Below are 115343 nucleotides of genomic sequence, written 5' to 3' on the forward strand. Positions count from 1 at the left end.
AATAGAGGGAGCGTCGGCCATTGGGCAGACGAATGATCAACATCAATAGGACAACCAGGGGGAAGGATGAAAGCAAGTATGACGAACCAACTTAATGTGTATTTCAACCATGACGGCGGCGTGGATGACCTCGTATCGCTGTTCATGCTTCTGCAAATGGACAATGTACATGTAACCGGGGTATCGGTTATTCCGGCAGACGGATATCTGGAGCCAGCAACAGATGCCAGCCGTAAAATTATCGATCGTTTCGGTACATATTCCGTAGAGGTATCCAAATCCAACTCCAGAGGGAAAAATCCATTTCCTCCAGCGTGGAGACTGCACTCCTTCTATGTAGATGCACTTCCTGTATTGAATGAATCCGGTAAAATGGAAGCGCCACTCTCTGCCGTTCCGGCACACCAGCATCTGATTGAGAAAGTGCGCAATACCGAAGGCAAAACGTTGCTCCTGTTCACAGGCCCGCTGACGGACCTTGCGCGTGCACTGGACGAAGCACCAGACATTGAAGAGAAAATCGACAAGCTGGTATGGATGGGCGGCACATTCGAGCGTGGTAACGTGGAAGAGCCCGAGCATGACGGCACAGCGGAATGGAACGTTTTCTGGGACCCGGAAGCGGCTTACCGTGTATGGCAAAGTGGCATCCAGATCGACCTGGTTGCACTGGAAAGCACGAACAAAGTACCTCTGACACCAGCTGTTCGTAACCGCTGGGCAGCAGAGCGTCGCTTCGAAGGCGTTGATTTCCTGGGTAACTGTTACGCAGGTTGTCCGCCACTGGTGTACAGTGAGACCAATTCGACCTACTATCTGTGGGATGTGCTGACAACGGCTTCCGTTGGACGCGAGGACATCGTGAAGAAGAAAACTGTAAACTGTATTGTCATCCCGGATGGTCCTAGCCAGGGCCGCACGGTGGAGCAAGCAGACGGACGTCCAGTACAACTGGTGTATGATACCGATCCGGAAGCGTTCTTTACGTACATGACGGATTTGGGCAAAAAAGCTGCTCCGCAGCGCTACTAATTCAGGTGGCCTCAGGGCTTGCCATCCTTAAGGGTACAAAAACAAAAAGCCGCAGGCAGTGTCCGGAAATGGGGTTGACCCCCATGATCCCGTCCCTGCCGTGCGGCTTTTTGTTTTGGGCTGACTTATATAGATTGAACTATCATTTTACACACTAGAACGTAGAGGACAGAAAAAATCTGAGAATAACAGCGATCGGAAGGTTGTTCTGTCATCGAAGTGGTATATGTGAATATCCTTTAGTTCAATCTATCTAACACAATATAGCTGCCCGCTATATTTTAAATCGACTAATCAATCCGTTCAGCTCACTGGACAGTACCCGGAGAGATTCTGCGGATGCACGCATCTCATCCATGGATTGCAACTGGCTTCCGGTAGCGTGTGATACCTGTTGGATACTTGAAGAGGACTCGCGTGAGATATGTTCCATATCCTCCACAGAAGCGGACACTTCTTCTGCACTGGCAGACAGCTGCTCGGATGCTGCGGATACTTCGTGCAGGCGTTCATTTATCGTCTCAATTCCGGTATGAATGGATGTGAACGAACGGCCTGCCTCCTGAACAACAGCGAGACCGGACTGGACTGCGGATGTGCTGGCTGACATATGTTCCGACAACAGGGCAGTCTGGCGTGTCATCTCGGCAATCAGTTCGGTTACATGCTGGGATGATTGCTCTGATTCCCCCGCAAGTTTGCGAACCTCTGAGGCAACCACCGCAAACCCGCTGCCATACTCTCCTGCACGAGCCGCTTCAATACTCGCATTAAGTGCGAGCAGATTGGTCTGTGAAGCGATGCCTTTCATTAGATGTGCTACTGACTCAATTTTATCAGAGTACTGCTCAAGCTGAGTGGTGGAGGCCACCATCTGCATATTCGCCTGATGAATTTTGTCCATACTGTTCATTGCCGTGTTAATGTTGGTTTGACCTTGCACTGCATTATTGGTCGTTTGCTGCGAGACATCCGCAACCATAGAAGAAGAATTCGCAATATGCTGCATGCTGCGCGTAATCTCTTCCATGGCTACGGTGACTTCGCCTGCTCGGGCCACCTGTTCGGCAGCTCCACTGGCCGTATGATTGGTATGCTCAGCAATACGCTGACTGGCTTCGGCAGTCGTCTGCGAGTGTTTCGATACACCTTCCGCAGCCTGTAGCAGAGAATCGGAGCTCTGACGGATGCCCGTCATGACATCCCGGGTACCTGTAACCAGATGTTTGAACTCGGAAGCGAGTTGTCCTACCTCGTCCTTTCGGTTGAGTTCAACGTTGACGGTCAGGTCACCTTTCCCAACTTCGGTAATCAACTTCTTCAGCTTCACCAATGGACGGGTCAAGTAGTGGGCGAATCCGTACACCAGCAAGACACTGAGCAGCACAATAACCAGGGCTGTCCAGATCATGGTCATCCGGTTGCGTGACATCAGTTCATAGACCGCAGTGGAGTCCAGATCCGCACCGACCAGCCCCAGTACTTTCCCGTCATCTCCATGGATCGGCACATACGCAGTAATGGTAGCGCCATATTCATCCTGTGTGAGTTCGCCTCGAATAGGCTCATTCTGTTCAAAAGCTTGCAGCATTCCTTCATAATGGTTCTCTTCTGCGGAACCGTAAGGGGAAAAGTCATCTTCTGCCACATCGGCAGCTGCTCCATCCACAACGTAGAAATACGTAGCAGTTCCATTTTCTTCGCGTGTACCGAGTGTGTACAGATACTTGAGCCCATTGGCTTCACGCAGCTGGCTGAGCTGCTCACGCAATGTGCCATAATACGCTGTCTCGTCCTGTCCGGTACTAAGTGGTGCATACAGGGAGGTATCAATCAATGCTGCTGCCCGTTCGGCCACAGCCTGTGCCTGCATCCCCATGGACTGCTCGACCAGTTGAGCCGATGAACGGTACATGGTAATGCCAAGAACCGCTCCTGCGGCCAGCATCAGACAGGAAAAAAATAAAAAGATCCGCATAAACAAACTGTTCATTGGTAAAAGTGTTCCCCCTTGATCTGTTGGATGAATCGTCTCTTTGTCTCTTTACTTGGTGCGTGTTGTTCGTTCTTCTTTGGTTCGTATGTATTGTATATATCAAATGTACCATTTTCTACTTGAAATATCGGCATCCGGTCCATAAAGAATTAGCTCCCGAGTCAATTTGATCCGGGAGCTCACAATGTTTCAATCTTAGTTTCAATCTATATAAACCATGCTCATCATTGGAACAAACCTCATTGTTACAACTTAGAGGCGCTTCACATGACTGAGTGATTCCGTCATTACATCATTACATTGTTCCGCCGCCCTGGCGAATGGAGGCAGGAATCTTTTCAGGTCCCTGATTAATATATCTATTGATAAAAGTACCCACTTTGGCATCGTCGAATTGGTCGAGTTTCATCGTTTTGGTCCATGCAGTTACGACGACTTCACTGCCTTCGGGAATATCCTTGTTTGGTACGGCGAGTATACCTGCCCCAGCTTCGCGGAATTTGGCGAGGAATTTTAGATGTTCCTTCAAATCTTCGCTTGCGTTCTCACGATAATAGATGATGATATCCCCGTGCTCCAGATTGTGTACCAGGTAATTATAACCCGGGAAGTCGGTGTAAAATCCAAACTTGATATCATGTGGATTATGCGGCCCTGACGTTGGAATTGTCATCTCATATTGGATAGGGTCCTCCGTATGGTCAGCACCATAATATTTATCGTCCGTCACATCGATTGTTGCATTGGATTCCAGATCAGCTACATTATAGGTTTTACCTGCACCTTGCATGAAAAACAGGCCAAACGTAATAATCGACACAGCCATCATTACGTGTGCAGCCAGCCGAAGGGAGCGACTTTTTTTCTGGATGTCCGCGCGTTCTTTCTTTTTCATGTGGCCCAGGATTTTGCCCTGTGTGCGTGATGCCCAGATATAGGCGGCGATGGAGAACAGTAACACGATTATACCTACGATGAGCCACAGGTAGGAGGTGCCTGCCTCGTGTTCCATTTGCATATGATCCATATGAGTCATGTCCATAGAGAGTTCCTCTGCTTTCTTTGTAAAATGAGTTATTGATACACTACATAATGTAGTGTTAACGGCAACGATGAATCCTCTCATTCCGTAACCGGAGTGGCTGAATTGATTTATTACGTAAATAAGAACATACCTGTTGCACTACACATTATAGTGTATGAACCATGCTCGGCGCAACGCTGCCATAGGAAATCTAAAAAAGACCTTCCCGGCATGAGCAAGGAAGGTCTTAATATAAATCTAAAGAGTCATAGCTTTAATCCAACTGATATAGTTCACAGACGGCCAAACGGCGACAACATCAGTCCGATAATAATCTCACCCAACAAGCGATAAAGAATGAAGAAGATGACCGCATTAGCGATCAGCACGCTGTACATGCTGTCGATGGCTGCTTTGGTGCGATTCAATGGATATTGAAGCAACACTGAATTCAAAGCGACAAACACAATGATATATGAGACAGCAAGCAACGAGATTGCGATGGAATACGAGATGATAATAAACAGATTCGCCAGAACAAGGGATACGACAGCAGGAACAAGCAATGTACCGAACTGGGCAACCAGTGTTTTGGGACGGAAGGTTATTTTTTCAATCTTCAGAATAGCGTACATCAGTGCAATGGAGGCAATCAGAATAATGACGGTGAACAATAGCGGCCTTAAAAATCCACCAATGAACAAGCCGTCCATGCCTATGCGACTAAAGGTAATTAAGAAGTATGTAGAAGATAGAACTGCAATCAGCGCCATCGTTAGCCATCCTTTTAGTGAATGCTGGTCGCCAACCGTTTTCATCGTTTGATAAGGACGGGCCAATACACTGAGGAAATAGGATAGATACTGTTTACTTACTTCTTTGGCTTGCTGAACTTTCTCATTCTGCACAATATTATTCCACTGATTGGAGCTATTGTCCCCTGCAGAAGTATGGTCATTGGTGCCTGTTGATTCTCTTGTCTGTTCCTTGTGTATAGATACGGATGGTGTGTTGGATGGAACGGATGCCTGGGAAGATGTAGACTGGGTACTGGACCAACGGGTATATTCGGGTTCGGAAGCAGCAGCAGACTCGGGATTCGGTACAGGAGTTGGCGAAGAGGTGGTTTGCGTTAGATTAGAGCCGCACCTCTCGCAAAAATGGGCATCTCCATTTTCATGATTACATACTGGACATTTCATGGGTTAAGCCTCCAATTTCTATAAAATAAAAAACATGTCAACATTGTGTCTCATTTTAACGGTTAATGACGAAGTTTGTCTATGTTTCGCAGGAATTAATACCCTTATAGGGAAAGTTGAAACGAGGACTCGAATGCTGTGTATTAAAGCGTAGTTTAGAAGTAACAATAGTATAGGACTGCCATGCAGGCATTTTAATGTAAATTCACTGTGGTTTAAGACGAATTGTTTTTGGGGTAAATGTCTTATCGTTCGCTTCTGTGTGTGATTTTCATGTTAAGTATATCTTTTGGGTTGCTCATTTCAGAAGATTTATGTATAATCAATCGTGTTAACACGTCGAATGTACGGTAGTAGGAGATGTGGGTGAGTTCATGGAACTACTGGACAGCAATGAGAGCAAGAAGAAGATGTGCCAGTATTATAACGAAATCTCGAAGGAACTGTTTGGATTTGGCACCACTCTCCTGAGAGTGACCATTGACCAGAATATTGTGACCTTCTACGCGAAGCACCGACGTTCACCGCGCTCTGACGCCCTGGAAGGGGAGGCCCCCGGCTTAAAGCTGGAAGTGGACTTCCGCATGTCTGTCTTATATAAGAAGAAATTCCGGGAGAAGCTCGAGCAACACATGGGTTTGCCAATTGAAGCGATATTGCGGGATTATGATGCCTCCACTCAGTGGGCGATCACCAATGTGATTCTGGAACAGGCCTAAGGATGGATCGGCAGGATTGATTCTTGTTGATGTATACGGAGGTTGTGGCCCGGATTCATGATCAGGTTTCGTACAATTTCATATGTATGGCGTCTGTCTTTGGATTGATTCTGAAGCAGAAACCGATGATGTACCGGCAGCGGGTGTCGCTTTCCTTTGTTTACGAAGAAAAGTGTTCTTGTTTATACAAGAATGCTTTTCTTTTTGTTTTTTAAGTCGAACTAGCCCTGTATAACACATCATATTCTTCGAAAATCAGAAAGACCTTTCAATCGCTGTTATCCCCAGATTTCTTTTATTACCCTTATCTAAGGGAGAAATCTTGTGATAAAGGCGAACACTTCGTTTCTCCAGGTTCTTTCTGTTTTCTACGTAAGATGTGTTATCAAGCTAGTTCAACTTAATGGTTGGGTTGTTAAAACACATATATCAGGGGGAATCAGGATCATGATGAAAAAGTGGATTAGCGGTTTGGCAGCAGTGGCAATGACATCGGTATTACTTGCAGGTTGTGGCAGCACAGAGGATGCAACAGGCGGATCAGGCAATGGAGGAACGGCAGCCACCAAATTGGTTATCTCCACTTGGGGCTTCTCGGAAGATTTCTTCAATGAATCGGTATTTGGTCCCTTTGAAAAAGAACATAATGTGGACATCGTGCTCGAAGTCGGAAATAATGCTGAGCGCCTGAACAAAATCCGTCAAGGTACATCAAATGTCGATGTCATCTACCTGTCGGACTACTATGCACAACAAGGTATCGATGAAGGTCTGTTTGAGAAAATCGACCGCTCCAAAATTCCAAATGTAAATGACATTTATGATATTGCCAAAGCACCACTTGGTGAAGATTATGGCCCGGCCTACACAGTTGGACAGCTCGGAATCGCTTATAACCCGGACCTCGTTTCCAAAGAAGTGACTTCATGGAGTGACCTGTGGGACCCGGCGTTCGAAGGTAATCTCACTATTCCGAATATTACAGCAACAGCTGGTCCGATGGTTGTGGATGCAGCTTCCCGTGTAGCTGGTAATGATACGTTTAATGAAGATGCGGCATTTGCTGAGCTGAAAAAACTGAGCGGTAATGTGGTGAAATTCTACAGCCAAACGTCCGAGTTCGTGAACATGTTCTCCCAGGAAGAGATTGCAGGGGGACCGATCATGGAAATGTATTTCAAAGATCTGAAAGCTGCCGTGCCTAATGCGAAATTTGTTACACCTAGCGAAGGTGCATATGCCGTAATGAACACGATCAATGTCGTGAAGGGCAGCAAAAACAAAGAGCTCGCTGAAGAGTTCATCAACTGGCAGCTGAGCCAGGATGTACAAGCAAAATCCGCCAAAGCTAAAGTCGATTCCCCGGTAAACACCAAGGTTGAACTAACTGCTGAAGAAGCAGAGGGCGTAACATATGGCGCTGAGGTTGTTGAGAAGCTGAACAAGCTGGATATGGAATTTGTGAATCAACAGGTTAAAGGCTGGACAGATCGTTGGAACCGTGAGATTGCACAATAAACAACCGAGTTTCTTGATAGTTATCTTTGATCTATATTTTGAACTTATATCATTTGCAGCAAGCAACAATATCACCGCACAGGAGTTGAGAACGGATGAGTGAATCGCAGAATCGCATCATTTTGGATGTGGACACGGGAATTGACGACGCACTAGCCATTTTGCTGGCGGTCAAAAGCCGGAAGCTGGACATTCTCGGCATTACCACAGTCTGTGGGAACGTATCACTCCAGCAGGCAACAGAGAATACATGCAAAATTCTTGAACTCGCGGGTGCAACTGAAATTCCGGTGATTGCTGGAGCGGCAGGACCCCTTACTCGCAAGTCGCATTATGAACACCGGGTACATGGACAGGACGGGTTGGGCGGTGCGCTGCCTGATCCGGCCGTGTCCAAGCAAGCCGAGGACGGTTTTGCACCGGACTTTATCGTGGAGCAAGCCAAGTTATATCCGGGCGAACTGACATTGATCATGACCGCCCCATTAACGAACCTGGCACTCGCGCTGATGAAGTGTCCTGAATTACCTTCTTTATTGAAGGAAGTCATCTTCATGGGTGGTGTGGTTCGCGGACATGGCAATATTACACCGACCGCCGAGTACAACACATACGCTGACCCAGAGGCGGCACGTATTGTATTGCATGCAGGCGTCCAGAAGCTTACTCAAGTCGGCCTGGATGTAACCCGTCAAACACTGCTGAATGAAGCAACGATTGAGCGTCTTACTGATCCTGCACTGCGCGCGTACGTGGCTCAGAGTACGGAGATCTACATCAACCGTTATGAACAAATGAACGGCGTCCGCGCTTGTGCGTTACATGATCCACTGGCTGTAGGCGTTGCCCTTGCGCCTGAACTGGTAGGACGCAAATCGTATTACGTGGATGTTGAAACCGCCAGCCGCCTGTGCGATGGCCAGATGGTATGCGACTTCCAAAACCGTTTGGGCGAGCCGCCCAACACGCTCGTCTGCGAAACCGTAGACGCAGAAAGCTTCCTTGAACTATTTATCAACGCGTTAAACGCGTAGTTGTGATAGTTAAATTCATATTTTACACCATAACGTAGTGACAGAAGAAAGCTGGAGAAGCGAAGCGTTCGCCTTTATCCCCGGATTTCACCTTTTCAAAAAGGATCAAAAAAATCTGGGGATAACAGCGATCGAAAGATTCTTCTGGCACGGAGTGAGCTAGTGTAAAGTTGTGCTTTTAACGTGTGAATAAAACCATTTTAAGAGTCAGGAGTATCGCGATGAAGAAATCAGTAATCTACTGGCTATTGCTGCCGGGATTCGTGTTTTTGGCGGCATTTATGATCATTCCGATTGTCCTGACGATCGGATCGACGTTTTTCCAAGAAAACTCCTTCACGTTTGAAGGATACATGCATTTTTTCAGAGACCCATACTTTTTGAAAATATTGCTTACGACGCTGCAAGTCAGCGTGGTCACCACCATCGTCTGTGTGGTGCTCGGATTCCCGACAGCTTATTATATTTCGCAGAAAGCGCCACGCCGCAAAGGCATTTTGCTGGCACTGGCAATCTTCCCACTGCTGACAAGTCCGGTTGTGCGCTCGTTTAGCTGGATGATTATCCTTGGACGCAAAGGTCTGATCAACAACACTCTTGTTGGTCTGGGTATCGTGGACAAGCCGCTGGATATTCTGTACACCCCGGCAGCGATGATGATTGGTCTGACACACCTATTCCTGCCACTGATGATTATCTCTCTTGTCGGTGTACTTGAGAACATTGACGGTGACCTGCTCAAAGCAGCACAAAGTCTGGGCGCGTCGCGTATTACGGCATTCCGCCGGGTTGTGTTCCCACTGGCTGTGCCAGGACTTGTGATTGGAGCCGTGCTTGTCTTTGTTGGAAGCCTGACGGCGTATACCACACCTGCCCTCCTTGGAGGCAAGCAGCGCGTGATTGCTACGTTCCTGTATCAGAACGCCATGACCCTCAACGACTGGTATCTGGCCTCGGTTGTTGCCGCGATTATGATTGTGATTACATTTGTCGTGGTTGGTGTCATGAACAAAATGGCCAAAACTTTAAATCCGAAGGGGTAGACATATGCGGGAGAAACATATCGGGCTGGGCCTGTTCAGTCTGCTGGTCTTTATCTTTCTGCTGGGCCCGCTTCTGATCATATCGGTCACTTCGTTTGAACCGGGAACGGTACTCAAATTTCCGCCGGAAGGGTTCTCCTTCCGCTGGTATGAGAATATTTTCAACACAGGCGGTTTCCTCCGTACGTTCCAGACGTCCATCATCATATCCCTGCTGGGGAACCTGTTGGCGCTGGTGCTTGGAGTTCCGGCTGCGTATGCACTTAGTCGTTACGATTTTAAAGGCAAGTCCGTGCTGAACGCACTGTTCCTGTCACCGGTACTGATCCCGGGAATCGTACTTGGTTTTACATTGATGAAATATCTGATCGTCATCTACCATCTGCCAATGTATCTCGGATTGCTGATTGGTCACACGATCATCATGCTTCCATTCATCATTCGGGTTATCGCATCGAGTCTGTCGAGCTTTGACTTTGCCGTGGAAGAAGCGGCGCTGAGTCTTGGTGCGGGACGGGTAAGAACGTTCTTCACAGTTGTGCTGCCCAACATCCGTTCAGGAATTATCGCTGCGGTGCTGATTGCCTTCCTGGAGTCGTTCAACAACGTGGATATCTCCGTGTTCATGACTGGACCGGGGGTAAGCACATTGCCAATCCAGATGCTGACGTATGTGGAGAATTACTTTGACCCAACGATTGCAGCGATTTCCATGCTGTTGATGGTATTGACCGGACTCTTAATGTTCGTGATCGAACGGATCATGGGCGGATTTTCATACTTTACTAAACGTTAATTGGAGGCGCAGAACGCTATGGCATTGCTGACATTAGACCACGTATCCGTGGCATACGATAAGCAGACAATCCTGAAGGATTTTCAGTTGGAGCTGGAAAAAGGTAAACTGCTCTCCCTGCTCGGACCGAGCGGTTGCGGCAAAACAACTACGCTGCGCCTCATCGCCGGATTCCTGGAAGCATCACAGGGCAAGTTTATGTTCGGCGGCAAGGATTATACGAAGGTTCCCGCGAACAAGCGGAACTTCGGATTTGTATTTCAGAGTTATGCGTTATTCCCGCATCTGTCGGTCTATGACAACGTGGCCTTTGGCCTGCGGATGCGCAAGGTCAAAGACAAGGATATCTCTTCCCGTGTGATGCGAATCCTGGAAGTGGTTAACCTGAATGGGTTTGAGAAACGTTTTCCACAAGAACTGTCCGGTGGGCAACGTCAGCGTGTGGCAATTGCTCGTGCATTGGTCATTGAGCCCGACCTGCTCTTGTTCGACGAACCGCTCAGTAACCTGGATGCTAACTTGCGCCTTAACATGCGGGTGGAGATTCGCCGGATTCAGCAAGAGCTGGGTATTACAACGCTGTATGTCTCTCATGACCAGGAAGAGTGCTTCTCAATCTCGGATCAGGTCGCGATTATGAATAAAGGCGTGGTTGAGCAGCTCGACCGCCCGGAAACGATTTTCAAATATCCGGCAACGGAGTTTGTCGCACGGTTTATCGGCTTCCATAATTTCATTGAATTCGCGGATCGCAGCGATGCAGGTGAACTCATCACATTGCATGCGGGTGGACGCACATTTACGGCAACAGCACATCCTGGTACAGCACGTCCCGGTGCTCGCAAAGGCGCAATTCGCCCGGATGATCTGATCGTTAGTGGTGATACTTCTGCAGATGTCGTGAACGCCTTGCCTGGGATTATTAAAGTGAGTACGTATCTGGGACGCAGTTATCAGTATGTGGTTGAGACGGAGCTTGGTGATTTTACAGCCAATCAGGAGATGGAAACACCGTACCTTAGCGGTCAGCGTGTTAACCTGATTTTCCCACAGGACAAGCTTGTACTGGTGGAGTAGCCGTGAATGGTTGGAATAGCTTAAAGAAATAAGAGCAGTAAAGAAAGCATTTCATGTGGTGATTCCGGGCGATGGCAGTGGTGCGCAGTCATGTGCAGTACAGCAGATTAAAGTGCAGGTTCATTGTCCGGTTCGGATCGCGGTGAAATGCTTGTGAAGAAGGAGATTATGTCCCATGCGTGCAGATCAACTGATTGTGAATGTACATGTGTATAACAGTTATTATAAACGGTTTGAAATGAACAACGTTGCTGTGTTGGACGGCAGATTCCTATACGTTGGACCCGGCGGGCAGGAGATGATTCAGGCAGATGAAGTCATTGATGCGCGGGGAAGGTACATGATTCCTGGCCTGATTGATATCCATCTGCATATCGAAAGCACGATGGTGACACCGGAAACCTTTTCTCATGGTCTGATTGGTTGTGGAGTAACGTCCATTGTCGCAGAACCGCATGAGATGGCGAATGTGTTTGGGCTTGAAGGGGTGCAGGAGATGATGGCCGCGAGTCGAGAGACCACGGTGGACATGTTCTATGCGATCCCAAGCTCCGTTCCGGCAACCCCGATGGAGACAACAGGTGGTTCGATTGAGATCGAAGACATGGATGTGTTGCTCGCAACTGGTGAGATCATCTGTCTGGGAGAAATCATGAACTATGTCGATGTCATCCGTGATCCGGAGTGCAAGACCAATCAGATTTTACAACATATTCGCAAAAACTATCCCGATCTCGTGATCGAAGGACATACACCGAAACTGCTTGGACTCGATCTGCATCGACTGATCTACGCAGGTATTGATTCCGATCATACCCATCAGAGCATTGAGGGATTACAGGCGCGAATTGCGGCAGGCATGTTTATTGAAATTCAGGAGAAATCGATGACCCCGGAAGTCATGGAATACCTGATTCAACATGATGTGGCGCAGCATTTCTGCTTCGTAACGGATGATGTAATGCCGGATTCGCTGGTGGAGCGAGGACATCTGGATCATATCGTACGTAAGGCAATTCAGATGGGAATGCGCCCGGAAGACGCGATCTATGCAGCAACATCTACCCCTGCTTCCCGGATGAAAATGACTGATCGCGGCAGTATTGCCCCAGGTAAAGTGGCGGATTATGTGCTGCTGTCCAATTTAGATACACTTGCAGTAGAGCAGGTGTACAAAAATGGCCGTAAAGCTTATGACGACTACGAACCGTACAAGCAGGACCGGATCAGTGGACAGTTCCCACCTCACTTTTACAAGAGTGTACAGTTGGAGAAGCTGGGCGTAGCAGACTTTGCAATTCAGTTGTCAGACCCGAAAGTCAGTGGATCAGGTATTGATCTCGCTAGCGAAGGTGAATATCAATGTCGTGTCATGATGGTCAAGGATGGTTCTACTTTTGTGGAGGAGCATATTGCACCGATTCAGTCTGCGGATGGCGAATTGCGCTGGGAAGAAAGCGGATATGCGCAGATCGCAACCTTTGAACGTTATGGCGTGAACGGCAATCATGCACATGGTCTGATCGGTGGAGACACCATCAAACGTGGTGCTATTGCTACCACATATTCACACGACAATCACAACCTGCTGGTTGTGGGACGCAATCGTGAAGATATGATACTCGCAGCTAACACGGTAATTTCGAGCCAGGGTGGGTTCTGTGTCGTGGAAGACGGCAAGGTGTTATCCCATCTGGAACTTCCCGTAGGTGGCATTTTGACGGAAGAGCCCCTTGCAGTGGTGTCCCATCAAGTGAAGGAACTGAGAGCAGCGATGTTGTCTCTTGGGTACGTGCATTACAACCCGATCATGTCGATCAGTACCCATTCTCTTGCAGTAAGTCCCGCGCTGAAGATTACGGACCATGGCCTGATTGATGTGAATGCAGGTAAGGTTGTATCGTTGATTGTATAAGTGGGATAGACACATCTGGTGGTATTCTTCCGATGATTGATTAGATTATTCGTTGTTATATCGTTGGTGTGTTCTATAAGAAAAAGAAGCCCCGGTTCACTCAAGTGAACCGGGGCTTCTTTTTGGCAAATTCATATACGTATTATTATGTTCTTGTAATTATAGTTAATACGAACCCTGTTTATATTAATTTCTCTGGATTTATCACCTTAATGGAGACCACTTCTCCGCAATCCAAACAAACGGTATATACCCTTTCTGAACCAATCGACAATTTCTTATCCAATGGACGAAGATTAATGAAGTCGGATGCCTGTACGAAAGATGTGCTTCCACAATCGGTGCATTTCTCTACTGTAGTACTCATATGTTCATTCCACCTTTTAATCATTTTGGATGTGTTCCTTAATAAATTATATTCCAGTAACTGGGATGTAGCAATTATTGATTGTCCACGTTTACCAAATCCATTTTGGACGAGGCATAGGATTACATATATAGTAGTAAGAAGAGAATGCTTGAGACAGGAGCAGGAGGATCAGTAACAATTATGAATATAGTAAATAATGCCAAAACGATATTTTTCGACGTGGATGATACGTTATATGATCACTTGCAGCCGCTTCGTGGCGCGTTGCAGGATGTTCTCGGCCTGACGGATGACTTTCCTTTTGCTGAGGTTTATCACCGTTTTCGTTATTATAGTGACTGGCTGTCTGCACAAGAAGATCTGTCCGCTGTACCAGAGCCAGATGCGGTAGAGCGAATGCGTCGTCAGAGGTTTGAGTTGACGATGGAAGAATTCGGACTCCCCCTACAACCGGGTCAGGCTGAAGAACTGCAAGCTCAGTATCTGAGCAGACAGTTTGAGATTGTGCCTTTTGAAGGAGCCTTTGAGCTAATTAGAAGGCTTCAGGCAGAGGGCCATACCGTTGGACTAATCACCAATGGAGAAGGAGAGCATCAGCGGCGCAAGCTTGAAGCACTGGATGTGCTCAGTCTCGTGGACGAGCATCTGATCTTCATTTCTGGTACGACTGGTTATGCGAAACCGGATCGCAGATTGTTTGACTATGTGAGTAAGCAGTCCGGGACAGATGCCCGTTCCAGCTATTACATTGGAGACTCGTGGCGTAATGATGTGGTAGGTGCAGTGGATGCAGGCTGGACGGTTATCTGGTTCAACCATCGGGAGGCGCTGCCGGAATCCGATCATCAGCCACATTTTGTAGCATCGAGCTATGAGGAGATCAGTCGTATTCTGACTTTTGAGGTTGTCCGTGTTTAAGAAGATATATGTTTAAAGGAGCAGTCCTGTTACCGTTTAGGTGCAGGTCTGCTTTTTAGTGTTAAAGAAGGACGCCATTTACTACGCCAAACCTCTATTAATACCTTCTATAACGGCAACAATAATGAGGCGTCTAACTCCTCGCTTTCAATTACAATGGCCATGAGTCCAGCTTCTGTTTTGGTTTCGTGCCATTCATCTTTATCCCAGAGTACGGCATCGCCACAATGCACTTTGATGTATTCGTTGGCTTCACCTCTTACCCAGCCTTCTCCGCTTACGATCAAAAGCAGTTGAGGAACCACAGCTTGGTGATAACCTACTACTCCACCCTCAGGCAAGTGCATACATCCGATATGAGCTGTTTTGTCTGTCTGCGTAATACGTGACATGACGAAATTGGAATCAAATTGGGTAATCTTCTTCCCGGACTCTTGTTTAAATTGAAATATCCTCATGTTTACCTCCGCAATCGTGACTAAGTTAACTTCCTGTAACGAAAATTGTCTTTAATATGAGTATCATCTCATCTTATCCATAAAATTGATGGTAACCTAATCAGATGAGTTTATCATAGCTCCAATAGGTTGGGGGAGAAATTTGCTTCAAATCATTTGTCTAAGTGCCTTTGCCGTCGTTTCTATGAAGCTGTACTTCATGGAATCTTCATTCATAAGACAGTGCAAAAGCCTTCCCAAACTATAAATGTAGTGTTATAATTAAAACAAGATTTAGATTAAGTCTAAATTAAAATAATGAATCAAAGCAACGCCATAACAATCATTTAAATTCTATTTTTATATTCGAGAGGGGATAAATTCCATGAGCACAATCCAAACTAGGAACAACACTTTTGCCAACAACGCCACAGCACTTCAAGAGGTCCTGAACCGTCAGATCGCAGGTTGGTCTGTACTATACACGAAACTGCATAACTTCCACTGGTATGTCCAAGGACCTCATTTCTTCACACTGCATGCCAAATTCGAAGAGCTGTACAATTTGGCTACGGCCAATATGGACGAAATTGCAGAACGTTTGCTGGCTATTGGTGGACGTCCGGTGGCTACGATGGCTGAACAGCTGCGTCTGTCTCCAATTGAAGAGGCACAAGGCCAGTTGTCTGCAGAGCGTATGGTAGAGTCGGTAGTTGCTGATCTGCGTACGATGGTGGAAGTGATTCATCAAGGCATTCACGAAGCAGGAGAAGCAGAGGATAACGCAACGGAAGATATGCTGATTGGTTTCACCGCTGCGCTGGATAAAGAGGTCTGGATGTTAAACGCATTTTTGGGCAAATAAGCATAGTTACCCCTCATCCTGACAACGATATGTAGAGTCCGTGAACAAACCGTCCGTTCGCTTACAAATCCAGTGCGCTTGCCGTATAATGATGGCATCCAAGATGTACAGAATGGTGGAATGAATGATGCGGTCAGACCTGGAACAATTGCAGGAAGAAGCTGAACGGTTTATATATACATGTTATGAAGAGCTGGGCCATTCGCGTGAAGAAGCGCAGGCCCGGCTTGTTGTCGTTATGGGGGAGATCGAGGTAACAGGTACCTATATGCATACCACAGAAGAATTGGAGCAAGGTTGCAAAATGGCCTGGCGGAACAGCAACCGCTGCATCGGTCGGCTGTTCTGGGATAAATTACGGATTGTGGATGCCCGTCATGCCGATACGGCAGGAATGGCAGCGGATGCTGTGTTGAATCATATTCATGTGGCATCCAACGGAGGCAAAGTGATCCCGATGATTACGATCCTTCCACCAGATGGACCGAATGGAGCTCCGGTACGTATCTGGAATCATCAGCTTATTCGTTATGCAGGATATGAGACAGAGCAAGGTATTATTGGAGATCCTGCTTCCGTGGAGTTGACCAAGGCTGCCATATCCCTTGGCTGGCAAGGAGCAGGTAGCTCTTATGATGTGTTACCGCTCATTATTCAGGCACAAGGACAAGCGCCAGAGTGGTATGTTATACCTGAAGAAGAGATTGTGGAAGTGATGATCGAGCATCCGGAGCAGAAGGAGATTGCTGAGCTGGGTATGCGCTGGTATGGTGTGCCGATGATCGCCGATATGCGTCTGGAGATTGGTGGAATATCCTACCCGGCAGCGCCGTTTAATGGTTGGTATATGGGTACCGAGATCGGTGCCCGTAATCTGGCGGACACGTTCCGGTATAACAAGCTGCCTGCGGTGGCGGCAGCATTTGGGTTGAATACGTCCAGTGAAACAACTTTGTGGAAGGACCGGGCATTGGTGGAGCTGAATGTCGCTGTGCTGCATTCGTTTAAGAAAGCAGGCGTGAGCATTGTGGATCACCACACGGCGGCAGCGCAATTTGCGATGTTTGAACAGCGGGAAGAGAAGGCTGGGCGTGAGCTGACCGGGGATTGGGTGTGGCTGATCCCGCCAGTGTCCCCGGCGACGACGCATATTTTTCACAGCTCCTATCGCAATGAGATTGTGAAGCCGAACTTTTTCCATCAGGATCAGGCGTATACGCCGAAAGATGGCGTGGCATCTGCCGTGGAGCCGCGAAGCAGCGAGCAGCAGAATGCACAGGTAGAGCATCCCCAGCCACAGGCCGGAGATGCACCAATGAAATGCCCGTTTGCACATTAAATTGTGCAGACGGGTTATTTTTTGTGATCCTTTTTTATCAAAGGGAGGGCTTTAAAATAGGAATAAACGAAGAATATTCTTTCTCTATATGGAAATATATAACATGACTATAATGAGGTTATGGCTCCACATAAGGGAGGGAACAATCCATGGGTTACATTGAAACGTTGCGAGGAATGGTTGGCAATGCTCCTGTTATTCTGGTGAGACCGAGTATATTGATCTTGAATAAGACGGGTGAGATTCTGTTGGTTCGACATCTGGATGACACTTGGGGAGTACCGGGTGGATTTATGGAGCTCGGCGAATCGGTGGAAGAGTCTGCAATACGAGAGGTCAGAGAAGAGATTGGGATAGAGATTAAGAAACTTCATCTGTATGGCGTCTTCTCAGGAAAAGAGTTATATACGAAATTAAGAAACGGGCATGAATACTATAATGTGGTCATTGGTTATATTTGCACGGAGTATGAGGGAGAACTAAAGCCAGATGGGGTTGAAGTTCTTGCAGCAAAGTTTTACAAACCAACCGAATTACCTGACAGGACTGACCCTTACTTAAAAAGCAAAATCCAAGAAAATGCAGTGCACATAGCAACATTATTGGAAAAAGGATAATCGAGAGGTGGCCGTCGAAATGGTTTGTCTCATGAGTTGCAGAGCTAACGAACCGAGCGCACCTTACCCGGCGAATTAATTGTGGAATTATAATTTAACGAACTTCAGTGGCGTTATAATGGCATTAACCTGCCTGAAACCGATGTAGGATGAACAAATCGAGGAAATAGCGTCTCTGTGATTCGTTACACTACAGCTCTGTGGAAATTGAAGCGAATGAGACTTGCATAGTTCGTTAGAAAATAATTATGTCAATTAAGAGATGTCCTCCATCATGTTCATGAATTGTGGGACATCTCCCTTTTGCATTTACACCCGTTTTGTCTTATACCGACTGCGCATTACACCCTGAACGGCAATGGCTGCCGCAATGAGCACCAGATTGAACACAAACACGGAGTATAGTGAGCCAACCTCCATCAGCAGGGCTGCAACCAGTGGAGATACGATGGAGCCGATCTCGGCCGCAGAGACAATTTTGCCTATAACGGAGCTTCGACTCTCGTCTGGTATGTGATCACCGATATGAGCAAAGAACGAGTCCATGTAACATGCACCGCCAACCCCGCCAATCAGCATGCCAACGTACACCCATAGATGGGAGGACGTGCTCAGAAATACAGCAACTTCGATTCCAATGAGGAACATACCGAGCATGCAAAGCAACAGACGATCGCCCATCCGATCAGAGAGATAACCGACAAAGGGAGCAGCGGCAAGCGTAGAAATCCCGGATATGGTGAAGGCGAGACTGGTTGCAAAGGGGTCCCAATGCATGATGTGAGCTGCATACAGTGCGAAGTAGGTGAGAAACACCGCATAAGCGCTCATCTCCAGAAAATGTACCGTACCGTAGCCGAGAAGCTGCTGACGCCAGGTAAGCCTTGTGGTTAGGCCAGAGGTCGCTGAAGGTAAAGGAGAGGTGTCATCCGTATGGAGCACCGAGCGTTTCGAGTTGTCCAGAGGTTCTGGCTTCACATCAGCCGAAGGTTTTTCTAATTGAGGATCGTTCAGCGGTTCCCCAGATTCATGATTAGCTCTAACTGGTGCCGTCGTCTTCATCCCCATCGCAGCGACCACAGCCATCAGACAACATAACGTAACAAGAAGAAAAGGAACCGACAAGGGCCAGTGCAGCGCGAGCCAGCCGCTGATGACCGGACCAAGCACCATTCCGCCGCCTTCACTGCTGCTGATATACCCATTGTACAGGCCGCGGTTGTCTACATTACCCCCATCCCCGATGATGGAACGCACGACCACGGTAAGCCCGGTGGAAGCCAACCCTTGCAGCAGCCGGAGCAGGCCGAACAACACCGCAGCAGTAGACACCGCAAAGCCACCCATACAGACAGCGAGCAGTAACAGCATGAGGATGAGCGCGCGTTTACCCCCGAGTTTCTTATAAATTGCCGCAGCAGGAACACCGCCAATCACTTTCCCCACATAGAAAAGCGCAAAAATAACCCCCATCATCCAGCCAGACAGGCCGAATTCCTCAATAAACAAAGGAAACAGGGGCAGGATCATGAATCCGCCCATCTGACTAAGGAAACAAATGGTCATCAGCAAAGGCAGGTTACGACGAATATCCAAGAGCCAAGACTCCTCTCACACATAAAATGGAATCCTAAACGTGCTTCATTCACTCCATATGGGTACGTATTATCTGCATTACCCGTAATGTATGCAGAATTTTATAAAATAAGAAGATATGACACGTGGCGTTTACATCAAAACCATTGCGGATATACCTGAATCATATATAATAGATGGGTTATCTATAAGGATGAATGAACAAAAGTGTACAGAATGAAGAGGTACCTCAAGTATAAGGGGGCGATGTGAGGCATGTCAGAACAACAACCGATTATCCGCTTCGAAGCGGTGACTCAGCAATACGATCAGGATGAAGCCGTATTGAAGGCAGTCAGCTTTGAGATTGAGCGGGGTAAATTTTATACGCTTCTTGGCCCATCGGGCTGCGGGAAAACAACGATATTGCGGCTGATTGCCGGTTTTGCGGAGCCGACACAGGGCAGTATTTATTTTAACGGTGCGCTTATCAACAAGGTGCCTGCCCACCAGCGGCAGGTGAATACCGTATTTCAGGATTATGCGTTATTTCCACATTTGAATGTATTTGAGAACGTAGCTTTTGGTTTGCGGATCAAAAAGATGAAAACGGCTGAAATTCGCAGCAAAGTGTTGGAAGCCCTCAAGTTCGTCAATCTGTCCGGTTATGAGAACCGTGAAATTGGTGAAATGTCTGGCGGACAACGGCAGCGTGTCGCGATTGCACGCGCAATTGTGAACGAACCCGAGATTCTGCTGCTGGACGAGCCTTTGTCAGCACTCGATCTGAAGCTGCGGACCGAAATGCAGTATGAATTACGGGAGCTACAACAGCGACTGGGCATCACGTTTATCTTTGTTACGCATGATCAGGAAGAGGCCTTGGCGATGTCGGATGAGATCTTTGTCCTGAATGGCGGCGTGATTCAACAGAGCGGTACACCGAATGATATCTATGATGAGCCAATTAACCGCTTTGTAGCAGACTTTATTGGGGAATCAAACATTGTATCGGGTAAAATGAAGCAGGACTTTGTGGTGGAATTCGCTGGCGCACAACACGAGTGTGTGGATCAGGGTCTCCAGCCGGACGAGCCGGTAGAGATTGTCATTCGTCCAGAGGATCTGGAGATTACAACCGAAGAACAAGGCAAGCTGAAGGTTAATGTGGACTCCCAGTTATTCCGCGGGGTGCATTACGAGATATCCACGTACGACGATGCGGGCAATGAGTGGCTTGTTCATTCAACGAAAAAAGCCGTTGTCGGCGCGCGGATTGGGCTCTATTTTGACCCGGAAGCTGTACACGTCATGCGCTTTAACGAGACCGAAGAAGAGTTCGACAAGCGACTTGAAGCTTATCAAGAGGCCGCTCATGCAGACTAAGGCCAGCACACGCAATGCGTATCTGATTCCATATGTATTATGGATGGTGTTGTTTGTTGTGGCGCCGGTTCTGCTGGTCATCTATTATTCATTCTTCGATGTGGAGGGTAACTTCACGTTTGGCAACTACGCCCGGTTCTTTACACCGGTGTACTTGCAGATGACGCTCAGTTCGTTCTGGTATGCATTTCTGATTACGGCGTTCTCGCTGCTGATCTCATATCCGACGGCGTATATGCTGACCCGGACGAAGCACAAGCAGCTGTGGTTGCTGCTAATCATTCTGCCAAGCTGGATCAATCTCCTGTTAAAAGCGTACGCCTTCATCGGGCTGTTTGGAACGTATGGTCTGACCAACTCCCTGCTTGAAGTGGTGGGTATTGGCACACAGCAGATTTTGTTCACCGACTTCAGTTTTATCTTTGTCTCGGTGTACATCTTCATTCCATTCATGATTCTGCCGATCTTTAATGCGCTGGAAGAGATGAATCCATCGTTGATCTACGCGGCGCGTGATCTGGGGGCTTCATCGTGGCTGACATTCCGCCGGGTGATCTTTCCGCTGACGATTAGCGGTGTGAAATCAGGCTGTCAGGCTGTATTTATTCCTGCGCTGTCCCTGTTCATGATTACCCGCCTCATTGCGGGAAACCGTGTGATTACGCTGGGAACAGCGATTGAACAGCATTTTCTCGTTACCCAGGACTGGGGGATGGGTTCAACGATTGCCGTCTTTTTGATTATTGCGATGGCGATTATTATGTTCCTGACCGGATCAGGCAAGAAGGAGGTGCGTAATGGGAAGAAACGGAAAGCTGTCTAACGTCTATCTGGCCGTTGTATTCGCCATTCTGTACGCACCGATTGCGTATCTGATCTTCTATTCCTTCAACAGCGGCGGTCACATGCGCAGCTTCGAAGGATTCACGCTTGAATGGTACAGAGAGGTGTTCGCCGATACACGGCTGCTCATCATTGTGCTGAATACATTTATCATTGCACTCCTGTCATCGGCGATCTCAACAATCCTTGGTGTAGCAGGAGCACTGGCGATCTACCATGTGCGTCGCAAACGGACCAAGAATACGCTGCTATCACTCAACAACGTGCTGATCGTGAGTCCCGATGTCATCATTGGTGCGTCATTCCTGATTCTGTTCACCATGATTGGCATCAAACTGGGCTTCACTTCGGTCCTGCTATCTCATATCGCATTCAGTGTACCTATTGTCGTGATCATGGTCCTGCCAAAGCTGCAGGAGATGAGCCCAACATTGATGGATGCGGCACGCGATCTGGGTGCAGGATCATGGCAGATTCTGACGCGTGTGGTGCTGCCATACGTGAAACCAGGTATTTTTGCCGGATTCTTCATGGCCTTGACGTACTCACTTGATGATTTTGCAGTAACATTTTTTGTCACGGGTAATGGATACTCCACACTCTCGGTAGAGATATACTCCAGAGCAAGGCAGGGCGTATCGTTGTCCATCAATGCGTTGTCTACCCTGTTATTCCTGCTCACGGTGCTGCTGGTGGTTGGATATTACTTCATTAATCGCCGTGCAACACGGATACCACCCGGAGGAAAGGGGCTGCGTCCATGAAGCAACTGGTACGGACATTTGCACTTGTTTTTGTGGCCGCGTTTGCCCTGATGATCCTGGCTTCGTATCTGAACAAGAGTCAGGGGTATTCTGGCGGCAACACGCTGACCATCTATAACTGGGGCGATTATATCGACCCCGATCTGCTCAAGGAGTTTGAGGACGAGACGGGCATTAAGGTCATCTATCAGACGTTTGATTCCAATGAAGCGATGCTGACCAAGATTGAGCAGGGCGGTACGACGTTTGATGTGGCGATTCCTTCTGAATATGCGATTAGCAAAATGAAAGAAGAAGACTTGCTCGTGCCACTCGATCATAGCAAATTAACCAACCTGGACAACATTGATCCGCGATTCATGGACTTGTCCTTTGATGAAGGCAACAAGTACTCCATTCCTTATTTCTGGGGCACGGTGGGGATTGTATACAATCCTGAACTGGTGGACGGGTTGACGTTTGATAGCTGGAATGACTTGTGGGACCCACGTCTGAAAAATCAAATCCTGCTCCTTGATGGCGCACGCGAAGTCATTGGCATGGGATTGAACAGTCTCGGGTATTCCCTGAACGATACCAACGAAGACCATCTGCAAGAAGCACTGAAGAAGCTGTCTACATTGACGCCGAACGTCAGAGCAATTGTGGGTGACGAGATCAAGATGCTGCTTGCGAACGAGGAAGCGGCAGTTGGACTTGTATGGTCCGGGGATGCGTCGGAGATTATGGATGAGAATGACAAACTGGATTACATGGTTCCGGAAGAAGGCTCGAACCTCTGGTTTGATAACATGGTTATTCCGAAGACGGCGACGAATATTGAAGGGGCACACCAGTTTATCAACTTCATGTTGGACCCCGACCATGCCGCTCGCAATGCGGAGTATGTCGGGTATTCCACACCGAACGCTGAGGCCCTTAAGCTGCTGCCAGAGGACATCTCCGAGGATGAACGTTTCTATCCAGACGAGACACTGACAGGCAAGCTGGAGGTCTACGATAATCTGGGCAAAAAAATGCTCTCGCATTATAACGACCTGTTCCTGGAGTTTAAAATGCACAGTAAATAAGAGGTAATAGCATCTGATAACGATTCACCGTGGCTTATTAAGTAGAGTCATTAGCGTGTGAACAGTTCGTTAGATTCTGAAAAAAAACAAAAAGGGTTGCAGCTCGTCATTTCACTTGAATGACAAGCTGCAACCCTTTTTTATATTACCTACTTCAGAGCAATAGCGCTTGAAGTGCCATATAAGATGAACATTAAAGATCAAACGTTAACGGAGCGGGCAGAAATAAGCTATAGAAGCGGAGCGTTCGCCTTTATCCCCGGATTTTCCCATTGTAAAAGGGAATCAAAAAAATCCGGGGATAACAGCGATCGAAAGATTATTCTGCACGCGGAGTGGCTCAGTGTGACCCCGCATCCTATTCATCTTATATAATTGCCACTACATGCGCTTTTTGCGACCCACCATGATCCATGCCCCACCCATAATCAGCACAATCGCCACGAACGGCTGGATAAAGCTCAAGCTGCTCAGCATCGTGCCAATCGACATTACGGCGAAGAACAACAGGGAGATAACCGTTAGAATGTTGATGGGGATCAGCAACCATTTGTTCCGACCACCGAACCAGTACAATTCAAACAAACCAACAGCTACAGCCAGAATGAAGCCCGGCCATATCGTACCCCAGTTGTTAAACAGCATGGCGATCTGGCAGACAACACCCACAGTGAGCAACAATCCTCCGGGAACCAGCAGTCCAACCCCTCTGCCAATCATGGAGAAGTACAGCCAGTGGAAGAACAGTCCAAGCGGAATTACGAATAACGTGGGCCAGAAGGTCGCAAAGATTGTACCCGGACCGAGTGAACCTCCCTGGTTCAGAATCAGGTACACGCCCAGCAAAATGAGAACAGGCGCAAGGATCGTACGTTTAGCCATAATATCTCTCCTTCTCAATACAAGATCAATTTCCGAACGGTTGTATGTAGAGCAATACTTACGTTACTCACAGCATACCATGAACTGGAAAAGTCTATCCTCCGTCTTTGGAGTTAAAATGAACCTAGACCAAAGTCTAGGTACGTAAATTTGAGAAACTATACTCCCTAGATGAGTGTACACTTGAACATACCAAAAACCCACTCTGTTGAAGAGTGGGTTCTGTCATTTTTTTTATCCAAAGCAAAGCTTGTTATTTCACCACATCGGAATGTTTCTTGCCCCAACTGTTCACGCCGTCATCCTCAATGATGGAGATGGCTGCGTCCGCGATGTCGGGGTTTGTCATCAACTTCTCCTGAATACGGAACTTGATGTCATCCGCATCAGCCAGGCTGAGTCCTTTGGTCAACTCAATGAGACCTTCCACATGATAATAACGGCCTTCCTGAATGATACGCATCATCTGAATGTCAGCAACGTGTGGGTCTGCCAGAATGGTTTGGGATACTTTGTCCTCAATATCCTGGGGAGCCGCTACTCCGATCAATCCGATCATATTATCATAACCGACACGGAAGGCTACAGCGATCATCAGACATCCGATAATCGTTGTCACAATGCCATCGAGCAATGCAAAATTGGTCAAGGCAATCACCACAACAGAGATCAATGCAAGCAGGGCACCAAGTACAGCGACAACATCTTCGTAGAATACGAGACGGGTTGGTGGCGCAGCACGGCCAACGTTTTTGATGGCAGCAGGGACCAAGGCAAATCCGGCGGCTTTGGGTGCGCGTGCTTCTTTTAGAATTTCCTTCATGGCTTTGATTAGAATCGCACCGTCGATGAGAATGTTCAAGACGAGCACACCGATGTTAATCCAGAGTCCCCCGGAATGACCGGCAGGATGTTGCAGCAGGTGAATCCCTTCATGAATGGTCTCATAGGCCATAATCGTCACAACAATCACGGCGATCATGCAGAAGATGTTAATGACCCGTCCGAATCCGGTTGGGAAGCGGCGTGTAGGTTTTTTCTCAGACAACACACTTCCGACAAAGACAAACCCTTGGTTAATGGCATCGGCCAATGAATGCATCGCTGAAGCAAACATGGCGCCACTGCCACTGAATAGGAAGGCTCCTCCTTTGCACACGGCAAGAATAGCATTACCTGCCATCGCTACGGCGGAAGATGTGTTTCCTTTTTTGACGAGAGACATAAAGCTCTCAGACTTCGGTTGTTCAGCCACTTCGGTTGTTCCTCCCAGATCAATGTATTAGGTGTAGAAAAGGCAGTTTATCTATATAGCATGTGCATTTCCACTAAATGTTATTATAACCGCTTTGACATATCCCAGCATTATGCAAAAAAGGTCATATCATCATATGGATCTTAGTATTCAATGGCCTCCAAGGCACGTAAGTTCCGATTGGACTGTTCCAAAAGCTCCGTAAACGTTCCAGCCACGTAATATACAAAATCCGGATCATGCACATACATGATAATCTGCCCAACTGTTCCTTGCTCTGTCGGATCAAAGTCGAACATCAGATACAAGGACCCGCCTCCAAGCTTGCCAAACGTAACCCATTTTTTCTGAAAAAGGTAAGGTTTGATTCGGGGATCAAGCTCACGGATCTCTTCTTCGGTAAAATAATCATCCATGCGGTTCTCCACCAGGGTGGACTGCTCCTTTTGAATCTTTTCCAGGGATAACAGGTAAAATGGTTCGGATTCCTGTCCATCCTCAAGGCTTGGATACAAGACGTGAAAGGCATAACCGCTCCCATTTTTACGTTTATAAAACGCACGAAAATCAGCAGGCAATCGAATACCTTGTTCACGCTCGAATGCGTCAAGCTGCTCATCCGTCACACCTTCAAACTCGCGATATGCGGTGAGCAGCTCCCGGTTTTCCTCATCCTGTACCTTCTCCTCCAGCAACATATCCAGTTCATCCATCAATTCATATATACGCTGTTCTGGCATCCAATTCCCCTCCGTATGAGCTATTCAGATAATATGGTGAGTGATATGCGAGTAAACTGTGCCTGATTTCACCTCATATTATAGTTATAATCCGGAAAAGCATACAAGAAACCGGAGTCCTTGCTTTACATACTACAATGGTCTCATTATTCAAAGACGGTTGTTGTCGCTCTTAACAACAAATAAAGCGTGAGTTACAGAGGCAATCCCTGTAACCCACGCTTATTATTTATCTACTATATAAATGAAACTAATCTTTTACTCGTCCTCTTTAATCAAACTTCCAACAGGACAAGCTCAGGTTGCCATACTGATAGGCTTTGAACAGCAGGGATGCCTGCTTATTCTGGTCTCCAGCGCCCATGGCGAGCAGTAGCGGTACAAAATGCTCCGGCGTAGGCACGGCGGCTTGCGCTGACGGTGCCAATTTATCATAGTAGAAGAGAGACTCTGTATCCCAACTCACCAGCTTGTCATGCAGCCAGTTATCGAACTCGGATGCCCACGGGTCAACGCCGTTACTTTCCCAGTTCAATCGACGCAGATTATGAACGGTCCCGCCGCTGCCAATAACGAGAATGTCCTGCTCACGCAAGGAAACGAGCGCTTGTCCGACCTGATATTGCTGCTCACCTGTCAGATAACGATTCACGGACAAGGCAACTACGGGAATATCCGCGTCTGGGTAAAGCAAGCGCAGAACAACCCAAGCCCCGTGATCCAGGCCACGAACATCATCCGTTTGTACCGGAATCCCGGCTTCTGCAAATAGGCGCTGCACCTCGGCTGTAGTCTCAGAATCCCCTTGAGTCGGGTACTTGATCTGATACAGTTCGGGCTGGAAACCGCCAAAATCATAAATGGTCTCATAGTTGGCTACAGAGGATACAAGTTGAGTTGTGGATTCCCAGTGAGCAGAGAACAATACGATTGCCTTGGGTTTTGGTAGTTCCTGTCCAAGTTTCTGCAAAAATTCGGTGTACACATTCTCCTCCAGTGCCAGTGATGGGGCACCGTGAGCAATAAACAGGGATGGCATCATTATGAATTCAGTCCTTTCGGGTCTTCGGAAGTCAGATTTGCATCTGTCCGAAGCCATTGTTGGAATTGTTGATATAGATCGGGGGTCACCTGATGCCCACCGTTGTATGGTACATATGTGACGTGATTGGTATGTTGACGGAAGAAATCGGCGTTTTCTTCGCCCAGTTGTAGCGGGAATAGATGATCCTGATCCCCATGGGAGATGAACACAGACAGCTCCGAATCGGGTTGCAGCTTGTACTCCTCTTTCACAAATTGTGGGATGTACCCACTCATGGCGACAATGCCTTTAATGCCATCTCCCATGATCAGTGATAGGGTCATCGCCATAATGGCACCTTGACTGAATCCGGCGATATAACGCCGCGTGGGATCAATCGCATATTTGGCGGACAGATCAACAATCAACTGTTGCAGCCCCAGCACGGAGGCATCATACAATTCACGGACGGGATTGCCAATGCTTTTAATCTGAAAATAAGCATAACCACTACCCTGAACGATAGGCCCACGGATGGCAACAATAATAAAATCAGACTGCAAGGGCTCCATTAATCGAAGCATATCCTGCTCATCTGATCCCATGCCATGTAAGGCAAAAATCACAGGATAACGTTGATTGACATTGTAATGGGACGGTAAACGGACTTCATGTATATAAGGAGAATGCATTGACAACACCACCTGATAAGGAAATGAGTTACAACTATCGTTTGGATAATAAAGTTCACCAATATGAAATAAATATTCTTATTTATGAACAAAATTTATCATGGTTTCATTGTAGGGTCAATACTTTTTTTGTATGATGAATATATGTTGTTTATAAGAAACCTTGAATGGTATTAAAAGAAGTGTCGCTGTGCAACTGAATTATATTTGTTGAGACACGTGGCGAATAGATAACCTGAAGAAGCCAAGCGTAGTGCGCCTGGTGCTTAATTAGATTAATGGGGAGGGACGCCATATGGATATTGGTTTGGCTATTCGTACAATCCGCAAGCAGAAACAGATTACAATCATGCAGATGTGTGAGGGAACCGGTTTGTCCAAAGGTTTTATTAGCAACGTAGAAAATAACAAAACGTCACCGTCCATTGCTACGCTTGAAAGTATTGCGGATTATCTGGAAGTGCCACTTCCCTATTTGCTGTTGACACCGGAGCAACGGATGAATGTGGTACGCAAGAACGAGCGCAAGGAGACGACAGCAGGAAGCGGACAGATCAAAGTACAGCAGCTTACAGCCAAAGGTGCAATGCGTATGTCCATTGTAGAATTGCCTCCAGGCGCATCAACAGGAGTTAGCAAACATGCCGGGGAGGAAAGCCATCTGGTGTTACAGGGCAAGATTCGTGCAGAGCAATGCGAAGATGTGGAAGTTCTTGAAGCGGGTGATTCGTTTACCTGGAATGCGGTAGTGCCTCATGAAGTGACCAATATCGGTGAGGAGCCTGCGGTGGTGCTCATTGCAGTGTCCAAGGAATTAGGTTTGGATCATTTGTAGAATTAAAAAAGGACGTCGCCCAAGTACATGAACATGCGAACATGCATACAATGGGAAACGTCCTCTTTCGTATTTCTAACAAACGGAGTGAGCCTTTGTAGATGATTTAAAGCAGATATTGAGATGTAACGAATCTTAGACGCTTTATTTCAGTATTTCAAGTCCGAGTTAGCGAATCTCCACAGACTTCTGGCGAAATAACGCCGTTGAGATTCGTTACAAAAATCAGAAGCGCTTTATCTATTGTGGATTCGTCGTCCAGATACCTGCTGCTTTAACGAAGACACGGTCGGACAGCTTGAGCGTTGCGATTGCAAGTTCAGCTACATCTTCCGCTTGCATCATGCGATCTTCGTCGCCAACTTTCAGTCCGGCATTGGTGGCAAGCTCTGTATTAACTGTGCTTGGTGTCAGTGCGGTCACACGAATGTTGGACTTGCGTACTTCCTGCATCAGGGATTCAGTCATGCCGAGTAGCGCAAACTTGGATGCACAGTATGCCGAACCTGTAGCGAATCCGCGCTCACCTGCAGTGGAAGCAATATTGATGATACTGCCGCTACTTTCCTTGATCATGCTTGGAAGGACAGCACGTGTGACGTAATATGTACCCATAACGTTAACATGCAGAATGCGTTCCCACTCTTCCGGGTCCATATCCAGCAGTGTGCCGAAACTTGCGATACCTGCATTATTGATCAGAATATCCACCGCACCAAGTTCCATCTCAATGGCTGCTACAGCGGCTTCCGCCTGTGTGCGATCCGAGATATCTGCTACAGCACTGGTTACTTTCACACCGTATTCTTGACTAAGAGACTGTTGAAGCGCCTGTAGATCGGAAGCGGTACGTGCGATAAGGCCAAGGTGCACACCTTCTTTGGCAAGGGCTTCAGCGATGGCACGACCGATACCTTTTCCGGCACCTGTGATGACAGCAGTTTTATTTTTAAGTTCCATGTGGATAATTCCTCCTTAGAATTGGACTGGCATTTGATTATACTATATTACCCACAGTTCGGAAATTTGCTTCATCACTATTTGGTGATCTCGATACTACCTGAAGAGGTACGGGCTTTGATCACTTCCCGGCTTACCATTGGCGATTCAGGTACATCTACATCTCCGGAAGTAGCCCTAGCATCATAAATTCCGTCAAAATCAGGTGCAGCTTGAATGAAAATATCACCTGATGTTCCGGAAGCATTAATCGGGGCGGAATGGGACTGTTCAATATGAATGCTACCCGAAGTGAATTGAACATCGGCTGCGCCGTTTAACTCAGTGATCTCAATTTCTCCTGATTGAATCTTACTATTTACATGACCAGCTACCTGATCCGCAGTGAAGTTCCCGGATGTCTGTTTCACGGTCATGTCTCCATTAATCAAGGAAGCGTTAATGTTACCTGAAGTGAGAGAAAGTTCAATAGTAGGTACCTTGATGTTTTCCAGACGTATGGAACCTGAGGTGTTATTCAGCTCAAGCTGTTTTGCAGTAAGGTCCGTCAGATGCCAGTCACTTGAAGAAGAGTCCAGCTTAACCTCATTTAATTGGTGTCCTTCAGGCAGAGCCACGGTAATTGTGGAGTCTAGATCATTCCAGTACAGGGTGAAGAATTGCAATTGTTCACGTTCTGTCTGAGATAGTTGGAATGTGCCGTTGGATATAGTGGCCTGTTCGAAGCTCTTGACTACGGCAGGGTCAAATTTTCCATCCACTTCGATATAACCGTTCGAATCCGGACTTACGACAAATTCAATATCTGCACTGAAATTAGCATTCATGATCATATTCTGCAATTCATCCGCTTTGAAATCCCATCGTTTGGAATAATGCTCCCGTTTATCCCCGAACTGAACACCATAGATGGAAGTTCCAAGCAAACCTATTCCGATACAGATCACGGCTAGCGCAAGCCATTTCTTGGTACTCATGCGGGAACATCTCCTTTCATCATGTTTTTATTCCATTGAATGTATTGAAGAGTAATGTTTTTGAAGGCTCTAAAAACGTACTTCGATGCGATGGCAAAACAAATGCCGACACCGAATGCACCAATCGCAACGAAGATTTCCGGTTTATCAAGTTGGCCCAGAAAGACGAAGTCCACAACTGCTGCCACAGGAGCCAATACCAGTAAGGACAGGCTGGCAAGCGTAAGCCATACTGACCATAGCGTGAGACCAATTGGAATGCCAAGCATCAGATTCAGGAATAACAGACCAACGGCTGTAAAGAAGTTGCGCGTAGCTCTGGTGCTGTTTCTGGGGGATCGCATTTCGCGATACGTCGGTGCATAGAACGCATCTGTACCCGGCGTATGCATGTCATAACGATCACCGAGTGCTTCCTTGGCGATCTCTTCCGGCTGTCCCAGCTCCCGAGCGATCTCTTCTTCCAGTTTGCCTTCTCTGAGCCCAAGCTCGAAATGTTGATCATAATCTGCGAGCAATTCAGCCCGTTCCTGCGGTTCCATCGGCCGTAGATGAATTTCCATGGCCTGCATAAATTGTTGTCTATTCATTATGAGTTCCTTCCTCCATCAGATTTGCGACATTGCGCACAAATTCATTCCACTCTGTCGTCAGTGCCGTCATATACTCGCGACCTGTATCGGACAGTCGGTAATACTTACGCGGCGGTCCTTCACTTGATTCTTGCAGGTAGGTGGTGCAGTAACCGTCGTTTACAAGCCGGCGAAGCAAGGGATACAGTGCACCTTCAGCAACTTCGATATGTTTGGAGACCGCCTGAGCCAGTTCGTAGCCATACCGATCCTGGCGGTTGATTAGTACCAGGACGCACAGCTCCAATACTCCCTTTTTGAACTGGATGTTCACATTCACACAGGTTCCTCCTTAATAGCTTCATTTATCGCTAGTGTGTATTGTTCAGTAGTGTTGAAATCATCATAGCATTCAGTACTGTTCATTGCAAGGTAGTGACTTTAAAATAGTTCCGTATCACGATTTATCGTAATAAGTTCGTTTGATACTAATGCTCGGCTGAAGCTGTTTGTTTAGATATCATTGAGCATACGTAAAAACCGGATCGGTTACTTCCGTCTGGAGGCGGATTCCGATCCGGTCTGAGAGATGAACTTTTGTTTCTTCTGTTTTACAGATTAATCACTCCATGTTGGTTAATTCTGTGCGTCGAGAACTTTAAGGTCTTCCACAGCAGGGCCCTCAATCACATGGCCTGTATAATCGAAGCGGGAACCATGGCATGGGCAATCCCATGAACGCTCGCCTTTGTTCCATTCGACTTCGCACCCCAGATGAGTGCAAGTGGTATCCACCAGAAACAGCTTGCCACTGGTGTCCTTGTAGGCGCCAGCCCGTTTGCCATTATGACGTACGACAGCTCCTTCATCTTCGCCAATATCGCTAACGTTTTTGTGCACGATGCCTACTTTACCGGAAATTAATTCCTTCGCTACATTCATATTTTCCACAATAAAGTGTTTCATGCCAGGATCGGCCTTGAATCTTGCTGGATCGAATATGGCGGCATGAGGATTGTCACGTCCACTGATGCGATTCGCAAGAATGTGTCCTGCCATCGTGCCCGTTGTCATTCCCCATTTGGCAAACCCGGTCGCCACATAGACACGTTCATGTCTGCCGGTAATCGGCCCAATGTAAGGCACCTTGTCAATGGAGATCAGATCCTGGGCTGACCAGCGAAAAGTAATGTTGCGAACGCCAAATGTCTCCGCTGCGAACTGCTCCAGACGTTCATAATGACCGAAAGTACAGATACCTTGTCCGGTTTTGTGATTTTCGCCGCCGAAGAGAATAAGTTCTTTCCCATCATGAAGGACAGAGCGCAGAGAGCGGTACGGTGTATCATCCGAGATGTACATGCCACCAGCATACGGTTTCTCCGGTTCGACTAATACGGCGTAGGATCGTTCTGCGTGTAATCGGGTGAAATAAAATCCGGGATCATAGACGGGAAAATGAGAAGCCACGACAACATGTTCCGCTGTTACAGATGGGCCATCGTTATAAGTTCTGACATGAAGTGAAGCATCCTCCTCCACATCGGTTACAGTCGTATGCTCATAGATACGTACCCCTTGTTTCACAGCGGAATCCAGCAAGTAGTGCAGATAGGCCAGCGGATCAAAGCGTGCCTGACCTGGCATGCGAATGCCTGCTCTGGCGGGAACGGGAATAGGGAGGGGATCAACCCACTCACCAGGAATATTGAGTTTGCCATAGGCGGTCAGCTCGATCTCCAGTTTTTTGATGTTTTCCTCGGATTGAATGTAGACGTAGGCATCTTCCTCTGCCCACTGGCAATCAATCTGTTTTTCCTTCACCAGATTGCGCATCCACTTCGCGGCATCGGCATTGCCTTCATAGTACATCCGAGCCTGTTCTTGTCCGAAGTGATGCATAATTTCATCAAATATAACGCCGTGCTGTGCGGATACCTTGGCCGTGGTATGACCAGTCGTGCCATCCAACACTTTTCCAGCCTCTAACACGACCACACGCATGCCCGTTTGTGCCAGCAGATAAGCGGTGGTAATCCCTGCAATACCGGCACCGATAATCGCTACATCAGCAGTGATATCTTCGGTCAGTTTTGGATAGGCATCGAATTCATGCGTCGCACGCCACAATGATTCGGGGACGGGGGGCAGACCCGTCTTGGGCTGCTGATTGTCACTCATTTTTCTTCCTCCTTGATCATCTTCAATCTATTGAATGGTATGTTGTTCAGCGCACGTCATTGTACTCTTATTCATAATTGCCAGACTGTGCCAGAAAAAAACGATGCTGTTCAGATTTCGTAGAGAAGATGTTCACAATTTCCTGCGTAGCACCTCTGTTTTTTTTGTTAAACATGCTATATGATAAGATTACCGAAACCGTTTTAGGTTTTGAAAAGGAAATAGAGATTTACACTTGTAAACGTTGATTTTACAGGGATTAATTGATTCATCGGACGAACGTATTCATCCGAATTAATCCCCATTTTTTCATAAGATATGTATTCGCTATCATTTCAATTAACGACCGATAACCAAAGGAGATTCCATATGACGACCAACCAAACAAAATATCCGTTTCAAGATACAGCACTAGAGTTAGACTTACGCGTGAAAGATCTTGTATCCCGCTTGACTGAAGATGAAAAAATTGAATCCATGCTGCAGTATCAGCCGGCAGTAGACCGCCTGGGTGTGCCTGCATACAAACACGGAACAGAAGCAGCACACGGCTTGGCCTGGCTTGGAGAAGCAACATCTTTCCCACAACCGGTGGGGCTTGCATGCACATGGGATGCGGATCTGATGAAGGAGATTGGCTCCGTTCTCGGAGACGAGGCACGTGTATTTTATAAACGCAATCCGGCCGTGAACGGTCTTACGCTGTGGGCACCTACAGTGGATATGGAACGTGACCCGCGCTGGGGACGGAATGAAGAGGCGTATGGTGAAGATCCGGAACTGACAGCCGAGCTGACGACCGCTTTGGTCAAAGGAATTCAGGGCGACCATCCGAAGTACTACAAAGCAGTCGCTACCTTGAAGCATTTTCTTGCGAATAATAACGAAGTGGATCGTGGAAGCGGTTCGTCCAGCATTGATCCCCGCAACATGCGTGAATATTATCTGAAGGCGTTTGAGAAGCCGTTCAAAGAAGGCGGCGCACAGTCCATGATGACGGCGTACAACTCCATTAATGGTACGCCAGCATTGTTGCATCCTTTTGTGAACGAGATTGTCAAAGGCGAATGGGGCATGGATGGTTTCATTGTCAGTGATGCAGGCGACGTAATGGGCATCAAGAACGATCATAAATACTATGATTCCCACACACCGGGTACGGTGGAGTCCGTGAAGGCAGGAATTGATAGCATCACCGATGATGCTGAGCTGTCCAAACAGGCCCTGCGTGAAGGATTGGAACAAGGTACACTCACCATGGATGACATCGACAAGGCGTTGTTTAATACGTTCCGTGTGCGTTTCCGTCTGGGCGAGTTCGATCCGGAAGAAGGTAATCCGTACGCTGCTATTGGGGAAGAGTCCATGATGACGGAAAAAGCAAAAGAACTGTCGCTCAGAGCCGCGAGAGAACAAGTGGTATTGCTCAAGAACGACAAAGGCACACTGCCGCTGGACAAAACAAAAGCAGGTAAAGTGGCTGTCATTGGTCAATTGGGCGGAACCGTCTATCGTGACTGGTATGCAGGCACCATGCCGTATAACGTATCCCCGTTTGAAGCGATCCGTGGCAAAGTAGGCAGCGACAAAGTGACGTTCAAGGATGGAAATGACCGCATTACGTTAACTTCTGTGGCCAATGGGAAGCAGATTGGTCTGGCGGATGGTGAGAAGTCACCTATTATTGCTTCGGGAGAAGCGGAGACGTTTATGGTGTCCGACTGGGGCTTCGGAAGTTATACCTTGCAGGCGGAAAGCAACGGCAAATATCTGACCACAGATGAAGAGACCGTAACGGCTTCCGCAGATGAAGTGTACGGCTGGTTCGTGAAGGAAGTATTCCACCTGTTGCCACAACAGGATGGTAGTGTAGGTCTCACCACATGGAATGGCAAAACGGTAACTGCACCTAATGGTGGAAACGATGCATTTGCAGTGTCCGAAGAACTGAAGTCTTTTGGTGCCACAGAGACATTCAAGCAGGATGTGGTTGTGAACGGAATTGAGGAAGCGGTAGCAGCTGCCAAGGCTGCGGAAACGGCGATTGTCTTTGTTGGTAATAATCCGCTTGTAAACGGGAAAGAAGAGATTGACCGTCCAAGTCTGGATCTCGCCGAATCCCAGCAACGTCTGGTTGAGGCGATTTATGCCGCGAACCCGAACACGGTAGTCGTTATCGTGGGCAGTTATCCGTTCACGTCCAATTGGGTTCAGGAGAACATCCCTGCGGTATTGTACACTTCACACGCAGGACAGGAACTGGGTAATGCAGTAGCTGACGTCTTGTATGGCGACTACGCGCCTGCCGGCCGTCTAAACATGACATGGGTACAATCGGCAGATCAACTGACCGACATCAAGGATTACGATATCATTCAATCCGGTCGGACATATCAATATTTTGAAGGGAATGTATTGTATCCGTTTGGACATGGTCTGACGTATGCAACGTTTAAATACAGCAATTTGGAACTTAGCCCAGCTCAGGTGGGTACAGAGGGTAACGTTACGGTAACTGTAGATGTAACCAATACCAGTCCAATCGCCAGTGACGAGGTTGTACAGTTGTATGTTCGTGCAGGCAAATCCCGGGTGAAACGTCCACTCAAAACGTTAAAGGGATTCCGTCGTCTTCATATCGAAGCAGGAGTTACAGCGAAAGTCAGATTTACCTTACCAGTTCAGGAACTGGCAATCTGGGATGTAACTCGTGATCGGTATGTCGTGGAAAGTGGAACTTACTCCATTATGGTTGCCAAGTCATCCTCCGATGTTCAGCTGGTTGCAGACCTGACGGTAGAAGGAGAGACGATCCCTCCCCGTAATCTGGGTGTGGCTACTCGTGCTGAGAATTATGATGCTTACCTGGGTGTTGACCTGGATGAGAGCAAAGAGGGCGGAAGTGCTGTCCGTGTAGTTGGAGAGCAAGGATGGATTGCCTTCAAAGATGCCGATCTGGGTAGTGGAGCAGCAGCAATTGAAGCGCGTGTATCCGCAGAACAAGCAGGCGCTGTGTTGGAAGTGCGACTCGGTTCACCGGACGGTATGCTCGCAGGACGTGTGGAACTGGCACAAGGTGAGGCCCAGCAGTGGTCTACCGTGAAGGCAGAACTCACGGGTGTATCAGGTGCGCAGGATGTATACATTGTGCTGTCCGCAGGTGTACGTATCAGCCACTTCGAGATTCGTTAAAGCAAATAGCTCATGGAAAAGCCTCCGAATGCATTCGGAGGCTTTTGTTTGTTGTTTTCTATGGAGCGTATTTTTTATCTACATCAAACGTATTTTTATTTTCCGTCAAACGTAATCATTTTTTGCACAAATTGCTTCAATTGTTTGTTGGTTTCATTCAGCTGCTCAATTGTGCTCATGAAATTGTTTACGAGTTCAGCCTGCTCTTGGGAGCTTGCCGTGATCTCACCAAGTTCATTCTCCATGCCTTGAATGGATTGACGGACCGAGAGAAGAGAATCTTCAATCCGGGTCGTTGCTTCCTTGGTATCGACAGACAGTTTACGAATTTCTTTGGCTACTACGCCAAAACCTGCACCTGCTTCACCTACACGAGCCGCTTCAATGGCTGCATTCAAGCCGAGCAGATTGGTTTGTTCGGAGATTTCACGAATGAAGCTGGCAACCTGAGTTACATTCCCTGATTTCTGTACGGCTTGTTTGGAGTTGTTCCGGATCTCTTCGGTTGTGGCACTAAGTTCCTCGGAGTGTGCAGCTACATGCTGTACACTGTCAATTAACTGGTTGGTCAGATTTTCGGTAGCATCCATGAGCTGTTGCAGCTGATCCTGGTCATCCATACTGTAGAGCAGGTTAAACAGGGCGATGACTTCACCTTGTTCATTTTTAATGGGGATGAAAGCCACGTCAAAAGGAATACCAAATAAATCTTTAGGATAGTGATCGAATCGTTTGACGGTACCCCCTTTCAGATCTGCAAAATTTCGATTTTCATCCAACAGAGGGTCGCCGGGTTGATAATTCAGTTGTTTTAACGATTCTCCTGCTGAGAAATATAAGAATTTTTCATGATCAATGACGGAGAGGGTTACATCCTGACGAATCGTATCTCGAAAGAAAGGCATACATGTAATTAATGCTTGGACAATATCCATATAAAAGATGATTCCTCCTAATTACCTTATGTAAACGGTTAAATTTTAAATGCTAAAATACTAACTACCTATATTATATATCGTCATGCAATAGAGAGGAAAATAGAGAAAATGGATAAAACATATTTCTTTAAGTCAGGTCTCTACGATGCTTCAATTATGGGAGAGCGTCCGACAACCAATTAGAGTTTATATCTTTTAATTTACAAACCGACAGTCGGTTTGTATAATGTCGATAAAGAGTAGCGGAATAAACAAGGGAGGATACGTACTTGAAGAATGAAGACCGACGGAAACATACAACAGCTCAGTTATTGGGAGCTACCAAGGAACTGTTACAGGAGAAAGCCTGCCATGCCATTACCTTTAAAGAGATTATGGAGCGCTCGGGATTGTCCAAAGGGGCGATTTTTCATTATGTGAGAAGTAAGGACGAAATATTTATCTGGGTTCTTATGGAGCATCTGGAGACGGTGCACTCTGCCGTTCTGTCTACCATTGCGGAAGCAGATATCAAGACGTTTGAAGGTCCGATGCAGATTATCGCTGCGAATTTGGTGGGACTGGAGGAGCAGGGGTCAATAACCAATAAGGTCTTGCTCTATTTGTTGGGCAAAGAGGACGAGCCTCAGGTGTCCGAAGCACTTCAGCAATTTCACGATAGGTCGGTCAGCTATTCGATGCAGTGGATTGAGTTGGGAATAAAACATGGTGTGATAGATAGCTCAATTAATGCAGAGCAGATGGGAGAACTTTTTGTACTGCTTTCCATGGGACTGCGGGTACGCACCTCAATGCATACAAGCGGACGGTCACACTTGAATTCTACAGATATAGCTAATTTCATGTCTACCATGCTTAAGCAACAAGACTGATACGGATCTTTTTATAGTAAAAATGATGAAGGAGGATAAGAAATGGCACCACTTATTGCATTATGCACAACTTTTATGATACTTCGGGGGATCGGCTGGCTTGGAGTTCCGATGTTTAATCATTGGCATCCTGCGTTGCAAGGTGCGGTTGTTGTCATGTTTTTGTTGACCGCATCCGCACACTGGGGCAAACGCAGATTCGATTTGGTTCAGATGGTTCCTCGTAGAATAGTCCACAAGGAGAAAATTGTCACGTGGACTGGAATCCTGGAGATCGCAGGTGCAGTTGGTTTACTAATACCTGGTGTTGCATGGATTGCCGCTTCAGGGTTGCTGCTTATGCTGATTGTCATGTTCCCGGCTAATGTCCAAGCGGCCCGTGAGAAGTTGACCATAGGCGGCAAGCCAGTGTGGCCAGTTTTTCCACGTTTGATGCTTCAATTGCTGTTCATTACAGCGGTTGTACTCGCTTCGCCATGGTTTGGATAATATACTTCGTCATATGAGTTTGTGCGTCACAACGGTATGCCTTGCCATCGTGCCAGCCACATCAATCAAACGTTGATTCCGACTGCCGCGGAAGGGCAGGGAGACATCACGCTCTGATTCAATGTAGCGCCCGTCAATAATCACATCGCACAACCGGGCAAGCTCCGCTCTCGCAGGGTCGGTGACCAGCTCTTCATATTCGAATCCCGTGTAGGCCCATACCGTCAGATCAGGACGTGCAGCGCGGAGCTGCTGAACCCAGGACGTACATTCTGCTGCCGAGAAAAAGGGATCACCACCACATAACGTAACGCCATCCAGCAGCGGATGGGTCGTCACTTCATGCAGAATCTGCTGCTGCCGCTCCTCAGTAAAAGGCTCACCCGCTCGAAAGCTCCATGAATCCGGACTGAAGCAGCCCGGACAGGCGTGTCGACATCCGCTGATGAACAACACGGCACGCAGGCCTGTCCCTTCATTGACCGATTCCGGAATGTAACCATATAGATTCACCGGTGTTTCACCCGATCCCGCACTTCGGCCTGCTTCGCAGCATTGAAGCGTACTTTGTAATCTCCAGTCAGATAACCGGTTACGCGGCGTAACCGCTGGAAGTGTACATGGTTCTCGTGAGCTTCACAGCCTGGACATACATCCCCAATGACCCCCTCATAACCACATGCAGGGCAGCGATCAATCGGATGGTTAATGGAGAAATAACCGATATCCTGTGCCAGTGCATATTGTACAATTCGCAGGAAAGCTGTGGTGTTGGCCCGAACGTTGCCATCCAGCTCCACATAGGAGATTGCACCTGCATTACATAACGTGTGGAACGGGGCCTCCAGTTCAATCTTCCGATAAGCTGGAAGGGTGTGGTATACCGGGATATGGAATGAGTTCGTATAATACTCCCGATCATTAACTCCAGGAATGAGACCATAACGCTCTCTGTCGATCTTCGTGAATTTGCCGGATAATCCTTCAGCAGGTGTGGCAAACAGGGTGATATTCAGGTTATGTTGCTCACTCATCCGGTCACAGAACTCTCTCATGATCCGAATAATGTTCAGTGCTTCACGATGCACATGCGGGTCCTGCCCATGGTGGCGACCATACAGAGCTGTCATACATTCAGCGAGACCGATAAAACCAAGGGATAACGTTCCATGTTTTAATAGATCGGCAACAGGCTCGTTCGGGGCAAGCTGTTCTCCACCTTCCCATACACCCTCCCGCATCATGAAGTCGGATGCCTTGGCAGGCTGCGCTGTCTGAATTCGGTAGCGATGCAGCAGGCCGGAAGCCGCGTTATGCATAACCGACTCCAGAGCAGTATAGAATCCGGCCCGGTCAGCGACAGCTCTGGCACCTTGGCAGATGCCAAACCGGATGCCGAGTTTGACGAGGTTAATGGTGTTGAAGGACAGATTACCTTTGCCACTTTGACGATTGCGGCCAAACCGGTCAGCCAGTGTACGTGTGCGGCATCCCATAGTTGCGATGATTGTATCCGGATCTTCCGGATGATAATAGGGCAGATTGAACGAAGCATCCACATTGACAAAGTTGGGATACATCCGCCGGGATGAACAGGTGACTGCGAGACGGAACAGATCATAGTTCGGCTCTCCTTGAGCCTGATTGATCCCCTGTTTACATTGGAAAATATGTTGAGGGAACACGGGAGTCTCCCCGTTGCCCAGGCCACGGATGGTTGCTTCGAGCAATGAACGTGATACCAACCTTCCTTCCGCTGAAGTACATAATCCATAGTTCAGTGAAGTGAATGGAATCTGACCACCTGCACGGCTGCTCATTGTGTTCAAGTTATGAATCAGGGATTCGGCAGCTTGTCCTGTCTCCATTTCAGTCTCTTCATAGGCGAAGGCATATGCGCGTGGGCACTGATTTTTCGCTTCGATGCTGTCCAGATAAAGCTGTTCATCCTCAAGCAGGGCATGCTCACCAAAGAGGCGTTGCCCTTTGCGATAATGTTTGCGGAACGATCGCTGTACATAAGGGGCCAAATCCCAGTCAATTTTATTGGCCGATACACCGCCATATTGACTGTTCTGCTGGGATTGGAAGATGATCGCAACCAAGGCCATGGCAGACATGATCGTCTGAGGTGTGCGAACCGATCCGTTACCTGTATTGAAACCCGAAGCAAGAAGACGGTCAAACGGGATGAAAATGCAGTTGGTTGTTCCAAGCGCATACTGATCCAGATCGTGTACATACAGATCCCCGTTCTCCACAGCTTTGGCAAGCTCTTCTGGCAACACATGACGCAGAGCATGCCACTTGGCGGTTTCCGAACCGAGCCTGCTCATCTTGCCGCTGAAGGAGTCCCCGTTCAGATTTGCATTTTCCCTCAGCGTATCGGCGTCTTCTGCGCCAATAATGCGTCTTCCCAGGTCGGATAATAGATCGGATGCCGGTGGAGTGGCATACTCAAGCATGTTCATGTAAGGTTCCTCCTAAAATGATTTTGGGTCTCATTCAATTTCTGTAAAATACTATATGTAGTTTGGTATTATCCATTTATAAACTATATGTGGTTTTTTGGGTGTGATAATGGTCACACAACTTATTTGGACAAAGTGAAGTTTCCTTTAATTGCTGTGGATAAAGGTTCCCAAAGTCTGAGTAGAAGCGTATAATTTCTAGTTATCCTGCAAGGATAATAATTGAAGTGAAACATGGTGGACTGTAACCAATCTGGAAGGTTGATTTTCAAACCATACTCCATTGTTAAGCCATCAGATTAAGACCTGCTTTTGTCCAAAAACGGGCTATGGGCAGGGAGTATGATTCTCTTTTACTTCTACGGTGTTAATCATATAAGTATAGATTGTGACAGCTATTCGGATTTTTGATGAACCCTTGTACGTGGATTACGCATTCTGATATACAGATTTGAAAGTGCAGCTAAGACAAAAGGGGTGGATCATGGGGACGGCAGAAGGCATTACGAGAGGCTTCTATGAAGATATAAAGGAAGCTGCGGCCCATATCGTAGACGTACTGAGTGGTATATTAAAGGTCAATACCATATTTGTTGCTACGAATGACGGTTTGACGAATGTCATTCTGGAGGCATTTAATCGTAAGGAAGAGTTGATTGTAAAAGGTAGCGAACTTCCATTTGAAGAGTCTTATTGCAGCTTGGTATTAAGGGATAAAAATGAAACCCTCGCAATTCAAGATACATGTGAACATCCGATGACACGATCCATGGGTGTTACTAGCGGACTCGGCAATCGCTTCTTCGTGGGCGTGCCTATTATGAGAAGATCTGGCGAAACATATGGTACCATCTGTCTGATGGATGATCCTGGTTATGTGATCAGCAAAACCGATATGAAGACACTGAAAGCGATGGCTGTATTCCTGGGCTATGTTGTCGATCTGGAAAGCACGTTGCATGTTCAGAAGCGAAAGTTAAGTCATTCGGAACAAATGCAAGAACAGCTCCAGGCTGAGAAAGAACGTGCCGAATCCGAGGCCATGACCAAAACACAGATGTTGAAGCTGATGAGTCACGAGATTCGCAATCCCCTGAACGGTATTTTGGGACTGACAGATCTGATGCGCACATCGGATATGCCCGAGGAGCAGTCCGAATATGTGAACATGATTGAGACAAGCGGTAATATTTTGCTTTCTTTGCTGAATAATATGATGAATTTTAATATTAATGAAGCAGGTAAAACGGTAATACATGATGATCCGTTCGATCTGGTCGGCACCATTGAGAATACTGTTTATCTCTTTGCCGGAATTGCGACGGGCAAGGACATTGAGCTGGGATTAAATCTTGAACTGAATGTATCTCAAGTGTTCGTTGGTGATGAAGTCAAGATTGGGCAGTTGCTTGCCCACGTTATTCAATATGCTCTCGATTCAACGCGTGAAGGTTCGGTTTTGATCACAGCAGTGGTGAACGGAGAAGAATTGGAGGAGACCGGTACACTTCAGCTCAAGGTGAAGTACACAGGTCAGATGTTATCGGACAAGAAGACACCAACCTTTAACAGGCAAGATGAAAATTTGAATATTCAAAAACTGATTGGAAGCAATCTGGGCTTGGCTGTAAGCCAGAATCTTGCCATTCTCATGCATGGCCGCATTCAAGTGATTAGTGTGAAAGAAAATGAGACAGAATTCAACATTTCCCTTCCGTTGCGCAGATACTGGGAGTTACCTCAACTCGCGAGTGTTCAGCAGCGGTTAAAAGGGAAAAAGGTGTTGCTTGCCAAGGACCCTGACATTCTGCAAGGCGTCTCTTCCCTGATGCGTAGGTGGGAGATGGATGTTCACATGACCTCCGGTTTGACATTAGCGCATGATTGGATCAAGGAAGGATTCAAGCCGGATGTAGCCGTTGTGGATATGGGGTTACTGGAAGGCGGCGCGGTCGAATTTGTACATGAACTGAAACAGCAACTGGAAAATTTGCCTGTCATGGTTCTTATTCCTTATGGTATGCATATTGAATTGCACGAAGCAGAAGCCTTTGATGCTGTTCTGACCAAGCCGGTCCGACAGGCTGATCTGTTGAATGCATTGAGCATTACTTTGCCTTAACTCATGATCGGATCATAAATCGTTATTCGGCGCACCTGGTACAGGTGCGCTTCTTTGCATTTTCCATTTTCTGAGCCAAAGCCCTTTTCATCCAAGCTGGTTACGTTACAATAGAATATGAACTTCATCTTTATAACCAATAGAGGAGGATATGCAATCAATGGATTATCGCAGATTAGGTGGAAGCGGACTGAAAGTAAGCGAGATCAGCCTGGGAAGCTGGCTGACGTACGGAGGGTATGTGGAACGTGAAAATGCGGTGAAATCAATTGAAACTGCATTTGATGAAGGCATTAACTTTTTTGATACAGCCAATGTATATGAACGGGGTGCAGCAGAAGAACTGCTTGGGCAGACGCTCAAAGCGTATTCCCGTGACTCTTATGTACTTGCAACCAAAGTATTTGGCAAAATGGGTGATGGTCCGAATGACCAGGGGCTGTCGCGCAAACATATCAAGGAGCAATGTGAAGCCAGCTTGAAGCGCCTGGGCGTTGAATATGTGGATATCTATTACTGCCATCGTTATCATACCGAAACACCGATTGAAGAAACACTCCGTGCACTGGATGATCTGGTACGCCAAGGCAAAGTGTTATATGTGGGCGTCAGCCAGTGGACTGCGGCTCAGATGGAAGATGCGTTGGGTACAGCAGACCGTCTGCTCCTGGATCGTATCGTGGTCAATCAGCCGGTGTACAACATGTTTGACCGATATATTGAAAATGAGATTATCCCTTTGGGTGAACGTAAAGGTGTCGGACAAGTCGTATACTCCCCGCTTGCTCAAGGTCTATTGACCGGGAAATATACATCCGTTTCCGATATCCCGGAGAATAGCCGTGCGGCTAAGCTAGGATGGGATGAAGGAAAGATCAATGCGGATCGCATCGGGAAAGTTCGTCAACTGATTGAAGTGGCGGACAAGCTGGATCTGAAGGTTGGCCAACTGGCCCTGGCCTGGATTCTGCGCCAGAAGAATGTATCCAGTGCACTTGTAGGGGCAAGTCGTCCCGAGCAGGTCAAGGAGAATGCGGCTGCATCTGGCGTGAAGCTGGATGCTGCCATTGTCGAGGAGATTGAGAGCATCCTTGCTTGATCTTCTGTCAGCACACAAGCTGAGATGATATGCAATAATCCATAAAGCAAGGGATGTCCTGTTTGCCTGAATGGGCGAACGAGACATCCCTTTTTTGGATAACGTTGATACGGTTGCTGGATTGTTGAAAGGTTAGATTCTATTTTAAAGTGTTAGAGGCAAGGAACGAAAAGTTATGGCACACACACGGTTACGCCCTGTATTCTTGGCTTCATATAAAGCACGGTCGGCCTGTTCGAAGAAGTCGTCATCGTCGTGATCATCACAATGATCCGGATACACGGCTACACCAATGGAGATGGTCAGACGTGTCGTTTGGCCGTCGGGCAGAGCAAAATGGTATTTCTCTACCGCCTGGCGGATAGATTCAGCAGTAGCCATTGCCTGACGGGTTCCACAGTCGAGCAAGAGAATGGCGAATTCTTCCCCACCGTTTCGTGACACAATATCGGCAGACCGTGCATGCTCAACGAGCAGTTGTCCAAGTTGCTTCAGGACCGCATCACCGGCGGAATGACCATAGGTGTCGTTTACTTTTTTGAACCGGTCAATATCAATGGCAAGCAAGGACAGCTTTTGTTGGTAATCACGCGCACGCTGGAGTTCCAGTTGAAGTGATTTTTCGAACTGTCGTCGATTGCCAAGATTGGTAAGATGATCGGTAGATGCTCTTCTCTCCAACAGAAATAACATCTCATTGGATTTATTGATGAATTCTGCGATGATATAGATAAATATTCCACCGACAAAGGAAATGGTCATTTGTAACGGATATACCTTCATTAATGAATTCATGCTGTCTGTGTTCAACATAAGGATGATAAAGATTAAAGTTATGCCGAGCAGATTCATCGTAATAATTTTGGTTAGTCGGGACCAGGAAGCATAAGCGAAATATACACCGGACAGTCCAATCAGAGTCATGACAAATCCTGCATCTATGGCAGAGGATGATATGCCAAATATCAGTATACGAAGGACCGAGAGTACAAGTCCTGTAACGACCGAAGCTATTCCTCCCAGATATACCGCTGCCGTAACGATGGCCAGATGCCGTAGATCTACAATTGTGGTCTCGTTCAGAGGGAATGAGTAGTTCATGAGAACTGTGCCATATATGCCGAACAATAAGCCGCCGATCAACTGAACACGTAATGAGGGAAAAGGCAATCGGATACTATAGAACTTGGCGATGATTCCGGACACATACATAAACGTAATCATGACACAGATATTGATGAAAAAAGTGCTTAACAACCGACATTCCCCCTTTATACGCACATCCCTACATTTTATCTGAAAAATGGTGCTGTAGCGAACCATATTATCCCAAATTATTGAGGGGATTACTGGGAAAGGTGTTTTTATTTCCATATCCAGGTTGTTGGCGTGGATATTGACTTCAATATACAATGAGATTTATACTTAATCTAAATCAAAATGTATTCCTTCTTTTTGGGAAGAGCATCATAAGTAGAAGATCAGTGTCTGATTTCATATAAAATGGATCAATAATAAAGGAGATATGGTTGTGAGAACTTTAAATCTGACGATACAACGGCAAGCGGTATATGATGTGGTGCGCCATTCCGAGGATCACCCGACAGCTGCTGATGTTATGAATCGACTCGTGGAACAAGGATATAATCTGGCCTATGGTACGGTGTATAATTCCCTTCGTTATCTGACGGACAAAGAATTGATACGGGAGCTTAAACTCGGAGAGACAGCTAGCCGATATGATGCTCGTATGGATGATCATCAGCACATTATGTGTGAAGTGTGCGGCAAAGTGGACGAGGTGATGACGGAGGTTCCTCCACAATGGATGAAACAGGTAGCTGAAGAAACCGGATATGCAATCGATCATGCTCATGTGGTGTTTGGAGGTGTCTGCGGGGAATGCAGAAACAAACGGATCAAGTAAAAATAAAACTGCCTGGCCGTCGTTTGCCCCTTAGGGTTAAACCCGCCTTGTCCGATGCAGCGCCCCTTGTGGACAATTGTCCTGTTACACGCCGTGTTATTCTGATCAGTCCGATGCCAGGGCAGGTTCATGAACTGGTAAAGGCCTTAACGGATAGCTGCTTCGATGTACTGGTATTTCATCGCTGGGAACCGGATCTGCATGAACGTCTTGTCTTCGATCTGTTGATCTATGACTTGTCCGTTGCCGGAACGATCGATGCATTTGCCGGTATTAGCAGCCGATTGAATCGTGAGGCTGAGCATACAACCCCTTGTCTGTATCTGGTCGGTGAGAAGATGATCGGCAGCGCGAGTGGACCGATGCTTCAGGAGGAATTGCTGGTGTGGCCTGCACGTCCGCAGGAAGCTCTTTACCGGGTGCAGCGTATGATCGGCAACAGTCCTGCTCTGCCCAAACGTGGATTTTTGCCTGAGGAAGGGCAGCGTGTAGGTTTCAAAGATCTGTGGCTCGATCGTGAACGGATGAGCGTTCAGCGTGATAATAACCGGATTCATCTAACCAAGACCGAATATGATCTATTACTCAAGCTGATTGATGCCAAAGGCGCAGTCATTTCCCGTGAAGAGATGCTCAGCGATATCTGGGAGACGGATTTTACGGGTGGAAGTAATGTGGTCGATGTTCATATCAAAAGCTTGCGCAAAAAATTGGGCGATAATGCGTCTTCGCCTCAATATATTGTCACTGTAAGAGGAGTGGGCTACCGCCTGGCGGATTAGTCCGCTTTTTTTTTGTTGTCTGAAAAGCAATTTCATTATTCATTCATGAAGTGTTGAAGAACCTCATCTTAAACTCATGTGATTCTCATGCAAGAGCAGAGAGGGACATGTTAGAATCAATTTAACAGTTAGATCAAGTCTAAATGTATATTTATAATGATGACGAATATGATTTTAATAGTAGAAATATAGCAGCCGTGAGACCCATTAGAGGAGGACGACAGGATGACAGAACGTATGACAACGAATCAGGGAGCACCAGTAGGTGACAACCAGAACTCCCGTACAGCAGGCAGAAGAGGGCCTACACTACTTGAAGACTACCATCTCATTGAGAAAATAGCCCACTTTGACCGTGAACGTATTCCTGAAAGAGTCGTACATGCAAGAGGTGCCGGAGCACATGGTGTATTCACGCTGGAGCAAAGTATGAAGGCTTATACAACAGCGGACTTCCTGCAAGATCCGGGTACGGAGACCGATGTGCTGGTTCGTTTTTCAACCGTTATTCACGGTACAGGATCACCAGAGACTGCACGAGATCCGCGTGGATTTGCCGTCAAGTTTTACACCCGGGAAGGCAACTATGATATCGTTGGTAACCATCTGCCTGTGTTCTTCATTCGTGATGCAATGAAGTTTCCCGATATGGTTCACTCTCTGAAGCCAGCTCCGGATACGAACATTCAGGACCCCGCCCGATATTGGGACTTTATGACCCTCTCACCCGAATCAACGCATATGATGACCTGGTTGTTCTCAGATCTGGGCACACCGGCGAGTTATCGGGAGATGGATGGTTTCGGTGTACATGCGTTCAAATGGATTAATGCACAGGGGCAGGTTCATTATGTGAAATACAAGTGGGAGTCCGCACAAGGGGTTCGAGGCTTCTCCCGTCAGGAAGCTGCCGAGGTACAAGGACAGGACTTTAATCATGCTACCCGGGACCTGCATGAACATATCAAGAACGGGCAATACCCGCAGTGGAAGTTACAGGTACAGCTCTTGAAGCCGGAACAAATGGATGATTTTGCTTTTGATCCACTCGACCCAACCAAAACATGGCCTGAAGATGTACTCCCGTTCCATACGATAGGGACCATGACTCTGAATCGGAATCCGCAAAACTTCTTTGCTGAAGTGGAACAGGCGGCCTTTTCACCTAGTGCGCTTGTACCTGGAATTGAGCCTTCCGAAGACAAATTGTTGCAAGGACGCCTATTCTCCTATCCAGATACACAGCGGCATCGGCTTGGACCCAACTATTTGCAAATTCCGGTGAATTGCCCGTACGCACCTGTTCGTAATCACCAGCGTGATGGGCTCATGAATGTGAATCAGGACCCATCACCGGTGAACTATGAACCGAACAGTGCCGGAAACAGCCCGCAGGAAGATCCGGCATACCGGGATAGTCAGGTTCCATTGCAAGGGTATGTCACACGCGAGAAAATTGAGAAAACGGATGATTACACGCAGGCAGGGGAGCTTTTCCGTTCATTTACCCCTGTAGAGCAGCAGCATTTGCTGGATAACCTGATCAATGACCTCAAGGGAGTATCTGTCGATATTCAAATGCGTGCTTTATGCCACTTCTTCCGGGCGGATGGACAGCTTGGCGGACGTTTGGCTCATGGACTGGGTGTGGATATTTCTGCACATATGCCGTCACAGGATGGGAAATAAACTACAGTGTGACCATGTTCTCACAACATCATATTGACTGATAAGTGGTGAAGATCGGGCAAAACCGTGAACGTGCGGAATTTCCCGGTCTTTCGCTTTTTTTGCTGAAATGGAAAACAAATTTACAAATCATTTACATAAAATAGCTGACATAGAGGTTGACTTCTCACTTGATGGCACTACAATGGGTAGTGTGAGGGGTGTCAGAACATGAGAATACACAATTTCAAAGTGGGTGAGCGTGGGCTCAACCGATTTTTCGGTCCGCTGGAGGCCAAGATCATGGACATTTTATGGGCTCGTCCCGGCAGTAGCATCCGTGAAGTACAGACCGCGCTTGAACAAGACAAAGATGTCAATTTTAATACAGTCATGACCGTGATGAATCGGCTCGTGGACAAGGGACTTCTCGGAAAGTCACAAAAGGGCAGAACATCTTTGTACCAACCGGTACAGAGCAAGGAGGAGTTTATGAACGACCAATCCAAGGAACTGTCACATGAGTTGGTGGATGAATTCGGAGCATTGGCATTGAATCACATGCTGGATGCGCTGGACGAAGCAGATGCAGGTCTGATTGAACGCCTGGAACAGAAGATCAAACAATGGAAAAAGGATAGCGATTAAGATGTGGAAGACCCGCTCGAAACTTTTGTTTACCGTCGGGTTTGGCATTCCGTTACTCGTGTTCATGCAGATGTTCATGTACGCGATGTACAAAATCTTTGGCTGGGATATCCCGTTTAATCTGCTCTGGCTCTGCAATCATTGGATGAGTCGTCTGGGCTGGTTATCTGTTGGACATTTCCTGCTGGCACTGGTCTTGCTGACATTTGCGGGAACAGGCTGGTTGCTTACGGTTCGCATGATGAAAACACGAGCAGCGATCCGCAAGCTCCGCTCCATGGAGATTCGGGCGCTATCCCGTGAGCTGGAGTCCACATATCATGATCTGGGACAGCCAAGTTTCATTGTGGTGGACAAGCTTTCACCCGTGGCATTTACCATTGGTCTATGGAGACCCTATATTGTACTTTCCACTGGGCTGCTGGACATGCTTGATGCGGAAGAGGAGGTAGCGGTTGTCTATCATGAAGTACACCATCTGTGGCACCGTGATCCTCTGAAGACGACGTTACTGTCGGTATTTGCAATCATGATGCCGTATATTCCCGTCTTGAAGCACACTTCAAAACAATATCATATCGTTAGAGAAATTCTGGCAGACAATGAGGCCATTGAACGTACAGGCAATGTGGCAGGCATCGGCAGTGCTTTGCTCAAGCTGCTCCGTGCTTGTCCTGAACCTTGGGGGGTTAAAGAACTGACCGTTCAATCCTCATTTGCGGATACGTCGGTGAATGTCCGAATTTCACGTCTGCTTGACCCGGAACAGGACGTGACGTTGAGATTGCCACGTTATGCTGTTCTGATGTCGGTTACCGTTTTTCTATTGCTGTCTATCTTGTTTGTCTGGTCGATCGGATAGATTAATTTGGCTAAATGCGAGGTCGAATATAACGAGGAAGGAAGATGAACATGAATAATAAAAGTGTAGAGATTGGACTGCTTTTCTCCAGGATTATGATTGGTTTGATCTTTGTATTGCATGGTTGGAGTAAATTCGAAGGTGGAATTAGCGGTACGGTAGGATTTTTCGAAAGTATCGGTATTCCCGGATTTCTTGCATCCGTAGTAGCCATCATTGAGCTGGTAGGTGGTGCTGCGATGATTCTGGGTCTGGGTACACGTGTGTTTGCAGCCCTGTTTGCCATTGTGATGGTTGGAGTCCTGTTTACAGCCAAAATGGGTGAGCCGTTCCTGAGTGGTACCGAGTTAGATTACCTGCTGCTGGCGGGTTCCCTGACACTGCTCTTCACAGGAAGTCGCTTCCTGGCCGTGGATTATCTGTTCTCCAGACAGGGGAACGCTCGCCAGAATGTGAGTGCTTGATCGATTAACGATTGCTAAAAAATAATGAAGTGCAGGATTAGTCCTGTAACGAGGTTCTTTATTGGCCAGGCCGGTTCGGGAATTATATTTGCGAACCGGGCTGATCGGTAGAGAACTTTTTTCATTTGGACGATGAGCTTGTGGTTTGGTACAATGAAAATAAGTATGCTACTAAGAAAAAATAAGGAGGATGCATTTTATGATTAACGTCATTCCATCCGATGCCCGCTCCAGCTTCGATCGAGGCTGGCTCCGTGGCAGTCACAGCTTTTCTTTCGGAGAATACCAAGACCCGGAGAATACGGCGTTTGGACCGATGCGGGTAGCAAACGATGATGTGATTGCGCCTGGTCGCGGTTTTGGAGCTCACCCACATAGTGATATGGAGATTGTGTCCATCGTACTCAGCGGCAAGTTAAGACATGAAGATAACCTGGGCAATGTGGCCGTTACAGGTTTTGGCGGTATTCAGCGAATGTCAGCAGGCAGTGGCATGATTCATACCGAGCATAATGCATCCGATACCGAAGAAGTACGTCTGCTTCAGCTCTGGTTCATGCCGCAGACGAAAGGGTTGGAGCCATCCTATGAGACTACATCATTTGATCCAGCGGCATTGGCAGGAGCACTTGTGCCGATTGTATCCCCGGATGGGGGACCCAGAGTTGCGACCATTCATCAGGATATGACGATCTATCTTGGTCGATTAACCAAAGACGAAACGATAACCTTCCATCAGGAGACAGGCCGCCGGATGTACATTTTCTCCATCGAAGGCAAGTTGGGATTGGATGGAGAATACCTGTTGAACGAAGGCGATACGGCTCGTGTGGAACAGCGGAATTCAATCGAACTTCAAGCAAACGAAGATACGTTCTATATGATGATTGATTTGCCGTAGATGGCTGATGAAATGAACTCCAAGATGAAGGAGGATATACACGTATGGCGCAACAGGAATGGTTTATGGTCAAACATGCGGTGACCGGGCGAGGACTGGCTAATAGCAAAACAGATTCCCTGTCCTATCGATTCCAGCAGGAGGGTACAGGCTTCATATTTACCGTGACGGGTCTGGACGAGCAGATTGTGGAGCAGATTATGGAGCTTAGACAGGAACTAAACGTATTTCGCTTCGTGCAACGCAAGGATCAGCCCCTTTTGAAACACTGGTACTACGTAGAAGGTGAGCGGGTAGTCTACGATAGCGAGAGTCACACGCTTAGCATCTATGCGAAGTCGGAGATTCGCTATGTGCCTGAAGATTATTTTGCGGATTAACTGAAAAATAGGTTGCATAGGATCTGGAATAGTTAAGAAGGTCTCTGTTAATTACAGAGGCCTTTTTGTTATCTGGATTCAGAGAATTTAATCGTAATTTTGCAAAAAGGACCACATAATTCCCAACTGTCTGGCACAAGCTACCTTGTATAAAAACAAGAAACGGAGGGGCGGCATATGGCGGACAAAACATCTGGGAAAGACAAGTCCCGAAAACCGGGACGAGCTTCAGAAGAGAAAAAACATATCCCTTTGGGACTGCCGTCCCCGCCTTTTCTGCGGCAGCCGATTAGTTCAGTACATGAAACTCAGATTCAAGCGGTAAAGGAAATCTTCTCCGAATGCTCGGATGTGGTTTTACGCAACGTCATGATTACGCCGGAAGTGAAAGGGCTTCTGGTCTATATTGAAGGCATTGTTAACTCGGCGGATATTCAGGAGCATATGCTGCGCCCAATTATTCGAGGGCTGGTACAACAGCGTACAGATGAACCTGATGTTCCACTGGATGATACACGTGTTGAGCTGACACAGGTGAAGCGAGTGGATACTTGGGCTGCTGCGACAGAGGGGGTACTGGCATCCTCTGCCCTTCTGGTGGTTGATGGAAGTAGCAAAGCCTGGATGTTCAATGTCAAAGGCGGCGTCAGACGTGGTGTGGAGGAACCGCAGACAGAATCCGTGATTCGGGGACCGCGGGAGGGATTTACTGAAACGCTTCGTGTGAATACGGCTTTACTGCGGTTCAAGCTGAAAACCCCCTCTCTCAAGATGGTGAGTATGACACTAGGCACAGAAACCAAGACCGATATCGTTCTGACTTATCTGGACGATATTGCTGATCCGAAGTTGATCCGGGACGTGAAGAAACGTCTGGAACAAATCAAAATCGATGGCATTCTGGAATCGGGTTATATCGAGGAACTGATTGAAGACCACCCGTATTCTCCATTCCCGCAGATGCACTATTCCGAGCGTCCGGATACAGTAGCGGGCAACCTGTTGGAAGGGCGGTTTGCCATTATGGTAGACGGCACGCCCTTCGCGTTAATTGCTCCAGTCACGATCTGGCAGATGCTTCAGGCCAGTGAGGATTACTATGAGCGATTCTTCATCAGTAATCTGGTCCGCTGGATTCGTTTTTTATTTGTGGCTATTGCTCTATTTCTACCAGCGCTGTACATCGCTATTACGACATTTCATCAGGACATGCTGCCAACCACATTGATACTGAGTATTGCCGGGGCACGGGAAGCTATTCCTTTTCCGGCACTAGTTGAAGCTCTCATCATGGAGCTGTCGTTCGAAGCCCTCCGTGAAGCGGGGGTCAGGTTACCCAAAACGGTGGGTCAGGCCGTCAGTATTCTCGGTGCACTTGTGATTGGGCAGGCGGCAGTTCAGGCGGGGATTGTATCTGCGCCGATGGTTATTATTGTATCCATGACAGGAATAGCTTCCTTCACGATCCCGCGATTTAACTTCGCGATTACGGTGCGTCTGCTTCGATTTCCCATCATGTTGCTGGCTGGCATGCTCGGATTGTACGGCATTGTCATTGGTTTGGTCCTGATCTCGGTGCATCTGACACAGATGACTTCTTTTGGTGTACCTTATCTGTCAGGTCTTAGCCCATACAGTAAAACAGATAACAAGGATATTTTTATTCGTGTGCCGTGGTGGAAAATGATCAATCGTCCTTCTACGGTCCAGGATAACCAGAAACGGATGGATGAAAAGATCAACGGTTCGCCTGAAGCTGAGGAAGGATGGTGAACACATGTTTCTTATTCGTAAAATTCGCTCCGTCTTGATCCTGCTGTTGTGTACCATTTTCATGGCAGGATGTTGGGATCGTAAGGAAATTAATGATATTGCCTTTGTCATTGGCATAGCTGTGGATAAGGAAGAGGGGAATTACAGGTCCAGTCTGCAAATCGCTCTTCCTGGTCAATCCGGTTCTACCGGCAGTTCGGGAGGTGGCGGGGGTACAAGTGGGGACAAATCATGGTTTATGTTGTCCAACACCGCAAAGACACTGCGGGGGACTACACTTGAGGGTCAAAAATCGCTCTCTCGCAAGATATATTATGCGCATCGTCGTACCCTGCTGATTGGAGAGGACCTTGCCCGGGATGGCGTGGCTCCCATGCTTGATTTGTTTACGCGCTACCCTCTCAACCGATTCTCTGCATTACCGATTGTTACGAAAGGTGCGGCATACGAAGTTATGGATACAGATGCCCCGATAGAGAAGTTCCCATCCGAGATGGTGAGAGAGCTATGTTTTCTAAATATGCGGAACCCACGTTCGCTCAAAACGTTTATAGATGCCATTCTTAGTGATGGTGTAGATCCATTCCTGCCGGTTGCCTCGAAAGTGGACAATGTTCCGAAAGATTGGAAGGACGCCAAAACAAACATCAAGCTGGATGGATTGGCCATTTTCAAGAAGGATAAGCTGGTTGGCATGATTGACAAGGCTCCCGCCGATGCCCTAATTCTCGCCATGGGGGAAGCCAATGCGCCGGAAATTATGGTCAAGGCCCCGCGCGGGGATGGAGATATATTCATCAAATTGAACGAGAACAATTCTTCACTGCACCCCAGTGTCAAGAATGACAAGGTAACTGTGACCGTTCAATTGTACGCTAAAGGCGTGGTTGTAGATAACGAATCCAATTACGGTGATCTGCGTGAAAAAGAGATTTTGAAATTAAATGACGCGATCCACAAAAAAATAAAAGGGGATATCGTTGAAGGGGTTCGATTAATACAGCAAAAATATCATGCGGATATTCTCGGGATTGGTCGGTCGATCCATCAACAATTGCCTAAAGAATGGGACAAAATGAAGGATCGATGGGATGTTCTCTATCCTGATGTTGAGGTGAATGTTGTCCCCCACGTCATTATTGAAAATGTAGGGGTAGTCAATAAACCGATCGGTGTTGTTGAGGAGGATATCGTACATGATTAAACCACTTTTGTTCACCTATCTGGGGATGGTTATCATCGTCATTGTGATGGATTTCAGACATCTGAAGCAAGCGGCGGCCATTAATCGCTGGTTATCCTATGGCCTGATTGCATTAGGAACAGGCCTTTGGTTTTATGTAACCCATTTAAGTAAAACCTTTTTTGTTGCGGTATGGATCAGCCATGTCATCCAGAGATTCTTACCGCTACCATAGATATGGACTGGGGATGGCGGGGAGTACAGATTGAATGATAGAAAGGAGGTATGGTATGAATCAAAGTGTGACTTCTCGACAGATTGTACTACTTGTGCTGCTGCTCAGTATGACGGGCACGTTGATTCAACCCCATGCACAGGCCATTTATTATGCGGAGCAGCACGCTTATCTCTCATATGTGCCAGTTGTTCTCGTAATGATTATATCCATGTGGATGGTAAGCCGAATTCAGCGGAGATTTCCGAATCAGGATCTATTTGAGGCGCTTGTTGAGCGGTTCCCCTTTATGGGAAGGCTCGCAGGCGTAATGTACATTTTGTTTTTTTTCTTCATATTCGCTAGAGATATCCGATTAATTGGTGATTATGTAAGTATAACCTTGCTGGAAACAACGCCGATATCCATTGTGGTATTGTCACTCATGATTATGGCGGTATTTATCGTCAGAGGCGGGCTTGGTTCGTTGATCGGAATGTCAGAACTATATGTTACCCTGTTCCTGCTGAACTCTATCATTGTGCCTTTCATGCTTATCCAGCAGTTGAATATGGATAATCTGATGCCCTATTTTCATATTGATCCGGCGGGTGTAGGGAAAGGGAGTTGGTACATTTTTTCATTTTATGGGGAGATGATTGCCTTACCTTTTGTCGTCAAAGGCAGTGATTTTCGCTTCAAGCCTGTGTTATGGGGCATCACAATCTCGGGATTGCTGATGATGCTGATTCTTGTGGAAACCATCACTTCGATTGGTGTGCCTATTGCGTCCAGACTGGTATACCCTTCATATGAACTGGCAAGACAGTTGCAAATTAGTGATTTTCTGGATCGGTTTGACCTGGCACTGGCAGCGGCCACCTTGCCTGCGATGATTACGAAGATTGCATTTGATCTGTACTTTGTCTGTTGGGGATTGAAGCGAATGATCCCAAACGTATCGGGAAAGGTAATGACAGGTCCAGTGGCCTTAGTGGGTTTTGTCTGTGCATTCTGGTTCTTCAGAAACGCCATTCAGCTCTATCGTTTTACCCGGGAATGGACATGGATCGCCATTGTGTTTGAAGTACTGTTCCCGATAGTGCTGTTTCTTTTCCTTCGTCCTCGCAAAAAGGATAAAAAAGAATCTGCCATCCAGAGATCGGGAGATCAGTCCAAGAAAGAGAAGCATGAACAAGGACAAGGCTCCTCTGATTCTGAGAAAAAAAGGCAGGATTCTCATGGTGGAGAACTCCAGCCTTCCTGATATATCCCATCAAAAATCGTTATAGATGAAATGGGCAAAAAGAGGGGGAGCACAGTTTCCCTTCGCAGAAGTACCCTGTATACTGTAGTCAGACTGATGAAGATTCGGCTGAACTAACGGGGGGAACATGAATGGCTCAACATTTGGCAGGTATACGTGTAGCATTGACAGGACCACGAAAATCAAAAGAAATGTCCATACTGGTTGAAAAAATGGGTGGAATCCCGCTTGTGCGACCGGCACAGGGGACGGTATTCCTGGATGATCGGAGTATCAGGGACGGGCTGGTATCCTGGATCTCAGACCCGCCAGACTGGGCGGTGTTAACGACGGGTATGGGATTGGATGCATTGTTTGAAATGGCTGAGGATATGGAAATCGCAGATCAATTGTTGGATGTATTATCGGAATCCTCCATTGCGGCGAGGGGATACAAGACGGTGAATGCGCTCAAAAAGCGCAAGCTGACACCGCTGGTACGAGATGATGACGGCAGCACGGACGGGCTCATTCGAGAATTCGCCCCGCATGATCTCGCAGGGAAAAAGGTCATGTTGCAGCTTCATGGGGAGACAGCTCCCAAACTCGTCGCATGGTTAGAAGAACAAGGTGCAATCGTCAGACAAGTGCTCCCTTACCGCCATGTACCGCCGGAAGAGGCAGAGCTGGAACAGCTGTTGAATGAAATTCTAAAGTTCGAGGTAGATGCTGTTGCGTTTACAAGTGGACCGCAGGTCAGATTCCTGACGCAATATGCGGCTTCCCAGGACAAGCTTGAGCCAATGCTTGCCGCCTTCAGACAAGGCGTAATTCCTGCATCTGTAGGTAAAGTTACAGCAAACTCCATGCGTGAAGAAGGCATCGAGGCGTTGGTCATTCCGGAGGAAGAGAAGATGGGCGCACTCATCGTTGAGTTAGGACGTTACTTTGCTGCGGGGCGTGCGGCCAAGACTAGTGGCATGCAATCCTAGTTATCAATAACTGTGAACGTATGTAATCATTAGGTAGATGGACGGTTTAGAACGAATTGTAAACGAATTTGTATATCTAATGTTACATCGGGTTCTGATCCATTTTTTTGGGTCAGGACTTTTTTTGTTTTGTCTGAAAATTGAAGATCGGACAAGGATCATAAGCATGGACATTATTTCCTGAGCGGTGTTATTATGAAAACAATATTGAATGAAAACAAGCAAGGTGCTCTTGCGTGCAGCAAGAGGTAACAGGGAATCGGGTGTAAGTCCCGAGCGGTCCCGCCACTGTAATGGTGAAGCCCTTTTTGATCCAAGTCACTCGCAAAAGCCGGGGAAGACAGAAAAGGAAGCTGATGATCCAAAGCCAGGAGACCTACCTTGCATGTGTCACCAAACCCTTCGCGGAAAGGAGTGGTGTACGAAGAATCAGGAAATGGGCGAACAAGCGGTTCGCCTGGCTGGCCCCCCTTGGCCACATAGTCACAGGATTACCCTATGGGAGTCTCGACTGTGTTCTTGAGTGTACGTACATGCGTATCCCATCCGTTACAAGGATGGGATTTTTTTGTTTTTTTAGATAAATGTATATCTTTGCGAGACCTAACCTATGTCGGGAAATTGCAGGTAGAGGAATAGATTAGATGGATCATAACAGGTGGGTTATGAGCCTGGTTTGTTAGTCTGAGTAAACAGAGCTGACGAGTTGAACATGCAGTACAGTAGGGGAGAAGGTCGGCATAGCCGCCCTTTTTCACTGTTTAGATCAGTTCGACAAGTGTGATGGAGGAGGAAAAGCAATGCAAGATCAAGGCAAGCTGCTGATTATCGGGTTTGGTCCGGGAGCAATGGAACATATCACCAAGCGGGCACTCGAAGCACTTCAGGAGAGCGAGGTTATTATCGGATACAACACCTATGTGGATCTGATTCGACCTCTGTTGAACGGGCAGGCGATTGTGCGCACAGGCATGACGGAGGAAGTAAGCCGTGCACAAGAAGCGGTCAGACAGGCGGAGATGGGCAAAATGGTTGCCGTAATTTCCAGTGGTGACGCAGGTGTATATGGTATGGCGGGTCTGGTGTACGAGGTGTTGATGGAGCAAGGCTGGAAGCCGGATACGGGTGTTGCCGTCGAAGTTATTCCGGGCGTATCGGCTATTCAGTCCTGTGCATCACTGCTGGGTGCCCCTGTCATGCATGATGCATGTACGATCAGCCTCAGTGATCACCTCACGCCGTGGGAGACCATTATTCGCCGGGTCGAAGCCGCAGCGTCCGCTGATTTTGTCATTGCGCTGTACAATCCACGCAGCGGACGGCGCACACGCCAGATCGTGGAGACACAGGAGATGATCCTGCGTTATCGTGACCCACAGACCCCGGTAGGTCTGGTGAAGAGTGCATACCGTGAGCGTCAGGACGTGGTCATGACCACACTGGAGGATATGCTGAATCATGATATCGGCATGCTGACAACTGTGATTATCGGCAATTCTTCGACCATGATGTACGAAGGACTCATGGTCACCCCGCGCGGGTATCAGCGGAAATATACGCTGAACACCGCGGAACAGTCGCTCAGACCCCATGAGCGACTTCGCACGGAAGCCGAGCCATGGTCGCTCGGCGCAAGGGATGCCCGCGCTGCCGCCTCCGGCGAGGCAGCGGGCGAGAGCGCGGCCAGCGCTGCATCGGCCGCGCAGCCACAGGCGGAGCCAGCCCTGCGCGGCGCAAGCGCCGGAGCGGGCACGGCTCCGCAAGGGCAGCCGCCCGCTGGCGCAGGGGCTGCTGCGACTATGCCTGCGGCAAGCCCGGCGAGCGGCGCTGGCACAGCCGTGCTTGCCGGCGAGCGACCTGCGCCCGTTGCGGCAGAGGCCGCTCCGGGCACAGTCGCAGTAGCGCCACGCGCCGGCGCAGCTGCACTCGCCGCCGAGGCGTTGACACGGCTCGCGGCAGGCGGCGCGCTCGCGGGCGAATCGGCGAGCCGCTGGCTGGATGCAGCAGCGCCGAGCGAAGCGGCAAGTGCAACGCAGGCTGCGACCGCAACGGCGGTACGCACTGCGCCCGAGCCTGGGCGCAAGGCGCCGCTGTTCGAAGTCGGCGTGTCGCCCGGCGTGGGCAACAAAAAATTCACCGCAGCCCAGATGGCGCTGCTGGCGCAGTGTGCAAGTGAAGATGGCGAACTGGAGTACACGCCGGAGCACCAGATTATTCTGAGAGTGCCGACATTTGAATCGGACTCGCTGGTGGAAGAGCTGCGTGCAGCGAATTTTATCGTTGTACCGATTGGTGATGTCATCAAGGTGAAGGCTTGTGACTTCTGCAATATGGAGAAGGACGATGCTGTGCCGATGGCTAACCATTTACAGGCTGTAATTGGCGGACTCGGTGCACCCAAAGAAACAAGTGTGGCGCTGAATGGCTGTGGTATGGCCTGTTACGGGGCCGTGTTGGAGGATATCGGCATCGTGTATCGCAAAGGGGCATATGACCTCTTCCTAGGTGGCAAGAAATTCGGCCGCAATGCTCACCCTGCCCAGCCTGTAGCGGAGGGAATTCCGGGTGACCAGATTGGTGGCATTGTGGAACGTATTGTGGCGGATTACAAGGAAAAGGGCCATCCGAATGAGCGATTCCACAAGTTCTTCAAACGAGTTGGCGTAATTCAGGGCTTCCGCCATGTGGATGCACCGGTCACGGTGGAAGTAAACCCGATATGTGGTGACTAATTCCGTACTTAATTCCTTACTAAATTTCTAAATAAGTCTTGAGTAAGCATTAATTAAGTCCCTGCCTGCACGACTTCTTTCGTGGAGACATGAGGGTGCAGCTTGTCAGGACCTATCTAATATTTTGCAATATTCGCTGGATTTCAGCTGACATAGATGGATTGATTTTTACGAGTAATGCAGTGAATGGATGGAATGACTGGTTTGGCGCAGTTTTAGCCGGATGAACTGGAGTGCCGAATAAATATGAAAAGTTTGATCTGCGGGTCAGACGGGGGAGGAATAACAAAGATGGATGCAATATTGTTGGTGGGACACGGGAGTCGTGATCCTGAGGGGAACCGGGAACTGAAGGAGTTTGCAAATGAGGTAGCGGCGAAGGCACCCGAGAATACGTTGGTGGAGACTTGTTTTCTGGAGTTAACGAGACCAAGCATTGCTGATGGTGTTACCGCTTGTGTGGATCGAGGGGCAACACGTGTTGTGTTGGTGCCGATCATTCTGTTTGCTGCCGGTCATGCCAAGATTGATATTCCTAACGCCATTGACCGCGCCAAGGCACGTTATCCGCAGGTGGAATTCGTATACGGTCGTCCCATCGGTGTTCATGAGAAAGTTGTCCAAATCATGCAGACCCGTCTGCAAGAAGCACAACCTGTACTTGTCGCATCCCAAGGCGGCACAGCGGTAGCGGCTCCACCTGCTCCGGTGACGGATGAAGAGACTGCCGTACTGGTGCTTGGACGCGGAAGCAGTGACCCGGATGCCAACAGTGACTTTTTCAAAATGACCCGGATGTTATGGGAGAAACTGCCGTACAAGTGGACGGAAAGCAGCTTTATCGGCGTGACTCAGCCCTCATTTCCGGATGGATTGGAGCGCTGTCTGTTGCTGGGCGCGAAGAAAATTATCATCATGCCTTATTTCCTGTTCACAGGTGTACTGATCAAGCGCATTGATGAAATGACCGCAGAATTTGCAGCGGCCCATCCAGACATTCAGGTGGAGGTTGGCGGATACTTTGGCTTCCACCCGAAGCTGGTTGAACTGGTACTGGAGCGAGCCCATGAGGGGTTATACGGACGTGTAACAGCCAACTGTGATAACTGCCAATTCAGACTGGAAGCGGCCAAACACCATCATCACCATCATGATCACGACCATGGGCATGACCACGATCATCATCACGACCACGATCATGGACATGAGCACAGTCACGACCACCAGCATGAACACAGCCATGCGCACAACCATGCGCACAACCATGATCATAAGGACCATGATCACTCGCATCATCATGATGATCATGACCACCAGCATGTACATGCACATGATGACCATCCACATAAGCATGACCACGGTCATGATCAGACGCATACAGCAATCGATCATCAAGCGTCACTCGATTACCATCATGATCACGATGAAGAGTTGCATCATTCGCATCACGAGCACGAAGTCCATCGGAACAACCAGGATGACGCAGAAGGAACCGCACAAGAAGAGGTTTCTCCCGATCAGTCACAGGTTGCAGCAACTTCGGAGCAGGTGAATCGTCCATGATCTTTATGTTGTGTGGTACGAGTGATGCCAGGGAACTGGCTCTACAGATCCAGCAGCAAGGTACAGACGTGCTGACTTCTGTCGTAACCGACAGTGCTGCCCATAGCCTGACAGAGGCCGGATTACCTGTTCGGACAGGCCGTTTGACTGTGGAAGCCATGGTGGAACTTGTGCGTGAAAAAGGTAGCCGTGCCATCGTGGATGCAAGTCATCCATTTGCCGAAGAAGCACATGCCAATGCGATGGAAGCAGCCAAACAGGCGGGCATTCCATATATTCGCTATGAGCGCACGGGTCTGGCGTACGATGATCACACGTTGCTGCATGTCGTATCTTCCTATGATGAAGCGGCACTCAAGGCCAAAGAGCTCAAGGGCTCCGTTATGCTGACGACAGGTAGCAAAACATTGCAGATCTTCACCAAGCACCTGCTCGGTGATTCGGACATTCGTCTCGTTGCCCGCATGCTTCCACGTCTCGATAATATGGAGAAATGCGGTGAACTTGGCGTGGAGCAGCGTAATATTATTGCGATGCAGGGACCTTTTTCACGTGAAATGAATGAAGCCTTGTACAAGCACTATGCGACGACTGTAATGGTTACCAAGGAGAGCGGCAAGACCGGAGCGGTGGATGAGAAAATTCAATCTGCACTGGAGCTGGGCATTCATGTCGTGTTGATTTCACGCCCCGAGGCTGAATTTGGAACGGTGTTTGACCATTTTGAAGGTGTACTGGATGAGTTGAAACGTGTATTGGTGCAGTAGAGCACCCCAATAGTCTTAATTTGAATAATGCATTTTTGAATGACACCACTATTTGAAGGAGTGAAATGCACATGGATTTCAAAACGGAATTTAAACCGTTGACCGTACAACCACAGGAGATTGAGGGCAAAAGTTTTGAGATGATCACGGAGGAACTGGGTGAGCATCCGTTCACGGCTGAGCAATATCCCGTGGTACAGCGTGTCATTCACGCCTCGGCTGACTTCGAACTGGGCCGGAGCATGGTGTTCCACCCGGATGCCATTCAAGCAGGAATTGCAGCGCTTCGCGCCGGTCAATCCGTCATTGCTGATGTACAGATGATTCAGGCTGGTGTAAGCAAGGATCGCATTCGCGGTTTTGGCGGAGACGTGCATGTACATATTTCCGATCCGGATGTGATGGAGGAAGCCAAGCGCTTGAACACCACTCGCGCAATTATCTCAACACGTAAAGCGAATCAACTATACGAGGGCGGCATTTACGCCATTGGTAACGCGCCAACCGCTTTGCTGGAACTGATCCGTCTGGTCAAAGAAGGCGAAGCCAAACCTGGCCTGATCATCGGTATGCCCGTCGGTTTCGTATCCGCAGCGGAGTCCAAAGACGAGCTGCGCAAGCTCGACATCCCGTTTATCACCAACATCGGCCGAAAAGGCGGAAGCACCATCGTTGTAGCCGCCCTGAACGCCATCTCCCTGATGGCAGTGAAGGCGTAGTCGTTTTAAGTAAACGCCCGCAGGTTAGTAGAGGCAATGGTGACGCAAACAAACGAGCGTTACGAACCTTTAACGAACCTCAACGGACCTCACAAACCTTATATCGGTCCAGCCAAGAGTTGGGTTTGCAGATAACCGCAAAACTGCGTAACTACATTCCAAGCCAAGTCCTACTGGCGTGGAATGATTAGTTACCCAATATAAACCTCAGGGCATTGTTTAGCCCAGAGGTGGCATTATGCACTTGTGCCAGGTGGATGCAGAAGCAGGTAGCAGCGAAGGGGACGGAATCGATTCTGAAGAAGCGGAGCGGTCGCCTAAAAGCTTTCTGCAAGAAAGCTACTTCGGAAGCATACACTGTCTCCGGATTTCTCCCTTTTGGAAAAGGGAATCAAAGAAATCTGGAGACAACAGCGATCATAAGAACGATCCGTACCCGTAGCGGCCACCCAAGCTCCCAAAGCCACCACCCACACACGCAGCGTAATGCCACCTCATTTAAACTAGCTAATTAAAGGACGGGAGGTTCAAACCCCATGATAGGCGGCAATACACCAGACCCCGACAAACCAATGCGTTCCGGTTTCACCACAGGAGCGTGCGCCACAGCGGTAGCCAAGGGAGCAACGCAGCTCCTGTTAACAGGTGTTATTCCGGCACAGGCTGTGGTTTCATTGCCCGCGGGCTTTGACCACTCGTTCGAACTGATCGAGCAGGAACTGACCGATGGCGTAGCGACTTGTGCCACGATCAAAGACGCCGGGGATGACCCGGATGCTACACATCGGGCGAAGATTATCGCTCATGTGTCTTGGCGGGACGAGCCGGGCATGGAGCTGGATGGGGGCATCGGCGTAGGTCGGGTCACCAAGCCCGGACTTCCCGTGCCTGTAGGCGAAGCGGCAATCAATCCCGTTCCGCGCCGCATGATCACTGAAGCCGTTACTCAGGTGCTCGCCGAACACGGCACAGCCAGAGGCGTGCGGGTTGTGATCAGCGTGCCGGATGGCGAAGAGATGGCCAAGAAGACACTGAATTCCCGGCTCGGTATTCTGGGCGGCATCTCCATTTTAGGTACACGCGGCGTGGTTGTTCCGTTCTCCACCTCTGCTTACAGAGCGAGTGTGGTGCAGGCAATCTCGGTTGCTCAGGCATCCGGATGTGAACATATTGTGCTGACAACAGGCGGCAGTAGTGAGAAATACGCGATGAAAATGATGCCCGAACTGCCGGAGGAAGCTTTTATCCAGATGGGCGACTTTGTCGGCTTTGCGATCAAACACGGGAAACGGCTGGGCATGAAACGCATCACGCTGGTTGGGATGCCAGGCAAATTTGCCAAAGTGGCCCAAGGCGTCATGATGGTGCACTCCAAGAGTGCGCCGGTGGATTTTGGATTTCTTGCGTCCGTGGCCCGCGAGACCGGAGCCGGAGATGAGCTGGCGCAAGCGATCGAGGAAGCCAACACGGCAACTCAGGTGGCGGACATGATGACTGAGGCCGGGTACTTACCCTATTTTGAAAAGTTATGTACATACGCCTGTCGGCACTGTTTGGAACATGCCGGAGGCGGCGTGACGGTGGAAGTGGTATTGGTAACGATGAAAGGAATGGAACTGGGGAGGGCGGAAATCAGTGAACTCGAAGACAGCAACTGGAGCAAAGAATCGTAAAATCCGCATTATCGGCGTGGGTGAAGAAGGCGCGGCAGGATTAACAACGGAGAGCCTGAATCTCATTCAGGAAGCAGATGTACTTGTTGGCGGAGAGCGCCAACTACAGTATTTCCCGGCATTTGCGGGTGAAAGGTTAGCGATTAAGAGCGGTTTAAGCGATCTTGCTGTGAAAATAAAAGCGTTACAGGCCACACACAACGTTGTTGTGCTTGCCTCGGGTGACCCGCTGTTCTACGGCATCGCCGGGTATTTAGCGCGCAAACTCGGCCCGGATCAGTTGGAGATCCGGCCTAATCTCAGTTCGCTGCAGCTGGCATTTGCCCGGCTTGGCGAGAGCTGGCACGATGCCGCGCTCGAAAGCGTGCACGGTCGCCCGCTCAAAGGCCTCGCACAGCGCATCGATGGCAAAGCCAAAATTGCGCTGCTCACGGACGAGCACAACAGCCCCGCTGCGATCGGGGCTTATCTGCAACAGTTCGGCATGACAGAGTATGATGCCTACGTTGCCGAGAACCTGGGCGGCGCAGACGAACGTGCCCGCCATTATACCCTGGACGAGCTGGCGGCAGCAGAATGCAGCCCGCTGAACGTCGTCATTTTGCTGCGCCGCAAGGATGCACCGACGCCGCGTAAAGGCTTCGGGTTTGCAGATGAAGAATTCCATCAGCGCAAACCCGAAAAGGGCCTCATTACCAAACGTGAAGTCCGCGCGTTCAGCTTATCCGAGCTGAAACTGGGCGAGGACAGCATCGTGTGGGATATCGGCGCAGGTTCAGGCTCGGTGGCGGTGGAGTGCACGCGGCTGGCGCCGCGGGGCCAGGTCTTCGCCATCGAGAAGAACGAAGGTGACCTCGTGAACATCGAGGCCAACCGTGTCAAATTCCGGACCGATTTCACCGTCCTTCATGCCAAAGCACCAGCGGGGCTGGACGAACTACCGCATCCGGATGCGGTGTTCATTGGCGGCAGCGGCGGCGAACTCGGCCAGCTGATCGCCCTGTGTGCGTCCCGGCTGCGCCCCGAGGGACGCCTCGTTGTCAATGCAGCGACCATCGAAACGCTGCATGACAGCATGAAGGCGATGCGCGAAGCAGGCATGGACGCCTCCGTAACGTTACTTCAGACGGCGCGCAGCAAGCCGATCCTGAACATGACCCGTTTTGACGGATTAAATCCGATTTACGTGATTACAGGACAATATATCGCAGCAGAAGAAGCGCAAACAGCGAACGGAGCAGAGTAGTTTGGCAAGGATTGAAGAAGGGGGAGAGCAGCATTAGCACAACAACAGCAAGCACAACAGGAAACACAGCGTGGGGAAGCACTTCCGCAGAACCATTGGAAAATAAATTGTCCGATCACAAAGCCATCGGTACGCTGTATGGCGTGGGTGTTGGGCCGGGAGACCCGGAACTAATTACCGTGAAAGCATATCGGATGATCCGGGAATGTCCCGTGGTTGCTTATCCGAAGAAACGTAAAGGCGGTAAATCATACGCCCACGAGATCGTGGAACTGTATGTGAACCCGGAAGAAAAAGAGATGCTTGGCCTGATCTTTCCGATGACGAAGGACCCGGTTGTGCTTGAACGCGAATGGGGCAAGACGGTTGAAGCATGCTGGGGCGCGCTGAAGGAAGGCAAGGATGTTGCTTTTGTAACCGAAGGAGATCCGAACCTGTACAGCACATTTATTCATCTGGCCCGGCTGATGCGAGAGCTGCATCCTGAAGTGCCGATTAGTTCAATTCCTGGCATCTCATCTGTGTTGGGTGCAGCGGCTGCACTGGATATCCATCTGGCCGATGGTGACGAGCAAGTCGGCATTATTCCGGCTACAGCGGATAAAGAAGCGATGCGGCAGGCGATTGAGCATCACGATACGATTGTATTTATCAAAGTGGCAAAGGTGCTTGACCCGATGCTGGAACTGTTGGACGAGATGGGACTGGGCGGCAAAGCGTCGGTGGTTACCAAAGTCACTTCTCCATATGAACTCGTCTGGCGTGATGCCCGTGAACTGAAAGGGCAGGAGCTGGAATATCTGAGCCTGATGGTGGTGAGCAAATGAAAACATTGGAAGCGAAAGTCTACATTGTAGGTGCGGGCCCGGGCGATCCGGAACTGATTACGGTGAAAGGTTCCAACATTTTGAGAAGTGCGGATCTGGTGCTGTATACGGATTCTCTTGTGAATGACGAACTGATCGCAACCGCGAAGCCCGAAGCAGAAGTGCTGCAAAGCTCTGGCATGGATCTGGAACGTCAGGTCGAGCTGATGTGTGAAGCCACTCGCGCGGGCAGAAGTGTGGCCCGTGTGCATACGGGTGATCCGGCAATGTACGGCGCAATTCTGGAACAAATGGTACTGCTGAAACAGCAGGGCGTGGAATATGAGATCATTCCGGGTGTGAGTTCGGTCTTTGCTTCGGCCGCTGCGTTAGGAGCTGAATTGACGGTACCGGAACTCACACAGACCGTTATTCTGACACGTGCAGAAGGCCGTACCCCTGTGCCTGAACGGGAGAAGCTGCGTGATCTGGCGTCCCATCACTGTACGGTGGCGCTCTTCCTGAGTGCAACTTTGGCGAAAAAAGTCGTGGTTGAATTCCTCGCGGCAGGCTGGAGCGAAGATACACCTGTGGCAGTCGTGCAGCGGGCAACATGGCCTGATCAGAAGATTGTACGGACCACGCTTGCCAACCTGGCAGCGGATCTGCGTGCCGCCGGCATCACAATGCATGCGATGATTCTGGCAGGCTGGGCGCTTGACCCGGATCTCGTGAACCGGGATGCCCACCGTTCCAAGCTGTACGATAAATCCTTCACCCATGGCTATCGCAAGGGAGTGAAGTCCGGTGAGTAATCCGTTTGCAGCCGTTGCCATTACGAAACATGGTGTAGAGATGGTGCGTAATCTGTCAGGGCAGTTCCAGGGCACGGACGTGTATTATATGAGCAAGTTTGAACGCGGGGATGAGGAGCAGCTTGGTTATCAGTTGTTCGAAGGCTCGGTGAAGCTGATTTTACCTGACTTGTTCAAACGATATAATGGCATTATTCTGTTCATCTCCCTAGGTGCGGTTGTACGTATGATCGCTCCGATTCTGGTGGACAAAAAAGTTGATCCTGCCGTCCTGGTCATTGATGACCGCGGCGAAAATGTTATCAGCGTGCTCTCTGGTCACCTCGGCGGTGCGAACGAGTTAACTCGTCAGGTCGCGGAAGTGCTCGGCGCACGTGCCGTCATCACGACAGCTTCAGACGTGCAGGGCACCATTCCGGTGGACATGTTTGGCCGGGAGTTGGGATGGATCGTAGACAGCTTCGACAAGGCGACACCTGTCAGTGCGGCTGTAGTGAACGAAGAGCCTGTCGCCCTCATTCAGGAGACGGGGGAGCGAAACTGGTGGAAATATAACAAACCCGTACCGGATCATATCCGTGTCTTCAATAGCCTGGAGGAAACGGAATCCTTCCCGTTCAACGCTGCGCTGGTCGTCAGCGACCGACTGCTTTCGGCAGAAGAAGAGGAACGTTATCTCACCAATGGTGTATTGTATCGTCCGAAAAGCCTCGTGCTCGGCATGGGCTGTAATCGCGGCACATCTGTAGAGGAATTGGAGCAGGAAGTCCTCGCTACCTTGGAGGAGTTATCCCTTTCCGTGAAGAGTGTGCGCAACATTGCCACGATTGATCTGAAAAAAGATGAAGAAGGCTTGATTGCCCTATGCGCCAAATACGGCTGGGAACTGGTGACTTACACGCCTGCGGAACTGAATACCGTGAACCTTGCGAATCCTTCCGAGACAGTGTTCAAATATACCGGAGCCTATGGCGTAAGTGAACCTGCGGCGTTGCTTTCCTCCGGAGCGGATCATTGGCTGCTGGAGAAGAAAAAGAGCGGTAATCTGACGATCTCCGTAGCACGCGTTACATTTAAGTAGAGATATGCATGAAGTGAATCTATTTTACACAGGAACTGCGATGACAGAACAACCTAATGAATAAAGAGTATGCATTAATCTTGACCGCATCGCTATGTGATGCGGTTTTGTTTAGATTATAGAATTTATACGTTTTCAGCGGAGCTGAAGGATTCGATAATCGCAAGAAAAGCAACAACTAAAACACGAATGGTTCATCCTTGATAGAGCTTCGATGAGGAAGCTTTTGTTATATGGAAGAAAAGACGTAAAGGTGGAATTGATGATGACCATTTCAGATCAAAACGCCAGACCCCGACTGATTATTGCAGGCACCGGAAGTGGTGCAGGCAAAACGACAGTTACCTTGGGGCTGATGAGAGCACTCGCTCAGCGTGGTTTGAGTGTACAAGGGTTCAAGTGCGGCCCGGACTATATTGATCCAACATACCATACCGCCGTCACGGGCAGACCGTCACGTAATCTGGATGCATGGATGACATCGCCTGAGTATGTGAGAGATACGTTCGAGAAGGCATCAGCGGGACATGATATTTCCATTATCGAGGGGGTTATGGGCCTCTATGATGGCAAAGATCCGCTCAGCAATACAGGCTCAACTGCAGAGATTGCTCTGGTGACACAGACCCCTGTGATCCTGGTTGTGGATGTACGCAGCATGGCTCGCAGTGCGGCCGCGATTGTATTGGGTTTTCAACAGTTGGAGCCTGCATTACATATTGCCGGAGTGATCGTCAATCGTTGTGGAAGTACAGGTCATTATACCATTGTGAAAAAAGCCATTGAGCAGATGTGCGGCATTCCGGTAGTTGGCTGGCTAAAGCGGGACGAAGATATGTCCATCCCCGAGAGACATCTGGGACTGGTACCTGCCATTGAGCGCGGTGAACTGGAGCCATTATTCCAACGTGCTGCCGATGTGTTAATGGAAGGCACCGATCTGGATCTTCTGCTGGAGCTGGCGGCAAGTGCTCCGCCTTTGAATACAGCAGATTGGAGCCCGGCCACTACTGCGGACACAGATTCAGCCAGTGCTGAAACTGGCTCAAATTACGATTCACATTCAGACTCAGTGATCCACGTTAATCATCGACATGTATCTTATGCCGTACAGCCTGTGATTGCCGTTGCGCGTGATGCGGCATTTAATTTCTATTATCCCGATAATCTGGAATTGCTCGAAGCAGCCGGAGCCAGATTACAATACTTCAGTCCGCTCGCTGGCGAAGATATTCCAACGGATGTGGATGGCATCTATTTGGGTGGTGGGTTTCCCGAGGAATTTGCAGCAGAGATTGCCTGTAACCAGAAGTTTCTGGAAGGGCTTCGTCAGGCAGCACAATCGAACATGCCGTTATTTGCCGAATGTGGGGGCTACATGGTGCTCGGAGAAACGTTAACCAACCGTGAAGGTATTACTTTCGAGATGGCGGGTATTATCCCCGCACGGGTGCAGATGCAGAAGAAGCGCGCTGCGCTTGGCTATCGTGAAGCGAGTGGCGTTCAGGATTCTTTTTTGCTGAAAAAGGGCGAAGTACTTCGGGGGCATGAATTTCATTATTCCACGATGACCTATCGTGAAGAAGAAACGATTCCTTATGCGTATGAGACCAAGGGGTTACGTGGTTTGAAGCAAGAGGGATATGCCGCTGGCAACATCGTGGCGGGGTATACGCACGTTCATCTGGGCTCTTACCCGGCAGCCGCTCGAAGATGGGTGGAGCATTGTTCAGCCTATCGGCAGGAGCGATATGGGTCAGGAATAATAACAGAGCAATAAACTGTTCAATTCAATAAGCAGAATGGCTCTAATCTTACTTTTACCTCATGAGTCTTTGGTCGTGAAGTTGGCGATCCCATTCTGAATTAAAGGTTTTCAGATGAATATGTGGAATGAATAAAAGACAGAATCATTTTGCGAGGGAGGGACATCATGATGAGAACCGTATGTGTAACGGGAGCTGCCCGGGGATTGGGACTCTCTTTGACGGCACAGATGCTGAAGAGAGGGTATCTTGTGTATGCGGCTGGTCTGGACGTGGAAGATTCCGAGGGACTTCGTATGCTTGCAGAAGGGTATCCTGACCATTTGCGAGCGATCGAATTGGATATTGCGGACGACCTGTCGGTGGCTCTGTTCACAGAGACATTGAAGCTGGATACGAATCATTTGGATATGCTAATCAATAATGCGGCTATACTAGGGAATATTACGGATCATATCCGCGGGCCGTTGAATATGGCGGAGATGGCTGAAGTATTTAATGTAAATACCTTAGGTACACTGCGCGTGACTCATGCCCTGTTACCCCTCCTTCTTCAAGGACAGGTCAAGCTGATTGTTGATATCTCTTCTGAGGCTGGAAGTATAGAGCAATGCAGTCGGGATGGGTGGTATGCCTATTGTATGTCCAAAGCTGCTTTGAACATGCAGGCCCGTCTTGTGCACAATGGTCTGAAGGATGAAGGCGGACAAGTGATGCTTGTGCATCCCGGTTGGGTACAGAGTTATATGCGGGGTGAATTGGATGCTTCTGCGGATCTCACGCCCGAGCAATCTGCACAGCATATCGCAGTACTTATCGACCGCCATGAACAATTTAAAGGAGATCAGCCCGCATATGTGGACTACAAGGGAGAGAAGCTCCCCTGGTAGTTGGTTTTATACAGTGAGGTGAACAAGAAAGGAGATTGATTGAATGGATCATCGTAAAAAAGCGTTACTACTTGGCGATTATACGCATCCAGATTGGCATCCGCTACAGGGTGTAGATGCGGAGATTAGCCGAATTTTCCATGATACTATGACTGTGCAGTGCAGTGAGAATCGAAATATGCTGCTGCAAGAAAATATAACCGGGTTTGATGTGTGTATCTCATACATGGACGATTGGAAGGGAAAAGTCTCTCCACAGCAGACAGCAGGTTTGTTGTCCTATGTAAGTAATGGAGGTGGACTGGTCATTATACATAACGGCATTTCGCTCCAAAATCGTTATGAACTCAAACAGATGATCGGTGCCAAGTTCCTGCATCATCCGGCTTATGCACCACTTGAATTCACCGTGACGGATGAAAGCCACCCGGTGACGGAAGGGATTACAGCGTTTACCATGGAAGAAGAGCCGTATCAGTTTGAGTTTGGTTCTTTTGCCGAAACGAAGATACTGCTGGAATATCAATCCGAAGAAGGACCGAAGCCTGCGGTTTGGGCGCATCGTTATGGTGTTGGACGTATTGTTTATCTTATGCCGGGTCACCATGTGCCGTCGTTTGCACACGAAACGTACCGTAAATTACTCCTGCAAGCAGGCAAATGGGCTGCACGTTACGTCTGATCGGACGGACATTTTTTGCATGCGAAGCTTAAGGGGTATAATATAGAGATCAACGAAGAGGAGGATGACAAAATGAGCGATTTGTTCAAAAAGGCGATCTCGTTAGGGCTTGGTCTTACTGTTGTAAGCAAAGAAAAAATTGAGAAAACCGTGGATGATTTGGTCAAGCGCGGGGAACTTGCGCCCGGTGAATCCAAAGCTTTGGTTGAACGTCTGCTGGAACGGGGCGATGAAGAGCAAGGCCAGTTCAAGAGAATGATTCAAGAACAGGTCAAGCGCGTGCTTCAGGAAGCGGGTGTGGCATCCGAAAGTGATGTAACCAGTCTGGAACAACGTGTTGCCGTCCTGGAGAAAAAACTTGCTGAACTGGGCCACTCACCACAGCTTCAACCTGATGAATCCCCGGCTCCACTTGAAGTTCCTCCTCCTCTCAAAGGAAACGAGATCGAGTAGATGGCAGTGCGAATCAAACATGTCGGCAGATACCGTGAAATTGCCATGGCGCTGGTGCGTCATGGCTTCGGTTATATGGTCGAGGAGCTGGGGTTGTTCCAGCTGCTGGCTCTGCCCAGACGGTGGATGTCGCGTGAAGCACACACGACCAAAACGCTGAGTGAACGCATCAGGCTTGTGCTGCAGGAGCTGGGGCCAGCTTTCGTCAAGCTGGGGCAACTCGCAAGCACAAGGGCAGATCTATTGCCCGAGTCTGTCATTCGCGAGCTGGTGAAGTTGCAGGATCAGGTCCCGCCGTTTTCTTCCGAGACGGCACGGGGTATTTTGGAACAGGAATTGGATACACCGCTGGAGGAGATCTTTTCCCGGTTCGAGGATACCCCTGTAGCTGCGGCCAGCATTGGACAGGTACATCTGGGCAAACTTCGAAGCGGTGAATCGGTAGCCATCAAGATTCAGCGGCCGGGCATATCGCGTATTGTGCAGCGTGACCTGGATATTTTGCGTGAGCTGACAGCCATGGCCGAGAAACGATGGGACTGGGTGAAGCAATATCAGATTCCGCAAATGGTCGAAGAATATGCTGAGGCGTTGATGGCTGAGCTGGATTATACGGTCGAAGGCCGGAATACAGAAAAGATTGCACAGCAATATCAACAGGACAACAAGGTGAAAATCCCGGCAATCTACTGGGATCAGACCTCATCACGCGTACTCACGATGGAGTATATCGAAGGTATCAAGCTCAATGATCGTGAAGAACTGGTCAGACGCGGCCATGATCTGAACAATATTGCTGAGCGGCTGGTGGACTCATTATTGAATCAAATCTTTATTCATGGATTCTTTCACGCTGACCCACATCCAGGCAACCTGATGGTATTGAAGGATGGACGTCTTGCCTTTATCGACTTTGGTATGGTGGGCAGTCTGAGCGATGAAATGAAACAGCAGCTTGCTTCGCTTATTATTGGCTTAATGCGTAAAGATACGGACAGTATGATCCGGGCCATTGAGAAGTTGGGCATGATGCCAGATGACATGGATTTGCGCGGCCTTCATGTGGATTTGGACAAGTTGCGTACCAAATATTATGATATTCCCTTTTCCAAGATCAGTGTGGGTCAAGCGTTGAATGATTTGTTCGGCGTAGCCCAGAGGCACCGGGTTGTCATGCCTGCCGATATTCTGCTGCTTGGTAAATCGTTGCTGACGATGGAAGGTGTCATCGAACATCTCGACCCTTCCCTGAGCATTGTAGATATGGCCGAGCCTTTTGGACGAAAACTGATCAAGGAACGTTTTAGCGCCGGAAGAATCAAGAATCGATTGTTCCGCAGTGCCTCTGATATGGCCGAAAGTGTCATCGGTCTGCCAGGACAGTTAAGGCAGTTATCATCCATTATTAGCAAAGGCAAGCTGAGACTGGAGATCAGTGTCCCTGAACTGGATGCCCTCATGCGCAGAATGGACCAGATTAGCAATCGGCTGTCCTTCAGTATTGTGCTGCTCGCCTTCTGTATCATCATGGTGGGTTTGATTATTGGTTCTTCAATCAGTCATCAATCCACGATGCTATGGGATATTCCGGTCATTGAGATTGGTTTCCTGGTGGCGATTCTGATGGTGGCTTTCCTGCTCTATTCGATATTCAAATCGGGCAGGTTCTAGAAAAAAATCATAAAAATCCGACTATCATCCTCAAAAGGGAAATGTCGGATTTTTTTTAAACACAAAAAATCCACTTGTTATGAAATTGTTTCATCAAGTAGATTTATTGAAGGTTAATTGGAGTACCGTATCTTAATCTGAAAAGTAACTTTATTTTTAATGAGAAGACTCTGTTTATCACGATGTGTTGTGTATCATACTAGTAATTTTTCATTTTTACTCTTCTGAAGAAGCTTCTTTTAAATACGTTTGTATCTCTTCTGAAGGAGTTGCTTGAAGTTTAAAAAAATCTTGATACACTTTTCCATCAATTATATAGGATATTTTTACAAACATATCTTTATACAAATTAAGAGTTCCTTTGTCCAATTTGGATTTGTCAAGTAAAAAAGCTCTGAATAGGCTAGCGCCAGTAGTTTCACTATCAGTAGAGATTGTGAGGGGTTTATCGTTTAAAACATTACTTTCGAAAATATTACTCGTATTAAGCTTTTGTAACATTTTTGGGTTCAAATTGAAACTCATTTTAAGGTCTTCGAGTTTAATCTTAGGGTCTTTTATGAAAACTTCATATACCATTCGTTCTACCCCATCTTGAATGCTTAAATTAACAGATGCAGAAATTTTATAATTTTTATTTTTAGTTTCTTGGAAAATTCCAGGATTATCAAGCATGTTTTTTTCTATATCGTTTAATTCCTTTGTATATTCTTGAGAATAAATAATATTTTCTGAATTAGATATGTTTTCTGTCTCTTCCTCATTTGCAGTGCAACCCACCAGTAATATTAGTACAAAGAAACCAATCATTAAGTTAATTAAGCGTGAATTCAAAGTCATACCTCCAACGCATATTATTTTTTAATAAATAACAGATCTGCTAATTTAAGCAGATCTGTTATAGTAGATATCAAAATTTTTATCTAGTCCAATCTTCATCGGTATATTTCTTGCCTTGTAGGTAATTTTGATAGGCTTTACTTTGAATAACTGAATTATTATTATAATTAGGTGCTGACTCCACTTTTATTGCAGAATGACCGTTGGCTGGAACATAGTCAACGGTTCCTTGTCTTGAATTTTTATTTGTATCTATAAAGATGGAATAATAATGTTTGTAAGTATTTCTATTTGTGCTTTCAAAGAGAGTATGCCACGCATTAGAGTAGTAAACTTGTCCTTGCTTAGTTGGATAGTTATATGAAATCATAGTTTTAGCAGTTGCGTATTGAGTAACATTTACATTAGACAAGATCAGGTCAGCAACTGATAAGACTACGCTTCCTACTGTAGTTAATAAAGGGGATAATATAACTATTGTAGTACCCTTAATAACATTAAAGTTTCCAGCTTTTTGATCTTGAACGATTGGTTGCCCGTACCAACCATATGTAACAAGATTTACACGAGTTGCGCCTACACCTGGATTTTCAGCCATAATACTTACTTGAGGCTCATCCAATGATAATTCATCAATCCTATCATTAGGAACAATATAATTATTTTTCTTGGATAACTCGTATTGTTGTCTAGCAATAACTTTCTCTTCATATGTGCTCATTTCAGAAGCTAAAACGGAATAAGGAGCGGCCGCTGATAAAATACAAACGGAACTCAAAACCAATAAACTTTTTTTGAAGAAATTAGACTTCAAATTGTCACTTCCCTTATATGTATTTTTGTTACCACTAAATATTACCTTATTATCCAGTGTTGGTAAATGGGTATTTTGTATTATTATTCCCAATATTAGTTTTGTTTGTTTTATGAGTAAAATTTTACATATAGGGTGCCGTTTCAGCAGGAAAATTAAAGTTTTGTTTAGAAAGACTTATTCATATTTTTATAAAATATAATAAGTCTACCTGAGATGATAGGCTTCGAGAGACGAATGATTAAGAAAATCTCGTTTCTTTAGGAAATTCTTTATTTGTAATCATCATGTCCGGTGACTATAATAATAGGTCAGTACATTAACGGACCCGGTTTTTCTGAGAGGGGAAAACCTATGGGCATCAGGATCAGCTCCTGATGTCGCACGAGCAAGACAACTGAAGGCAGTAATGAAACATCAGCGGTACACATTGGAACGGAAACGACGTGAGTGCACATTAACCCGTCAAGGCTGTACGGATGGCGAGAATGGTGCAATTTTACAATTCAGGCAACAGCATAGGCGAATGATGCGGAGAGGATCCCGTTGTTTTGTGCTGTCCTGGATAGTTGGTTAGTGTGGACGGCTTCCGTTACTCTTCAGCAGGATTATCCAATATGAGGAATACACGTAGGAGGAACGGCTAAGAACATATGAATACGTTAAAACAACAATGGTTTGGCAACATTCGCGGAGATGTGCTGGCAGGCATTACGGTAGCGCTGGCGTTAATTCCGGAAGCCATTGCTTTCTCCATCATTGCAGGTGTCGATCCCATGGTCGGGTTGTACGCTTCGATTACGATTGCGATTGTGATCTCGATTGCAGGTGGAAGACCAGGCATGATCTCGGCGGCAACAGGTGCCATGGCGGTACTGATGGTTGGACTCGTCAAGGATTATGGCGTGGAATATCTTTTTGCGGCTACGATTTTGACGGGAATTATTCAGTTTATTTTAGGCATATTTAAGGTTGGGCGATTTATTACGTTTGTGCCTCATTCGGTACTGACCGGATTCGTGAATGCACTGGCTATCCTGATCTTTATGGCACAGTTAACTCACTTCACGGGAGCGAACTGGATCATGTATGCGATGGTGGCGGGCACGCTGGCGATCGTTTATATTTTACCGCGGTTTTTTAAAGGCGTTCCGGCTCCACTGATTGCAATCATCGTGATGACGATTATCACTGTGGTGTTTCATTTGGATGTAAAAACAGTCGGCAACATGGGAAATATAACGAGTACGCTGCCGATGTTCCATTTGCCGAATATTGCATGGACTTGGGACACACTAATGATTCTGCTGCCTTATTCATTCACCATGGCACTGGTTGGGCTATTGGAATCGTTGCTGACCGCAACCATCGTGGATGAGATGACCGAGACCAAGAGCAGCAAGAACCGTGAGGTGCGTGGTCAGGGAATCGCAAATTTTGTGAACGGTTTGTTTGGCGGCATGGGCGGCTGTGCGATGATTGGGCAGTCGGTCATTAATGTGAAGTCTGGGGGACGTGGAAGATTATCCACGTTTACTGCGGGTGCGTTTCTGGCAATCCTATTGCTGTTATTTAGCGGTGTGGTGAAACAGGTACCGATGGGGGCGCTCGTTGGTGTAATGTTTATGGTGTGTATCGGAACCTTCGACTGGAGTTCCATCAAAAATATCGCTCGTGTGCCGCGGGCGGAAGCCTTTGTCATGATCGTGACGGTAGCGATTGTGGTCTATACCCACGATCTGTCGATCGGGGTCATGGTCGGTGTTGTGCTCAGTGTGCTGCATTTTGGCTGGAAACAGACCAAAATCCGCGTAAAGGCGAGCCAGGAACAAGGTCAGAAGGTATACCGGGTTCACGGACCGTTCTTCTTCGGGTCTTCATCCCGCTTTGTGGATGAGTTCGATGCAGAGGCTGATCCGAAGGAGATCACGATTGACTTTGGAGGGTCACATATCTGGGATAATACCGCGGTTGTGGCTATTGGCAAAGTGAAATTCAAATACGCGAAGCAGGGCAAAACGGTGCACCTGCGCGGGTTAAACGAGGAAAGCTCCCGTATTCTTGAACGGAGTGGATTTGCTACAGCGGGCGGACACGGATCTTAATTTCTTTGGACGAAGGTGCGATGTCGGAACGTAGTTACGTGGACAAGATGAAAACTCAGCGGTTCAGTGAATCTGGAACGGAGGATCTAACCAAGTAATGAAAATGAAGTTATGAAGTCTATTATTTTATCAGCGACGCACTTTTCCCAATGTAAGTTGGGGAGAAGCGTCGCTGTTTTTATTAGTGCCTAGGTTGTTCCACTCATCCTGATTTCGTAGAGGTCTTCTGTTGTTACTCTTACAATCATCCTCAAACTCACTTGGTTGATACAAGTCACACGGATCTCGGGGTTTTGTGCTACAAGTTAGGGGGGTAACGTTGTATCCCCTTTTGTTTTGCTTGACTAACGTGTAAACTACAGGGTATGGAGAAGAAGAGCAACGAGTGGATTGCTTTTTAAAAAATTCATTTCATAATCATGATTGAACGAAGGAAAACTAGTCTTGATGGCAGATACTGATACTGAAGTCATTATGAAATGGACTTATCTAAATGAATATACAGAGGTGTAACGATTGGCAAACTTTGAACAACTGGGCATACGCCCGGAATGGTGCGAGATCCTGAAACATCAGGGCATCGCCGTGCCGACTCCGGTACAGGAGCGTTCGATTCCGGTACTGCTGGGTGGACGCGATATTATCGCCGAGGCACAGACAGGAACAGGGAAAACGCTGGCATTTTTGCTGCCGATTATTCAGAAAATTAATGTATCCGACCGTTCGCCGCAAGCGCTGATTATCGCGCCGACGCGTGAGCTTGCGCTGCAAATTACGGAAGAAGCGAAGAAACTCACGGCTAACGACGATAAACTGCACGTACTTGCCGTATACGGCGGGCAGGATGTGGACAAGCAACTGCGTAAATTGCAGAACGGTACCCAGATCGTTATTGGTACACCGGGGCGTCTCCTGGATCACCTGCGCCGTGGCACGTTGAAGCTGGATAATGTGAAAAAACTGGTGCTGGATGAAGCCGACCAAATGCTGCACATGGGCTTCCTGGACGATGTGGAGACGATTCTTAGCGAGCTGCCACACAAACGCCAAACGATGCTGTTCTCAGCAACGATGCCAAAGGGCATTCGCAATCTGGCGAAGACCTATATGAAAGATCCGGAAGATGTAAAAGTATCTTCCCAATCAGTTATCCCGATCAAACAGATTCGTCAGCAAGTGCTGGAATGTACGGATCGCGGTAAATTAGAAGCACTTCGCGGCATGATTGATACGTATCGCCCATACCTCGCGATCATTTTCTGCCGGACCAAGCGTCGTGCATCCAAGCTGAACCAAGATCTGCGTGAAGCAGGTTATGCAAGTGATGAACTTCATGGAGATCTGTCCCAATCCAAGCGTGAGAACGTAATGAAAGCGTTCCGTGATGCCAAACTGCAAGTGCTGGTTGCTACAGATGTAGCTGCACGTGGACTTGATGTTGAAGGCGTAACGCATGTATTTAACTACGATATGCCGCATGATGCGGAAAGTTATATCCACCGGATTGGCCGTACGGGCCGCGCAGGAGGTACAGGTCTTGCTGTAACGTTTGCTACAGAGCATGACAGACCGGAACTTGCACGAATTGAACAAGGGATCGACCAGAAGCTGTCCCGTATCCAGTGGACGAGCGAAGGTCCAATTGCTTCGACTGGAGCAGCCAGACGTTCCATCAACAGTCAGGGGGATGACGAACGAGGCGGACGCTCTTCCGGAACGGGCAGTGCCCGTCGCGGTGCAGGCCGTAACGATCGCAGAGATGGCGGACGTGGGGGTCGTGGTTCCCGCGGTGGTGAGGGTGGACGCAGTGGCGGACGTAGCGGTGGCCGCAGCGGCGACGAGCGCAGCGCAGGGCGTGGTTCTGCGCGCAGCAGCGACAGCAGTCGCGGTGCAGCAGGTCAAGGCGGACGCAGTGCAGGTCGCAGTGGCGATGAGCGCAGCGCAGGTCGTGGTTCCGCGCGCAGCAGCGACAGCAGTCGCGGTGCAGCGGGCCAAGGCGGACGCGGTGCAGCGAGCAGCGGCTGGGCTGGCCGTAGCGCCGACAAGCGCACCTCCGGGCGCAGCAGCGAAGGCTCTCGCCGTCCGGAATCCGCAGGACGCGGACCGGCGAAGGGCGACCGTCGCGATTCTCGTCGCGGACGGTAAAACCTTGGCGCAAGCGGCGATATAGCCGCGCCTGCGCAGGCGCCATGCCATGCCACAGCGTTTGGCATGGCACATATGAGAGGATTCGGGTACAGATGTACCGAAACCTCAGATCAAGGGTCGCGACGGAACCACGTCGCGGCCCTTTTTCAACAGGACAGATGATCGCTTGCACTTATTGTTTTGGTCGTCTGCGAGTCCTGTCTGCGCGTGCCTGCTTCATTCCATAAAAATGCCATTTGGGTAGTTGTCCTTTTGATCATGTAAAAAGGGTAGCACTCGGAAAACTTCCATAAAATTCAAAACACCTCATCCTAGACCTAAGGATGGGGTGTTTTTGGATGAATTCTTATATCATTAGAAGCATAACCTTCGATCTGTGGTGCGGACAGGCATGCAGGGGTGGATGAAATTGCATTCGTCTATATACAGGGAATGAGTTTGCACTAAACTACGTTTTTCTTTCTCAATATATCATCCCTACAGCTGAACATCTGCGTATTGATCCCGATATTTCTCGTTATACACCCGGCCTACCGACTCCGCCAGACCCCCACGTGCTTTGCTTGGATAGCGTTCAATCGTGTGATAGAGCCGCATGAATCGATCCTTGGGCATAAAGCGGGCGTAGCGGGTAATAAGACTAGGGAATAACTCAATATATTTACTCTTGCGCACGGCAGCAGCAGCTACGGCTGTAAGAATCTGAATTCCGTTGTGGAGCTGTAAAATGTTCACTTCATAGGTCGCGATATAACGAATCGCATCTTCACGGATCAAATCCGGCTTAAGCCGTGCAATCTCACCGATATATTCAGCCAGCAACCGCTCGAAGCTGCGTAACAGCAAGGGCTTGAGCTGCAGATCCATATCACTGCGCAGGACAAAGGATTGTAACAGTGCAACCTGTTGCAGTCGAATCCGGTCATTATAGACGAGTGAGCCGATCTCGCGGAGCATCTCATAGGCGAGTGCTTCATCCTGCTTGCGGGCTTCGGCGACCAGAGCCCAGTTGCGGTTGATGCCCTGGCGGATGAGTTCCTCATCTTGCTCCAACATGCGCTTCAACTCGCGCTGCTGTTCTACCTCGAATGAACGTTTCTGCATGAAGATCAGTAAGGCCAGAAGCAGCAAGGAAACGCTGGCTGCCGCCATGGTCTGATCTATGGTTTCACCAAAATAGGTGGCCGCTGCACCGAACAAGATCGTAATGAACAGGTCGCGTGCAATTCGGCGTTTCACTCGGGAAGTTGCCTTCGCCTGAACGGAGTTCAGTGTACCCCGGCCACAGGCCGTGCACTCCTCTTCCCACAGGCAGGTATACTGTCCACAACGGCTGCAGACTTGCAACTTTTCATAGGCATGGGTCGTTCGTTGAAATGGTCGTATGGATACAACTAGTTTAGTACTCATGCTCAATCACGCTCACCATTCAGAATAGTGTAGAGGGTACGATCCGTGTCTTCGCGGGAGACCGGTTTCCGCCGATGAAGCTGAAGTGAAATTACCTTTATAATGACAAAAAGAAACAATATGGCGAGGCATCCGTATGTAACCATAATCCGTTCCCTTCTATGGCTTGGTGAACAAGCGCTGTTATATTGCAGTTTGCTGGCAATAACTATATCATATTTCCATAGTTGGTACTTTTGTGCCAGTGACAGGCGTGAAATCGTCGATTTTTGTCAGTCATTACAAAACTGTAACTCAAGATAGGGGTGCTTTTCAGAATTTATTAGTAGACTGTTAAGATTTCCTTAAGGCTTGACGCCTATAATAAACTATTCCCATTTTAATCTCAAACGTGAAGGAGTACACCCAATGCTGCGGACACGCAAAATACGCTGGCTCAGCGGGACGATGGTTCTGCTGGCTATTCTAACGCTACTGCTACCTCAAGCGTTGCTGCCACAAGCTGCAGCGGCTCAGGCACAGACAAGCGGAATTGATGCGGTACTTGTAGCCGATGTAAGTAACTCAATGAATACAAGTGACCGTGACAAGATCAGTAATGAAGCCATGAAAATGTTTATTGATATGCTGCCGGTCCAGGGGGACAAGGTAGGAATTGTCGCTTATACCGATCAGGTGGAGCGGGAAAAGGCGATGCTTACGATTCAGTCCGATGCGGACAAGAGCAGCCTGAAGGATTTTATTGATCAGCTTGGCCGGGGGCCATATACCGATGTCTCGGTGGGTGTCGCCGAAGCCATGAACATACTGAATCATGGGGCAGACCCAGCTCACTCGCCAATGATCGTGCTTCTGGCGGATGGTAACAATGACTTTAACAAAACCAAAGGTCGTACACAGGCACAATCGGACGCTGATCTGGCGAAATCCGTGAAGGAAGCACAGGATCAGGGTATCCCGGTGTATACGATTGGACTGAACGCGGATGGGAAGCTGAACAAGGATGCACTCGCAGACCTCGCGAAGCAGACTGGAGGCAAGTCGTTTATTACCGATACGCCGGATGATCTGCCACAGATTCTGAGTGAGATCTTCGCCGATCATGCCAAACTGAATGTGGTGAAGCTGCCCTCTGTAACGGGAAACGGCAGTTATCAGGAAGTTACCGTGAACGTGCCAAACGACAGTGTGCTGGAAGCAAACATTTCGATCATGTCCTCGAAGCCAGTGGAAGTGCAATTGACGGACCCTTCCGGACAAGCCGTGGACCTGAACTCGGACGCAGCAAAGCTCTCAACGTCGAAGAGTTATTCACTCGTGAAGCTGTTGAAACCCCAAGAGGGAGACTGGAAACTTCGGGTAAAAGGGGCTCCGAAAGACAGCATCGATATCAACCTGTTGTTCAACTATGATCTTCAGCTCGTTGTGGACCCGATTAAGACCAAGTCCTATACCAAAGGGGACAAGGTTGATCTAGCAGCCAAACTGGAGAATGGCGGTCAGCCGCTTCAGGATAATGATCTGTATGCAGACATGAAGGCCACGTTAGTCGTGAAAGATGTGGATACAGGCAAGAGTGAAGAACAATCGCTGGAAAACACAGGTTCTGGTTTTGCCGGAACGTTTGAAGTACCAGACAATCATAACTATGAATTGGTCATCCGTGCGGAAGAAGACAGCTTCTACCGTGAAAGTGCGCCAATTACGATCAACGCAGGCGGAACAGCCGGAAGCGGATCTCAACCGACCACATCTGGCAGTGAACAGGACAAACCGTTTCCTTGGTTACCTGTCATACTCGGTGTTATAGCCCTGATTGTGGTCGGTGTTGGTGCCTGGTTCCTGATGGGCTGGCTGAAACGCAAAAACCGGGGATTTGTAGGACAGATGGTTGTGGAGATTCGTGATGAGAACACGGGAGACAAGTCCTATCCACAATATAAAAAGTTGGTATCTTTCCGCGGCAGATTCCATCTGCATCAGTTGTTGCAACTGGACCCTGAGCTGAAGGAAACCGAAAAATATGTATTTACACCCAGCAATGGGGATCGAATTATCATCCGTAACACCGCAGGCGGTACGCTGGAGAAATCTGGTCGTGCAGTCGATGCAAGCTCAGGCGTTGAACTGAAGAACGGTGACCGACTGAGCATCCCGCTGCAACAGGCGGACAAAACAATTTTGATCGAGTACTTGGTGTGAAGGATTATTTGGTTTAAAAGGAATGCAAATTTAGGTTGGGTATAATTGTTTACACGAGAACGGAGAGGACAGAGAAAACCTGAAGAAGCGAAGCGTTCGCCTAAAAGCTTTCTGAAAGAAAGCTGCATCGGAAGCATACGCTTATCCTCAGATTTTCACCTTTGAAAAAGAGAATCGAAAAAATCTGAGGATAACAGCGATCGGAAGGTTACTCTGTCATCGGAGTGGCAAGTGTAATGAGCCTGTAGCCCAACTGGTTTAAATAAAGGAGGACAACGAATGAAACCGATTGTTAGAGAACATATTCAGCAACTGGATGTATCACTTGGCGGAGGGATTGTCAGTGAGAAAATCCGGGTCGATACCATTGATAACCCCATTCTGATTATCGGTCTGGGAGGAACAGGAATTGACGCACTGCTGCGTCTCAAATATCAGATTAACCGTCGTTTCAAGCTGCCACAGGACCCGGTATCCAAGAAAAAAATGGACAAGCCAAACAATGTGGAGTTTCTGGCTTTTGAGACAAACGAACAGGATCGCGCCAAAAAGTATAAAGGGATCGGACTTGATCCGATCAATGAATTCGTATTGCTGTCCAATGCCGAGATTGGCGGACTTCTACAGAACCGCAGCGTGCTGGAGCCGTACATTACGGACTGGTTGTCCCCAGAACTGAGCATCACCGACGGTATGAACGGCGCCGCAGGTGTGCGTCAGGCTGGACGTCTGCTGCTGTTCACGAAGATTAATCAGGTTGTGCAGGCCATCGACAAAAAGATCAAAACCTTATCCGTAGGCACTAACAAAAAACTGATGGTGTTCCTGCTGACAGGTCTGTCCGGCGGTACAGGCAGCGGTTGTTTCCTCGATATTTCCTATATCGTGCGCGGCATTATCGAACGGGATCACGGCTCTGCCGGGATTGACCGCGTCAATACGCTTGGGTATCTGTTCACGCCAGACGTGAACCTGTCCAACAAAAGCTTGAGCGAACACACGCGCGAATACATTCGCAAGAACGGGTATGCTGCGCTCAAAGAGCTGGATTATTGGATGAACGTGGATAGCCGCGGTGAGCGATTTACACAGAAGTACGGCAATATTTTAACGGTTAACTCACCACTGCCGCCATTTAACCTGTGTCATCTGATCTCAGCGACGAATACCGAAGGCAAACTGTTGGAGAACGCCTACGATTACTGCATGAACGTCACGGCCGAGAACATTACCAACTTCATGGCAAGTGAGGAGAAGCAGTCGGGTGAGGAGTTTGCAATCCATGACTATATCAGCAACATTCGCACCAACATTGCACAGATGAACAAGGTGTACCCGGCCAACTATGATTACAACATCATCGGTGCCTCTTCGGCTGTACTGCCAATCGAAGAGATGACCACGTATCTGGCGTATCGCATGTTTGACAAAATGAACACCATGTTCTCCAAAGCACCGAACCAGGAGGATACCGAGAAGTTTGCCCGCAAGCTGGGCATTGATCTCGAAAGTGTGGTCAAGTCCTTTGAAGCGCGCGTGCCAGAGCCGCTGCCTGGTTATCAGAACAGCGAGCGCTTATCCTATGGCAACGTGGTGAAATCACAGGTTGTAAATATGGACACCGAACTGGAACAGAACTTCCTGGCGCGTGCCCGTGAAGAATATATCAAGGCGAAGAAACAGCTGCCGGGCGAGATTGCCGGTCAGTTCACCGAACAGATCCGGCGTATGTTTTTGCACCCCGAACAAGGTCCGTTCTATGTCTCCCGTCTGATTTATACGGAAAAAGGTTTCTGTGTACTGAAGATGATTCAGTCGTACATCGAAACCCTGCGAGAGAATGCCTTCCGCATTCCGCGTGATATTGAAGCGGCTCAGGAGCAGTCCGAAGAGAAACTGGGCGATGCGAAGAGTGCTTTTGTCTCCAAAGAGAAGAAAAAGAATGCTTATATTGAAGCAAAAATTCATGAGTACTGGCTACACGCCGACGTGGAACGCAACGATCAGATGATCGAGTTCTATGAAGATCTGTATGAGTTGCTGAACCAGGAAAACAGCCGCATTTATAACGTATTTACCGAAACGCTGAACGCCCTTAGCTCGATATTCGCGAAGAACGGCGATCTGCTGACACGAGGCGAGGAACAATCCGATCACAAAGGCAACAAGACATATTACTGGAACGTCGTAAGTGTACCGGATATCGTCAGTGTGGTGGACGGGCTGTTGGATAAGCGCGATACAGATGATCTAATCCGTGACTTCTCCCGTGAATTGCTGGAAAACTCCAGCCAGTGGGTGAAAGAAAACGAGATTGATATCGTCAGCTCCATTTCGGACTTCCTGAGTGAGAAATTCGGTGATCTGATTACGCGTTCCATGGAAGATTTCCTGGTGATCAAATACGGTCAGGATGAGTCGGTCGAGAAATTCGTGGAACGTTTCATTGCTGGCAAGCTGGATGATGAGGCCGTTCCGGTATTCAATCTGAGCAACAGTACGGGCAGTCTGCATTTCCCTTCATGGGGATTTGTATCGGTACCGGCACAGGCGCCGGGCATTCTGAAAGGGATTCGCAATTATCAGAACAATGCGGTAGGCAAATCCCATTTTACCGTGAAGGAAAGTGAAGTGCGTAACCGGATCTTCTGGCTGAACACCCGCAACGGGGTACCACTCTTTGTGTATACACCGCTCAAGGTATATGAGGAAAGTTATGAACGTACCATTTTGGACAAAGAAGGCATTGGTCGTCACTTGGTGCAAACGGAGAAAAACAACTGGACCTATCTGCCGTCTCCGATTCCGGAGAAATCATGGGGAGATGTGTATGAGAACGCCCGCGTGAAGCAGTATAACGCCCGTGTGCGTAACGAGTTCGAGCAGGCGCTTGGATACAACATCGTGACAGCCAAATCCATTGATGAGAATACAAGCAACCGGTATGCGATTGTGACAACAGAAGCATTTGACTTATCCGCCAAACTGGCAGCTTACGACATGCGTCTGACGTCCACCACGCCGAACCTCGGCGAAGTGAAGCGGGCCGTGATTGAGCTGAAACGTCTGCAATCCGAAGGGTTGCCGCGTGTAGGGGTTAAGGATATTTTCGGCAGTATTAATGAAGATATGGCCAAAGAAAACCTGGTACGCTCTCCGCAGCTGATCGCGCGTGTACGTGAGGAACTGGCGAAGATGAATGCCATCTCGGCCAAAATTGCCGAACTCGAAGGCATTCTCGCCCAGTACCAGGACGAAGAGCAGTGGTATGACCGCTTCATTGAAGCGTTATATACCGACACCATCGTCAAAAAAGGTGCGCTCTACGTTTATGACCGTGATCCGGAAGAAGATGCATGGGAGCCGTTTGCAAACCTGATGAAGAGCCGTAACTTTGCCGAGTATGAAGTGTTTGGTAACTTCCGCGGCCTGGCGGAGAAGGATCGCAGTACATTGCTGCGTAAAGCCTCCCGTCGGGATAACGATCTGACGGCTTCAGAAGATATCACTCCATTGCTGACAAAGCTGGATGATCTGGCTGCGCTGTTCATGGAATCACGTGATCGTCTGGAATACGAACGGGTAGAACTGGCTAACGGAGAAGACATCTACCAATTCTACAGAACGATGTCGTCCAAGCTGAACGACATTCGCAGAAGGCTGAAGTAAGATGGTGGCCGGGATGGAGTTCAATTCGAACAATACCCTGAAGCGTGATCTGGAGAAGTATGCAGCACAGTATGCAATCGAGCAGGAACGTCAAGGTAGCCTGGGTGATGGACGCAGCAGTATCCATTACCCGGCTTTGTTCCTTTTCGTGGGTGATCTGGTTGCACCTGCCGTGTCTGCCGTGCAGGAGATCAATCGGCTGAAGTGGGATAACGGAGACGGTGTGGTTTACGTTCAGATCGGGACGGAAGACGAGGCAGATGAACATCAGGGATCTGCAGCTGAGCAAAGTGCGAATGACCATGGTTATCCTAATCAAGCTTACACATCGACTAACTCTCGCATGGATCGTTTAGGCGGAGCGAGCCATGGCAAGGGCTCATCTGGTGACCACGGTCAGGTGACTCGTCACTGCTTGCCTCTGTCCGCTGGGCAGACGGAGCGACCATCCAAAACACGGCGTAAGGATGTACATCGCAGTTTCCACGAATCGGACCAGGCTCTCTTTGACCTTAATCGTACGCTTCGGCGGGTCAGTAACCGAATTGCGGAATATGGGCGGCTGTACTCGTCATTTGATCGAATTTACGTTACGGTGGTAACCAGAGCGGATGATCCGTTGAATGTATTGTTGCCAGAGCTCACCAAGCTGACGGAGATCATTTTGTCCCAAGCCTTCAAGTCGGTGCAGACAGATCTGCATGTATTGGTCAGCGAGATGGAACAGGTGGATTCCTTCGGATATGCCAGCGCAGCAGGGCTTGCTTTCTTACGGGAGCTGGATTATATGCAGTCCCTGGACTACACGTTCAGCGGTAATCTGCTGGTAACAGAGGATGGGATATCCATTCCCGTTACACATCCCGCGTCACCGTTGTTTGATCTGGTGTATCTGTTGTCTGACAAAAATGAGCGTGGGACCGGCGTTCCCGGTGGCTGGGTCGAAAATGCCGAGATCATCTGCCGCATCTGCCTGCTGAAGAACCGGAAGCAGGATGTAGATCACTCGGGTAGTGTTTCAAGCACGGGAGCGAACACGTACAACAATACATCCTTCAAAAACAATATTCGTACCACCTCTGATCAGCATGGTTATGCAAGCGCGGGTTTTGCCGAGATCAGGCGGCCAAACAAGCCGATTGCACTGGCGGTGTTATATCACATGTATCGGTATCTGCTTGCACGCATGCGGCAGGAGCCGGACTGGAGCATCAAGGACAAGCTCGCTTTCTTTGGACTGGACGCGGCCTCGGTGGAACGCAAAGTCGAAGGTCTGCTGCCCAATGAAGATCTGGTTAGTGGCATGAGTGGCATCATGACGCATAACGTCAGTTTCTCTGATCTGAAGACGCTCTCGCTTCGTGAAGCGGAGAGAGCGCTGTTTGGACAAGGAGCTGAAGCGTACTTCCGCGATAACGTCGTCCGTCTTGTCGAAGAGCGTGTGCGTGAGCGCAGCTCTGGCGGCTCTCTGCGCCGTCAGGCCGAACAATCCCGCGCGGAGCATCCAGAGGTTGGTTACTTCCAGTGGGCAGCCTGGAGTGACAGTGAGCCTGGCAGTGTACGTGAAGCGCTGCTTGGACTGATTCGGGATAAATCGATGCAGCTTGAATCGGCACGTGCTCTGCTGGAACAACGTCAGCAAGAGCGAGTGGAAGATCAGTCGTTCAAACGAGCGTTGTTCCGTGATAAACAGAATGTGCGCAATCTGATTGACTGCATGCTGGAGCGAGTGTATGTACCCAAGGTAGAATTGCTGCGACTGGAAAATGAATTACATCTGCTGCGCATCTACGATACGGAGATGGAAGAGCTTCACCGTTTTAGTCGCCACGTCACAGCAGCCCTTGAAGCGCTGGAACGCACACTGCGAGAGACAGCAACCCAAAGTATCGCGGCTGCCGATGAATACATCGGCCAGAACGTGATGGAGTACTACGGCAAAGTGACGGAAGAGCTAATCACCGACCTGGAAGCCAAGCGCGGACGGGACGTATGGTTTGAGGACCGTTACATGGGAGACATGAACCAGCTCGCCACAGAAGGTGATGATCGTCTGCTGAAACGTCTGATGGAGGTATGTCACTCGTTGCTGCTTACGGCCGAGCCGTTGCAATTGCCATTTGAAGAAGAGCTGTTGCAGCGGGCCAATGTAACCATTGCCTATGGAGACAAAGACGTATTAACCCGGGATGATCTGTTCCGCAGGTTGTACCACACGCTGGAGGATCAGGCGGTCGTTCGGGTACGGGTATTCGATTATACGCAGGAACATCGGTATGAAGAGAAGTATTTCTTTGGTGATCATCATAGTGCTTTCATGGACTACGCGGCGCATGCCGAAGAGACGTCACGCATCTACAAGCTGGGTGTGGTGTACGAAGAACGCAGCAGTGGTGTGGAGAAGCTGAATCTGATGGGAGGTTTCCATCTGGAGGATCTCATGGTGTATCGGAACGGCAAGGTATATTATGACTCGTATACGGAGAATGGATATGAACTTCACCCCACAGGTCTGGTGGAGAAGTTGTCACCCATCCGTTAAGACGTCTGGATATGTCATGACACCTTGCTACAATCTTGTATTAACTCAGCCTGTTTAGGGCTGGTATGGAAAGGATGCATGTGGACATGCAGCGAAAAATCAATCTTCTCCTGGTCCTGTTCAGCCTGATTGGCGGGGCAGTGGGCTTTGCGGCAGGAGAAATCATGCTGCGTCAATGGCTTGGGGAGATGCCGCGTCTGTTGCTGATGGGCTTATACTTTGGCGTACTGGCGCTCAGTGTAGGATTGTTCTGTTTGATCGCAGAGATGATCTCGCCCAAGTTGAATGGCGCTTCATGGAAGCTCCGGTATCTGGGACTGTCGTGGAAATTGCTTGTTCCGGCAACGCTGGCTCTGTTGTTTGTTGTTGGACTCGCGCTGCAATTGCTGTATCAGATCAATCCGGGCGGTGTGAAGCAAGTGAAGGACATCGTACTGATGATCGATAACTCGGGCAGCATGAGCGGGACAGATCCGGATAACGGACGCTTTGAAGCAGCCAAGACACTGATCAGCCAAATGGAGAGTGACAAACAGGTAGCGGTCATTACGTTTGATGACCAGCCGCAGTTGTTGCAACCCTTTATTGCGTTGGATAGTGACGCGGCCAAGAATGAGGTTTATGGCAAAATCGATGGCATTGTCACGACTTCGGGCGGTACCAATTTTGATGCCGTGCTGCGGGAAGGCATGGAACTGATTCAGGGCAAACAGGACCCGAAACGCGGTACCGTTGTCATCTTGTTATCCGATGGCTTCAGTGAAGCGGATACGGCAGATATTTTGTCCCAATATGCGAGTGAACAGATATCGATCAATACAGTCGGCCTAAGCCTGGTGGACCCATCAGGAACGGACCTGCTGCGTAATATTGCCCAGCAAACAGGTGGCATGTATTATGATGTACCGGATTCCGGTGGTCTGAATCTGGCATTCCAGCAGATCTACGATACGATTGATGAACGGACGCTGGTGACGGAGCGTACAGGCATGATGGAGCATAGCGTTTATCTGGCGATTTTCCGTATCATTGCCGTGCTGCTGATTGGAGTAGCACTGGGTGTGTCACTCGGACTCGTATTTGATAATCGTCATCTCGCGCTCAGCTTTGGTATTGGTGGTGCAGTGTCTGGTCTACTGGCAGGGTTGCTGCTGGAATGGGGCCTCGACGGTTCGAACGTGGGGGATACCTTCGTACGACTTGGTGCGATGCTCATCTTATCTGGCGTACTGACCCTGTTCTCCTGGATTGTTCCGATCAAGGAGAACACGCCGCGGAAGAGCAGGGGTCGTCGTGAAGCTGGCGGTGGAACTTCTTCTGCCGAAGGATTCGGTCAGAGAGCAAGAGATACACGCAGCAAAGGATTCTAACGTCGGGAGGTCAATGGAAATGCGGTTTACGGATGCAGACCCTTCGACACCTTTGATTCGAAAACTGACACTTGCGGTGGATGAAGGGCGTTGTACACTTCGCTGGCTCTGGCCGGAAGCAGTAGAAGCTGTGTATGTGGAACGGCTGGAGCTGGATATGATGAGCGATGATCGTACCGGGGCAGAGCTTGCACAGGGCAAGCTGAAGCTGTACACGAGAGAGGAATATAAGGCGAGCAATGGTTACACGGATCGGATCACGGGTTTTGGGGCCATCAAGTACACGGTGTATGTGTGTCTGATGCAGGAAGACGGGCCCGTGCTGATCCGTCAGCGAGACGAGGACAACATGGTGATTGCAAGCGCAGGGAAGGCGGATATCCGCTTTTCCATTCGCTACAAGAGCGGTTTTTTTCAGAAACGAAAAAGTGTATTGATCACCGTTACAGCGGAAGTACCTGTTCCGAAGGAAGCCCTCTGTTATGTTCGCAAGCAGGGCGGGGTCCCGCTGAATAAGGAAGATGGCACGGTGTATCCTTTTGTGAGTGATTTTGCTCCCGGAAGAAATGAGATGCCGCCCGTTGAAGTTGCCAAGGATGATTATGTGCGGTTATTCTTCACAGACGGACCGAAGTATGGAGCCGCCTATCGGCTTATATCAGACTAGATAGTTGGACTAGCGAGTGGAATGTTACTCTGTCATCGTAGTGCGAGTGTAAATCACCTTAGTCTGACTGATCAGGGGAGGGGAGTGGCTATGAGCTTTTTTAGTCGGTTTTTGAAGAGACAACAGCCGGAGGAACGTCCGCTGTTTTACGATATTGTATGCCCTTATTGTTTCAGCAAGTTTTCACCGGAAGAGGTGGTGTTCCGCGCCGCCCATCACCGCGATGATGATGAGGACTACGCACTCGGGGAAGATGCGAAGTTGAATCGGTATCGTGAAAGATTCGGCCTCGACACGGTATTTGATATGGAGGCGGTATTGGCTCCACATGATGTACCGGAGGAACATCGGATTTATTCCGATAACATCGTGATGGGTCTGAACGATCGGTATGGTGTCGTTACGCGCCGCCGGCTGTGTCCGCAGTGTCATAACGAGTTACCTGTTACAGCAGGTAAAGCGCCGAGCAATATCATTTCCATAATCGGTGCATCCCAGGTGGGGAAATCCGTCTACATGACTTCGTTGATTCATACGTTGCAGCATTATACGGCAGATCATTTTGACGCGGCTTGCATGCCACTGAATGCGGAGATCAGCCGCCGGTTCCGTGCGGATTATGAAGAACCGTTGTTTGAACGGGGCGATCTGCTGGATTCTACACAGAAGGAAAAGTTGCAGGAGCCGTTTATCTTCCAGTTTGTGTTCAAGGACGAAGATAAAGCGCCGCTGACACTGGTGTTTTTTGACGTTGCGGGTGAAGGTATGGTGGAGCAGGATTATCTTGGACTTCACGGGCAGCACATCAAGAACTCGGCAGGTATCCTGTTCATGGTGGACCCGCTTCAGATTCGTTCGATTCGGGACAAAATCCGCATTAACCTTGGCAACGAGCCGGGAGAGTGGACACCACGATACGATGAGCCACGTGACGTGGTGCTGACGATGTTTGGAGATTTTATCGCGTATCAGGACAAAGCCAAGACGAATATTCCAACAGCCGTGGTGCTCACGAAAAGCGACATGCTGCATTCCCTCAAGGATGAAGAGGGGGATTATATCAAATCCAACAGTAATGTGTTCCGTAACATGGTTCACCGTGATTGGTTCGACCTAACCGAGTTCGAGAATATCGACGGAGAGATCCGGCGTTTTATCGAGAAAGTTGATCGTCCGTTCAAGGGCACGATGGATGTGTACTTCAAGGATACAGCTTATTTCGCCGTATCTGCGCTGGGCAGCAATCCGGTCGATATGAAATTGCAGGGTGTGGTTAGCCCGATTCGTGTGGATGAACCCTTCCTGTGGTTGCTGTACAAGCTGAAGTACATTGAGGGGAGAGTGGGATGATGCGTTCTTCCGTAACCCCGCCCATTGAACAACAGTTGTATACCCGAGAGCGGCGCGGGGTGTTTCGCACAACAGAGGGGTTTGATACGGTTGCGGCATCGCCGGGACTGGACCCTTCTTTTATCAAAAAAGTGCTTCACCCCTACTGTGTCTATGACGCTCCAGCAGAGCTGACAGGCCGTAGCGAGAAGGACGAGACGAAGTTTCCAGCCTCCATTCATCTGCTTCATTTGGAGAGTGGAGAGACGATCCTTGGGCAAAATGTGTACCAGGCTGCGGATTTCACGGGGCTGCGCAGTGCCTTTTTTGCTCATAATTACGTCTTGTCCCCCGAACGCTCGGAAGAGCAGATGAAGAAAGGCGGCTGGCTGGATGCCGTGTTCGCCACATCCTATGACATCGAACAAGGTACAGTACTGCCTACGCTTGCTGAATTGCCTATGTTACCTGGAAGTGGACAGGGCGCGGCAAGAGATGCTCACCCTGGCGGCAGTCTGAGTGCAGATTCATCGCCAAGCCAAATGCTCAGCGCCTTGAAGATGAACGAGGTGCTGTTCAAGCGCCTTCTCTATGCGGTGATGCAGTCTATAGCGACACGCAGAAAAGTATACATTGCGCTGGACCTTCCCCCAGAAGAAGTGACTGCAGGGGCCAAAGGATTGTTACGTTTGCTGTACACAGCGTTACCATACGCCTTCCGGCGGCAACTGGGATTCATGACGTTTGCCAAGGAGCCGCAGGCCAAGAAGGGCATCCATGTCCAGTTTGTAGAGCGGGGGACGTTGCGTCCAAAAGACCGGAATACGGAGAAGGATTTCACCTTTGATCTGGTATCCGGCAGAGTGACACATGCGGATGCATCTGTGGCGAAGTTACCTTATGCGGAATTCGCCTGGGCTTTATTGCAGGAACCTCGTGCTGCGGATTCGTTCTATACGTTTGCGGACGAAATGCTGTCTGGCATGGAGCCTGGACGGGAGCTTTCCATTGAAGCCTATGGCGAACTCTCAGTGTTCTATGCTCTTGAACAAGGCTTGGAAGATCTGTACCTCGATAACAAAAGCCATGTCCTGAGTGGCTTGTTGACCTATTTGAAGCCGGAAGGTGGAGCACAGCAGCGTTCGCGTCTAAACGAGCTGTTCCTGACCTTGCTCAGCCGTGAACTGGACAGCGTGAAGCGTGAGAATGTACCCGAAGAAGCGGTCGCTGCTCGCATTGGAGAATACTTCAGTGTTGCCGCACCCGTGGTGCAATCCTGGATTGTGGACTATTTCATCTACGGTGTGAATAATGCCCGCGCCCAGAAGCGTATGCGTGCTGTGCAGGAACTGTATGCTGTGCTGGATCGGGATACGCAGCTGAATCGGGCATTCTTTGATAAAGTGCTGGCCAATGAATCGCTCACCAAGTTATTGTTCGAGCCTTATCTGGACAATCAGCTGAAACGTACCGAATCGGCAGCGAACGTTGTGGAAGTGATCCAAAGATGGGTTACGAACCATCCATCTGCGATCCATTACAGCTTCTTGCTGGAGCGGATCGCCAGTGAGCTGCGTGAACGGTTATGTTCTGCACCGAGTCCGGTGCAGTCTGCGAATGAAGCGCTCCAGCGCGTTAGCATACTGGATCGGGTACCAGCTGAAAGTATGTATGATACAGGTATTACGGCACGAATTGGTCAGTCTGAATCTACAGCCCGCCCTAATCGAAAAGGGAAATCTTCCTCTGCCAGTCAAGATCCGGCATATCAGGAGGAGTTAACCCGCCTAGCAGACAAGCTTGCTTATGTCATTAACCTGTTTATGATTCAGGATCTGGATCTGGAACGGGTTAATCGTGAACAGCTGCTCAGCATTGATATTTTGCAGCATGGCAATGAGGTACGGGAGTGGGCGGCACGTCAGGGCTCGGATGTATCGACTCGAACGAACATAATGCTGGCTGCGAGAGCGTGGCTTAGTGGTGAAAGCAGTGACGAAGAAGAGCTGGAGGCACTCTCTCTTGCAGAGCGCAATGAACTTCAGCGCTGGACGCGTCGCTGGCTTGCCGGAGAGCTGCAGGCTCATCCGGGAATAGCGGCTTATGAAGCTTTGCCGATGGCTTTTTATCGGGGAGGAAGCGGTAGCAACCGATTGGACTACCCTGGCCTGATTGAATTCGTCCGCACCAATGCAAGTCGTGCTGAAGGGCTGTATCCATTTTTCGAATGGTCAGGAGATCATCGAATGTTTGTCCGGGGTTCCAATGCGCATAAAGGATATGCGGATGCCATCGTGGCGTATTTCAAGGCCCATGACCGTGAAGCTTTCAAGTCGAAGTCGGCGTTCAAACCGTATTATGCGAGAGCGGTCAAGACAATGAAACCGACCTATGACCGTGCGAAGACGGAATTGTCCTCTCCACTGGTACGGATGTTAACGGGTAAAAGGAAAAATCTGTTTGGATTACTCCTCTTAATTCTGGTTCTGGGTATTGCTGGCGGTACATATGCATGGATGAAAGATTCTGTAGAGCCGCCAGCAGCATCCCCTCCATCTACCCAGGAGCCTGCCATTCCGGCTGAACCCGAGGTACAGCTCGCGGAGCAGATTGCTTATATGATTCCTGCGAGTGAACAGGAGGGTACGGAATCCCCTGCCAAGCTGGTAATCCGTTTCAGGAACGATACGGGAAGCACGGAGTTTGAGCAAGGCAAACTTCAATTGACAATGAAAGATGGCAGTACCCAGGAGCTGGATGCTACAGGCAAGTGGGAGAGCTTTAATCGCAATGAGGAACCAGATAGCCAAGATCCTTCCGATGGTAGTTCAGGAAGTACTTCCGAAGGAAGCACGGGTGGGTCCTCAGCGGGAGACATGGGAAACAGAGAGCAGGCGGAGGATGGTGATCAGCAGGCAGACCCGTCAACATCGGGTGATTCCACTTCTGATCCTGCTACCGACACAACAACGGATACCGGTACAAATGCATCGTCTAATGCTGCGAGTGGAGACACCGATCAAGGCACCGATGCAGATCAAGCGACTACAGGTTCGACATCTCCTGACACATCCGTATCCAATGAAGAGGATGCAACCACTCCTGCACAGATGTCTATTGCAGATGTAGATCGTCTCTATCCGTATGGATTACAGACCGATCTTCCAGCAGATCTTGATGCTGAGAGTATTGCCAGTGTGCAGAGTACTCAGGGCGGGATGACCGTAATCCAATTGATGCCGAAGCCGAAGCTGTAAGTTATTTTGTATGAGCAAGCTGCATAGATTTATGAAGTGTCTTGTGATCCAATAATGAAAAATGCTGACTTCATACCTTATTAAATGAGCGTATGTGAGATGACCTTGGACTTAGATTTCAAGGTCATCTTTTTTTGATTCACATCCCGGATGCAGCAATCACATGAAAAAAAATCATTCATTCACAATTTTGACACAAAATTAGCGATTCAAGCGTGCGAGGATGAGCAGCAGTGATGAAATACGCGTGAGGAATGAGAAAAGCTCTCATATGTAATCGTAAAGAAGAACGCCAATTTGCTTAAAAAGGTCCAAATAAAGCTTGGAACAAGCAGTAAATTTGCATTTTCATGTTGACAAATGATAATGATTATCAGTATCTTTAGTGTAGAAGATATTTGCGTCGGAAATACAAATTACAATTTCGTTTTCGTTGTTATAGCCGGATTACATAATCGGGATAAATGAGAGAGGGATGATCGCATGTTTCGTCTGGAGACGACCAAGCTGGATATCGCTTATGAGGAAAGACTAATTGTAGAGGATCTGAATATTCAGATTCCCCAAGGAAAAATTACAGCACTTGTTGGAGCCAATGGATCAGGGAAGTCAACCATCCTGAAAACGATGGCACGCATTATGGCACCAAAAGCAGGTAATGTATTACTCGACGGGAAGTCCATCCATAAACAGTCCACGCGTGAAGTTGCCAAGCAACTTGCGATTTTGCCACAGAACCCAACAGCCCCTGAAGGACTTACCGTTACTGAACTGGTATCGTATGGCCGTTTTCCTTATCAAAAAGGATTTGGCTCCATGCGTGCGGAAGACAAACGCATGATTGAATGGGCTATTGAAGTGACAGGCATGACAGAATTCCACGATCGTCCGATTGATCAACTGTCCGGTGGACAGCGTCAACGTGCCTGGATTGCCATGGCCCTTGCTCAAGAGACGGATATCCTTTTCCTGGACGAGCCTACAACGTTCCTGGATATGGCTCACCAGCTTGAAGTACTGCAACTGCTGGAGCAGCTGAATGCAACAGCGAACCGCACCATTGTTATGGTGGTACATGACTTGAATCATGCTTCCCGATATGCACATCACATGATTGGTATCAAAAAAGGTAAGGCCATTGCTCATGGTTCACCTGTGGAAGTGATGAACTCGGATGTGCTTCGTGAAGTATTCAACATTGAAGCAGATATCGTGATTGATCCGCGTTCGGGTGTACCACTCTGCTTGCCTTACGCGCTTGCAGGTGAACGCCAGCAAGCGAAGCCGCCGGAACAAATGGTCATGAACAGTGCGATGGTTCATGCTGGAGGACGGACAGAACCACGTGTTCAAGCGACAGGAAGTTAACGAAATGGGCCATATGTGGTCCTTACATTATAGAATGAAGCCGCTGTGCGCTAACGCACGCGGCTTTTTTGCATTGATGGGGAATTTTCAACTCGGGGAGAGCAAAGGGGACGGGCAGACCCGGAATTTGGTAATCGCATTGGATCAGGTTTATAATAATAAGACAGGCTGTAAGTACATTGGTTATATTACATGCTCGGAGCAGCCCAAACCAACACTTGTCATGGGAGGAATCAGTCATGTCCGTATATTCATATCAAGCGGTAACCACCGCCAACCAGGAAGTCTCACTGGATCTGTATCAAGGTAAGGTATTGGTCATTGCCAATACAGCCAGCAAGTGTGGACTAACCCCGCAATACGGTGAATTGCAAAAACTCTATGATCGTTATCGCGATCAGGGTCTCGTTGTACTGGGTTTCCCTTGTAACCAGTTTGGAGGGCAGGAGCCAGGTACAAGTGAGGAAGCCGAGTCATTTTGCCAGATTAATTATGGTGTGAATTTCCCGGTGTTTGCCAAGGTAGATGTGAATGGTACAGATACACATCCCCTGTTCCAATACCTGAAGGAGCAGCAACCTGGCGTAGGTGAAACCAGCGACATCCAATGGAACTTTACCAAGTTCCTTGTTAACCGTGAAGGTGAAGTAGTGGGTCGTGTTGAACCGAAAGAATCCCCGGAGACCATGATTGCAGATATCGAGAAATTGCTTGGTTAATACATGAACGTTTGAGAAGCCTGTCCTTGCATGTGCAAGGGCGGGCTTCTTTGATTATTTATATCCATACTGTGTCGATACAGGGATCGCGGAAGCCATTGCATAGCATAAACCGACCCGAATCCGGGGAGAATGAAATCAATACAATGAAGGGAAGAAAGGCTTAAAGACAGGGAATGACCTCCTTCGACAAGTTTTTTTTGCTCAACCTATTGCAATGTGAAAAAGATCACATTATAATGAGTGTATAAAGTGAAATTAATCACATATGCAGTTTCGAATGAGAAGTGAAATATTTCACAACTATAATAACGTTATATTCAAACTCATTTATATATTTCGAGGAGGAACTTTTAATGAAAATCGCAGTTATCGGATGTACACACGCAGGAACCGCAGCCATCGTAAATACCGCCAAATTGTACCCGGATGCTACCATCACCGTGTATGAGCGCAATGACAACATCTCCTTCCTATCTTGTGGCATTGCGCTCTACGTAGGTGGGGTTGTGAAAGACCCTGACGGTTTGTTCTATTCTTCGCCTAATCAATTGGCAGAGCTTGGTGTTGAGACCAAGATGCTTCATGAAGTGACAGCAGTTGATGCCAAGGGCCATACCCTTCAGGCTAAAAACCTGCAAACCGGGGAAGAATTTGAAGATACGTTTGACAAACTGATCGTGACAACGGGTTCATGGCCTGTTGTTCCGAAGCTTGAAGGCATCGAGATGGATAACATTTTACTATGCAAAAACTACAATCATTCCAACACCATTATTGAAAAAGCCAAAGATGCGAAACGTGTTACCGTTGTAGGTGCCGGATATATCGGCGTTGAATTGGTGGAAGCTTTCCAAATGAACGGTAAGGAAGTTACCCTGATTGACAGTGTGGACCGGATTTTGAATAAATACCTGGACCCTGAATTCACGGATGCGATTGAAGATACGCTGACTGGACGCGGCATCAAGCTGGCTCTTGGTCAAACGGTACAGAAGTTTACTGGAGAGAATGGCAAAGTGACCAAGGTGATTACGTCCAAAGGGGAGTTCGAAACTGATCTGGTTATTCTGTGCATTGGTTTCCGTCCTAATACCGAGCTGCTCAAAGGCCAAGTGGATATGCTGCCAAACGGCGCAATCATCGTGGATAAATATATGCAAACCAGTCAAAAAGACGTCTTCGCTGCGGGTGACAGCTGTGCTATTCATTACAACCCGACAGGCAAAGCATCTTACATTCCACTGGCAACTAACGCCGTGCGGATGGGTACACTTGTAGCCCGTAACCTGGTGCGTCCTACGACACCGTACATGGGTACACAAGGAACATCTGGTATCAAAATTTATGAGCAAAATATCGCGGGTACAGGGATGACGGAAATGTCTGCTGCTGACGAAGGTTTGATTGTAGAATCTGTCTTACTGGAAGACAGTTATCGTCCGGAGTTCATGCCAACGGCGGAGAAACTGTTGCTCAAAGTGGTCTATGAGCAGGCTACGCGTCGGATCGTTGGAGCACAGGTGATGTCCCAGGTTGATCTGACTCAATCGATTAATACGATCTCGGTCTGCATCCAAAACAACATGACCGTAGATGAGCTGGCCTTCATCGACTTCTTCTTCCAGCCACATTACAACAAACCGTGGAACTTCCTGAACACGGCTGGTCTGCAAGCACTGCCACCGGTAGAAGTAAAAGCACCAGCAATGGTGTAAGGAAGCAGAATCGATGCTAAGCAAGCAGAAAAGTGTATGGAATACATGGTTAAAATGCACAAGGACTGGCGATGATATCGTCAGTCTTTTTTTGATGCTGGTTCGGAGCTACATAATAAGATGTAACATATTGTTGCGCCCATAAACATTTACAAATGAGTGTAAAAACATCTTTTAAACATCATTGTGATAAAATGCACAAAGTTTGACACAGTACCATTATACAATTGAGATAAGGCATTCAACACATAAATAATGAAATTCAGATGGTTTTATCTCACGATGAACAATGAAGGAGAGGATGAATGATATGGCAGCAAAAACACCTCTTGAGGTTGCACAATATACGGCGCAAACAGGCATGAAGAAGGCTCAAAACCCGGTATCTTCTGTACTCGTACTTAGTTTCCTGGCAGGGGCATTTATTGCGCTGGGGTTTCTGCTGGATATTCGGGTGATTGCATCTGCTCCTGCTGAGTGGGGAAGTCTGGTTAATCTGATCGGTGCAGCAGTATTCCCGGTGGGATTGATGTTAGTACTCATAGGTGGCGGTGAATTGCTGACAGGCAATATGATGGCTGTTCCGCTCGCTACGATCGCACGCAAGCTGTCGGTAGGCAGCATGGTGAAGAATCTTACCTTAGTAACGATAGGTAACTTCCTTGGAGCAATCTTTGTCGCATATGCCTTTGGACATGTGCTGGGTTTGACTGGAGAGGGTGTATATCTGGCGAAAGTGGTGGATATGGCAGGTCACAAGTTGCATGACGGTTTCCTGCAAGCTTTTATCTCCGGCATCGGCTGTAACTGGCTGGTCGCGTTGGCTGTGTGGCTATCTTATGCATCGGATACGATGAGTGGCAAGGTATTGGGCATTTGGTTTCCAACGATGGCGTTTGTGGCCATTGGATTCCAGCACGTTGTGGCCAATATGTTTCTCATTCCGGCGGCAATCTTCGAAGGACATTATTCGTGGGGCCAATATGTGATGAATTTCATTCCGGTATGGCTCGGCAATCTGACGGGAGGTGCTCTGTTTGTGGCTGCAGCCTATTGGGTGGTGTACCTGCGTCAAGTTGAGCCGAAAGTGAAACCAGAGGTAGCAACGTCGATCGAACCTGTGGAGAACGAGGCCAGAGTGATGTTGAGCAAGCAGGCGTAGCGGAATGGCACTACAATGCACGACCTGATACTCACGCTTCATGTACACATAGAAGTGAAAAGGATTCTGATCTTGCTGTTTTCATGGCGAATATGCTGTGATGGAGCAGGTCGGAATCTTTTTTTGGAGTACTTACTGGAGTTTGACGCAAAATAAATTCGCCATGAAAAGGTTCGGGGGAACGAAACCTGTTCATGGCGAATTTCGGGAGTGGTCCATGATATGGCATGAGGAGGAAGTGGGGAAACACTAGCCTAATGCCTTGTTTTTAATTTACCCCTGAATTCTGAAGTTGAATCAATTGGCAAAACTTTTTTTGAAAATATTTTAAAGTCGCTATAGCGGTGAAAATGAAGCAAAAACATACTGTTCTCTTTACGCGATAACCTCGAAGAAGATATGATATAGGGATAGATTTTTAAGAGGGGGAGCCATACAATGATCGATCAGGAGAATGGGGTATTTGCAGCGGTATGCCCGCTCGATTGTCCAGACACTTGTGGTCTGTTACTACATAAAGAGAACGGCAAAATTGTGAAGGTGGCAGGCAATCCGGATCACCCGATAACGAAGGGTGCCATATGTAATAAAGTCAGAAATATGACTGAGCGGGTGTATCACCCCGAGCGTCTGCAATATCCGATGAGACGTGTTGGAGCCAAGGGCGAAGGAAAGTTCGAACGAATCAGTTGGGATGAAGCGATTCGCGAGATTACGATCCAATTCACGGCATTGTCCGAGACCTACGGGCCTGAGAGTATCCTGCCCTACAGCTTCTACGGTAACATGGGCATTCTTGGTGTAGACGGCATGGATCGACGTTTCTTTAATGCGCTAGGTGCGAGTGTGCTGGAGCAGACCATCTGTAATGCGGCCGGGAATACAGGTTGGAAATATACGATGGGAGCCAACCATGGAACGGTGCCGGAAGATACGGAGCATGCGGATCTGATTCTGGTATGGGGCGGGAATATCGTCAGTACAAATATGCATCAGGTCGTTTTGGCGGAGAAAGCCCGCAAGAAAGGCGCCAAGATTGTCGTAATCGATGTTCATCGTAATCGTACGGCCCAATGGGGCGACTGGTTTATTCCGCTTTACCCTGGCACAGACAGCGCACTGGCGCTGGGTTTGATGCATGTGCTGTTCGAACGTGGACTGACGGATGAAGCGTTTATGCAAAAGTATACGGTGGGCCATGAGGCACTGCGTGATCATGTCCGCAGCTATACCCCTGAACGCGTTGCACGCATTACGGGCGTGCCGGAAGAGACGATTGTGGAGCTGGCCGAACTATACGGCAACGCACAGGCAGCTCATATTCACATTGGAAATGGCCTCCAGCACCATGATAATGGCGGGATGAACGTGCGTAGTGTTGCATGTCTGCCTGCCATCACGGGGCAATGGCTGAAGCAGGGCGGCGGTGCGGTTCGTACCAACAGCTACGCGAGCACGAATAGCGACGCGCTGGAGCGTCCAGAGCTACGGGAGAATTCGGAGCCGCGGGTGGTGAATATGAACCGGATTGGTGAAGCGCTGCTGGAAGCGGAGCAGCCGATCCGGGCCATGATGGTCTACTGCAGCAACCCACTGGTGGTGGCACCGGATACGGAACGAGTGGAGCGAGGTTTTGCAAGGGAAGATCTGTTCACGGTTGTACATGATCTGTTCATGACGGATACAGCGAGATATGCAGATATCTTGTTGCCGGCCACGTCTTCATTTGAAGCGACGGACCTGTATGCCTCCTATTGGCATCAGTATGTTCATCTGCAAGAGCCGGTGATTGCACCGATTGGGGAGAGCAAGAGCAATGTGGAATTGTTTTCCCTGCTTGGGCAGGCCATGGGGTACGATCCTGCAATCTTCGGAGAAACGCCGGAACAGATGATTAAGGACGCACTCCAGGATACAGGCAATCCTTACATGAATGGAGTTACGTTGGAAGGACTGAAGGAACACCGATTCGTGAAGCTGGATATGACGCCACATGCTGCATTTCTGGATCAGCTGCCCACACCTTCAGGCAAAATTGAATTATATTCGGAGACGATGGAACAGCGAGGGCTTCCGCCGCTCCCTACCTATAGCGCTCTGGTTGAAGGCTATGATGGCGAAAATCCGGCTGGACCTGCCGATACCTATCCATTGATGTTCCTGTCACCGCCAAACCATAATTTCCTGAACTCCACCTTTGGCAATTCAGCCAAACACCAGCGTTTGGAAAAGATGCCTCTGTTACAAATACATCCAGAGGATGCTGCCCGCAGAAACGTGGAGGATGGAGATGCAGTGGTCGTATGGAATGATCGTGGACGCATCGAACTGACCGCCAAGGTAAGTGAAGCCATGCTGCCGGGAACCGTCATCAGCCAAGGCTTATGGTGGGATGGTGAAGGCAAGAAGCAGCGAGCGAATTCACTCACGTCCAATCGGTTGTCGGACATGGGCAACGGGGCTACATTCTTCTCCGCCACTGTTGAAGTGAAGCGTCAATGAGTGTGCTTGCAGCATGATTTTTTTGAGGTAAGATGAACAAAGGATAAAACTTGAGCAGGATCTAAAGAGCAATACATGTAACACTTCCAAAGGCCTTCGCTCTGGCTGGTTATGGGCAAAGGTTTTTTTGGTATGGGAACACGTTTTGTAGCGTATTAAGGAGAATGAACTAGAGATGATGAGATGGCTGGATAACTATCCAAAAGAAGTGAAAGTTTTTTTGCTGGCAAGTCTGGTTAACGCAACCGGTAGTGCCTTGATGTGGCCGCTGACCACCATGTATGTGTTTGATGAGCTAGGACGAACGATGGCTAACGCGGGTTTTGTAATCCTTATTCAATCCCTGGGTGGCATCTTCGGACAATTGCTTGGAGGTTCGTTATATCACCGGGTGGGCGTGAAGAAGCTGATCATTGGCTCACTGGCGCTTAATGCGTTAGGTTTGTTTGCGTTGCCCTGGATTAGCGCGTATTGGGTCGTATTTATATGTGCCATGGGCTGGATTGGTCTGTTCAGTTCATTGTCCCTGCCAGCGATTCAGGCCTTTATTGGCTTCCGGTTTGCGGAGCGACGTGGGGAATTATTCAATATCATCTATGTAGCGAACAATATCGGGGTGGCGATTGGTACGGCGCTGAGTGGTTTTCTGGCTGACTTTTCCTATCACCTCAGCTTTGTACTAAACGGAGTGACCTCAGCCGGATTTGCGATATTCTTCTGGTATTACTTGTCGCGGGTTGAACCGGATCAGGGGGAAGTGCATCTGACGAAACGCAAAACCGTTCCCGATGGGCCGGGCGTCTGGGCACTGCTGGGCAATACCCGGTTATATCTGTTCATGAGCTTGGGCGTGCTGTTCCTGTTATTCGGCAATTCCATCTGGAACACAGGTGTGTCCCCATATATCATCTCTGAGGGTATGGAAAAAAGAATGTACGGTCTGCTCTGGACCCTGAACGGGGTGCTGATCTTTGTAGGCCAACCTTTCACCAGTTGGGTGAAACGGACCATGGCCCGTACCTCCACGGCCCAGATGACCGCGAGTGCGGTATTCTATGGCATGGCCTATATTGTCATGATTACCATGTACAGCTATCCAGGCATGGTTCTTGCCATGGTACTGGCCACGTTTGGAGAGATGTTGATCTCCCCTGCAACACCTGCATTCATCTCGGAGCATGCCGGCAGGGCAGCACCTTTTTACATTGGGATATCGGGTGGAATTGGCGCGGTTGGTCGGGTTATCGGGCCCTATGCCATGGGAGTCATGTATGACAAGCAAGGGCTTATTCCTGTAGCGTGGCTGGCAACGGGCACAGCCGCAATTGCCGTACTGGGTTTTGTGCTGCATGCGGTGTTGAACCGTAATCGTGAAGTGAAGGAGTATGGGATGGATACGTAATGTTGTAACGTAATTATTATCTTCCCGTACTCGTACCCCGATGATAGTGTAAAATGAAGAGAAGATAACCTTCACCCTTTAGTGGGGTGAGGGTTGTTTTGTTTTTATGCTTCAATTCCATGTCATTCAACGTTCTCCCCTCTATTTGTGCATAATGCTCATATAATAGAATGGATCTGGTTAAAGGCAGGGGGAATGCATACGATGTACAAGGTTTTGTTGGTCGATGATGAATTTATGATCTCGGACGGGATCTCCAGTGTTGTGAATTGGTCCCGCTTAGGAACAGAACTGATCGGTATTGCTCAAGATGGATTGGAAGCGCTTGCTAAGATCGAGATGCAACGCCCGGATATCATCATCTCGGACATTCGCATGCCGGGAATGGATGGGTTACAGCTGGTTGAAGCTGTAGCGGAGAAGTATCAGCATATTTCGTTTATTATGCTCACGGGTTTTACAGAGTTTGAATATGCAAAGACCGCCATGCAATATGGGGTGAAGCACTATTTGCTCAAGCCCTGCAGCGAGGAGCATCTTGTACAGGCTATTAGTGAATTGGTCAGTGAAAAGCGGGAGTTGACCGATCAGGAGCGCTTTGTACAGTCGATTCAATATAATCTGGAGCGAGTACTGCCACATGCCAAGGAATATTTTCTGAAAGAGCTGGTCACCAATAGAACGTATGGGGTCAAGGAATGGAAATATTTTGAGGAATTGTTCGATGTGCAGTTCCAGGATCAGCGTGTGCGGTTGCTGCTGGTAGAGATTGAGGGGGATCATGAGTATTTGCACTTGTTCGCGGTCAAGAACATTGCCGAGGATATTTTTCACAATCCGATCTTAAGTACCACGGTTGGAGGTCATGTGTTACTGATGATGGAGGACAAGTTGTCTGAAACACAGTTGTTCCATAATATCGATGAGATTCGTGCCACATTTACCCGATATTATCATGATGATCTTACGATTGCGCTGAGCGAACCAGGGGATCTTCCGCAAGCAAGGCAATTATACATGCAGACGCTGGTTTATCTCAATTACCGTTTTTACCTTGGTGAGGGCAGTCTTATTATGGAGCGGGATGTCTACTCTCCCGGGGAGCGCAGTCTTCCCGAATTCGAATATGATCCAGAGCGGATGGCTACTGCAATCAAGGCTGGACACTGGCAGGAAGTCGGAACAGAGTTGAACCGGATGTTTCAGCTGCTCGCCGACTTGCGATACGATATATCCCAAACGAAGTCTTATCTTATTCAAATATTTATGGAAATGATTCGGCTCAGTGGCTCTGCCGAGATGAAAAGGTATATGGACCAGTTGCCAGGCATGATTGAATCCAGTACCTTGCATTCATTTCAACAGTTTCTGCTTGCCGTCGCCAAGGAAATCACGCTGCGCCGCTACGAACAACATCGCTCCAGACAATCGCAGATGGTGGGAAGTGTGAAGCAGATCGTGGAGAATCGTTACAGGGACGAAACACTGACACTTCAGTCCATCGCCGGAGAAATATACATGAACCCAGATTACATTGGCAAAATGTTCAAAAAAGAAACCGGTGAGAAATTTACAAACTATGTGTTAAGTTACCGCATTCGCAAAGCGTTGAAGCTTCTGGAGCAGGACGGGAACTGCACGGTATCCTGGCTTGCGGAACAGACGGGGTTTGGTGCGAACTGGCCTTATTTTAGCAAAATGTTCAAGAAATACACGGGCTTCTCCCCTTCCGAGTATAAAAAAGTACCTTAGGACAGCGCTGCTGTCGCTTCTACAGCATTGAACTAAACATGTATACGAATCGGAGTGGCAAGTGTAAATATTCTTTAGCTCGATTTATATAGATAGCAACCTCTATATCCGATCTGCGATCTCGCCCTGTGTGCCATTCATCGGCTGCAGGGTCTTTTTTTGTCGGACGGAACTCGGTTTTGAACATCCATTCAACGGAAATGAGCATGGGAAGAAAAGGCGCTCGATTCTATCATTAGAAGTGTCATGTTAATGAATGAACATCGAGAGTGGAGGTTGAGTGGATGGAGCTGAATCGAAGCCGGGGGATCGGACCTGGGCGTTTGAAGCCAGCTGGCAAATGGAGTTTGGTGAAAAAGGAGCTTGTCCGCAACAGATACGTATATCTGATGCTCGTTCCTGTTGTAGCCTACTATCTGATTTTCAGCTATGGGCCAATGTACGGACTGCTGATGGCATTTCAGGAATCCTACAGCCCGGTCAAAGGAATCTTGGCAGGCGAATGGGTTGGTTTTGACAATTTCACCATGTTTTTCGAAAGTTATTATTTCTGGCGACTGATTAAAAACACGCTGATTTTGAGTTTTTACAGCATTGTGTTTGGTTTTCCGGCTCCGATCATCCTGGCCCTGTTACTGAACGAAGTACGGAAAAAGTGGTTCAGAAGCACGGTACAGACGATCAGTTATATGCCACATTTCATCTCGGTTGTGGTCGTGGTCGGAATGTTGAAAACGTTCTCATCTCTGGATGGCGGATTATTTAATGTCATTCGTGACTTTTTTGATCTGCAGCCAATCATGTTCCTGGCGGAGAAGGATATGTTCCGTCCGATGTACATTCTGTCCAACATATGGCAGGGGGCAGGGTGGGCCTCAATTATCTTTTTGGCGGCACTCAGTGGCATTGATCCACAGTTGTATGAGGCTTCCAAAATTGACGGTGCAGGCCGCTGGAGACAGCTGTTACATATTACACTTCCGGGCATCATGCCAACAATTGTGATCATGTTAATTCTGCGCATGGGGGCGGTCATGAACGCTGATTTTCAGAAAATATTGCTGATGCAAACGGCTCCGACCTATGAGACATCCGATGTCATCTCCACCTTTGTTTATCGATCCGGTATTTTGGAAGGGAACTATACGTATTCAACCGCCATCGGACTATTTAACGGTGTCATTAATTTCGCGCTGCTCATTATTGCGAATGCGATCAGCAGAAAGCTTAACTCAACCAGTCTCTGGTAATTGGAAGGTGAAGCGATGAAACAGTCTATAGGGGAACGACTTTTTGATGTATTCAATACACTGCTGCTCCTGGTGATCATGATTTTATGCTTTTACCCGATGCTGTACGTGTTCAATTCTTCCATCAGCGATCCGGATCAGATGTTACGTTCCCGGTCATTGATGCTCATTCCTGAAGGTTTCCAGCTGGGAGCGTACAAGTCGGTATTTCAGGATACTCGCATCTATACGGGATATATGAACACCTTGTTCTATGTTGTGGTGGGTACAGCCATCAATCTGCTCATGACTTCGCTGGCAGCCTATGGGTTATCACGCAGTGATCTGATGGGCAGAAAAACGTTGATGAAATTAATTACGTTCACGATGTTTTTTGGCGGGGGCATGATCCCGACTTTTCTGCTGATTCAGAATCTGGGCATGGTGGATACCCGTTTCGCGCTTATTATTCCGGGTGCCATCAGTACGTTTTATTTCCTCATTATGAAAACAAACTTTGAGGGCATTCCGATCAGTCTGATCGAATCGGCGAAGCTTGATGGTGCCAATGACTTTCTGATTTTGTTCCGAATTGTACTGCCTTTGTCAAAGCCAATCCTGGCGGTCATGATGCTGTATTATGCAGTTGACCATTGGAATGATTATGTCGGGCCGATGCTCTATCTGCGCAGTCAGGAGTTATATCCGATCCAGATTATTATGCGTGATATTCTGATCAGCAGCAGTACGGAGGCCATGGGCGCTGGCGCTGATACCGGCTTTGCCATTGGGGAGAACATCAAATATGCGACCATTATTATCTCCACGCTGCCGATTATGCTGGTATATCCGTTCATCCAACGTTATTTTGTTCAGGGCGCTCTAATCGGTGCTGTGAAACAATAAAAAATGTATCCTATGGAGGCGAATTGTGTGAAAAAAAGAATGGGGTCCATCCTGTTGTCATCGTTACTTACCATGTCTTTACTGGCGGGCTGTACGGGTGATAATGAACCAGGGAATGCAGAGCAAGTGGAGGGAACAGAACCTGCGGTTCAGGCGTTGACCGAGATACCGCTGCCGATTACAAGTGAGCCCTTTACCATTGATTACTGGCGCGCCAATGACGCCAAACTGACGGCTTCCTTGAACAATTTTGGCGATATGGCCGCTTATAAGGAAAAGGAGAAGTTGACGGGTATCCAAGTGAAATTCACACATCCTCCGCTTGGACAACAGCGTGACCAATTCAATCTGTTGATCTCCACGAAGGAACTTCCGGACGTCATATATTATAACTGGGCAGATGCCGTTGGCGGTCCGGAAAAAATGATCAAGGACGGACGGATCATCCGGTTGAATGAATTGATCGACAGTTATGCACCGAACCTGAAACGGATTATTGAATCCGATCCGGATGTGAAAAAGCAGATTGCGCTCGATGATGGAACAATCTACATGTTCCCGCTGCTCAAGCTGGATGCATTGAAGCTGAATGCCACTTCCGGATTAATTATGCGCCAGGATTGGCTGGATCAATTAAACCTTGAGGTACCCACCAACATCGATGAGTGGTATACGGTACTCAAGGCATTCAAGGAACAGGACCCTAACGGCAATGGCAAGCCAGATGAGCTGCCATTCACCGGTAACTGGGGACCAGGCAACCTGACCAAGCTCCATGATTTTGCTGCGGCCTTTGGTGTCATTGGTGGTTTTCAGATGAATGGAGACAAGGTGGAGTTCGGACCGATTCAGCCGGGTTACCGTGATTTCCTGGAGACTATGGCCAAGTGGTACAAGGAAGGGCTGATTGATCCCGAGATCATGACCAATGACGGCAAAGCGTTCGACTATAAGGTCACCAGCAATCTGGCAGGCGCATATCAGGGCGGGGTGTTCAGTGGTATGGGGAAATACTTCAATCTGATGAGAGATACCGATCCTAATTTTAACGTAACCGGTGTTCCGTGGCCCGTATCTCCAGATGGAACTTCTTACGCCACCTTCAATCTGGAGAATAAGGTATTAAGTTATGGTGAGGCCATAACTGCTTCCGCGGACGAAGACAAACTGAAATATATTGTGCAGTGGATGGACTACAACTATAGCGAAGAGGGCAGTGATCTGTTCAACTTTGGTATTGAAAATGACAGCTATGTTCGTGACGGGGAAGGTGTCAAATTCACAGATACCATCATTAATAATCCGAACGGGCTGACATATGACCAGGCACTGGCTTCGTATGCCTTATCCATTATGGATGGTCCAATCAATCAGGATAGCCGTTACCTGGATGCATTACTGTTCGATGACGGACAGCGTGCAGCGAATGCGGAATGGATGAAAGCAAGCTCGTCTTTAACACTTCCCCCAATTCGTTTGTCAACAGATGAGGTGAGCACAAGTACATCCATTATGAGCCAAGTGAATACGTATTTGAATGAAACGATGACTGCCATCATTAGCGGACAGAAACCAATCACCGAATTTGACACGATGGTCGAAACCATCAAGAGCATGGGCATTGACCGGGCAATTGAGGTTCATCAGGCGGCCTATGACCGATATCAGTCCAAATAACTCGTGAGAAATCGAGCGCTAAAACTTTGGGAAAACCTTCCTGCATGTGATATACCTAGTAGTATCACGTGGTTCAAAGGAGCGCTTTGGTCATGACAGCCTACCGCAAACTCAGCATCAAAATGAAAATATTTCTGATGATTATGTTCATGATGGCATTTATCATCATCCTGGCGTTTGGTTCCTTGTACTACACTTACTCCGTTTATGACAAACAGCTGTTTGATAAGTCATCCCGACTTCTGAACCTTTCCTCGTCTACTGTGGATGTTGAACTTCAGAAGTTGGAAGCGTTATCATTAAATATGATCTCTGATACTCAGATTCAAAGGGCCTTGAAGTCGTTGCTGGATGACGACAGCGCATATTCAAGCTTTATTGAACGGAAGAAGATCACGGATCGGCTATGGGAGCATATTAGTGGGGCTGCACGATATGTGCAGTCCGTTCATCTGATTGATTCCAGGGGAAGGGTGAATAAATACGGCGAGACGCTCACCGTATCCCCGGAAAAATATGATCGGATGATTGAGGCTGCGAAGCAGGCCAATGGTGCAGTACGCTGGCTATATCCCGATGACGATGACCCGATGCTGGTTATGGTACGTCAGGTGCGGGCCTACGAACCGATGACCCTGGAACCGGTAGGCATACTGTTTCTGCGTATTAATATCGAGCGACTCGTTGAGGAGTATGCGGGCATGGATAGCCAGGACAGTGACATTATTTTAAAAGCAGGTAGTGATGTTGTCTATCCTTATCGCCAGCTTCCAGAAGCGGTGTCCGCGGGACTGAATCCACTCCCAGGCAGTGGGGGATATGAGATCAAAAATCTGGATGGGAGGGAGATATTCCTTTCCCAGAAGAAATCCGCCTATACCGGCTGGGTTTATTATAATATGGCCTCTTATGATGAAATTTTTGAACGGATTATATGGTTGAAAAATAGTTTGATTGTCGTTTATCTTATCGCCATTCTGGTTGTGCTTGCGCTTGGTATGGTGTTCGCACGCAGTCTGACAAGGCCGATCAGGCAGCTCATCAGTCAGATGAAGGAGGTACAGTATGGGGACCTGGACAACATAGATGCCAACCTGGCCGTTCCCACACAAAAGCACATGGATGAACTGGGGTTGCTCCAGCGTACGTATCGACTGATGATTACACATATTAATACATTGATCAAAGAAAATTATGCAAGCCAGCTGGTCATTAAAGAAACGGAGTTCAAGGCACTGCAGGCACAGATTAATCCCCACTTCCTGTATAATGCGCTGGATTCGATTCATTGGCTCGCCAAAAAGAATAGGCAGGAGCAAATCTCCAGTATGGTGCTATCACTTGGATATTTGCTGCGTTCCTCCATCAGCTTCAAGCAAAATATCATTACCATTGCCGAAGAGCTGGAGATCGTCAACCACTATATCACCATTCAAACCTACCGTTTCCGACAGCGGCTGGATTTCCGTATGGATGTGCCTGCTCCTTATCTGGGGTGTGCCATTCCCAAGTTAACTCTGCAGCCCCTACTGGAAAATGCCATTCAATATGGATTGGAACCACAGGTTGGATCATGTCTGATTCGAGTGTATGCCGAGATATCAGGGGGCAAGCTGGCCCTGATCGTGGAAGATCAGGGTTCAGGCATGGAACCCGAATATGTGGAACAAGTGCTGCGCGGAGAAGTGAAGACCAGAGGAACAGGGATTGGTCTGCTGAATATCAGGGAGCGGGTACGTCTGGCTTTTGGCGAAGAATATGATGTTCTGCTGGAGAGCAAGCCGGGGCGTGGAACGAGAGTAACGGTGCTGCTGCCACCCCCATCACCAGGTAAGGAGGAGAAGCTATGGGAAGATGGATGCGAATAATAGGCATACTCTGCCTTATGCTGACTCTTCCTGGCTGCGTGAACCAGTTGGATCAAAGGCCAGGCATGATTGTGGAAGAAGAGCCGATTACGCTGCGCATCGCTTGGTGGGGTGGGGAGTTCCGCAACAATGCAACGATAGCCGTTATCGACCTGTATGAGAAGTTGAATCCACATGTGAACATTGAATACGAATATAGCAGTTTCAATGAATACTGGAGAAAACTTGCCCCACATGCAGCAGGCAATGCGTTGCCCGACATTATCCAGATGGATATCTCCTATCTGTCCCAGTACAGTTCGCTGCAACTGTTGGAGGATATGACGCCGTACATGCAGAGCGGGCTGATCGACACGTCAGATATTGAGATGGAACAGCTGGAGAGTGGAAGTCTGAATGGAAAAACCTATGGTCTCAGTTTGGGGGTTAACGCCATGCTCAGCATCTATGATCCGGAAGTGTTGAAGGCCAATGGTGTTGAATTGCCAACGGATACGTGGACTTGGGCGGATTTTGACCGGATTGGCGAGCAATTGCTGGGGAAAGGCATCTATCTAGGGACCTATTTTACCCCCGAACAGTTTTTTGCATATTACTTGAGACAGTATGGTTCCAATCTGTACGCCGAGGATGGCAGGGGATTGGGCTATGAGGATGATAGGTTATTTATTGATTACTTTGGCAGGATGCAGCAACTCGCGGAGAAGAAGCTTATTTTTGCACCGGATATCTGGACCTCAGACATTGGCAAACCCGACAACGACCCGTTTTATCTGGGAGAGGCTTTGTTTAGCTGGGGGTATTCCAACCAATTTATCAGCACCGCTCAGCGTTATGGCAAACCATTAACCATCTCCCCGATGCCTGGGCCAAACAGCCAGGATGGGTTGTTTTTGAAGCCAGGCATGTTTTTCTCCATGGCGGGCAATTCCAGACATAAGGAGGAGGCTGCCAAGTTCATAAGCTTTTTCGTGAATGATCTGGATGCCAATCTGCTGCTCAAAGGGGAGCGGGGTGTGCCCGTCTCATCCAGTGTCAAAGAGCGAATGAAGCTGGTGGTCGAACCGGAGCTGGCGCAGGTGTTTGATTATATTGATTGGGTTGCCGATAACAGCAGCCAGATGGACCCGCCTGATCCTGTGGGTGCAGCCGAAGTGACTGCCGTGTTACGTGAGTTGTATGATCTGCTGCTGTTTGGCAAAATTATGCCTGAGCAGGCGGCGAAGGATTTTCGTGAGCGGGCGAATGCCATACTGGATAGGGAATGATATAAATCGAACTAAACGTTAGTTACACTTGCGACTCCGATGACAGAACAACCTTCCGATCGCTGTTATCCTAAATACAAGAACAACCTTCACTCTAGGACAGAGGGAAGGTTGTTCTGCTGTTATTGTTGTTGTGACCATGTGTTTAAGCCTACAATCCACTTGGTTTCACCTTTAAGCGTACCAGCTTAACCAAACTGGGCTTGATGCAGTCGGCTGTATGAGCCTTTACGCGCGAGCAGTTCTTCATGACTGCCTTGTTCGGCTACGCTGCCGTTCTCCACCACTACGATGCGATCGGCGTGTCTGATGGTCGCCAGTCGATGGGCAATCACCAATGTCGTACGTCCCTGAGCCAGCTCGGACAACGCCAGTTGAATGGCAGCTTCTGTCTCGGTATCAAGCGCCGAAGTGGCTTCATCCAAAATAAGAATTGGCGGATTTTTCAGGATCATTCTTGCGATGGATAGACGCTGCTTCTGTCCACCGGACAGTTTTACGCCACGTTCACCGATCATGGTGTCCAGTCCATCTGGCTGGGATTGTACCAGCTCTTCCAGTTGAGCCCGGCGAATGGCTTGCCAGATTTCTTCATCCGAAGCATTTAGCTTGCCGTATGCAATATTTTCACGAATCGTTCCGTCAAACAGGAAAATATCCTGCTGCACAATCCC

94 protein-coding genes and 1 riboswitch (1 of these 95 only partly in view) are annotated in these 115343 nt (G+C 48.4%); of the genes, 70 read left to right on the forward strand and 24 right to left on the reverse strand.

Annotation, left to right across the window (positions count from 1 at the left end; genetic code table 11):
- Window positions 1-66: 66 nt before the first annotated feature.
- Window positions 67-1032, forward strand: coding sequence for a nucleoside hydrolase (locus ACE3K2_RS19480; protein WP_421893843.1), 966 nt, complete (start codon window positions 67-69; stop codon window positions 1030-1032).
- A 274-nt stretch (window positions 1033-1306) separates the two neighbouring features.
- Here ACE3K2_RS19480 and ACE3K2_RS19485 read toward each other — a convergent pair whose 3' ends face one another.
- The 3 genes from ACE3K2_RS19485 to ACE3K2_RS19495 form a co-directional block, all read right to left on the reverse strand.
- Window positions 1307-3025, reverse strand: a complete 1719-nt coding sequence (locus tag ACE3K2_RS19485; RefSeq protein ID WP_421893845.1) for a methyl-accepting chemotaxis protein — start codon at window positions 3023-3025, stop codon at window positions 1307-1309.
- Between the two features lie 298 nt (window positions 3026-3323).
- On the reverse strand, window positions 3324-4070 hold the full coding sequence (locus tag ACE3K2_RS19490) for a DUF3105 domain-containing protein (protein WP_421893848.1): 747 nt from the start codon (window positions 4068-4070) through the stop codon (window positions 3324-3326).
- A 275-nt stretch (window positions 4071-4345) separates the two neighbouring features.
- Window positions 4346-5254 (reverse strand): hypothetical protein, encoded by a 909-nt coding sequence (locus ACE3K2_RS19495; RefSeq protein ID WP_421893851.1) that lies wholly within the window; start codon window positions 5252-5254, stop codon window positions 4346-4348.
- Between the two features lie 374 nt (window positions 5255-5628).
- Between ACE3K2_RS19495 and ACE3K2_RS19500 the strand changes: the two genes are divergently transcribed.
- The 7 genes from ACE3K2_RS19500 (at window position 5629) to ACE3K2_RS19530 (ending at window position 13356) form a co-directional block, all read left to right on the forward strand.
- On the forward strand, window positions 5629-5973 hold the full coding sequence (locus tag ACE3K2_RS19500; protein ID WP_017691786.1) for a Na-translocating system protein MpsC family protein: 345 nt from the start codon (window positions 5629-5631) through the stop codon (window positions 5971-5973).
- Between the two features lie 450 nt (window positions 5974-6423).
- Window positions 6424-7491, forward strand: a complete 1068-nt coding sequence (locus ACE3K2_RS19505) for an ABC transporter substrate-binding protein (protein WP_421894309.1) — start codon at window positions 6424-6426, stop codon at window positions 7489-7491.
- 95 nt (window positions 7492-7586) lie between these two features.
- Window positions 7587-8525: a nucleoside hydrolase gene (locus ACE3K2_RS19510; RefSeq protein ID WP_421893855.1), complete on the forward strand. Its 939-nt coding sequence runs from the start codon at window positions 7587-7589 to the stop codon at window positions 8523-8525.
- Between the two features lie 221 nt (window positions 8526-8746).
- The gene (locus ACE3K2_RS19515) at window positions 8747-9568 is read left to right on the forward strand and encodes an ABC transporter permease (protein ID WP_036612869.1); all 822 of its coding nucleotides are present in this window, start codon (window positions 8747-8749) and stop codon (window positions 9566-9568) included.
- Window positions 9569-9572: 4 nt separating this feature from the next.
- Window positions 9573-10364 (forward strand): ABC transporter permease, encoded by a 792-nt coding sequence (locus ACE3K2_RS19520; protein ID WP_421893858.1) that lies wholly within the window; start codon window positions 9573-9575, stop codon window positions 10362-10364.
- Between the two features lie 18 nt (window positions 10365-10382).
- Window positions 10383-11441, forward strand: coding sequence for an ABC transporter ATP-binding protein (locus ACE3K2_RS19525; protein WP_133386176.1), 1059 nt, complete (start codon window positions 10383-10385; stop codon window positions 11439-11441).
- A gap of 175 nt (window positions 11442-11616) precedes the next feature.
- On the forward strand, window positions 11617-13356 hold the full coding sequence (locus ACE3K2_RS19530) for an adenine deaminase (protein ID WP_421893863.1): 1740 nt from the start codon (window positions 11617-11619) through the stop codon (window positions 13354-13356).
- 181 nt (window positions 13357-13537) lie between these two features.
- On the opposite strand, the gene ACE3K2_RS19535 is transcribed toward ACE3K2_RS19530, so the two are convergent.
- Window positions 13538-13723 carry a hypothetical protein gene (locus ACE3K2_RS19535; RefSeq protein ID WP_421893866.1) on the reverse strand — a complete coding sequence of 62 codons (186 nt, stop codon included), beginning with the start codon at window positions 13721-13723 and terminating at the stop codon, window positions 13538-13540.
- A gap of 183 nt (window positions 13724-13906) precedes the next feature.
- Here ACE3K2_RS19535 and ACE3K2_RS19540 point away from each other — a divergent pair, with 183 nt between their 5' ends.
- Entirely contained in the window at window positions 13907-14644 is a 738-nt protein-coding gene (locus tag ACE3K2_RS19540) for an HAD family hydrolase (protein ID WP_421893869.1), read from the forward strand.
- 107 nt (window positions 14645-14751) lie between these two features.
- Here the strand turns inward: ACE3K2_RS19540 and ACE3K2_RS19545 are convergent, their stop codons facing one another.
- A complete protein-coding gene (locus tag ACE3K2_RS19545; RefSeq protein WP_421893872.1) occupies window positions 14752-15102 on the reverse strand; it encodes a cupin in 351 nt (116 codons plus the stop codon).
- A gap of 364 nt (window positions 15103-15466) precedes the next feature.
- Here ACE3K2_RS19545 and ACE3K2_RS19550 point away from each other — a divergent pair, with 364 nt between their 5' ends.
- The 3 genes from ACE3K2_RS19550 to ACE3K2_RS19560 all read left to right on the forward strand — a co-directional run bounded on the left by ACE3K2_RS19550 (window position 15467) and on the right by ACE3K2_RS19560 (window position 17902).
- Window positions 15467-15946 carry a Dps family protein gene (locus ACE3K2_RS19550; protein ID WP_421893875.1) on the forward strand — a complete coding sequence of 160 codons (480 nt, stop codon included), beginning with the start codon at window positions 15467-15469 and terminating at the stop codon, window positions 15944-15946.
- Between the two features lie 127 nt (window positions 15947-16073).
- Window positions 16074-17285 carry a nitric oxide synthase oxygenase gene (locus ACE3K2_RS19555; protein WP_421894312.1) on the forward strand — a complete coding sequence of 404 codons (1212 nt, stop codon included), beginning with the start codon at window positions 16074-16076 and terminating at the stop codon, window positions 17283-17285.
- A gap of 149 nt (window positions 17286-17434) precedes the next feature.
- Window positions 17435-17902, forward strand: coding sequence for an NUDIX hydrolase (locus tag ACE3K2_RS19560; protein WP_421893878.1), 468 nt, complete (start codon window positions 17435-17437; stop codon window positions 17900-17902).
- A 309-nt stretch (window positions 17903-18211) separates the two neighbouring features.
- Here the strand turns inward: ACE3K2_RS19560 and ACE3K2_RS19565 are convergent, their stop codons facing one another.
- Window positions 18212-19498: an MFS transporter gene (locus tag ACE3K2_RS19565; RefSeq protein ID WP_421893881.1), complete on the reverse strand. Its 1287-nt coding sequence runs from the start codon at window positions 19496-19498 to the stop codon at window positions 18212-18214.
- Window positions 19499-19753: 255 nt separating this feature from the next.
- On the opposite strand from ACE3K2_RS19565, the gene ACE3K2_RS19570 reads away from it, so the two are divergent.
- Genes ACE3K2_RS19570 through ACE3K2_RS19585 form a run of 4 tightly spaced genes read left to right on the forward strand, consistent with a single transcriptional unit; the run spans window position 19754 to window position 23540 of the window.
- Window positions 19754-20863, forward strand: a complete 1110-nt coding sequence (locus ACE3K2_RS19570; RefSeq protein ID WP_421893884.1) for an ABC transporter ATP-binding protein — start codon at window positions 19754-19756, stop codon at window positions 20861-20863.
- Window positions 20853-21686 carry an ABC transporter permease gene (locus ACE3K2_RS19575; RefSeq protein ID WP_017691799.1) on the forward strand — a complete coding sequence of 278 codons (834 nt, stop codon included), beginning with the start codon at window positions 20853-20855 and terminating at the stop codon, window positions 21684-21686. Before ACE3K2_RS19570 ends, ACE3K2_RS19575 begins: the two co-directional genes overlap by 11 nt.
- On the forward strand, window positions 21661-22470 hold the full coding sequence (locus ACE3K2_RS19580) for an ABC transporter permease (RefSeq protein ID WP_062836831.1): 810 nt from the start codon (window positions 21661-21663) through the stop codon (window positions 22468-22470). Before ACE3K2_RS19575 ends, ACE3K2_RS19580 begins: the two co-directional genes overlap by 26 nt.
- Window positions 22467-23540: an ABC transporter substrate-binding protein gene (locus tag ACE3K2_RS19585; protein WP_339238439.1), complete on the forward strand. Its 1074-nt coding sequence runs from the start codon at window positions 22467-22469 to the stop codon at window positions 23538-23540. The genes ACE3K2_RS19580 and ACE3K2_RS19585 overlap by 4 nt, the downstream gene beginning before the upstream one ends.
- A gap of 381 nt (window positions 23541-23921) precedes the next feature.
- On the opposite strand, the gene ACE3K2_RS19590 is transcribed toward ACE3K2_RS19585, so the two are convergent.
- The 5 genes from ACE3K2_RS19590 to ACE3K2_RS19610 all read right to left on the reverse strand — a co-directional run bounded on the left by ACE3K2_RS19590 (window position 23922) and on the right by ACE3K2_RS19610 (window position 28133).
- Complete coding sequence (locus ACE3K2_RS19590) at window positions 23922-24422, reverse strand: hypothetical protein (RefSeq protein ID WP_421893890.1); 501 nt, start codon at window positions 24420-24422, stop codon at window positions 23922-23924.
- Between the two features lie 253 nt (window positions 24423-24675).
- Window positions 24676-25677, reverse strand: coding sequence for a cation diffusion facilitator family transporter (locus tag ACE3K2_RS19595; protein ID WP_421893894.1), 1002 nt, complete (start codon window positions 25675-25677; stop codon window positions 24676-24678).
- Between the two features lie 143 nt (window positions 25678-25820).
- Entirely contained in the window at window positions 25821-26417 is a 597-nt protein-coding gene (locus tag ACE3K2_RS19600) for an SMI1/KNR4 family protein (protein WP_421893897.1), read from the reverse strand.
- Window positions 26418-26688: 271 nt separating this feature from the next.
- Entirely contained in the window at window positions 26689-27459 is a 771-nt protein-coding gene (locus tag ACE3K2_RS19605) for a DODA-type extradiol aromatic ring-opening family dioxygenase (protein WP_421893900.1), read from the reverse strand.
- The gene (locus tag ACE3K2_RS19610) at window positions 27459-28133 is read right to left on the reverse strand and encodes an alpha/beta hydrolase (RefSeq protein ID WP_421893903.1); all 675 of its coding nucleotides are present in this window, start codon (window positions 28131-28133) and stop codon (window positions 27459-27461) included. Before ACE3K2_RS19610 ends, ACE3K2_RS19605 begins: the two co-directional genes overlap by 1 nt.
- 295 nt (window positions 28134-28428) lie before the next feature.
- Here ACE3K2_RS19610 and ACE3K2_RS19615 point away from each other — a divergent pair, with 295 nt between their 5' ends.
- The gene (locus tag ACE3K2_RS19615; protein ID WP_062836837.1) at window positions 28429-28968 is read left to right on the forward strand and encodes a helix-turn-helix domain-containing protein; all 540 of its coding nucleotides are present in this window, start codon (window positions 28429-28431) and stop codon (window positions 28966-28968) included.
- A 240-nt stretch (window positions 28969-29208) separates the two neighbouring features.
- Here the strand turns inward: ACE3K2_RS19615 and ACE3K2_RS19620 are convergent, their stop codons facing one another.
- The 5 genes from ACE3K2_RS19620 to ACE3K2_RS19640 all read right to left on the reverse strand — a co-directional run bounded on the left by ACE3K2_RS19620 (window position 29209) and on the right by ACE3K2_RS19640 (window position 33658).
- A complete protein-coding gene (locus ACE3K2_RS19620) occupies window positions 29209-29928 on the reverse strand; it encodes a 3-ketoacyl-ACP reductase (RefSeq protein WP_421893906.1) in 720 nt (239 codons plus the stop codon).
- A 77-nt stretch (window positions 29929-30005) separates the two neighbouring features.
- Window positions 30006-30905: a DUF4097 family beta strand repeat-containing protein gene (locus ACE3K2_RS19625; protein WP_421893909.1), complete on the reverse strand. Its 900-nt coding sequence runs from the start codon at window positions 30903-30905 to the stop codon at window positions 30006-30008.
- The gene (locus ACE3K2_RS19630) at window positions 30902-31495 is read right to left on the reverse strand and encodes an HAAS signaling domain-containing protein (protein ID WP_421893912.1); all 594 of its coding nucleotides are present in this window, start codon (window positions 31493-31495) and stop codon (window positions 30902-30904) included. The genes ACE3K2_RS19625 and ACE3K2_RS19630 overlap by 4 nt, the downstream gene beginning before the upstream one ends.
- Window positions 31488-31817 carry a PadR family transcriptional regulator gene (locus ACE3K2_RS19635; protein ID WP_421893915.1) on the reverse strand — a complete coding sequence of 110 codons (330 nt, stop codon included), beginning with the start codon at window positions 31815-31817 and terminating at the stop codon, window positions 31488-31490. The genes ACE3K2_RS19630 and ACE3K2_RS19635 overlap by 8 nt, the downstream gene beginning before the upstream one ends.
- A gap of 296 nt (window positions 31818-32113) precedes the next feature.
- Window positions 32114-33658: an FAD-dependent oxidoreductase gene (locus tag ACE3K2_RS19640; RefSeq protein ID WP_421893918.1), complete on the reverse strand. Its 1545-nt coding sequence runs from the start codon at window positions 33656-33658 to the stop codon at window positions 32114-32116.
- Window positions 33659-34027: 369 nt separating this feature from the next.
- On the opposite strand from ACE3K2_RS19640, the gene ACE3K2_RS19645 reads away from it, so the two are divergent.
- Window positions 34028-36850 (forward strand): glycoside hydrolase family 3 C-terminal domain-containing protein, encoded by a 2823-nt coding sequence (locus tag ACE3K2_RS19645; RefSeq protein ID WP_421893921.1) that lies wholly within the window; start codon window positions 34028-34030, stop codon window positions 36848-36850.
- A gap of 95 nt (window positions 36851-36945) precedes the next feature.
- Here the strand turns inward: ACE3K2_RS19645 and ACE3K2_RS19650 are convergent, their stop codons facing one another.
- Window positions 36946-37785: a methyl-accepting chemotaxis protein gene (locus ACE3K2_RS19650; RefSeq protein WP_421893924.1), complete on the reverse strand. Its 840-nt coding sequence runs from the start codon at window positions 37783-37785 to the stop codon at window positions 36946-36948.
- Window positions 37786-38057: 272 nt separating this feature from the next.
- On the opposite strand from ACE3K2_RS19650, the gene ACE3K2_RS19655 reads away from it, so the two are divergent.
- Both ACE3K2_RS19655 and ACE3K2_RS19660 read left to right on the forward strand, forming a co-directional pair.
- Window positions 38058-38660, forward strand: coding sequence for a TetR/AcrR family transcriptional regulator (locus ACE3K2_RS19655; protein ID WP_421893927.1), 603 nt, complete (start codon window positions 38058-38060; stop codon window positions 38658-38660).
- A 42-nt stretch (window positions 38661-38702) separates the two neighbouring features.
- Window positions 38703-39149 carry a DoxX family protein gene (locus ACE3K2_RS19660; RefSeq protein WP_421893930.1) on the forward strand — a complete coding sequence of 149 codons (447 nt, stop codon included), beginning with the start codon at window positions 38703-38705 and terminating at the stop codon, window positions 39147-39149.
- Between the two features lie 9 nt (window positions 39150-39158).
- Here ACE3K2_RS19660 and nrdG read toward each other — a convergent pair whose 3' ends face one another.
- Together nrdG and ACE3K2_RS19670 are read right to left on the reverse strand one after the other, a co-directional pair.
- Window positions 39159-39662 (reverse strand): anaerobic ribonucleoside-triphosphate reductase activating protein, encoded by a 504-nt coding sequence (nrdG, locus tag ACE3K2_RS19665; RefSeq protein WP_421893933.1) that lies wholly within the window; start codon window positions 39660-39662, stop codon window positions 39159-39161.
- Window positions 39659-41620 carry an anaerobic ribonucleoside triphosphate reductase gene (locus tag ACE3K2_RS19670; protein WP_421893936.1) on the reverse strand — a complete coding sequence of 654 codons (1962 nt, stop codon included), beginning with the start codon at window positions 41618-41620 and terminating at the stop codon, window positions 39659-39661. The genes nrdG and ACE3K2_RS19670 overlap by 4 nt, the downstream gene beginning before the upstream one ends.
- Window positions 41621-42104: 484 nt before the next feature.
- Here ACE3K2_RS19670 and ACE3K2_RS19675 point away from each other — a divergent pair, with 484 nt between their 5' ends.
- The gene (locus ACE3K2_RS19675) at window positions 42105-43742 is read left to right on the forward strand and encodes a hybrid sensor histidine kinase/response regulator (RefSeq protein WP_421893939.1); all 1638 of its coding nucleotides are present in this window, start codon (window positions 42105-42107) and stop codon (window positions 43740-43742) included.
- A 160-nt stretch (window positions 43743-43902) separates the two neighbouring features.
- Window positions 43903-44841 (forward strand): aldo/keto reductase family protein, encoded by a 939-nt coding sequence (locus ACE3K2_RS19680; RefSeq protein ID WP_421893942.1) that lies wholly within the window; start codon window positions 43903-43905, stop codon window positions 44839-44841.
- A gap of 144 nt (window positions 44842-44985) precedes the next feature.
- Here ACE3K2_RS19680 and ACE3K2_RS19685 read toward each other — a convergent pair whose 3' ends face one another.
- Window positions 44986-46098, reverse strand: a complete 1113-nt coding sequence (locus ACE3K2_RS19685) for a GGDEF domain-containing protein (RefSeq protein ID WP_421893945.1) — start codon at window positions 46096-46098, stop codon at window positions 44986-44988.
- A 274-nt stretch (window positions 46099-46372) separates the two neighbouring features.
- Here ACE3K2_RS19685 and ACE3K2_RS19690 point away from each other — a divergent pair, with 274 nt between their 5' ends.
- The 27 genes from ACE3K2_RS19690 (at window position 46373) to ACE3K2_RS19820 (ending at window position 74745) form a co-directional block, all read left to right on the forward strand.
- Entirely contained in the window at window positions 46373-46768 is a 396-nt protein-coding gene (locus ACE3K2_RS19690; RefSeq protein WP_036612807.1) for a Fur family transcriptional regulator, read from the forward strand.
- Window positions 46744-47550 carry a winged helix-turn-helix domain-containing protein gene (locus tag ACE3K2_RS19695; protein ID WP_421893949.1) on the forward strand — a complete coding sequence of 269 codons (807 nt, stop codon included), beginning with the start codon at window positions 46744-46746 and terminating at the stop codon, window positions 47548-47550. Before ACE3K2_RS19690 ends, ACE3K2_RS19695 begins: the two co-directional genes overlap by 25 nt.
- A gap of 225 nt (window positions 47551-47775) precedes the next feature.
- Window positions 47776-49239, forward strand: a complete 1464-nt coding sequence (locus ACE3K2_RS19700; RefSeq protein ID WP_421893952.1) for a catalase — start codon at window positions 47776-47778, stop codon at window positions 49237-49239.
- 210 nt (window positions 49240-49449) lie between these two features.
- Window positions 49450-49866, forward strand: coding sequence for a BlaI/MecI/CopY family transcriptional regulator (locus tag ACE3K2_RS19705; protein WP_017691824.1), 417 nt, complete (start codon window positions 49450-49452; stop codon window positions 49864-49866).
- A gap of 1 nt (window position 49867) precedes the next feature.
- Window positions 49868-50728, forward strand: coding sequence for a M56 family metallopeptidase (locus ACE3K2_RS19710; RefSeq protein ID WP_421893955.1), 861 nt, complete (start codon window positions 49868-49870; stop codon window positions 50726-50728).
- Between the two features lie 50 nt (window positions 50729-50778).
- Window positions 50779-51192 (forward strand): DoxX family protein, encoded by a 414-nt coding sequence (locus ACE3K2_RS19715; RefSeq protein ID WP_307541570.1) that lies wholly within the window; start codon window positions 50779-50781, stop codon window positions 51190-51192.
- A gap of 199 nt (window positions 51193-51391) precedes the next feature.
- Window positions 51392-52093 (forward strand): pirin family protein, encoded by a 702-nt coding sequence (locus ACE3K2_RS19720; RefSeq protein ID WP_421893959.1) that lies wholly within the window; start codon window positions 51392-51394, stop codon window positions 52091-52093.
- A gap of 44 nt (window positions 52094-52137) precedes the next feature.
- Entirely contained in the window at window positions 52138-52473 is a 336-nt protein-coding gene (locus ACE3K2_RS19725; protein ID WP_421893962.1) for a hypothetical protein, read from the forward strand.
- 177 nt (window positions 52474-52650) lie between these two features.
- Window positions 52651-54246 carry a spore germination protein gene (locus tag ACE3K2_RS19730; RefSeq protein WP_421893965.1) on the forward strand — a complete coding sequence of 532 codons (1596 nt, stop codon included), beginning with the start codon at window positions 52651-52653 and terminating at the stop codon, window positions 54244-54246.
- A gap of 4 nt (window positions 54247-54250) precedes the next feature.
- Window positions 54251-55450, forward strand: coding sequence for a Ger(x)C family spore germination protein (locus tag ACE3K2_RS19735; RefSeq protein ID WP_421893968.1), 1200 nt, complete (start codon window positions 54251-54253; stop codon window positions 55448-55450).
- Complete coding sequence (locus ACE3K2_RS19740) at window positions 55443-55664, forward strand: hypothetical protein (protein ID WP_421893971.1); 222 nt, start codon at window positions 55443-55445, stop codon at window positions 55662-55664. The genes ACE3K2_RS19735 and ACE3K2_RS19740 overlap by 8 nt, the downstream gene beginning before the upstream one ends.
- 55 nt (window positions 55665-55719) lie before the next feature.
- Entirely contained in the window at window positions 55720-56910 is a 1191-nt protein-coding gene (locus ACE3K2_RS19745) for a GerAB/ArcD/ProY family transporter (RefSeq protein WP_421893974.1), read from the forward strand.
- Between the two features lie 131 nt (window positions 56911-57041).
- Window positions 57042-57881, forward strand: a complete 840-nt coding sequence (locus ACE3K2_RS19750; protein WP_421893977.1) for a uroporphyrinogen-III synthase — start codon at window positions 57042-57044, stop codon at window positions 57879-57881.
- A 207-nt stretch (window positions 57882-58088) separates the two neighbouring features.
- Window positions 58089-58279, forward strand: a riboswitch (cobalamin riboswitch).
- Window positions 58280-58681: 402 nt separating this feature from the next.
- A complete protein-coding gene (gene cobJ / locus ACE3K2_RS19755; protein ID WP_421893981.1) occupies window positions 58682-60613 on the forward strand; it encodes a precorrin-3B C(17)-methyltransferase in 1932 nt (643 codons plus the stop codon).
- Between the two features lie 291 nt (window positions 60614-60904).
- Window positions 60905-62176 carry a sirohydrochlorin chelatase gene (locus tag ACE3K2_RS19760; RefSeq protein WP_421893988.1) on the forward strand — a complete coding sequence of 424 codons (1272 nt, stop codon included), beginning with the start codon at window positions 60905-60907 and terminating at the stop codon, window positions 62174-62176.
- Complete coding sequence (gene cobK, locus ACE3K2_RS19765) at window positions 62173-62943, forward strand: precorrin-6A reductase (RefSeq protein WP_421893990.1); 771 nt, start codon at window positions 62173-62175, stop codon at window positions 62941-62943. Before ACE3K2_RS19760 ends, cobK begins: the two co-directional genes overlap by 4 nt.
- 71 nt (window positions 62944-63014) lie before the next feature.
- Window positions 63015-63662, forward strand: a complete 648-nt coding sequence (locus tag ACE3K2_RS19770; protein WP_278297837.1) for a precorrin-8X methylmutase — start codon at window positions 63015-63017, stop codon at window positions 63660-63662.
- Between the two features lie 536 nt (window positions 63663-64198).
- Window positions 64199-65335, forward strand: coding sequence for a cobalt-precorrin-5B (C(1))-methyltransferase (locus ACE3K2_RS19775; RefSeq protein WP_421893993.1), 1137 nt, complete (start codon window positions 64199-64201; stop codon window positions 65333-65335).
- Window positions 65298-66581: a precorrin-6y C5,15-methyltransferase (decarboxylating) subunit CbiE gene (gene cbiE / locus ACE3K2_RS19780; RefSeq protein ID WP_421893996.1), complete on the forward strand. Its 1284-nt coding sequence runs from the start codon at window positions 65298-65300 to the stop codon at window positions 66579-66581. Before ACE3K2_RS19775 ends, cbiE begins: the two co-directional genes overlap by 38 nt.
- Window positions 66582-66688: 107 nt before the next feature.
- The gene (gene cobI / locus ACE3K2_RS19785; RefSeq protein ID WP_421894315.1) at window positions 66689-67408 is read left to right on the forward strand and encodes a precorrin-2 C(20)-methyltransferase; all 720 of its coding nucleotides are present in this window, start codon (window positions 66689-66691) and stop codon (window positions 67406-67408) included.
- A complete protein-coding gene (gene cobM, locus ACE3K2_RS19790) occupies window positions 67405-68202 on the forward strand; it encodes a precorrin-4 C(11)-methyltransferase (RefSeq protein WP_076332461.1) in 798 nt (265 codons plus the stop codon). The genes cobI and cobM overlap by 4 nt, the downstream gene beginning before the upstream one ends.
- Window positions 68195-69283: a cobalt-precorrin 5A hydrolase gene (locus ACE3K2_RS19795; RefSeq protein WP_421893999.1), complete on the forward strand. Its 1089-nt coding sequence runs from the start codon at window positions 68195-68197 to the stop codon at window positions 69281-69283. The genes cobM and ACE3K2_RS19795 overlap by 8 nt, the downstream gene beginning before the upstream one ends.
- 262 nt (window positions 69284-69545) lie before the next feature.
- On the forward strand, window positions 69546-71063 hold the full coding sequence (locus ACE3K2_RS19800; protein WP_421894002.1) for a cobyrinate a,c-diamide synthase: 1518 nt from the start codon (window positions 69546-69548) through the stop codon (window positions 71061-71063).
- 153 nt (window positions 71064-71216) lie between these two features.
- Complete coding sequence (locus tag ACE3K2_RS19805; protein ID WP_421894005.1) at window positions 71217-71939, forward strand: SDR family oxidoreductase; 723 nt, start codon at window positions 71217-71219, stop codon at window positions 71937-71939.
- A gap of 43 nt (window positions 71940-71982) precedes the next feature.
- Window positions 71983-72621 carry a ThuA domain-containing protein gene (locus ACE3K2_RS19810; protein WP_421894008.1) on the forward strand — a complete coding sequence of 213 codons (639 nt, stop codon included), beginning with the start codon at window positions 71983-71985 and terminating at the stop codon, window positions 72619-72621.
- Window positions 72622-72693: 72 nt separating this feature from the next.
- Entirely contained in the window at window positions 72694-73074 is a 381-nt protein-coding gene (locus tag ACE3K2_RS19815) for a phasin family protein (RefSeq protein ID WP_091012767.1), read from the forward strand.
- Entirely contained in the window at window positions 73075-74745 is a 1671-nt protein-coding gene (locus ACE3K2_RS19820) for an ABC1 kinase family protein (protein ID WP_421894013.1), read from the forward strand. It begins immediately after the preceding gene.
- A 216-nt stretch (window positions 74746-74961) separates the two neighbouring features.
- On the opposite strand, the gene ACE3K2_RS19825 is transcribed toward ACE3K2_RS19820, so the two are convergent.
- Window positions 74962-75579: a hypothetical protein gene (locus tag ACE3K2_RS19825; RefSeq protein ID WP_421894016.1), complete on the reverse strand. Its 618-nt coding sequence runs from the start codon at window positions 75577-75579 to the stop codon at window positions 74962-74964.
- Window positions 75580-75664: 85 nt separating this feature from the next.
- On the reverse strand, window positions 75665-76399 hold the full coding sequence (locus tag ACE3K2_RS19830; RefSeq protein WP_421894019.1) for a hypothetical protein: 735 nt from the start codon (window positions 76397-76399) through the stop codon (window positions 75665-75667).
- Window positions 76400-77052: 653 nt separating this feature from the next.
- Between ACE3K2_RS19830 and ACE3K2_RS19835 the strand changes: the two genes are divergently transcribed.
- Both ACE3K2_RS19835 and ACE3K2_RS19840 read left to right on the forward strand, forming a co-directional pair.
- The gene (locus tag ACE3K2_RS19835; protein WP_421894022.1) at window positions 77053-78504 is read left to right on the forward strand and encodes a SulP family inorganic anion transporter; all 1452 of its coding nucleotides are present in this window, start codon (window positions 77053-77055) and stop codon (window positions 78502-78504) included.
- A 516-nt stretch (window positions 78505-79020) separates the two neighbouring features.
- Entirely contained in the window at window positions 79021-80649 is a 1629-nt protein-coding gene (locus ACE3K2_RS19840; RefSeq protein ID WP_421894025.1) for a DEAD/DEAH box helicase, read from the forward strand.
- A gap of 480 nt (window positions 80650-81129) precedes the next feature.
- On the opposite strand, the gene ACE3K2_RS19845 is transcribed toward ACE3K2_RS19840, so the two are convergent.
- A complete protein-coding gene (locus tag ACE3K2_RS19845) occupies window positions 81130-82062 on the reverse strand; it encodes a hypothetical protein (protein ID WP_421894028.1) in 933 nt (310 codons plus the stop codon).
- A gap of 408 nt (window positions 82063-82470) precedes the next feature.
- Here ACE3K2_RS19845 and ACE3K2_RS19850 point away from each other — a divergent pair, with 408 nt between their 5' ends.
- The 19 genes from ACE3K2_RS19850 (at window position 82471) to ACE3K2_RS19940 (ending at window position 114669) form a co-directional block, all read left to right on the forward strand.
- Window positions 82471-84264 (forward strand): vWA domain-containing protein, encoded by a 1794-nt coding sequence (locus ACE3K2_RS19850; protein WP_421894030.1) that lies wholly within the window; start codon window positions 82471-82473, stop codon window positions 84262-84264.
- Window positions 84265-84543: 279 nt separating this feature from the next.
- A complete protein-coding gene (locus ACE3K2_RS19855; RefSeq protein ID WP_421894032.1) occupies window positions 84544-87933 on the forward strand; it encodes a tubulin-like doman-containing protein in 3390 nt (1129 codons plus the stop codon).
- A 1-nt stretch (window position 87934) separates the two neighbouring features.
- Window positions 87935-90475 carry a transcription initiation factor TFIID gene (locus tag ACE3K2_RS19860; protein ID WP_421894035.1) on the forward strand — a complete coding sequence of 847 codons (2541 nt, stop codon included), beginning with the start codon at window positions 87935-87937 and terminating at the stop codon, window positions 90473-90475.
- A gap of 86 nt (window positions 90476-90561) precedes the next feature.
- Complete coding sequence (locus ACE3K2_RS19865; protein WP_421894038.1) at window positions 90562-91845, forward strand: vWA domain-containing protein; 1284 nt, start codon at window positions 90562-90564, stop codon at window positions 91843-91845.
- 19 nt (window positions 91846-91864) lie between these two features.
- Window positions 91865-92512, forward strand: a complete 648-nt coding sequence (locus ACE3K2_RS19870) for a beta-mannanase (protein WP_421894041.1) — start codon at window positions 91865-91867, stop codon at window positions 92510-92512.
- Between the two features lie 90 nt (window positions 92513-92602).
- Window positions 92603-93862: a TRAFAC clade GTPase domain-containing protein gene (locus ACE3K2_RS19875; RefSeq protein WP_024632789.1), complete on the forward strand. Its 1260-nt coding sequence runs from the start codon at window positions 92603-92605 to the stop codon at window positions 93860-93862.
- Window positions 93859-97098 (forward strand): hypothetical protein, encoded by a 3240-nt coding sequence (locus ACE3K2_RS19880; protein WP_421894044.1) that lies wholly within the window; start codon window positions 93859-93861, stop codon window positions 97096-97098. Before ACE3K2_RS19875 ends, ACE3K2_RS19880 begins: the two co-directional genes overlap by 4 nt.
- Window positions 97099-97581: 483 nt before the next feature.
- A complete protein-coding gene (locus ACE3K2_RS19885; protein ID WP_091036119.1) occupies window positions 97582-98466 on the forward strand; it encodes an ABC transporter ATP-binding protein in 885 nt (294 codons plus the stop codon).
- A gap of 239 nt (window positions 98467-98705) precedes the next feature.
- Complete coding sequence (locus ACE3K2_RS19890) at window positions 98706-99185, forward strand: glutathione peroxidase (RefSeq protein WP_421894048.1); 480 nt, start codon at window positions 98706-98708, stop codon at window positions 99183-99185.
- A 356-nt stretch (window positions 99186-99541) separates the two neighbouring features.
- Window positions 99542-100903: an FAD-dependent oxidoreductase gene (locus ACE3K2_RS19895; protein WP_421894051.1), complete on the forward strand. Its 1362-nt coding sequence runs from the start codon at window positions 99542-99544 to the stop codon at window positions 100901-100903.
- A 310-nt stretch (window positions 100904-101213) separates the two neighbouring features.
- Window positions 101214-102065, forward strand: a complete 852-nt coding sequence (locus tag ACE3K2_RS19900; protein WP_421894054.1) for a formate/nitrite transporter family protein — start codon at window positions 101214-101216, stop codon at window positions 102063-102065.
- Window positions 102066-102503: 438 nt separating this feature from the next.
- Entirely contained in the window at window positions 102504-104567 is a 2064-nt protein-coding gene (locus tag ACE3K2_RS19905) for a molybdopterin-containing oxidoreductase family protein (protein WP_421894057.1), read from the forward strand.
- 178 nt (window positions 104568-104745) lie between these two features.
- Window positions 104746-105969, forward strand: a complete 1224-nt coding sequence (locus tag ACE3K2_RS19910; protein WP_421894318.1) for an MFS transporter — start codon at window positions 104746-104748, stop codon at window positions 105967-105969.
- Between the two features lie 204 nt (window positions 105970-106173).
- Complete coding sequence (locus tag ACE3K2_RS19915) at window positions 106174-107721, forward strand: response regulator transcription factor (RefSeq protein WP_421894060.1); 1548 nt, start codon at window positions 106174-106176, stop codon at window positions 107719-107721.
- Between the two features lie 284 nt (window positions 107722-108005).
- Complete coding sequence (locus ACE3K2_RS19920; protein ID WP_421894063.1) at window positions 108006-108971, forward strand: ABC transporter permease; 966 nt, start codon at window positions 108006-108008, stop codon at window positions 108969-108971.
- Between the two features lie 15 nt (window positions 108972-108986).
- The gene (locus tag ACE3K2_RS19925; protein ID WP_113052959.1) at window positions 108987-109856 is read left to right on the forward strand and encodes a carbohydrate ABC transporter permease; all 870 of its coding nucleotides are present in this window, start codon (window positions 108987-108989) and stop codon (window positions 109854-109856) included.
- A 27-nt stretch (window positions 109857-109883) separates the two neighbouring features.
- Window positions 109884-111533, forward strand: coding sequence for an ABC transporter substrate-binding protein (locus ACE3K2_RS19930; protein ID WP_421894067.1), 1650 nt, complete (start codon window positions 109884-109886; stop codon window positions 111531-111533).
- 92 nt (window positions 111534-111625) lie between these two features.
- Window positions 111626-113401 (forward strand): sensor histidine kinase, encoded by a 1776-nt coding sequence (locus tag ACE3K2_RS19935; RefSeq protein WP_421894070.1) that lies wholly within the window; start codon window positions 111626-111628, stop codon window positions 113399-113401.
- Window positions 113380-114669 (forward strand): ABC transporter substrate-binding protein, encoded by a 1290-nt coding sequence (locus ACE3K2_RS19940; protein ID WP_421894073.1) that lies wholly within the window; start codon window positions 113380-113382, stop codon window positions 114667-114669. Before ACE3K2_RS19935 ends, ACE3K2_RS19940 begins: the two co-directional genes overlap by 22 nt.
- A gap of 188 nt (window positions 114670-114857) precedes the next feature.
- On the opposite strand, the gene ACE3K2_RS19945 is transcribed toward ACE3K2_RS19940, so the two are convergent.
- Window positions 114858-115343 carry the 3' end of an ABC transporter ATP-binding protein gene (locus tag ACE3K2_RS19945; RefSeq protein ID WP_421894076.1) on the reverse strand. The gene runs 1227 nt beyond the window's last position, so only the last 486 of its 1713 coding nucleotides appear in the window; its start codon lies off the right edge, out of view; it ends in the stop codon at window positions 114858-114860.

Origin of the sequence: Paenibacillus sp. (genome assembly GCF_048976745.1) — a bacterium.
GTDB lineage: Bacteria > Bacillota > Bacilli > Paenibacillales > Paenibacillaceae > Paenibacillus.

Coding starts and splice junctions, on each gene's coding strand:
- ACE3K2_RS19480 (WP_421893843.1), top strand. CDS start 67: ATGAAAGCAAGTATGACGAACCAACTTAATGTGTATTTCAACCATGAC.
- ACE3K2_RS19485 (WP_421893845.1), bottom strand. CDS start 3,025: ATGAACAGTTTGTTTATGCGGATCTTTTTATTTTTTTCCTGTCTGATG.
- ACE3K2_RS19490 (WP_421893848.1), bottom strand. CDS start 4,070: ATGGACATGACTCATATGGATCATATGCAAATGGAACACGAGGCAGGC.
- ACE3K2_RS19495 (WP_421893851.1), bottom strand. CDS start 5,254: ATGAAATGTCCAGTATGTAATCATGAAAATGGAGATGCCCATTTTTGC.
- ACE3K2_RS19500 (WP_017691786.1), top strand. CDS start 5,629: ATGGAACTACTGGACAGCAATGAGAGCAAGAAGAAGATGTGCCAGTAT.
- ACE3K2_RS19505 (WP_421894309.1), top strand. CDS start 6,424: ATGAAAAAGTGGATTAGCGGTTTGGCAGCAGTGGCAATGACATCGGTA.
- ACE3K2_RS19510 (WP_421893855.1), top strand. CDS start 7,587: ATGAGTGAATCGCAGAATCGCATCATTTTGGATGTGGACACGGGAATT.
- ACE3K2_RS19515 (WP_036612869.1), top strand. CDS start 8,747: ATGAAGAAATCAGTAATCTACTGGCTATTGCTGCCGGGATTCGTGTTT.
- ACE3K2_RS19520 (WP_421893858.1), top strand. CDS start 9,573: ATGCGGGAGAAACATATCGGGCTGGGCCTGTTCAGTCTGCTGGTCTTT.
- ACE3K2_RS19525 (WP_133386176.1), top strand. CDS start 10,383: ATGGCATTGCTGACATTAGACCACGTATCCGTGGCATACGATAAGCAG.
- ACE3K2_RS19530 (WP_421893863.1), top strand. CDS start 11,617: ATGCGTGCAGATCAACTGATTGTGAATGTACATGTGTATAACAGTTAT.
- ACE3K2_RS19535 (WP_421893866.1), bottom strand. CDS start 13,723: ATGAGTACTACAGTAGAGAAATGCACCGATTGTGGAAGCACATCTTTC.
- ACE3K2_RS19540 (WP_421893869.1), top strand. CDS start 13,907: ATGAATATAGTAAATAATGCCAAAACGATATTTTTCGACGTGGATGAT.
- ACE3K2_RS19545 (WP_421893872.1), bottom strand. CDS start 15,102: ATGAGGATATTTCAATTTAAACAAGAGTCCGGGAAGAAGATTACCCAA.
- ACE3K2_RS19550 (WP_421893875.1), top strand. CDS start 15,467: ATGAGCACAATCCAAACTAGGAACAACACTTTTGCCAACAACGCCACA.
- ACE3K2_RS19555 (WP_421894312.1), top strand. CDS start 16,074: ATGCGGTCAGACCTGGAACAATTGCAGGAAGAAGCTGAACGGTTTATA.
- ACE3K2_RS19560 (WP_421893878.1), top strand. CDS start 17,435: ATGGGTTACATTGAAACGTTGCGAGGAATGGTTGGCAATGCTCCTGTT.
- ACE3K2_RS19570 (WP_421893884.1), top strand. CDS start 19,754: ATGTCAGAACAACAACCGATTATCCGCTTCGAAGCGGTGACTCAGCAA.
- ACE3K2_RS19575 (WP_017691799.1), top strand. CDS start 20,853: ATGCAGACTAAGGCCAGCACACGCAATGCGTATCTGATTCCATATGTA.
- ACE3K2_RS19580 (WP_062836831.1), top strand. CDS start 21,661: ATGGGAAGAAACGGAAAGCTGTCTAACGTCTATCTGGCCGTTGTATTC.
- ACE3K2_RS19585 (WP_339238439.1), top strand. CDS start 22,467: ATGAAGCAACTGGTACGGACATTTGCACTTGTTTTTGTGGCCGCGTTT.
- ACE3K2_RS19590 (WP_421893890.1), bottom strand. CDS start 24,422: ATGGCTAAACGTACGATCCTTGCGCCTGTTCTCATTTTGCTGGGCGTG.
- ACE3K2_RS19600 (WP_421893897.1), bottom strand. CDS start 26,417: ATGCCAGAACAGCGTATATATGAATTGATGGATGAACTGGATATGTTG.
- ACE3K2_RS19605 (WP_421893900.1), bottom strand. CDS start 27,459: ATGATGCCATCCCTGTTTATTGCTCACGGTGCCCCATCACTGGCACTG.
- ACE3K2_RS19610 (WP_421893903.1), bottom strand. CDS start 28,133: ATGCATTCTCCTTATATACATGAAGTCCGTTTACCGTCCCATTACAAT.
- ACE3K2_RS19615 (WP_062836837.1), top strand. CDS start 28,429: ATGGATATTGGTTTGGCTATTCGTACAATCCGCAAGCAGAAACAGATT.
- ACE3K2_RS19620 (WP_421893906.1), bottom strand. CDS start 29,928: ATGGAACTTAAAAATAAAACTGCTGTCATCACAGGTGCCGGAAAAGGT.
- ACE3K2_RS19625 (WP_421893909.1), bottom strand. CDS start 30,905: ATGAGTACCAAGAAATGGCTTGCGCTAGCCGTGATCTGTATCGGAATA.
- ACE3K2_RS19630 (WP_421893912.1), bottom strand. CDS start 31,495: ATGAATAGACAACAATTTATGCAGGCCATGGAAATTCATCTACGGCCG.
- ACE3K2_RS19640 (WP_421893918.1), bottom strand. CDS start 33,658: ATGAGTGACAATCAGCAGCCCAAGACGGGTCTGCCCCCCGTCCCCGAA.
- ACE3K2_RS19645 (WP_421893921.1), top strand. CDS start 34,028: ATGACGACCAACCAAACAAAATATCCGTTTCAAGATACAGCACTAGAG.
- ACE3K2_RS19650 (WP_421893924.1), bottom strand. CDS start 37,785: ATGGATATTGTCCAAGCATTAATTACATGTATGCCTTTCTTTCGAGAT.
- ACE3K2_RS19660 (WP_421893930.1), top strand. CDS start 38,703: ATGGCACCACTTATTGCATTATGCACAACTTTTATGATACTTCGGGGG.
- ACE3K2_RS19670 (WP_421893936.1), bottom strand. CDS start 41,620: ATGAACATGCTTGAGTATGCCACTCCACCGGCATCCGATCTATTATCC.
- ACE3K2_RS19675 (WP_421893939.1), top strand. CDS start 42,105: ATGGGGACGGCAGAAGGCATTACGAGAGGCTTCTATGAAGATATAAAG.
- ACE3K2_RS19680 (WP_421893942.1), top strand. CDS start 43,903: ATGGATTATCGCAGATTAGGTGGAAGCGGACTGAAAGTAAGCGAGATC.
- ACE3K2_RS19695 (WP_421893949.1), top strand. CDS start 46,744: ATGCAGAAACAAACGGATCAAGTAAAAATAAAACTGCCTGGCCGTCGT.
- ACE3K2_RS19700 (WP_421893952.1), top strand. CDS start 47,776: ATGACAGAACGTATGACAACGAATCAGGGAGCACCAGTAGGTGACAAC.
- ACE3K2_RS19705 (WP_017691824.1), top strand. CDS start 49,450: ATGAGAATACACAATTTCAAAGTGGGTGAGCGTGGGCTCAACCGATTT.
- ACE3K2_RS19710 (WP_421893955.1), top strand. CDS start 49,868: ATGTGGAAGACCCGCTCGAAACTTTTGTTTACCGTCGGGTTTGGCATT.
- ACE3K2_RS19715 (WP_307541570.1), top strand. CDS start 50,779: ATGAATAATAAAAGTGTAGAGATTGGACTGCTTTTCTCCAGGATTATG.
- ACE3K2_RS19720 (WP_421893959.1), top strand. CDS start 51,392: ATGATTAACGTCATTCCATCCGATGCCCGCTCCAGCTTCGATCGAGGC.
- ACE3K2_RS19725 (WP_421893962.1), top strand. CDS start 52,138: ATGGCGCAACAGGAATGGTTTATGGTCAAACATGCGGTGACCGGGCGA.
- ACE3K2_RS19730 (WP_421893965.1), top strand. CDS start 52,651: ATGGCGGACAAAACATCTGGGAAAGACAAGTCCCGAAAACCGGGACGA.
- ACE3K2_RS19735 (WP_421893968.1), top strand. CDS start 54,251: ATGTTTCTTATTCGTAAAATTCGCTCCGTCTTGATCCTGCTGTTGTGT.
- ACE3K2_RS19740 (WP_421893971.1), top strand. CDS start 55,443: ATGATTAAACCACTTTTGTTCACCTATCTGGGGATGGTTATCATCGTC.
- ACE3K2_RS19745 (WP_421893974.1), top strand. CDS start 55,720: ATGAATCAAAGTGTGACTTCTCGACAGATTGTACTACTTGTGCTGCTG.
- ACE3K2_RS19750 (WP_421893977.1), top strand. CDS start 57,042: ATGGCTCAACATTTGGCAGGTATACGTGTAGCATTGACAGGACCACGA.
- cobJ (WP_421893981.1), top strand. CDS start 58,682: ATGCAAGATCAAGGCAAGCTGCTGATTATCGGGTTTGGTCCGGGAGCA.
- ACE3K2_RS19760 (WP_421893988.1), top strand. CDS start 60,905: ATGGATGCAATATTGTTGGTGGGACACGGGAGTCGTGATCCTGAGGGG.
- cobK (WP_421893990.1), top strand. CDS start 62,173: ATGATCTTTATGTTGTGTGGTACGAGTGATGCCAGGGAACTGGCTCTA.
- ACE3K2_RS19770 (WP_278297837.1), top strand. CDS start 63,015: ATGGATTTCAAAACGGAATTTAAACCGTTGACCGTACAACCACAGGAG.
- ACE3K2_RS19775 (WP_421893993.1), top strand. CDS start 64,199: ATGATAGGCGGCAATACACCAGACCCCGACAAACCAATGCGTTCCGGT.
- cobM (WP_076332461.1), top strand. CDS start 67,405: ATGAAAACATTGGAAGCGAAAGTCTACATTGTAGGTGCGGGCCCGGGC.
- ACE3K2_RS19800 (WP_421894002.1), top strand. CDS start 69,546: ATGATGACCATTTCAGATCAAAACGCCAGACCCCGACTGATTATTGCA.
- ACE3K2_RS19805 (WP_421894005.1), top strand. CDS start 71,217: ATGATGAGAACCGTATGTGTAACGGGAGCTGCCCGGGGATTGGGACTC.
- ACE3K2_RS19810 (WP_421894008.1), top strand. CDS start 71,983: ATGGATCATCGTAAAAAAGCGTTACTACTTGGCGATTATACGCATCCA.
- ACE3K2_RS19815 (WP_091012767.1), top strand. CDS start 72,694: ATGAGCGATTTGTTCAAAAAGGCGATCTCGTTAGGGCTTGGTCTTACT.
- ACE3K2_RS19820 (WP_421894013.1), top strand. CDS start 73,075: ATGGCAGTGCGAATCAAACATGTCGGCAGATACCGTGAAATTGCCATG.
- ACE3K2_RS19835 (WP_421894022.1), top strand. CDS start 77,053: ATGAATACGTTAAAACAACAATGGTTTGGCAACATTCGCGGAGATGTG.
- ACE3K2_RS19845 (WP_421894028.1), bottom strand. CDS start 82,062: ATGAGTACTAAACTAGTTGTATCCATACGACCATTTCAACGAACGACC.
- ACE3K2_RS19850 (WP_421894030.1), top strand. CDS start 82,471: ATGCTGCGGACACGCAAAATACGCTGGCTCAGCGGGACGATGGTTCTG.
- ACE3K2_RS19855 (WP_421894032.1), top strand. CDS start 84,544: ATGAAACCGATTGTTAGAGAACATATTCAGCAACTGGATGTATCACTT.
- ACE3K2_RS19860 (WP_421894035.1), top strand. CDS start 87,935: ATGGTGGCCGGGATGGAGTTCAATTCGAACAATACCCTGAAGCGTGAT.
- ACE3K2_RS19865 (WP_421894038.1), top strand. CDS start 90,562: ATGCAGCGAAAAATCAATCTTCTCCTGGTCCTGTTCAGCCTGATTGGC.
- ACE3K2_RS19870 (WP_421894041.1), top strand. CDS start 91,865: ATGCGGTTTACGGATGCAGACCCTTCGACACCTTTGATTCGAAAACTG.
- ACE3K2_RS19875 (WP_024632789.1), top strand. CDS start 92,603: ATGAGCTTTTTTAGTCGGTTTTTGAAGAGACAACAGCCGGAGGAACGT.
- ACE3K2_RS19880 (WP_421894044.1), top strand. CDS start 93,859: ATGATGCGTTCTTCCGTAACCCCGCCCATTGAACAACAGTTGTATACC.
- ACE3K2_RS19885 (WP_091036119.1), top strand. CDS start 97,582: ATGTTTCGTCTGGAGACGACCAAGCTGGATATCGCTTATGAGGAAAGA.
- ACE3K2_RS19890 (WP_421894048.1), top strand. CDS start 98,706: ATGTCCGTATATTCATATCAAGCGGTAACCACCGCCAACCAGGAAGTC.
- ACE3K2_RS19895 (WP_421894051.1), top strand. CDS start 99,542: ATGAAAATCGCAGTTATCGGATGTACACACGCAGGAACCGCAGCCATC.
- ACE3K2_RS19900 (WP_421894054.1), top strand. CDS start 101,214: ATGGCAGCAAAAACACCTCTTGAGGTTGCACAATATACGGCGCAAACA.
- ACE3K2_RS19905 (WP_421894057.1), top strand. CDS start 102,504: ATGATCGATCAGGAGAATGGGGTATTTGCAGCGGTATGCCCGCTCGAT.
- ACE3K2_RS19910 (WP_421894318.1), top strand. CDS start 104,746: ATGAGATGGCTGGATAACTATCCAAAAGAAGTGAAAGTTTTTTTGCTG.
- ACE3K2_RS19915 (WP_421894060.1), top strand. CDS start 106,174: ATGTACAAGGTTTTGTTGGTCGATGATGAATTTATGATCTCGGACGGG.
- ACE3K2_RS19920 (WP_421894063.1), top strand. CDS start 108,006: ATGGAGCTGAATCGAAGCCGGGGGATCGGACCTGGGCGTTTGAAGCCA.
- ACE3K2_RS19925 (WP_113052959.1), top strand. CDS start 108,987: ATGAAACAGTCTATAGGGGAACGACTTTTTGATGTATTCAATACACTG.
- ACE3K2_RS19935 (WP_421894070.1), top strand. CDS start 111,626: ATGACAGCCTACCGCAAACTCAGCATCAAAATGAAAATATTTCTGATG.
- ACE3K2_RS19940 (WP_421894073.1), top strand. CDS start 113,380: ATGGGAAGATGGATGCGAATAATAGGCATACTCTGCCTTATGCTGACT.